Here is a 112,751-nt window from a genome sequence, read left to right as displayed (position 1 = left end):
ATGACGCTGGCTCTGCTGCCACGCCTGCAGCACCAGATCTACACCGTCAACGGTATCAAGTTGGCAATTAACTACGGGCTCAACAAAGTTCGCTTCCCCGCACCGGTACCGGTAGGGTCGAAGGTGCGCGCGGAAACGTCGCTGGTCAGCGTCGAGGACCTCGGCAATGGCGCGGTGCAGGCCGTGATGTCCACCGTCGTCGAAATCGAGGGATCGAGCAAGCCGGCGTGCGTGGCGGAGAGCATCGTCCGCTATATCTCGTAGCTCATGCCATGGACGCTGAACTGGCACGCTGGCTGGCCGCCGGCAAGCATTTCGACTACCTCGGCTTCGACATCTTCTACCGGATGGAGGGCAGCGGACCTCCGCTGCTACTTGTCCACGGCTATCCGTTCAACTCTTTCGACTGGGCGCTGATCTGGCCGACCCTGACGCAACGATTCACCGTCATCGCGCCCGACATGATCGGCATGGGATTCTCGGCGAAACCGGTTGCCTACGAATACTCCGTGCACGACCACGCCGACATGCACGAGGCGCTTCTGGCCCACCTGAACATCGACGACGCCCACATCCTGGCCCACGACATCGGTGATTCGGTAGGCCAGGAACTGTTGGCCCGACACGAGTTTGGTTCCCAGACCAACGGCGGTTTGCGCATTCGCTCGATCACCTGGCTCAACGGAGGCATGTTCGTCGAGACCTACACACCGCGGGTGGCGCAGAAGCTGATGTCGCGCACGCCGTTGGGTGACATCTTCAGCCGTGTGCAGAACAGCGCATTGTCGCGTCGGCTGCTCGAACCGACGCTGCGGGAAATGTTCGGCCCCAACACCAAACCGACGCGCCACATGATGGACGTGTTCAACCAGATCTTGGATTACAACGACGGTCGCCGGGTGCTGCACAAGGTCGGCCGCTTCATCAACGACCGCTACACCCACCGGAACCGGTGGGTGCGCGCCATGCGGCAGACCGCGGTTCCGATGCGATTGATCGACGGGCCGGTCGACCCTAACTCGGGTGCACACATGGCGCGCCGCTACGCGGAGGTGATACCCCACCCCGATGTGGTGATGCTGGCCGACGACATCGGGCATTGGCCGCAACTTGAGGCGCCCGATGCGGTGCTGACCCACTTTCTGGCCCACATCGACCGCGTCACCGCCGGTTGACCGCAGCCGCCGTCAGTATTCGGCGACCGCGTGCTCAAGTCGCTCGGCCAGCCGAGCTTGTGCTTCGGCCTTCCGCGTCGGGATATGCTGAGATGGGAAAAGCGTTGACACAGGCTGATATTCGCGCAGCGTGCGACGGGCGACGGTCATCTTGTGCAGTTCGGTGGCGCCGTCGGCAATACCCAATGACTCCGCAGCGAGCATCATCCTGACGAACGGCATTTCGTTAGATACGCCCAGCGCCCCGTGCAGGTGCATGGCGCGCTGCACGACGTCGTGCAGCACCTGCGGCATGGCCACCTTCACCGCCGCGATGTCGCGACGCACCTTCTGGTAATCGTGGTGCTTGTCGATCAGCCAGGCGGTGCGCAACACCAGCAGCCGGAACTGTTCGATCTGAATCCAGCTGTCCGCGATCTTTTCCTGCGTCATCTGCAGATCGCCCAGCCGGCCGAACCGGGTTTGCCGTGACACGGCCCGCTCGCACATCATGTCGAACGCACGACGGGCCAGTGCGATCGTGCGCATCGCATGATGGATGCGCCCGCCGCCGAGCCGGGTCTGCGCGATGGCGAACGCCTGCCCCTCGCCGCCGAGCAGGTGATCGGCGGGCACCCGCACGTCGGTGTAGCGGACATAGCCATGAGTGGCGTGCGAATCGGTGCCGACCCCCACATTGCGCACGATCTCGATGCCGGGAGTCTCGGCCGGGACGATGAACAGCGACATCTTGTCGCGGGTGCGGGCGTCGGGGTTGGTGACCGCCATGACGATGAAAAACGTGGCGTGTTTGGCGTTGCTGGAGAACCACTTTTCGCCGTTGATCACCCACGAGTCGCTATCCCGTTCGGCGCGGGTGACGAACATCCCCGGATCTGATCCGCCCTGCGGTTCGGTCATCGAATAGCAGGAACTGATCTCGCCATCGAGCAGCGGCTGCAGATAACGCGCTTTTTGCGCCTCGGTGCCGAACAACGCGATGATCTCGGCGTTGCCAGAATCTGGTGCCTGGCAGCCGAACACCGACGGCGCCCACCGCGACCGGCCGAGGATTTCGTTGAGCAGCGCCAACTTGACCTGCCCGTAGCCTTGGCCGCCGAGTTCGGGCGTCAGGTGCGCGGCCCACAGTCCCTGGTCCTTCACCTTCTGCTGCAGCGGCCGCAGGATCGCCATCGTCTCGGGGTTTTTCTTGTCGTACGGATCGAGCGCCACCAAATCGAGCGGCTCGAGTTCGTCGACCATGAACTGTTCGACCCAATCCAGCTTGCGTTGATATTCGGGGTCAGTCTCGAAGTCCCACATAGTCCGTCAGCGTAGGCCCCCTAGTGGCGACGCGCTGCGCCCGGCTGCGCCGCGCTTGCGATCGCCACGGGCCCCTAGTGGCGACCCGCTGCGCCCGGCTGCGCCGCGCTTGCGATCGCCACGGGGCCGCTAGCCTGGCGGGGTGACCATCCAGGCCCGGCCCGCAGGCAAACCCGACGTCGTCGAGTTATCGCACGTTCTCGGCAGGGCCTTCTACGACGACCCGGTGTCGATGTGGATCATGCCCGACGACAAGGCGCGCGAGACCCATCTGCGCAGGTTCTTCGCGGCGACGGCCCGCCATCATCACCTGGCCGGCGGCGGCGTGGAAGCAGCGAGCGACGGGTCGACGATCGGTGCCGCCGCGCTGTGGGATCCACCGGGCCGCTGGAAGCAACCGCTGCGTGAACAGTTGATGATCATGGCCTCGCTCATCCGCGGTTTCGGGTTGCGGCTGGCGGTGGGCCGCAAGGTCAGCGAGTTGCTCGACCTGATGAAAGAAAACCACCCCGAAGAGCCGCATTGGTACCTCGCCGCAATCGGCAGCGACCCGGCGGTCCGAGGCCAAGGCTTCGGGCAGGCCCTGATGCGGTCACGACTGGACCGATGCGACGCCGAACACTGCCCGGCGTATCTGGAATCGAGCAAGCCGGAAAACGTGCCGTACTACGAACGGTTCGGGTTCACCGTCACCGGCGAGCTCGTGGTTCCTCGGGGTGGGCCGACACTGTGGGCGATGTGGCGAGCGCCCAGGTAGCGACGCCGCCGTTCTGGCGCGACGAACAAGCTCAGGTCGTACGGGTGCTGTCGCGCAGCGTCGCCCGAAATTGCATCACCCGATAGGGCCAACCGCGGGCGGTGTTCCACTGGGACACCACCAACCCGACACCGCCGGCAACATCAAGCCGCGACCCCGGCAGCACATATCCCCCGTACAACTGTGCAACCCGGCTGCGAGCGTGATCCTCAGTCTCCCAAGAGGTTCCGACGACCGGCAGCTGCAACGGCGCATCGCGCGCGCCGGTAGGTGATTCGATCACTCGGTAGCCCAGGGCGTACTTCGACGACAGGAACCCGCCGAGGATCCACCTGCCAGAGGCCAGCCGCCGCAAGGACAGCTCGCCCCAGGTTTCACCGTCCGGCGTGATCGGGGTCGGATCGCTGCCCCACGACCAGCGACCCGACCGGTATCCCCAGCCCCGGTAGCGCGAGGCGTCGCCGAGGTGCGCCGGACGCACCCGGCGAAGGATGACACCCTTGTCGCGCTGAAACCCGGTGGAAACCACATACACCCAGCCGTCGTCGGGGTCGTAGTCCCACGACCAGCATTGGGCGTGGCCGTCATGCAAATCGGCCGGAAATTCGGTGCCGAGACGCTGCCACGAAATTGCGTTGTCCTCGGATCGCCACAACTCGGTCCACACCACGTTGCCGAAACCCCGGTTGACGATGGCGTGCAGATACAGCGCATCCTCGACCCGTAGCAGATCCGACGGGATCACCGTGCTGATGCCGCGGCGCATCCGGCCCGAGGCTGTGCTGCGATGCGGGTAATGCCACAGCTGGTGCGCGTAGTGCGGGTCTGGACCGCCGGCGCGCTGATATCGGATCGGCCGGGCGGCGTTCCCTGTTCCGATCAGGATCACCGGTGAACGCCAGTCGCCGTGGCCAACCTGGTTGCCGGAGAAGGTATCTCCGAACACCGACACCAGCTTTCCGTTGGGCGCGCGCACCGATGCGCCCAGATCTGCACAGGTGACTCCCCATCGGTCGGTGAGACCCGGACCGGTGAGGTCAGCCAGCTTGCCGTCGGTGCGCCGACGCGAGCTCAGCTCGACCACGGCGTGACCGGCCGTTCTTGGCGTTGACCGTCGACGATGACGTCCACCTTCTCGTTGAAGAAGGCGACACGCTCTCGCACCGGTTCGGCCTCCGGCAGCGGCGCGGGGTACGTCCAGGCCACGTCTTGGGGGCCGTCGGGCACCGACAGGTACGACGCCCGGCCCTTGTAGGCGCAGTAGCTGACGGTGTCACTGGGTTCAAGGTCGACGACGACGTCCGCGCGCGGCAAGTAGTAGCGGATCGGCAGCCGCGTCTCGAACAGCAACAGCGCTTGCGACGATTCGGCCAGCAGTCGGCCATCATGCTCGATCCGGACGGGTCGGGTGCTGGACAAGATGTCGATCCGGACGAAGGGGTCGTGCGGGTGAGCCACGATCGGCTCGTCCTCTTCACGCCAGTCGAAGGCGTTGAAATCCAGGATCAGATAGCCGGCCAGGTCGGGGTCGTCGCTGCGAACTGCGCTGCCGGGGTCCAACCGCGCCGAGACATCCCGCTCCGGTATCGCGTACGTCGGGACCAGTCGGCCCGGCTGCCAGACCAGCCGGCCATCGAGCGTGTCGGCGACCAACTGGCCGCTCTGATACACCCGCAGCCGCTTTTCGGTGGGCTCGTAGCGCAGCGATCCGAGCGCGTCGCCGAGCAGATCCCGCATCTTGATGGCCATCCACCCATCATCACCCGGGCGCCGTTACGGGTTGCTGCGCCAACCCGCGACACCGACCGCGATCATCCGCAACTGCTTGATCGCGGTCCGCCTGATCTCATCGATCGCCTCGGCGCCCTGGGCGTCCTCGATCGCTTCGGCGACCACGATCATCGAGTTGACGAACAGGGTGGCCAGCACGTTGAGGTCCTCGGTGCTCCAGGTATTCGGGCCGTTGAAGCGCGCCAGGTCGGTTGCCAGCTCTGAAGTGATGAGCCGAAGTTCGGTGCGAATCGCATAGCGCAATACCGTGACGCCGCTGGCCCGCTCCCGGTAGATGAAGCGCCAGTGCTCGCGGCGTTCGGTGATGCTGGCGATCACGATCTCGACCGACGACTCGATGACCCGATTGGGGTCGAGCTTGCCGGCGCGGGCACCGCGGAGCATGTCGCGCAGCGTTCGAAACGACTCGTCGATGAGCACCAGCCCGAGCGCCTCCATCGACTCGAAATGACGGTAGAACGCCGCCGGCACGATCCCGGCCTCCCGGGTCACTTCCCGCAAGCTCAGGCTTCCGAAGCCGCGATCGCTGAGCAGTTTGAGCGCGGCGGCGATGATGGCACGCCGGGTCGCCTCCTTGCGCTCCTCCCGGGACAGGCTTTCTCGGTGGTGGTCGCGCCCCGACCGACGTGACCGTGAGCTGGGCGTACGACTGTTCACCGTGTGAACCCTACCACAATGCAGCTCGAATGCTTGACGACCTGCATTATCACGCAGCATGGTGTACAGATGTTCACTCAAAACGTCACCCGGGGTTTGAGTCAGCGGGTGCTGGGTTCAGCCCTGGTCGACGTGCTCACCGGGCCACACGGTGTCGACCGGTACACCGAACTACTGGCCCCGACGTGGACGCTGGGGGAGGCTCGCGGCAAAGTCGTCGACGTCCGGCGGACCACGCCGCGCAGCGTCACCCTGACCCTGCGGCCAAACAACGCGTTCGACCGCGGCCGCGCCATGCGAGCCGGACAGTACGTCAACGTCACCGTCGACGTCGACGGTCGGCGGCACACCCGCTGCTACTCGCCGGCCAACGCCGAGGGCAGTGCATTTCTGGAGCTCACCGTCGGCCACCACGACGGCGGGGTGGTTTCGGCCTACCTGCATGAGCACGCCCGCCCGGGCATGGTGGTGGGCCTTGCCGGCGTCGGCGGCGACTTCACCCTGCCCACACCGCGGCCGCGGCGCATTCTGTTCGTCTCCGGTGGTAGCGGTATCACGCCCGTGATGGCGATGTTGCGGACACTGATCGCCGAAGGGCACACCGGCGACATCGCGTTCGTCCACTACGCGCGCACCCCGCAGGAAGCGTGCTATCGCGACGAACTCGCAGCGATGCCGCGGGTGCGGGTGCTGCACGGCTACACCCGATCCGGTGAAGGGGACCTCGACGGTCGGTTCGGGCCACAACACCTGGAGGCGGCCATGCCCGATGCCGACGCGGTATTCGTCTGCGGGCCACCAGCTTTGATCGCGGCGGTGCGTGAGCACTGCAGCAATGTGCATGCCGAGAGCTTCGTGGCGCCGGCGATTGGGCTGCCTTGCGAGCCGACAGGCGGTCGAGTCACGTTCGCCGACAGCGGGATTGACGTCGTCGACGACGGTCGCCCGCTGCTGGAGCAGGCCGAGTCGGCCGGGCTCACCCCACAGAGCGGATGCCGGATGGGCATCTGCCATACCTGCACTCGCCGCAAGACCCGCGGCGTTGTGCGCAACCTGACCACCGGTGCGGTGTCAGCGACCGCCGGCGAGGACGTGCAAATCTGCGTGTCCGTTCCAGTCGGCGATGTCGACATCGCGCTGTAAACAACTACAGGAGTGACGATGTCACAACCCAAGATCACGCTAACCTCCGAACAGGCCGACGAGTTCGGCCGCGAACTCGACGCCATCAGACAACGAGTGATGGCAGACCTCGGCGAACGCGACGCCGACTACATTCGCCGCGTCATCAAGACTCAACGTGCACTCGAGGTCGGCGGGCGCGCTCTGCTGTTCTTTCCGCCGGCGTGGCTGGCCGGCACCGCGATGCTTGGCGTCTCGAAAATCCTGGACAACATGGAGATCGGCCACAACGTCATGCACGGTCAGTACGACTGGATGCGCGACCCGACGATTTCCGGACGCACGTTCGAGTGGGACACTGCCTGTCCGGCCGATCAATGGCGGCACTCGCACAACTACATGCACCACACTTACACCAACATCGTGGACATGGACCGTGACATCGGCTACGGCATTCTGCGGATGAGCGAAGACCAGCCGTGGCGGCCGTACTTCCTGGGCAACCCGGTCTACGCATTCCTGCTGATGGTGTTGTTCCAATACGGCGTCGCGCTGCACGAGCTGGAGACCGAACGGATTCGGGCCGGTGAGATCACCCTCGCGGACAAACGCGATATCCTGCAAGGCATTTGGCGCAAAACCCGTAGGCAGATGCTGAAAGATTATGTCGCCTTCCCCCTGCTGGCCGGCCCCTTCGCGCCATTCGTTTTCGCCGGCAACCTGTCGGCGAACCTCATCCGCAACATCTGGTCCTACATGATCATCTTCTGCGGCCACTTCCCGGACGGCACGCAGGAATTCTCGATCGAGGAGACACAAGACGAATCTCGTGGCATGTGGTATCTCCGCCAGATCCTCGGGTCGGCAAATCTGGCCGGCGGCAAGCTCTTTCACCTGCTATCCGGCAACCTCTCCCATCAGATCGAACACCACTTGTTCCCGGACATGCCGGCCCGTCGCTATGCGGAGATCGCGCCGCAGGTGCGCGACATCTGCGGGCGGTATGGAATCCCTTACAACAGCGGACCGCTGACCACCCAATTCGCGACCGTGGTGCGCAAGATCGTCAAGCTGGCCTTTCCGCCGAAGAATCGGCCCGCCACCATACCGCTGGGCCGGCAACTCGCTGCCTGAACTTCGAAATTGCACCCAGGGTTGTGCTTTTCAGAAAATCACGACCCTGCACGCAATCTCGACGGCTACGCTGCCATCCATGGTTACTATGCCTGCCCTCGACGGCGTTGAGCACCGGTTTATCGACCTGGCCGACGGCGTCACCATCCACGTCGCCGACGCAGGCCCGGCCGGCGGGGCGCCGGTCATGCTGGTCCACGGCTTCCCGCAGAACTGGTGGGAGTGGCACGCGCTGATCGGCCCGCTGGCCGCCGACGGCTACCGGGTGCTGTGCCCCGACCTGCGCGGCGCGGGCTGGAGTTCGGCGCCCCGCTCGCAATATCGCAAAAACGACATGGCCGAAGACCTGTCGGGTGTGCTGGACCGGTTAGGCGTGGGGCCGGTGAAGCTGGTCGCCCACGACTGGGGCGGGCCGGTGGCGTTCATCTTGATGCTGCGGCACCCCGAGAAGGTCAGCGGATTCTTCGGCCTCAACACCGTGGCGCCGTGGGCGAATCGCGACCTTCGCACGCTCCGGCACCTGTGGCGGTTCTGGTATCAGATCCCGATCATGCTTCCCGTCGTCGGCCCGCGGCTGATCGCCAACCCCAAAGCCCGCTTCTCCCGGATGCTGATGTCGTGGGTCGGTGCCGGATTCTCGCCGCCCGACGAGGACGTCCAGATGTACATCGAATGCATGCGTCAATCCGGTCATGCGGTCGCCGGGTCGCGCTGGTACCGGACATTCCAAATGCGGGAGATGGCGCGCTGGATGCGTGGCGAATTCGATGACGCCCGTGTCGATGTCCCGGTCCGCTGGCTGCACGGCACCGGAGACCCGGTGATCAGGCCGGATCTGTTGCGTGGCTACGAGGAGCGCTGCAGCGATTTCGAGGTCGAGCTGGTGGACGGCGTCGGCCACTGGATTGTCGAGCAGCGACCTGACCTGGTGCTGGACCGGCTGCGCAAGTTCATGGCGGCTTGACGCTCAGTCGACGCTTCGGAGCGAGCCCAGCAGCGCGACCGATGCCTGCACGGCGGGGCCGACGATCTCGCGCACGTCCTTGCCGTCTTCGACGGCGACCGCTGTCAGTTCCCACAGGCCGCCCAACAGGATTACGGCCAACGGCGGCGTCAGCGGCACCAAGCCGGCCCGGCGGAATCCGGCGCTGCCGCTGAGGTCGATTAGCAGGCTGGTCAATGTTTGCAGACCTCGCCGCTGCGCCGGACGGGCGGCGTCGCCCAGCGACGGAAGTTCGCGGATCGAGCTCAACGTGACCGCGGGACGCGCTTCGATGTGACTCACGTACGCTTCGACGGCCTGACGAATCTGGCACTGCCAGTCGGCATCGGGGTCCACCGCTGCCCGAATGTCGGCTTCGAGTTGCTCGTTGACCGCGTGCAGCAACTCGAGGAAACACTCCTCTTTGCTGGCGTATTGGTCGTAGAAGGTGCGCTTGGACGTGCGGGCGTGCCGAACGATGTCGGCCACCGTCGTCGCACGATATCCGCGTTCGCCGATCGAGGTGGCCAGCCCGTCGAGCAGCCGGCGCCGAAACGGGTCGATGTCGACGAACGCCGCATCGGCCACTGCGGTCATGGCGACGCTCCTTTCGCCGGAACCCTTGCCAGTAGCTGGTACCACCCGGTACCGTACCCCACATAGTCGTTGGTACACCGCGGTACCACGCGAATGTTTGGGAGCGCATATGACTGAAGCTGTCACCGCCGCGCCGCCCGCCGTGCGGCTGCCTCCGTCGCCCCGGATTCCCAAAGTCGTTCAGGGGGCAGCGTTCGTCACGTCTCGCCGGTGGACGGTTCAGCAACTGGTCCGCCGCTACGGCAAGGCGTTCACCCTGCAGCTTCCGGTCTACGGCAATACGGTCGTGGTGGCCGAGCCACAGTTGGCTCGCCAGATCTTCACCACCAGCCCGGACGTACTGGGCAACATCCAGCCCAACCTGAGCCGGCTGCTCGGCTCGGGCTCGGTATTCGCGCTCGAGGGCGACGAGCATCGCAGGCGGCGGCGCCTGCTTGCCCCGCCCTTCCACGGCAAGAGCGTCAAGAACTACGAAGCGCTCATCGAAGAGGAGACGCTGCGGGAGACGGCAAACTGGCCGCAGGGCAAGCAGTTTGCGGCACTGCCGTCGATGATGTCGATCACGCTCAACGTCATCTTGCGCGCCGTGTTCGGCGCCGCCGGCGCCGAGCTCGACGAGCTTCGCCGCATCATCCCGCCCTGGGTGACGCTGGGCTCTCGGGTGGCGGCCTGGCCCAAGCCGTCCCGCACCTACGGACGCTACAGCCCGTGGGGCCGGCTGGGCGAATGGCGGCGCCGCTACGACGAGGTGATCGACAACCTGATCGCCGACGAACGCGCCGACCCGAACCTCGCTGAGCGGACCGACATCCTTGCGCTGATGCTGCGTAGCGTCTACGAGGACGGTTCGGCCATGTCGCGCAAGGACATTGGTGACGAGCTGCTGACCCTGCTGGCTGCCGGGCACGAAACCACCGCGGCCACACTGGGGTGGGCGTTCGAACGGCTGTGCCGACACCCCGAAGTGCTGGCCGCGCTGGTCGAGGAGGCCGACACCGACGGCAACGAGCTGCGCCAGGCCACCATTCTGGAGGTGCAGCGCAACCGGACAGTCATCGACTTCGCGGCCCGCCATGTGTTCGCGCCGACATATGAACTCGGCGAATGGGTCATTCCCCGTGGGTGTTCGATCTTCGTCAGCATCGCGCAAATGCACACCGACCCCGAGGCATTTCCCGACCCTGACCGCTTCGACCCGCAGCGCTACATCGGGACCAAACCGCCGACGTTTGCCTGGATCCCGTTCGGCGGCGGGGTCCGCCGTTGCGTGGGCGCCGCGTTCGCCAACCTGGAGATGGATGTGGTGCTGCGAACGGTGTTGCGCCACTTCATAATCGAGACCACAACCGCTCCCGGCGAGAAATGGCATGGTCGCGGTGTCGCGTTCACCCCGAAGGACGGCGGACGCATCGTGGTGCATCGCCGTTAAGATCTGCGGTCATGGCCGCCGACGGTAACCAGCTCCTGGACACGATGAACAGCGCGATGGAGAACACCATCCCGATCGCGCACAAAATGGGCGTGAAGGTGGTCGAGGCTCGGCGCGGTTTCGCCGCCACAACGGCGCCCGCCGAAGGCAACGGAAATCACTTCGGCGTCATGTATGCCGGCGTGCTGTTCACTGTCGCCGAAGTCCTCGGCGGAATCATCCCGCTCATTACCTTCGACAGCGCAAAGTATTTCCCGCTTGTCAAAGGTGTCGAGATCGAGTTCGTGGCGATGGCCCGCACCGCGGTCCGCGCACAAGCAACGCTCGACGAGGAAACCATCGAGCGCGTCGAAGCCGAGGTCGCCGAACACGGCAAGGCCGATTTCATCCTGGATGCCGTAGTGACCGACGCCGACGGCCAGACCGTCGCCACCACCCGCGGCTGCTACCAGCTACGCGCACACGGCAAGTAGCCCACGCAGGTTCTGGCTGAAAATCAGCCCTCGACGTTCGCCCGACGCGGCAGCTTCCAGTTCGGCCGGATGAAGTGGCAGGTGTAGCCGTTCGGGAACCGTTGCAGGTAGTCCTGGTGCTCGGGCTCGGCCTCCCAGAACTCTCCGGCGGGACTGACCTCGGTGACCACCTTGCCCGGCCATAATCCGGACGCGTCGACGTCGGCGATGGTCTCCTCGGCGATCCGCTTCTGCTCCTCGTCGAGGTAGAAGATCGCCGACCGGTAACTGGTGCCGACGTCGTTGCCCTGGCGGTTCTTGGTGGTCGGATCGTGGATCTGGAAGAAGAATTCCAGCAGCGTGCGATAGTCCGTCTCGTCCGGGTCGTAGACGATCTCGATCGCCTCGGCGTGGCCGGGGTGATTGCGATAGGTGGCGTGCGCGTTCTCACCGCCCGTGTACCCAACCCGGGTGGACACCACCCCGGGCTGATTGCGGATCAGATCCTGCATGCCCCAAAAGCAGCCGCCGGCCAGGATCGCCTTGTTATAGCTCGTCATGCTTCGAGCATAAGAACTGCTCGACAAACCCGGGTAGAACGTGTTCTAGTTTTGGCGTGACTCCCCGCACTTTCACCCGCGGTGAACTGGCCGCGGCGTTCGAGGCGTTCGAGGCGAACGTTGCCCGCGCGGCCGAAACCAAAGACTGGGACGCCTGGGTCGAGCACTACACGCCCGACGTCGACTACATCGAGCATGCGGCGGGCACCATGAAGGGCCGCGACGAAGTGCGGGCCTGGATCAACAAGACGATGACGACGTTTCCGGGCAGCCACATGACCGCTTTCCCGTCGCTGTGGTCGGTCATCGACGAATCCACCGGGCGGATCATCTGCGAGCTGGACAACCCGATGGTCGACCCCGGCGACGGCACCATCATCAGCGCGACGAACATCTCGATCATCACCTACGCCGGCGACGGCCTGTGGTGCCGCCAAGAAGACATTTACAACCCGCTGCGCTTTGTGCAGGCCGCGATGAAATGGTGTAAGAAAGCGCAGGCGCTGGGCACCCTCGACGACGACGCCGCACGGTGGATGCGCCAATACGGAGGCAACGGATGAACGCACAGCCCAAGCTGGTCATCGGCGCCAACGGCTTCCTCGGATCACACGTCACCCGCCAACTGGTCGCCGACGGCGCCGACGTGCGGGCCATGGTGCGACCGAACGCCAACACCCGATCGATCGACGATCTGGCGCTCACCCGCTTTGTCGGTGACGTCTTCGACACCGACACGCTGCGCGAAGCGATGAACGGATGCGACGTCGTGTACTACTGCGTCGTCGACACCCGCGCCTGGCTGCGTGACCCGGCGCCGCTGTTTCGCACCAACGTCGAGGGACTGCGCAACGTCCTCGACGTCGCGAAAGACGCCGGTCTGCGGCGGTTCGTCTTCACCAGCACCTATGCGACGGTGGGTCGGCGACGCGGCCATGTGGCAACCGAAGACGATCAGATCGTGCGACGTGGACTCACCGCGTACGTTCAATCCCGCGTTGAGGCAGAGGATTTGGTGCTGCAGTACGAGGCGGAAGCCGGTCTGCCCGCCGTCGCGATATGCGTCTCGACGACCTATGGCAGCGGTGATTGGGGCCGTACCCCGCACGGCGCCTTCATTGCCGGCGCGGTGTTCGGCAAGCTGCCGTTTGTCATGAACGGCATCCAGCTGGAAGTCGTCGGCGTGGACGACGCGGCCCGGGCGCTGATTCTGGCCGCCGAGCGTGGACGCAACGGCGAGCGGTACCTCATCTCCGAACGGATGATGCCGTTGAAGGAGGTGGTGCGGATCGCCGCCGATGAGGCCGGTGTCCCGGCGCCGCGACGCTCGATTTCGGTACCGGCCCTCTATGCGCTCGGCGCGGTGGGCAGCCTGCGCGCCCGGCTGACGGGCAAGGACGCCGAACTCAGCCTGGCTTCGGTGCGGATGATGCGCGCCGAGGCCCCCGTCGACCACAGCAAGGCGGTCCGCGAGCTCGGATGGCAGCCACGGCCGGTCGAGGAGTCCATCCGCGAAGCCGCCAGATTCTGGGCGGAGTTGCGCAACGCCAAAGGAAAGAGCACAACTGCCACGTGACCAAGAAGGTACGCGTCGACCTGAGCGGCGCGCCGCAGACCATGCTGGCGACGCTGTATGCCAAAGCGCTGGACGCCGACTTCGCAAAACCCATGCTGGGCGATCGGTACGCCAAGGAGATCATCGAGCGCATCGACTACGACTGGACCAAAACGACTATCAACGCGCGTCGCGCCTACTCGGTGACCACACGGACAGCGCACTTCGACCAGTGGGCCGGTAGTTTCCTTGCCGCGCACCCGGAATCGATTGTGCTGCATTTGGGATGCGGCCTGGACAGCCGTTTTCTCCGGCTGCAGCCCGGGCCTACAGTCGAGTGGTACGACGTCGACTATCCCGAGGTGGCGGCGCTACGCGACCAGCTGTACCCGAGCCGGGAGCACTATCACGTCGTGGCCGCCTCGGTCACCGACTCGGCATGGCTGGCGGACATCCCCACCGGCCGGCCCACGCTGATGATCGCCGAAGGGTTGACCATGTATCTCACCGAGCAGGACGGGATCGCCCTGCTGCGGCGGGTGGTCGAGCGGTTCGGTTCGGGCGAGTTGCAATTCGACGCATTCAACTGGCTCGGGATCCGCGCGCAGTGGCTCAACACCGTGGTCCGGCGGTCGGGATCCACCCTGATCTGGGCGGTCAACGGTCCCGACGACATCGCCGCGGCGGTACCCGGGGTGCGCCTGCTGGCCTGGGAGCGGTGGTTCGAGTCGGCCACGTTCGCGCAGCTCCCCCGCTCGTCGCGGATGCTCGGCAGAGTGATGGCGCTGATCCCCGCGGTTGCCAACATGGCGCAATACCATCGCTGGGCATTCTGATCGGGCGGGTCAGGCGGGAATCTCCGCCGTAGCGTGGTGTTGCATCTGCTATCCACATCTGAGGAGATGTCATCATGAGCCACCGCCCTGTCTTGGAACCGACCGCCGGGCACCCCATCACCATCGAGCCGACCGCGGGGCGGGTTCGAGTTCGCGTCAACGGGGAGATCGTTGCGGACACGCGTGCAGCGCTGGGCCTACGCGAGGCCACTATCCCTGTGGTGCAATACATTCCGTTCGATGATGTCGTGCAGGACGTTTTGACCCCCACCGACACCACCACCTACTGCCCATTCAAGGGTGAGGCCAGCTACTACAGCGTGACCACAGCGGGCGGCGACACCGTCGAAGACGTGATCTGGACATACCGGGAGCCCTACCCCGCAGTGGCGGCGATCGCCGGTCACGTCGCGTTCTACCCCGACAAGGCCGAGATCAGCGTCGAGCCGGACTAATCGAATACCTCTGCCGCTAAACGGGTGTCGCTGTATTCACGCACCGAAGTGATGAGCCCGTCGCGGGTTTCGACGAGGAAGACGAACGGGCTGTCGTAGCGCGTCCCGTCGGCGGTGACGCCGTGGCCCTGCGCCTCGATCACCACGCTCTCGCCGTCGTTGAAGCAGCGGATCAAGTCGAAGGTGAGCTGTAGGCGGTGTTTGCGCCGCTCGACCTCGCGTCGCAATGCCGCCTTGTCCATCGTCTCGCGGGTGACGATGGACCAATACGTGAAGTCGTCGTGAAGAAGCGTGAAGCACTCGTCGATGTCGGCGCCATCGGAGAGGCACTGCAAAAACATCCACGCCTGTTCGGCCTGCGGGTCGTCGAACGGGGTGGTCACAGTTGCCATCCTGTCGCGGAAGACGGTTGAGGGTCAATTGTCGGCCGGCCGACCTACACTTTCCGGGGATCTGGACAATGGAAGAAACTCGCACGGTCACGTTCCCCGGCGTGGTCAGCCCCGGGCTTACGCTGGCCCCGCTGCAGCGCGGCCGGCGCGATCCGTGCTTTCAGATATCCGACGATGGCGCTATCTGGCGTACCAGCCTGCTGCCCAGCGGACCCGTCACGGCGCGGATCAGCCGGGTGGCCCGCAACGCCGTCGAGTGCAGGGCGTGGGGGAGTGGCGCCGCGGAATTCCTCGACGCGTTACCGGCGTTGCTGGGCGCCGACGATGACCACGCCGATTTCGTGCCGCGGGAACCGACGGTTGCCGCCGCACACCGAAGGGTTCCGCATCTGCGGCTGGGACGCACCGGGCAGGTGCTTGAAGCGCTGATCCCGGCCATCCTCGAACAGCGGGTGCCCGGCGCCGACGCGTTTCGGGCCTGGCGGCTGCTGGTGACGAAGTTCGGCACGCCGGCTCCCGGGCCCGCACCGGCGCGCATGCGGGTGCCGCCGTCAGCGCAGGCGTGGCGAATGATCCCGTCGTGGGAGTTCCAGCGCGCCAACGTGGATCCCGGCCGGGCCCGCACCGTCGTCGGGTGCGCGCAGCGCGCGGACTCGCTGCAACGATTGGTGTCATGGCCGTCCGCCCAGGCCCGCGAAGCGTTGACGTCGCTGCCGGGTGTCGGTGCGTGGACCGCCGCCGAGACCGCGCAGCGCGCGTTCGGTGACCCCGACGCGCTGTCGGTCGGCGACTATCACATCCCCAAGATGATCGGCTGGACCCTGCTCGGCCATCCCATCGTCGACGACGTCATGGTCGAGTTGCTCGAACCCATGCGGCCGCACCGCCACCGGGTGGTGCGCTTGCTGGAGGTCAGCGGTCTGGCCGTCGAGCCCCGCCGCGGAGCCCGATTGCCGGTGCAGGACATCCGGTCGCTGTAGCGGGCGCGCGCCCGGTGGTTATCGAGCGTGGCCATCGGGTATGCGTAGCCGCAAGCGATCGACGACTGCAAGGAGCAATTCGATGAGTCAATTCACTGTCCCCGGCATGACCGACAAGCAGGCCGCTCAAGTGGCTGAGCTGCTGCAAAGACAGCTCAGCACCTATAACGACCTGCACCTGACGCTCAAGCACATCCACTGGAACGTGGTGGGCCCCAACTTCATTGGAGTGCACGAGATGATCGACCCGCAGGTCGAGCTGGTTCGCGGGTACGCCGACGAGGTGGCTGAGCGGATCGCGACGCTGGGCGGGTCGCCGGAGGGCACCCCGGGCGCGATCATCCGGGACCGCAGCTGGGACGACTACTCGGTGGGGCGCGACAGCGCGCAAGCACATCTCGCGGCGCTCGACGTGGTCTACACCGGAGTGGTCGAGGACATCCGCAAGGCCATCGAGGAAACCGAGGAAGCCGACCCGGTCACCCAGGACATCCTGATCGGGCAGGCCGTCGAACTGGAAAAGTTTCAGTGGTTCGTGCGTGCCCACCTGGAAAACCCCGGCGGCAAGCTTGCCCACCAAGGATCGTCGACCGAGCGGGGCGCTGCGAAAGCCGCGCGCCGCAAGGGCTAACCCACCCGGCGAGCGGGCGTGTCCCCGGCCGACACGCCGCGCCGATCGCCGATTCTGCGCCCGCTCGCGGCGAGGTGGTGCAACTCACCGATGCCGTCTCACCCCGCCATGGCTAACTTGGACCGACCAGCGTGCCGCATTTGCGGCAGCGCGGTCCGGCAAACTACTGCACCGGTGCTCGCCGGCGCCGTCGCCGCGGCCGCGGTGGGGTGAGGCACCGCACTCGAGCCGCACATGCGAGCGCGACTCAACAGGCGGCCGGTCCGCCGTATTGACTTCGTTAAACGTAAGTAAAAAGAGATTCTGGCAACTTCTATCTGTTGTTCGTTCCGCAAGTAATAACCGCGACTTGTGGCACAATCCAAAACGTGCCGCACCCTGCAAGCAGGGGCCCCGGTCGCCCCCCTGCAGCGAAGGCGGCCGAGACCCGCAAGCGTATCTTGCTTGCGGCTCGTGACGTGTTCAGCGAACGCGGTTACGACGCCGCTACGTTCCAGGCGATTGCGCTGCGCGCCGATCTGACCCGGCCGGCGATCAATCACTACTTTTCGAGCAAGCAGGTGCTATACCGCGAAGTCGTGGAACAGACCAACCAACTGGTGGTCGAGGCCGCCATCGAACGGGCCCGGCGCGAGCCGACCCTGATCGCGCAGGTGTCGACGTTCCTCGCCGGCGCAGTTGAGGCAGACTCCGAAAACCGTTCGGCCGCGCGGTTCCTCGTCACCGCAATCCTGGAATCACAACGCCATCCCGACCTGGGCGACGCCGAGCACGATTCCCTGCAGAACACGCGCGCCTTCTTCTCGTGGGCGACTCGGCAAGCGATTGAGCGCGGCGAACTCCCCCCCGATACCGACACCGAATCGTTGACCGAGGTGTTGATCGCGGTTCTGTGTGGTGTGGGGTTCTACGCCGGCTACGTAGGATCCGACCAAGAGATGACGACGATCATCGCCCAACTCAACCGGCTGCTGGCCGGCTCGGTGCTGCAGCCCAATAGCGGCAGCTGCCACCCGTGAGATAGCGCACAACACCAGATAGTTTGCCTAACTTATTGGGTACCATGGTGCCCATATGACCGAACTGGATGAACTGCGCTCGGTACGCAGTGAAGGGGACAGTTGGGACATCGCGACCAGCGTCGGCGCGACCGCAGTGATGGTGGCCGCCGCCCGCGCTGCCGAAACCGCTTGCGCTGATCCGTTGGTTCGCGACGAGTTTGCTCAGCTGCTGGTGTCTTCCGCGGGGCCGGGGTGGGCACAGCTGGCCAGTCCCGACATGGATTGGATCGGCGACGACGAGCACGGCCGGCGCGCGCACCGGGTGTCCCGCGACTACCAGGCCGTGCGCACCCACTTCTTCGACGAGTACTTCGATGCCGCCGCCAACGCCGGCATCCGCCAAATGGTGATCCTGGCCGCCGGACTGGATTCACGCGCATACCGGCTGAATTGGCCTGCGGGCACCACGGTTTATGAGATCGATCAGCCCAAGGTGCTGCAATACAAGACCAGCACTTTGGAAATGGCCGGTGCAACTGCCAAGGCGACGCGACGGACCGTGCCGGTGGACTTGCGCGACGACTGGACTGCGGCATTGCAAGCCGCTGGGTTTGACCGATCGCGGCCGACGGCTTGGCTGGCCGAAGGTCTACTGCCCTACTTGCCGGGCGAGGCCCAGAACCGGCTCTTCGAGATGCTCACCGCGCTTAGCGCGCCGGCCAGTCAGTTCGCAGTGGAAGTCTTCAACGTCGACTCGACCAACGAACGGCGGCGCGCCGCCCGGCGGGCGCGCTGGGCCCGGATGCAGCGGCTTGGCCTGGACGTCAACGTCGAAACCCTGACCTACCACGACGACGCCGAGCGGGCCGATGCCGCGGAGTGGCTGACGGAGCACGGCTGGCAGGTGAGCACCGTGGCCAACCGTGAGGAGATGGCACGGCTGGGCCGACCGGTCCCCGACGACCTGGCCGACGAGGCCATCGTCAGCGACCTGCTGCGGGCACGTCTGGGAGGATCATGAGCACCTTGCGCACCCACGACGACACCTGGGACATCGCGACCAGCGTGGGCACCACCGCGGTGATGGTGGCCGCCGCTCGCGCCATCGAAACCGACAGGGCAGAACCGCTAATCCGTGATCCGTACGCGAAACTTCTCGTCGCCAACGCGGGCGCGGCCGGGTGGGGATCCATGCTCGACGAGACGATCGTCGCCAAAGTGGAGTCCATCGACCCGGAAACCGCGGCAGTCTTTGAGCACATGCGCAGCTATCAGGCCGTGCGAACGCATTTCTTCGACGCCTACTTCGCCGCTGCGGTTGATGCAGGCATCCGCCAGGTGGTCATCCTGGCCTCCGGGCTGGATTCTCGCGCGTACCGGCTGGAGTGGCCCGCCGGCACCGTGGTCTTCGAGATCGACCAGCCCAAGGTGCTGGCGTACAAGTCTGCCACCCTGGCCGAGGCGGGCATCACCCCATCGGCCGACCGCCGTGAGGTGCCTATCGACCTGCGCCAGGACTGGCCGGCAGCACTGCGCGGTGCGGGTTTCGATCCGGCGGCGCCGACAGCATGGCTGGCCGAAGGGTTGCTGATGTATCTGCCGGCGGACGCCCAAGACCGGCTGTTCGAGCAGATCACGGAACTGAGCACGCCGGCGAGCCGCATCGCCGTCGAAACCGCCGCCCGCCATGCTGACCAGCGCCGCCAAGAGATGCGGGAACGGTTCCAAAAGGTGGCCGACGAGCTCGGCCTGCAACAGAGCGTCGACGTCCAGGAGCTGATCTACCACGACGAGCATCGGGCGGATGTCGCCGACTGGCTGAGCAAGCACGGCTGGCACGCCACAGCGCAGAATTCGGGAGACGAGATGCGCCGGTTGGGTCGCTGGGTGGACGGCGTGCCGATGGGCGACGACAAGGATGCGTTCGCGCAGTTCGTGACCGCCGAGCGCGGCTAGGCCGCGGCAGCCTGTTGCCCAACCAGCTGGTTGATTAGGATTGGGTTTCCTCCGCTCAGGAAGGGGAGACCATGACCACCGAAGCCGCCGCAAAGGCCACCAGCGACACCACCCCGGCTGGTCCAGATATCGCTGCGATCCTAGCGCGGTTGCGGCGAACCTTCGCTACCGGCAAGACCCGCACCCTGCAGTGGCGGCAAACGCAGCTTCGCGCCCTTGAGCGGATGATGGCCGAAAACGAGGCCAAGATCGCCGAGGCGTTGAACGAGGATCTTTGCCGCAAACCGTTCGAGGCCTGGATGGCCGATACCGCGACCACCGCCGGTGAAGCGCGCTACGCCGCCAAACATGTCAAGAAGTGGATGCGCCGCAAACACCGTCGGCTCGAGCTTTCGCAGCTGCCCGGTCGCGGGTGGATCGAATACGAGCCGTACGGCACAGTGCTGATCATCGGCGCCTGGAATTACCCGTTCTATCTGACACTTGGCCCGGCCGTCGGGGCGATCGCCGCGGGAAACACGGTGGTGCTCAAGCCCTCTGAGATCGCGGCCGCCTCGGCTCGGTTGATGGCCGAGTTGGTGCCGCAGTATCTGGACACCGATGCGATCGCCGTGGTCGAGGGCGACGCCTCGGTCAGCCAGGAGTTGCTCGCGCAGGGCTTCGACCGGGTGCTGTTCACCGGCGGCACCGAGATCGGCCGCAAGGTCTACGAGGCTGCCGCGCCACATTTGACTCCGGTCACGCTGGAGCTCGGCGGCAAGAGCCCGGTGATCGTCACTGCCGACGCCGACGTCGACGTTGCGGCCAAGCGGATCGCCTGGATCAAGCTGATGAATTCCGGCCAGACGTGCGTGGCGCCCGATTACGTGTTGGCCGACGTCAAGATTCGCGACCAGCTGGTCGACAAGATCGGCGAAGCCATCACCAAGTTCGCCTCCGATGAACCGACCGGTATGCGCATTGTCAACAAGCGCCAATTCGACCGGCTGACAAGCTATTTGGCCGATACGAAGGGAACCATCGCGCTCGGTGGTGCGTCCGACGCTGCGACGCTTCGCCTGCAGCCCACCGTGGTGGTCGATCCGGATCCGGACGATGCATTGATGCGCAACGAGATCTTCGGTCCGATCCTGCCGGTGATTTCCGTCCAATCTGTCGACGACGCAATTGGATTCGTCAACTCGCGACCGAAGCCACTGTCGGCGTACTTGTTCACCAAGAGCCGCGCGGTGCGTGAGCGGGTGATCAAAGAGGTACCCGCGGGAGGGATGCTGGTCAACCACCTCGCCTTCCAGGTGACCACCACCAAACTGCCGTTCGGCGGCGTCGGGGCCTCGGGGATGGGCGCCTACCACGGCCGCTTCGGATTCGAGGAATTCAGTCACCGCAAGTCGGTGCTGACCAAGCCGACCCGACCCGACGTGTCGGCGATGATCTACCCGCCGTATACAGAGAAGGCATGGAAGTTGGCGCGCCGGCTGTTCTGATGCCGGCGCGTCCCACCCAGAAAGGACAGTTATGCCCGGAGTGCAGGATCGCGTCGTCATCGTCACCGGAGCCGGTGGGGGGCTGGGCCGCGAATATGCGCTGACCCTCGCGCGCGAAGGTGCCAGCGTCGTCGTCAACGACCTCGGTGGTGCGCGCGACGGCACCGGCGCAGGTCATGCGATGGCCGACAAGGTGGTCAGCGAGATCAAGGATGCCGGCGGGCGGGCAGTCGCCAACTATGACAGCGTCGCCGATCAAGACGGCGCGGCCAACATCGTCAAGACGGCGCTCGATGAGTTCGGCAAGCTCGACGGCGTGGTGAGCAACGCCGGGATTCTGCGCGACGGCACCTTCCACAAGATGACTTTCGAGAACTGGGACGCCGTGCTCAAGGTGCACCTCTACGGCGGGTACAACGTGATTCGTGCCGCCTGGCCGCACTTTCGCGAGCAGAGCTTCGGCCGCGTGGTCGTAGCGACCTCAACCAGCGGTCTGTTCGGCAACTTCGGTCAGGCCAACTATTCAGCCGCCAAGCTGGGTCTGGTGGGCTTGATCAACACGCTGGCCCAGGAGGGCGCCAAGTACAACATCCACGCCAACGCGCTGGCGCCGATCGCCGCAACCCGGATGACCCAGGACATCCTGCCGCCGGAGGTGTTCGAGAAGCTCACACCCGAATTCGTCGCGCCGGTGGTGGCTTACCTGTGTACGGAAGAGTCCGATGACACCGGGTCGGTGTTCATCGTCGGCGGTGGCAAGGTCCAGCGCGCCGCGCTGTTCCAGAACGAGGGTGTGACCTTTAAGGAGCCACCCTCGGTCGAGGACATCGCCGCGAACTGGTCGAAGATCACCGACCTGTCGGCTGCACAGCAGGCGAAGTTCTCGCTGTAAGCCGCCGTACGCGCACCGCTTGGGTCTAGAACCCAAGCGGTGCGAGGTCCTCCATGATGTTGTCCAGCGCGTTCTGGATGATGAAGAACGAGAAGCCGGTGGCCACTGTGTAGATCGCGGTGTTGGCCGCGATCGGCAGACCGATTGCGTCGATGAAGTCGCCGTTCTGCAAGGCCTCGGTGAACAGCGCGAGGTCGTATGCCGGGACACTGGTCGACAGTGCATTGGAGATGTCGCCCAGAGGCAGGAACACGGCATAGGCATCGGCAAACGCCGCCGAGATGGCGTTCGCGATATCGGTCACCGACGGCGTGGCCAGCGGTTCTGCCGAGAGCACATCCGACAGGTCAAAATCGACCGTCGGCATCCACGCGGCGGGGTTCGTCAGATCCTCCTGGAAAGCTGCGAACCCTTGTTGCGCCCCCGTGACGAGGTCGTTGAAGAGCTGGGTCGGGTCGACGTCGGGGAACAGCCCGAACGGAGTGGGGACGTTTGCAAACCCACCCGCCAGCAGGTTGTCCGGGTCGAGCTGGTCACCGCCGTAGCCGAGGTCGACGAGGATCTTCAGGTCCGGCTCAATGAGATCCAGGAACGGTTGCGGTACACCGAACGTGCCGAGCGCGGTGATCAGCGGCAGTTCCGAGGGAATCATGTAGTAGGTGGTGCTGGTGGTTCCGTCGGTGGGCAACAGCACCGCCGACGCAAGCTGCTCGTCGCTGAGGATCGGATACGAGCCGTGCACCGATGGGTTACCGAACCCCAGACCCAGTAAGGCGTTGAGATCCGCCAGGAAGTTCAGCGGGTACTTCGGGAAGTCGGCGTAGCCGTCGTACTCCAGTGTGTAGATGGTGGTCGGGTAAAGGTCATCGGGCGTGGCGCCGTAGAACGTCAGACCCAGGCTGGGCAAGACCAACTGCGGGTCGTTGAACATTTGGCCGTTCATGTCGGTGAAGCCGGCGAAGCGCTCGAGGATCCCGCCGTTGGGGTTCATCGGATCGCCGATCAGCACAAAGTTCACCTGCGACGGGTCCACACCCTTGTCGGCGAGTTCGTGCATCACCAGCGAGGAGATGACGGAGCTCTGCGAGTATCCGAAGACCCCGAGGGTCCCGCCGTCCGGGACCTTGTTCGGGTCGGCCAAGTCGTTGAGGATCTGGGTGGTGAGGATGTCGACCCCCCGATCGACCGACACGTCGAGCGTCAAGTCCTTGATGCCGGTGAGGGGATACAGCCCTTCGGGTGTGAACAGACCGTTGACGTCGCACGGCGCGGAGGGGCAGGGCGAGTCGAAATTGACCGACGGGAAGTTGGGCTGGATGAATCGGGTGAAGACGTCGGCCATGTACGCGCCGTTGAAGCCCTCCTGCGGTATCGGCGTGCCGCTGCCGCCCATGAGCTCCACCCAGGACACGTTTTCGTTGGGGAACGGCGGCTCGCCGGGTGGGGTCGGTGCATCAGCGAACGCGATGGCCGAGCCCGTCATCGACGTAAGCGATATCATGCCTGCGCCAGCAGTTGAGAGCAGTCCAACCGTGAGCCAACGAAGCGTCCCGCCTGTCATTACGACCTCTCCGATCCTTAATCGAGCATGGCGCAGCCATATGCGACGTATGTAGAATCATGCACCGCAAGCCGCTCCGGCGTCTACGAAATCCTCAGCTGTTTCTTGCGATAATCTCAGTCGGTAACGGGGGTGAATGTCAACCCAGCAACGCCGCGCGCAACGCATCGACGTCGTCCGCGGTGACACCGGAATCACGTAAATAGCCGCCGAGCGAGCCGAACTTCTCGTCGATCGTTCGCCGTGCGGCGTCCAAATACTCTGCACGCACACCGAGGACTTCGTCGGAAAGGCGTGCCTGCGTGAAGGTCATCACCTCAGGGGTGAGTTCGGTGTCCGCCCGCTGCTCGATCATCTCCAGGATCCGGGTCCGCAGCGCGGCGGCGGCGTCGTTGCTGCGCAGGTAATCGGCCACCACCGCATCGCGATCGAGGCCGATCGCCTCCAGCACCGTCGCGATCATGAAGCCAGTGCGGTCCTTGCCGGCGAAGCAGTGCGCCAACACCGGGCGTCCGGAGGCCAACAGCGAAACGACGCGGCGCAGCGCGTGCTGCGCCCCGTTGTAGGTGGGGAAGCGTTGGTATTCGTCGATCATGAAACGGGCGGCGGCCTCGGCAACCGATTGGTCACTGGGTTTCTCGGTCAGCATGCGCTGCCATGCATGTTCGTGCGGCGCAACGCTTTCGGACTCTTCGGTGGCGAGGTCGGGGATCGGCAGCAGATGGATGGCGACTCCGTTGGGCACCCGGCCCGGGCCGCGGCGCTCGACCTCCCGCCGGGAGCGCAGGTCGGCGACGTCGGTGATACCCAGCTCGCGCAGTGCTCGGCGGCCGTCGTCGTCGAGTTGGCTCAATTCACCGGAGCGGAACAACCGGCCCGGCCGAATTCCGACCGATAGCCCGACATCTCGGAAGTTGACGGCGCCGGACAGCTCCACGATCTCGGTTGCCACCTAGGTGACCGCCGCCGCGAACGGGCTTTTCTTCCGGCCGATTTCGGCTCGTGCGATCGATCGTAGGTGCACCTCGTCGGGACCGTCGAAGATGCGCATTGCCCGGTGCCAGGCATAGAGGCGGGCCAGCGCGGTGTCCTCGCTGACGCCGGCCGCCCCGTGTACCTGGATCGCGCGATCGATCACGCCGCAGGCCACTTGCGGGGCCACCGCCTTGATCTGCGAGACCAGCAGGTGCGCGGCCTTATTGCCGTGCTGGTCGATGGTCCATGCGGCCTTTTCGCATAACAGCCTGGCTTGATCTATTTCGTTGCGTGACAACGCAATTGCCTGCTGGACCAGGCCTTGGTCAGCCAGCGGGCGGCCGAATGCCACCCGGTTGCGGGCGCGATCCACCATCAGGGCCAGCGCACGTTCGGCGCCGCCGAGCGCACGCATGCAGTGGTGGATGCGGCCCGGTCCCAACCGCGCTTGGGCAATTGCGAAGCCGCCACCTTCTTCGCCGAGCAGGTTCGTGACGGGGACCCGGACGTTGTCGTACACGATCTCGCAATGCCCCGGCTGGTCCTGGTAGCCGAAGACCGACGTCGAGCGGATGATGGTGACGCCGGGCGTATCGATGGGCACCAGAACCATCGACTGCTGTTGGTGGCTGGCCGCTTCGGGATTGGTCCTGCCCATCACGATCAGGATCTTGCAGCGCGGGTCGGCCGCGCCGGACGTCCACCACTTGCGGCCGTTGATCACATACTCGTCGCCGTCGCGCACGATCGACGTCTCGATGTTGCGGGCATCGCTGCTGGCGACCGCGGGCTCGGTCATCGAGAATGCGCTGCGGATCTCCCCGGCCAGCAACGGCTCCAGCCACTGCTTGCGCTGCTCCTCGGTGGCGAACAAGTGCAGCGTCTCCATGTTGCCGGTATCCGGGGCCGCGCAGTTGAGCGCCTCGGGCGCGATCTCCAGGCTCCAGCCGGTCAGCTCGGCCAACGGGGCATACTCCAGATTGGTCAGCCCCGACTCGGCCGGCAGGAACAAATTCCACAGGCCCGCGGCTTTGGCCTTGGTTTTCAGTTCCTCGATGATCGGCGGAACGGTGTGGTCGTTGGGGCCGGCTTCGCGACGGTATTTGTCGTACTCGGCCTCGGCCGGGAAGACGTGCTCGATCATGAAGTCGGACAGTCGTTTGTGGTAGTCGATAGCCTTGGCCGACATCGCAAAGTCCATGCCCGTCACGATATGCCACCGCGGTTTGGGCGCAGGATGGGCGTATGACAGACAGCCGCCCGCCGTTGCCGCCGTTCACCCACGAGACGGCGATCCAGAAGGTTCAGGCCGCCGAGGACGCCTGGAACACGCGTGACCCACAGAAGGTCGCCGCCGCGTACACCGTTGACTCGCATTGGCGTAACCGTGACCTGCACATCCAGGGGCGTGACGAGATCGTCGCGTTTCTGACCCGCAAGTGGCAGATCGAGCTGGACTATGTGCTGCGCAAGAGCCTGTGGAGTTTTCACGACAACCGGATCGCGGTGCGGTTCCAATACGAATGGCACGACGATGCCGGCCAGTGGTATCGCAGCTACGGCAACGAGTTGTGGGAGTTCACCGACACCGGGCTGATGGCCCGGCGTGAGGCGAGCATCAACGACGTGGCGATCTCCGAATCGCAGCGGCGCTACTTCGGGCCGCGTCCGCCGCAGGAATACGGCCAGGACATCCCACTGTGGTGACGACGCTAAGGTGAGTGCCGATCTATGGGGTAGGAGCGCCGAGTCATGACAGATACGCAGACCACTGTGGGGGTGGTCGCCGAATCCGGGGCCGACGAGCGTCGCGTGGCGCTGGTCCCGAAGGCGGTCGGGCCGCTGGTGAAAAGCGGGGTGGCCGTCGTCGTCGAGCCCGGTGCCGGCGAGCGTGCCCTGCTTCCCGACGAGCTCTACACCCAGGCCGGCGCCACCATCGGTGATGCGTGGGCCGCGGACGTCGTGGTCAAGGTGGCGCCGCCGACCCCAGCCGAGGTCAGCCGGCTCAAAAGCGGCCAAACCCTGATCGGCTTCCTCGCTCCCCGCAACGCCGACAACCAGATCGAGTCGCTGGCCAAGGCGGGCGTCCAGGCGTTCGCGCTCGAGTCGATCCCGCGAATCTCCCGGGCGCAGGCGATGGACGCGCTGTCCTCGCAAGCCAACGTGGCCGGCTACAAAGCGGTGCTGTTGGCGGCCTCGGAGTCGACCCGGTTCTTCCCGATGCTGACGACCGCGGCGGGCACCGTGAAACCGGCAACCGTGCTGGTCCTCGGTGTCGGCGTGGCCGGGCTGCAGGCATTGGCGACCGCCAAACGGTTGGGTGCCCGCACCTCTGGGTACGACGTGCGCCCGGAGGTCGCCGACCAGGTCCGATCGGTGGGCGCGCAGTGGCTCGATATCGGTATTGATGCATCCGGTGAGGGCGGTTATGCGCGTGAGCTCACCGAGGAAGAACGCGCACAACAGCAGAAAGCGTTGGAGGAGGCGATCACCGGGTTCGACGTGGTGATCACCACCGCCTTGGTCCCGGGCAAACCCGCGCCGCGGCTGGTGACCGCCGCGGCGGTGCAAGGCATGAAGCCCGGCAGCGTGGTGGTCGATCTGGCCGGGGAGGCCGGCGGCAACTGCGAACTGACCGAGCCCGGGAAGACCGTCGTCAAACACGACGTCACCATCGCCGCACCGCTGAACCTGCCGTCGACCATGCCCGAGCATGCCAGTGAGCTCTACAGCAAGAACATCACCGCGCTGCTGGAGTTGCTGATCAAGGAGGGCACGCTGGCGCCCGACTTCGACGACGAAGTCGTGGCCGCCGCGTGTGTCACCCGGACGGCCGGAGAGGACCGCTAGATGTACGACGAGCTGTTGGCCAACCTGGCGATCCTGGTGCTGTCCGGGTTCGTGGGCTTCGCCGTGATCTCCAAAGTGCCCAACACCCTGCACACCCCGCTGATGTCGGGCACCAACGCCATTCACGGCATCGTGGTGCTCGGCGCGCTGCTGGTACTGGGGCGCATCGAACATCCGACGCTCGCCCAACAGATCATCCTGTTCGTCGCGCTGGTGTTCGGCACGCTCAACGTCGTCGGCGGCTTCATCGTCACCGACCGGATGCTGGGCATGTTCAAGGGCAAGAAACCCGCCAAACCCGCAGCCGAGGAGCCGGTGGCCAAATGAATTACCTGGTCACGGTCCTCTACATCATCTCGTTCGCGCTGTTCATCTACGGCCTGATGGGCCTGACCGGCCCCAAGACCGCGGTACGCGGGAACTGGATCGCCGCGACCGGCATGGGCATCGCCGTGGCGGCCACCCTGATCTTCATCCGGCACACCGAGCACTGGCCGATGATCATCGCGGGCCTGCTGCTCGGGGTGGTGCTTGGCGTGCCGCCGGCGCGGCTGACCAAGATGACCGCAATGCCCCAGCTGGTGGCGTTCTTCAACGGCGTCGGCGGTGGCACGGTGGCGTTGATCGCGCTGTCGGAATTCATTGACACCACCGGGTTTTCGGACTTCCAGCACGGCGAGTCGCCCACCGTGCACGTCGTGGTGGCGTCGTTGTTCGCGGCGATCATCGGCTCGATTTCGTTCTGGGGGTCGATCATCGCGTTCGGCAAGCTGCAGGAGATCATCTCCGGGCGGCCGATCGGGATCGGGCGCGCACAGCAGCCGTTGAACCTGCTGCTGCTGGCCGCGGCGGTCGCCGCCGCCGTGGTCATCGGACTCCACGCGCATCCGGGCAGCGGCGGGACCTCGCTGTGGTGGATGATCGGCCTGCTCGCCGCCGCCGGCGTGCTCGGTCTGATGGTGGTGCTGCCGATCGGCGGGGCCGACATGCCCGTCGTCATCTCCATGCTCAACGCCATGACCGGGCTGTCCGCGGCTGCGGCCGGGCTGGCGCTGAACAACACCGCGATGATCGTCGCCGGCATGATCGTCGGCGCCTCGGGTTCGATCCTGACCAACCTGATGGCCAAGGCGATGAACCGGTCGATCCCGGCCATCGTCGCCGGTGGTTTCGGCGGCGGGGGCGTGGCGCCGGGCGGCGCAGACGGCGGCGACAAGCACGTCAAGTCGACCTCGGCGGCCGACGCGGCCATCCAAATGGCCTACGCCAACCAGGTGATCGTGGTTCCGGGCTACGGGATGGCCGTCGCGCAGGCCCAGCACGCGGTCAAGGACATGGCGACCCTGCTGGAAAGCCGCGGTGTGCCGGTCAAGTACGCGATCCATCCGGTGGCCGGACGGATGCCCGGCCACATGAACGTGCTGTTGGCCGAGGCCGAGGTCGATTACGACGCGATGAAGGACATGGACGACATCAACGACGAGTTCGCCCGCACCGACGTCGCGCTGGTCATCGGGGCCAACGACGTCACCAACCCGGCCGCCCGCAACGAGGCGTCCAGCCCCATCTACGGCATGCCGATTCTCAACGTGGACAAGGCGAAGTCGGTGATCGTGCTCAAGCGGTCGATGAATTCGGGATTCGCCGGCATCGACAACCCGCTGTTCTACGCCGACGGCACCACGATGCTGTTCGGGGACGCGAAGAAATCGGTGTCGCAGGTAACCGAGGAGCTGAAGGCCCTCTAACTAAAGAGCGCCGAGATCGACATCGGCGAGCCGGTTACTCGCAACTTTTCGCGCTGGCGTCGATCTCGGCGGGGATCGCGTCGATCAGACCGGGGGATACGCCGGCGGGGGGTAGCCGTTACCGTCGACGACGCCGCGGAACCCCCACGGCACGAACCGGAACCACCACTCGACCTCGTCGGTAAAGTCGTAGCTCGGGTTGGGATCCGGATTCATGTGATCACCTCTCGAGTCGCGACGTGCTTCGTCGAAAGTCTAGTCCTGTCAGTCGGCGGTGCGACAGCCCACCGGCGGGTTTGCTTAAACTACTAACCAGTTGATTGACCGGCAACCGATCCGGTCCTGTCGATAGTGAGTAGAGATGGCTTCCGAGAACGGGCGCACCCGCCGCGAGGAGTTGCTGAGGGTTGCCACCAAATTGTTCGCTGCTCGTGGCTACCACGGCACCCGGATGGACGACGTCGCCGACGTGGTGGGGCTGAACAAGGCGACGGTGTACCACTACTACGCAAGCAAGTCGCTGATCCTCTACGACATCTATCAGCGGGCCGCCGAGCGCACACTGGCCGCCGTGCACGACGATCCGTCGATCTCCGCACGCGAGGCGCTCTACCAGTACACCGTGCGGCTGCTCGATCAGATCGCCGCCAACCCCGAAGGTGCGGCGGTGTACTTCCAGGAGCAGCCCTACATAACGGAGTGGTTCACCGAAGAGCAGGTGGCCGCGGTGCGTGAGAAGGAGAGCCAGGTCTACGAACACGTGCACGGGCTCATCGATCGCGGTATCGCCAGCGGTGAGTTCTACGAGTGCGACTCCCACGTGCTGGCACTGGGTTATATCGGGATGACGCTGGGCGCTTACCGGTGGCTGCGGCCGAGCGGACGCCGCAGTGCCAAGGAGATCGCCGCCGAATTCAGCACCGCGCTGCTGCGGGGATTGATCCGAGACGAGCAGATCCGGGTGGAGTCGCCGCTGGGCGTCAAAACCGAAATCGATACAGCCGGTCGAAGTTCCTGATTACCGGGATCGCGCCGACGATCCGGTAGAACAGGCGCTGCGGCTGCGACGGGATCTTTGCCGGGTCGACGATCGGTGCTATTTCGACGAGCTTCAGCCGCGGGTTGCACTCGGTGAATTCGCGGCCGTCACGGGTGCCGGATTTGACGATCCCCTTGGTGAAGACCTTCGACAGTCGGGGCGCCCACGGCGCCTCCAGGTCGGCCAGCAATTCACCGTGCTCGAACCGATCGAGCAGCCGGCGCAGCAGGTCGCCTACCTCGGCCTCGGTCAGGTACATCAGCAGTCCCTCGGCGACGATCAACGCGGGGCGGTCCGCCGGTACCTGGTCGAGCCAGTGCGCATCGGTGACCGACGAGGCGATCATGCGGTAGCCGTCGGTGTCGTCGTACAACTTGCGTCGCAAGTCGATGACTTGCGGCACGTCGACGTCGAACCACTGCACCCCGGCGGGCGGCCGCAGCCGCAGGTAGCGAGTGTCCAGCCCGCAGCCCAAATGCAACACCGCAGCGTTGGGATGGCGGTCCAGGAACTCGGCCGCCCACGCGTCAAGCTTGCTGGCGCGCGCCGCAACCAGAAACTGGTACAGCGATGGCTGGACCTTGCGGTGTAACCGGGCGAAGTCATAGTCGATGCGCTGCACCGCCTCGGCGGCCGCCTGGTCGCCGAGAACCGGTTGTGCCGAACGGCTTTCGTAAGCACGGAGGTACAGCGTGCACAGATTCGTCCACTCCACCGAGCCCCACCGCACCCCGGAAAAGTCGACCTTGTCCGTCATCGCTGCCTCCTGGCCCGGTAGTCCTGCCACAACCGCTCGAGTTCGTCGCGGTAGTCGGTGTTGCAGAACTCACAGAAATCCCGAAAGTCCTCCAGCCGCTGCCGTTGTTCGGGGCGGTCCTCGCCAAGGATTCGCAAGCCGAACTCGGCGGCGGGCACACCCGGCTGCATGAGGCTCAGCTGCACATTGAGGACATGAGTGAAACCGCCGGGGGTGACGCGGTAGCGGTGTTCACGCGAGGCCGACGGCAGACGCTCGATCATCCCGGCGGCCAGCAGCTGGCGGGCCACCGTGCTGATCGATGCTTTGCTCACCGACAGCGCCGTCGCCAACTCCGCCAGCGACTGCTGCGGCGGATTGCAGATCATCAGCCAGCCGTAAACCCGGCCCATGGTCCGCGGCCCGCCCAGCCCCTCGAAGAACAAGCCCATGCGGTCGACGAACTCGGCCTCGTCCGGAGACATCATCACCCTTCGTTCAGGACAAACTAAACGTACTGTATCTACTCCCGGTGTGACTGGCGGTCCGGGCGGCGCCGAGACTGGTCGGCGTGACTACTGACGTGTTCCGCTTGGACGGGAAGGTCGCCGTGGTGACCGGCGGTGGTCGCGGCATCGGGTTGATGATCGCGCGCGGACTGCTGCAAGCCGGTGCGACGGTGTATCTGTCCAGCCGCAAAGAAGGCGAGCTCGACGCCGCCGTGGCGGAGTTGTCGCACCACGGACCGGTCCGTGCCATCCCCGCCGACCTGGGCACCGCCGAGGGTGTGCAAACACTTGCCCGCGAACTGGCCGATCGGGAAGACGCCCTGCACCTGTTGTTCAACAACGCCGGGGCCGCCTGGGGGGCGCCGTTCGACGAGTTTCCCGAGTCCGGGTTCGACAAGGTCTTCAATGTCAACGTCAAGGGCGTGTTCCTGCTGACTCGCGCGCTGGTGCCGATGTTGGCCGCCGGCGCAACCGACGACGACCCGGCCCGCGTGATCAACACCGGCAGCGTCGACGGGATCGTCGCGCCGGGACGCGGCAGGAACAATTTCTCCTACAGCGCCAGTAAGGCGGCCGTGCACATGCTGACAAAGCATCTCGCCGGAGAACTGGCGCCGCGGATTCTGGTCAACGCGATCGCGCCCGGGCTTTTTCAGTCCCGGATGACCAAGGAGTTGCTGCGGGGCGGGCCCGACGCGGTCGGTTCGCTGCTGCCCCTGAAGCGAATCGGCCAACCCGACGACATGGCCGGCATCGCGGTGTTTCTCGCCAGCCGCGCCAGCTCCTACATCACCGGTGCGGTGATCCCCGTCGACGGCGGAGCCAGCGTCATTCGTTGAGCTGGCTCAGTTGCCCGGCTCCTCCTCGTCGCGCTGCGCGTCCCCCTCGCCGCTTCGCGGCTGGGGGTGCCCCCACCGCATCGTCGCCGCGCTGGGTTAATTGCCCGGGTCCTCCTCGTCGCGCTGCGCGTCCCCCTCGCCGCTTCGCGGCTGGGGGTGCCCCCACCGCATCGTCGCCGCGCTGGGTTAATTGCCCGGCTCCTCCTCGTCGCGCTGCGCGCTCCGCATCGTCGCCGCGCCCAGATGCTGGTCGAGGAAGGCGATCTGGTCGGCGACAACTCGCTCGAACGCGTCGCCGACATAGATCGCGAAGTGACCATCCGGATAAACCTTGACTTCGCCGCGGGGCGCGGCAGCGGCGTACCGAAGCGTGGGACCGGCGGGCGCCACCGAGTCGGTTTCACACACGCAGAACAGGATCGGACACGACACCTTGGCGGCCAGCCGGCCCGGACGGTAGGACAAGAGCTTCACCCCGATCCGGGCCGCGACCTCGTTTCGCAGCGACACGCCCTCGGGCACCAACTTCAGATAGCCGGGGTACGCATCGGGGGCGTTCATCAGCGCGACTTCGCCCGGGTTGCCGGCCGTGGCGACCATCACCGGGGGCCGGCCGAAGCGGGCGCCGATGATGTCGCGTATCGCCAAGGCGGTGATGCGCGCGCTGATCCACGGGCTGAGCGTGCCGAAGGAGGCGATGCTGTCGGTGAACGGGCACTGCGAGACGACAGCCGCGATCCCCGGTATCCGCGCCGCTGTGGCAATCACGTGTCCACCGGCAAACGACGTGCCCCACAGTGCAATTCGATTGACGTCGATGCCGGAAAGGGTGCGGGCGTACGCGATGGCGGCGACCCAGTCCTGCAACTGCATGCCGATGTCGAGGACCTGGCGCGGCTGGCCTTCGCTGTCGCCGAAGTTTCGGTAGTCGAACACCAGGCACGCATACCCGGCGGCGCTGAACCGTTCGGCGTAGGCGTCCAGCCGCATCGTGCGCACCGCGCCCAGCCCGTGGGCCATCACGATCAGCGGCGCATCGCCGGAGCGGCCGGGGCGGTACAGCCAGGCGCTGATCCGCTCGTGACCGGAGTTGAACCAGACGTCGTCCCGCGCCACCATGTGCCGCATTGTTCCGTACGGTGAGATGACATGAAAGACCGACGGCGGAGGATGCGGTGAAATCGACGTTGCTGTCCCGGCGTGACCTGGACTTCCTGCTGTTCGAGTGGTTGCGAGTCGAGGACTTGACGAAGCGCGCGCGGTTCGCCGAGCACTCCCCGGAGACGTTTTCTGACGTGCTCGAGCTGTGTGAACAGTTGGCGACCCGATACTTCGCGCCGCACAACAAGAAAAGCGACAACCACGAACCCAGCTTCGACGGCTCGAGGGTCACGGTGATCCCCGAAGTCAAAGAGGCGCTGGACGCTTTCGCTCGCGCTGACCTGATCGGGATGGCCATGGACTACGAACTGGGCGGGGCGCAACTCCCGGTGACCGTCGCGCAGGCGGGGTCGGCCTGGTTGTCGGCGGCCAACGTCAGCACCGCCGGCTACCTGATGCTCACGACCGGCAACGCAAATCTGATCGCGAAGTTCGGTACGCCCGAACAGGTTTCGACGTTCGTAAAGCCGATGCTGGCCGGCCGATTCTTCGGGACTATGTGCTTGTCCGAGACCCAGGCCGGGTCCTCGCTGGGCGACATCCTCACCCGCGCCGAGCCACGCGAGGACGGCAGCTACCGGCTGTTCGGATCGAAGATGTGGATTTCCGGCGGCGATCACGAAATGAGCGAGAACATCGTGCATCTTGTGTTGGCCAAGATCGCCGGCGGCCCGCCCGGCACCAAGGGCATCTCGCTGTTCATCGTGCCCAAATACCTTGTCGGCGACGACGGCGCCGTCGGGCAGCGCAACGACGTGGTGCTGGCCGGGCTCAACCACAAGATGGGTTACCGGGGAATCACCAACACCGTGCTGAATTTCGGCGAAGGAGGCTATCTCCCGGACGGTGAGCCCGGCGCGGTGGGCTACCTGGTCGGCGAACCGCACCGCGGCCTTGCCTACATGTTCCACATGATGAACGAGGCCCGCCTCGGGGTGGGTATGGGCGCTGTCGCACTCGGCTACACCGCATACCTGAAGTCACTGCAGTACGCCCGCGAGCGGCCCCAAGGACGTCCGGTGACAGCGAAAGACTTTGCCGCACCGCAAGTTCCGATCATCGAGCACGCGGATATCAAACGCATGCTGCTGGCGCAGAAATCCTACGTCGAGGGCGCGATGGCGCTGGCACTGTACTGTGCCCGGCTGGTCGACATCCAGCACAGCCCGGAATCCGATGACGAGCTGGACAAGGCCACGCTGCTGCTGGACATCTTGACACCGGTCGCCAAAAGCTGGCCGTCACAGTGGTGCCTGGAAGCCAACAACCTGGCGATCCAGGTGCACGGCGGTTACGGCTACACCCGTGAGTACGACGTCGAGCAGCACTACCGGGACAATCGCCTCAACCCGATTCACGAGGGCACCCACGGCATCCAAAGCCTGGACCTGCTGGGCCGCAAGGTTACTGCGCGCAGCGGCACCAGCTTGGTGGCGCTTGAGGGCGCGGTGGCCGAAACCATCGCGGCTGCTCGGTCAGCAGGCGGTGAGCTCGTTGAGCTGGCCGGCCAACTGCACGCGGTCACCCAGCGTCTGGCGGCGGTGACGACGGCGATGTTCGCGTCCGGTGACATCGAGGCCGCGCTGGCCAACAGCGCCATCTACCTCGAGGCATTCGGGCACATCGTGATCGCCTGGATGTGGCTGGAGCAGGTATTGGCCGCCGATGGGAAGCCCGGCGACTTCTACGACGGAAAACGCCAGGCGGGCCGCTACTTCTTTCGCTACGAATTACCCAGGACCACACCGCAACTCGATCTGTTGGAGAGTCTGGACCGGACCACCTTGGAGATGCGGCCGCAGTGGTTCTAGCGCAGTTGACCGAGGTGGTCGGCGCCGGCCACGTCAGCGCGGACCCCGACGTGCTGGCCGGGCGCAGCGTCGACCACACCGGCCGCTACCGCGGACGGGCCAGCGCGCTGGTGCGGCCCGGCTCGGCCAAGGAGGTGGCCGAGGTGCTGCGCAGATGCCGCGACGCCGGTGCACACGTCACCGTCCAGGGTGGGCGCACGTCATTGGTGGCCGGCGCGGTGCCCGAGCACGACGATGTGCTGTTGTCCACCGAGCGGCTGAACTTCGTCGGCGCCGTCGACACCGCCGAGCGTCGCATCGAAGTCGGTGCGGGCGCCACGCTGGCGGCGGTACAGCGCGCTGCTGCGGGTGCCGGGTTGGTGTTCGGTGTGGACCTTTCCGCACGCGACACCGCGACCGCCGGCGGGATGGCCTCGACCAATGCCGGAGGCCTGCGCACCGTGCGCTACGGAAACATGCGCGAACAGGTGGTCGGTCTCGACGTCGCGCTGCCGGACGGCTCGCTGTGGCGCCGGCACTCGCACGTACGCGCCGACACCACCGGCTATGACCTGCGCGCGTTGTTCGTCGGCGCCGAAGGCACCTTGGGCGTGATCACTGGACTGGATCTGCGGCTGCACCCCCAGCCCTCGCATCGGGTGACCGCGGTGTGCGGGTTCGCCGAACTGGCCGGGCTGGTCGATGCCGCGCGGTTGTTCTGCGACCTCGACGGCATCGCCGCACTGGAGTTGATCGACGCCCGGGCCGCCACGCTGACCCGTGAGCACCTGGGCGTACCAGCGCCGGTGGCCGGAGACTGGCTGCTGTTGGTGGAGCTGGCCTCCGACCACGACCAGACCGAGCGACTTGCCGCGGCGCTGACGCGCGTCGCGATGGTCGATGAGCCCGCGGTCGGCGTCGACCCGGCGGCGCAGCAACGGTTGTGGCGGGTGCGCGAATCGGTGGCCGAGGTGCTCGGGGTGTACGGGCCGCCGCTGAAGTTCGACGTATCGCTGCCGCTGTCGGCGGTCGGCGGGTTCGCCACCGAGGCGGACGCGCTGATCGGCCGGTATGCCCCCGATGCCGTTGCGGTGCTGTTCGGGCATATTGCCGAGGGCAATCTGCATCTCAATGTGCTGCGCTGCGCGCTCGACGCCGAACCCGACCTATACCGGGCGGTGATGGAGCTGATCGCCGGTTGCGGCGGCAACGTCAGCTCGGAACACGGCGTGGGCAGCCGCAAGCGCGAATATCTGGGCATGTCACGCGAGCCGGCCGATATCGCCGCGATGCGCCTCATCAAGTCGGCGTTCGACCCGACCGGCTACCTCAATTCGGCGGTGCTGTTTCGCGCCGATTGATTCCCACTGCGTGGCGCAACTGCGCCAGGAATTGGTCGGCATCGTCGCTGCGCACCAGGTAGTGCGAGACGGCCACCCGGATCGCCGTCGCGGCTCTCACAGCGCCCCCGGGGCCGGGCATCAGCCGCTGCAATTCCGCCCGCATCAGCGGGATGATGCGCGAGAGCTCGGCGATGACGTGCTCGGGTTCGATGTCGACCATGCGCACACCGGTGTAGGAGTGCTGGTATTCGACGATGAAACGCAGCGCCGCGTCGAGCTTCTCGATGCCCTTGAGGCCGGCGGTTGCCCGGCTCAGCCCGCTGTCGAACGTCTGGCGTTCGTAACGCGAAAACGCCGACAGCAGTTCCTCTTTGGATGGAAACCAGCGATACAGCGTCGGTCTGGACACCCCGGCCTGGGTGGCAACGTCGGACAAGCTGAGTTTGCGCTGGCCGTTGCGGCTGAGCACCTCGGCGGTGGCGGCGAGGATGCGCTGCTCGGTCGAGGTATCGAGCCCGGTCATGGTTTCCAATCCGAATCTTTACAAAATTTCACTAAAGTGTCACGCTGTGCTGGTGCCCCGGTCAATGGCCCCCGACCTCCAAATCTTAGCCATGACGAGCAGGTCATGACCCAGTTTCGCACCGCCACCATCACCGACGCCTCGTCCCCGGTGGCGCTCGCAACGGCCGCACGATTGGCACGACGCGGCGACTTGGTGCTGATGGGAAGCCGTGATGTCGATGTTTGCGAGCGCTTCGCGATGCGGCTGCGGGCGGCCGGTGCCGCGGCGTTCGCTGCCCACCTGGATCTCGCCGACAGCGCATCGATCGACCGGTTCGTCGAGTCCGCGCACTACCTGATCGGTGACGCCGATGTTTTGGTCACCGGCGCCGGCGTTGCCAACGGTTGCTGGTTCGGCGCGCAACACCTTGCGGCTCAACTGATTCCGCCAATGATCCAGGCGGGACGCGGTGATGTGGTGCTAATCAGCCCGGAGCTCTTGGGGGCGACGCCGCAGACGGCCGACCGGGAGTTCGAGCGGTGGCTGTCGGGCTTGGAAGCCGAATTCGTCGGCACCGGCGTGCGAGCGTCGATCGTCCGTTCGGCCGGCGGCGACGGTCCGGTCGTGCCCGGCGACGTCGGCCGAATCGTCGCCGCCATGACCGGCTCACCGGAGCGGATGCGCCTGCGCGTGGTGGAGGTCTGTCCGCCGGCCCGATCGCCGCTCGGGCGCTTTACATATATGTCCTAAAATGTCACGCTGTACGGCATGACCACCGATGCCGATCAGACCCAGTGGTCCGTCACGGGCTTGCTCGACTTGTTCGACGTGCGAGCCGACGGCGCCGACAAGTTCAGCGGTGACACCGGCCTCGCCGGCGTCGACGAACGGCAGGTCGTAGAAGGCACCCAGGTCCTTGCGCAGGTGGTTGTTGCTGCGGCCAAACGGTTTTCGGAGAAGTCGGTCCGTTCTGCGCACGCGGTGTTCGCCCGCGCCGTCACCGTGGGGTCGCCGGTCGAGTTCGAATTCGACGTCCTGCACGAGGGCCGCTCTACCGCCACCGCCGTCGTGACCGTCGTCCAGAACGGTCGGCGCTGCATGACCATCACCGTCTTTGCCGACGTTCCCTCGCCCGACGTCATCCGCCATCACGTTCCGCGGCCCGAGGTCGCGGGCCCGGACGAGGCCAACGTCTCGCAGATGCCGATGAACGGGCGGCAGGTCCGGCTGGTCGATGTGGTCGACGTCAACAGCCCCGACGAGGTGGGGCCGCCGGAGTTGTACGCCTGGCTGCATTACGACCCGATCCCGACCCGTGACGACTTGGCCAAAGCTCTGCTTGCGTACTTCACCGGGCATCTGGGCATCTCGACCGCGATGCGTGCGCATGCCGGCATCGGCACCAGCCAGTCGCATCTGACGGTGTCCACCGCGCCGATGACGGTCACGGTCAGCTTCCACGAACCGGTGCGCTGGGACGGCTGGCTGCTCTACTCGCACGAAAGCACGCAGGCCGGTGCCGGCATGTCATACATCCGCGGCACGGTGCACACCGAAGCGGGGGAGTTGCTGGCGTCGTTCACGCAGGAGGCGTTGATCCGCCCGATGCGGGGCAGCGACACCTCGATCGCAGTTCAGTCCCGGTTGTAGCGGGCCCCTATGACGGCAGTTCTGCGGCGACGTCGGCGCGTGTCTCATCGAAGCTGAAGAATCCCTTGATCGGCAGGCTCTCCGGAGGTGGGTCCGGGTAGCTCCAGGCTACGTCCGCGATGACCGCGTCGCCGATCACCGCAGCCCAATACTTCGCTGTCCCTTTGTAATTGCAGTACGTGGACGTCTCGGTAGGGCGCAGTAGATCGGTGCGGACCAATGACGGGTCGACATAGAGCCGCGGCGTCAGCGCGGTTTCGAACACGATCACTGTGTCGTCGGTGTCCACCAGCGTCGTGCCCGCCACGTCGACGCGCAGCCGGCGTCGCGTCGGGCGGCAGTCCACCCGGTGATAGGGATTCGGCGGGTAGTGCACGAGCTTGCGACCTTCCTCCAACCAGGTGTCGACCGCATCCCAGGGCACCCGCACGTAGCCGGGCGCCTCGGGTTCGGGCTCGCTGGGCAACCCGCCGACCGCGTCGGCCGGAAATGCATACGACAGTGGCTGATTCGGGCGGTGCACCAACAATGCCCGCTCGGTGTCGATGACCATGCGTCCGTTCTGGATTGCCTGCACCCGGCGCGGGTGCGGCTCAACGTAAACCAGGTTGTCGGGCAGCGGGGCAGAGAACCGGCCGGCGGGGTCAGGGCTTAACGGTCCGCGACCAGCGACCAGGCTCATGGCAGGCAACCTAGCTCAGTTTGAGGCCAACCGCGTGCCGAAGCTGCGCCAAAAATTCGTCGTCGTCGTCGCTGCGCACCAGATAGTGCGACACCGCAACCCGGATTGCGGTGGAGGCTTTCACCGTGGCGCTGGAGCCGGTCAGTAGCCGCTCCAGCCGGGTGCGCATCACCGGAATCACCTCGGACAGTTGAGCAATGGTGACCTCAGGCTCTACATCCACCATCCGGACACCCGAATGCGAATGCTGGTACTCGACGATGAACCGCAAAGCAGCGTCGAGCTTCTCGGGCCCCCGCAGCCCGGCGGTAGCCCGGCTGATGCCGGATTCGAACATCTGGCGCTCATGAACACCAAAAGCGTCGAGCAACTCCTCCTTGGAGGCAAACCATCGGTACAACGTCGGGCGGGACACGGCCGCCTGCACCGCGACGTCGGAGAGATTGAGTTTGGTCACGCCGTTGCGGCCGAGCACTTCGGCGGTGGCTACCAGTATCCGCTCACGCGTCGTCACAACGCCCCCGCACTTGGTGCAGGACCGCCCGGCAAATCCGGGAATTGGCCGCCACCGGTCGATAGCCTCCTAATTTCGCCGGCCCATCCGGTTAGCTTACAAACGAACGGCAAAGTGTAAGGCGATTGGGAAGGAAACCGCGTGGCTGGACCACTGGAAGGCATCAGAGTCGTCGAGCTCGGCGTCTGGGTGGCCGGCCCGGCGACCGGAGGCATTCTCGCCGACTGGGGCGCCGACGTCGTCAAGATCGAGCCGCCCGCCGGCGATCCGGCGCGCACGTTCGGACGAATGCTGGGAGTGACGGACGACGTGAGCCCTCCCTTCGAGATGGACAACCGCTCGAAGCGCAGCATCGTTCTTGACCTCACAACCGACGACGGGCGCAACAGTGCGTTCGAATTGCTCAGCAGCGCTGATGTTTTCGTGACGAATGTGCGTCCCGGCGCACTGCGCAGGCTGGCCCTGGACTACGAGACCGTGGTGGGCATCAACCCGGGATTGATCTACGGGCTCATCACCGGTTACGGGCTGACCGGACCCGATGCCGACCGGGCCGCCTACGACGTCGCGGCGTTCTGGTCGCGCGCCGGGCTCGCGCACCTGCTCACCGTTCCCGGCCACCCTCCGCCGTTTCAGCGCGGCGGGATGGGTGATCACGCGGTCGGCATGACTTTGGCGGCGGCGATCTGTGCTGCGCTGATAGCCCGGGCCCGCACCGGGACGGGTCAACTGGTGACGACGTCGTTGTATCGCCAGGGCGCATACACGGTCAGCTTCGACCTCAACACCTTCCTGCTCACCGGTCACCCGATCGCGATCGGGCAGCGGGAGTCGATGGGCAACCCGTGCATGAACAACTACACCGCTGGCGACGGGCGGCGGTTCTGGGTCGTCGGGCTCGAGGGTGAGCGACATTGGCCGCCGTTGTGCCGCGTGGTGGGCCATCCTGAGTGGCTGACCGATCCGCGGTTCGCCCAGCCGCGGGCTCGGGCCGCAAACGCCGTCGAGCTCATCGGCCGGCTCGACGAGATCTTCGCGACCAAATCGTTGGATGAGTGGGCGGAAGTGTTTGCCCGCGAACCGGACTTCTTCTGGTCGCCGATCAACACAGTCGAGGACGTCATCGCCGACGAACAGTTCCACGCCGGCGGCGGGGTTGTTTATGTGCCGGACGGCGACGGCGGTGTTCCGATGGTGGCGACACCGGTCGACTTCCACGGCACACCCTGGGAGCCTCGCTGGACCGCGCCGGGTCTCGGTGAGCACACCGACGAGGTTCTCGCCGAACTCCGATCGGGCCGTAGCTCGTAGCGCGCTGAAGCCGCTAGAAGGTGATGAGCTGACGCACGGCCAGGCCGTCGGCCAACTGGTCCATCGCGACGTTGATGTCGTCCAAGGCGATCCGCGAGGACACCAGTGACTCCACCGGTAGCCGGCCCGAGCGCCACAACGCTACGAACCGCGGGATGTCGCGCGCCGGTACCGCCGACCCCAGGTAGCTGCCGATCAGCGAGCGGCCTTCGGCGACAAAACCCAACGGCGGCAAGGTGATCCGAGCCTGCGGCGTCGGCAGTCCGACGGTGATGGTCCGCCCGCCGGGTGCGGTCAAGTCGATCGCAGTCTGCAGGGCGACGGGGTGGCCGACCGCCTCGATGACAATCGGCGCTTTGACACCGGCGTCGGTGGCCGCCTGCGGAGTGTAGGTCTCGTGCGCTCCGAGCCTGCTGGCCGCGACCAGCTTGTCCGGCAGTCGATCGACCGCGATGACCCGAACGTCGTCGTGCGCCAAGGTGGTCAACACTGCCGCCATCCCGACACCGCCAACGCCGACGACCGCCACCGTCTGGCCCGGCTCCGGCTTGCCGACGTTGAGCACCGCGCCGCCGCCGGTCAGCACCGCGCAGCCCAGCAGCGCCGCCACGGCGGGAGGCACGTCGTCGGGTACGCCTACCACACTGGCGCGGTGGACCACGGCATGCGTGGCAAATCCCGACACCCCCAGGTGGTGAAACACCGGTCGGCCGTTGCGGCGCAGCCGCATCCCGCCGCCCAGCAGAGTGCCCGCGGTGTTGGCGGCGCTGCCGGCCTCGCACGGTGCGAGGCCTTCGGTGGCGCACGCCGGGCAGCGGCCGCAACGTGGCAGAAACGCCATCACCACCCGCTCGCCGACGTTTAGGTCGGTGACGCCGTCACCGACCTGCTCGATGACGCCGGCCGCCTCATGGCCGAGCAGCATGGGCACCGGCCGCACCCGATTGCCGTCGACCACCGACAGGTCGGAGTGGCATACGCCGGCCGCCTCGATGCGGACCTGTAGTTCATTGGCGCCCGGCGGCGCCAGCTCGACGTCAACAACCCGGATGGGTCGCGACTCGGCGTACGGCCGGGGCGAGCCGATGCTCTCCAGCACCGCTCCCCGGATTTCGAGCATGTTCGAATACAACCATGGCGTCATCGAAACCGGGCTCCCCGCAGCCGGAGAACCTGACCAGCAGCGACTTCCCGGTGCACTGGCCCGTCCTCACCCGATGGGCCGACAACGACATGTTCGGTCACCTCAACAACGCGGTGTACTACCAGCTTTTCGACACCGCGATCAACGGCTGGATCAACACCAACGTCACCGGCATCGATCCGGTCACCACGCCATTGCAGGGCATCGTCGCGGAGTCGGGTTGCCGGTATTTCACCGAACTGCATTTCCCCGAGCGGCTGGTCGTCGGCCTGGCGGTCACCCGGCTGGGACGCAGCAGTGTCACCTATCGGCTGGGCATCTTCCGGGACGGTGACGCGCAGCCGATCGCTGCACTCGGGCACTGGGTGCACGTCTACGTCGACCGGGTGAGCCGCAAACCGCAACCGATTCCGGACGAGATCCGGGCGCTGCTGTCCACGGCCACCGTCGACTAGCACGCCGGCGCCGCGCCGTTATGCTCGGCGGATGGCGATCGTGAGCAAGACCGTTGAAGTCGCTGCCGACGCGGCGTCGATCATGGCGATCGTCGCGGACTTCGAGTCGTACCCGCAATGGAACCCGGAGATCAAAGGGCTGTGGGTGCTTGCCCGCTACGACGACGGCCGGCCCAGCCAGCTACGCCTCGACGCCGCCTACGAGGGCATCGAGGGCACCTACATCCAGGCGGTCTATTACCCGGCCCCCAACCAGATCCAGACGGTCATGCAGCAGGGCAACTTCTTCGCCAAACAGGAGCAGCTGTTCAGCGTGGTGGAGCTCCCAGGGTCGTCGCTGCTGACAGTCGACATGGATGTCGAAACCGAAATGCCGGTCCCGGGCCCGATGCTCAAGAAGTTGGCCGACAACGTGTTGGACTACCTGGCCGACAACTTGAAAAAGCGTGCCGAGCAGCTGGCCTCCAACCGTTAGTCCCAGATACCGCTGCTGTCCAGGCGCTCGGTCAGCCGGCGCGCGCCGTCAACGAACTGCCAATTGGTGTGCTCGACCACGGCCGCGGTGTCGCGGCGGCGCAGCGCGGCGATCAGCCGCCGATGATTGTCGACGGCCGCTTGGCCCCATCCGGGATCGGCGGCGTAGACCCGTAGCGGCATATATCGCGCGACGTGCAGCAGGAACCAGGCCAGCTTGATCCGCCCGGCGGCACGGTTGAAGGCGCGGTGAAACGCGAATTCAAGCGTCACGATCGCATCGATGTCCGCCGACGCCACGGCCGCCGCCAATGCGGTGTTGATGTGTTCGAGTTCGTCGATGTCCGCATCGGTGATGTGCTCGGTGGCCGTCGCGGCAAGCTCCTTGGCGAGGGTGGCCTGCAGCCAGAAAATGTCGTCGATGTCGCGCCGGCTCAACGGCGACACCACGTGGCCGCGATGCGGCTCGAGCTGGACCATGCCCTCGCCGCGCAACTTCAACAACGCCTCGCGCACCGGGGTGATGCTGACACCGAGTTTGGCCGCGGTCTCATCGAGCCGGATGAACATCCCCGGCCGCAGCGCGCCGGACATGATCTCGGCCCGCAAATGGCCCGCGACCTCGTCGGATAACTGCGCCCGGCGCAGCGGAGGCCGGATGTCCGGCTGAACCGAAATTGGTGCGTTCACGTACCTTTCCTAGGGCTTGTCTTCGCGGCGCTGAGACCTTAATGTGACCCAGGCAACATCAAGTTTTATCACATATCAACCTCAGGGCGGCGTGACGATGAAGGGAAACCAGTAGTTGACCGCGCAGCTGACCACCGCCACCGAACAGCCGTATCGATCCCGCCGGCAGAACTGGGTCACTCAGCTCGAGCGGCACGCGCTCATGCAGCCCGACGTAACCGCGCTGAGGTATTTGGGTCGCACCATCACGTGGGCGGAGCTTCTGCGGCGGGTCACCGCGTTGGCCGACGCCTTGAGCCGCCGAGGGGTCGGCTTCGGGGACCGGGTGATGATCCTGACGCTCAACCGTCCCGAATTCGTCGAGTCGGTGTTGGCCGCAAACATGCTGGGCGCGATCGCCGTGCCGGTGAACTTCCGGCTGACGGCACCCGAGCTCGCCTTCCTGGTCGACGACTGCGAGGCGCGGGTGATGATCACCGAACCCGTGCTGGCCGCCGTTGCCACCGGCGTCCGCAACATCACGTCGGTGCTGGAGACGATCATCGTCGCCGAGGCCGCGACCGAAAACGGCCTGCAGGGCTACGAGGAGCTGATCAGCGAATCCGGTGATCGCCACGAACCCGTCGACATTCCCAACGACTCGCCCGCGCTGATCATGTACACCTCGGGCACCACCGGTCGGCCCAAGGGCGCGGTGCTGACCCACACCAACCTGGCCGGGCAAACGATGACCGGGTTGTATACCCACGGCGTCGATGTCAACGACGTCGGCTTCATCGGTGTCCCGCTTTTCCACATCGCCGGAGTCGGCAACCTGCTGACCGGGATGCTGTTGGGCATCCCCACCGTGATTCATCCGCTCGGAGCGTTCGATCCGGGTCAGCTTCTCGACGTGCTGGCCACCGAGAAGGTCACCGGCATTTTTCTGGTGCCCGCGCAGTGGCAAGCGGTATGCGCTGCGCAGCAGGCCAATCCGCGCGATGTGCGGTTGCGGGTGATTTCGTGGGGCGCTGCGCCGGCCTCCGACACGCTGCTGCGGCAAATGTCGGAAACGTTTCCCGGAGCGCAGATCCTGGCCGCCTTCGGCCAGACCGAAATGTCGCCGGTGACCTGCGTGCTGCTCGGCGAGGACGCGATCAGAAAGCGCGGATCGGTCGGCAAAGTGATCCCCACCGTCGCCGCTCGAGTGGTCGACGACAACATGAACGATGTACCTGTCGGTGAGGTGGGTGAAATCGTGTACCGCGCACCGACGTTGATGAGTGGCTACTGGAACAACCCGGAGGCGACCGCCGAGGCGTTCGCCGGCGGCTGGTTCCACTCCGGTGACCTGGTCCGCATGGACGAGGACGGCTATGTCTGGGTGGTCGACCGCAAGAAGGACATGATCATCTCCGGCGGCGAGAACATTTACTGCGCCGAGGTGGAAAACGTTCTGGCCAGTCACCCGGCCATCGTCGAGGTCGCTGTCATCGGTCGACCGCACGAAAAGTGGGGCGAGGTGCCCATTGCGGTTGCTGCCGTCACGCAGGACGGGTTGCGGTTGGAGGATCTCGAAGAGTTTCTCAATGAGCGACTCGCGCGCTACAAGCACCCGAAGGGCCTGGAAATCGTCGATGCGCTGCCGCGAAATCCGGCCGGGAAGGTGCTCAAGACCGAGTTGCGGGCTCGCTACGGTACGGCGAAAGGCGCCGAATCCGCGTCTGCATCAAGAGATTCTGCGGGCGGCGCGGGAAGTTGACATAACAATTGTCTTCCAGGTCACGTTGACGAAAGGTCAATAACGCGGATGCGGTGCGAGCCCGACAGGCCATCAGGTACATTCCTGTGGTCCCGCTTACTACCTGTCAGTAGGGAGGCGGCGGTCACACTCGTTGTAGACAGGCAAGGAGGAGGCGTGCGACAGGATCCGCCGCGTGACCGCAAGGCATGCGGACTGGTGAGGGGGCAATGGTGACGACGACGCAGCCGCGCCTTACCGACTACGTCCGCGATCAGCTGGGTCCGCCACTGGTCCTCATCGGCGGCTTCTTCCGGATGTGTGTGCTGACCGGAAAAGCGTTGTTCCGCGTACCGTTTCAGTGGCGCGAGTTCATCCTGCAGTGCTGGTTCATCATCAGGGTCGCGATTTTGCCCACCATGGCCGTTTCGATCCCGGTCACGGTGCTGTTCATCTTCACGTTCAACATCCTGCTGATCCAGGTCGGTGCGGCCGACATTTCGGGGGCCGGAGCGGGAATCGCCGTGGTCACCCAGATCGGTCCGATCGTGACGGTGCTGGTGATCGCCGGCGCCGCAGCGACCGCGATCTGCGCCGACCTGGGTGCGCGCACCATCCGGGAAGAGATCGACGCGATGGAGGTGCTGGGCATCGACCCCATCCATCGGTTGGTGGTGCCCCGGGTGCTGGCCTGCGCGCTGGTCGCCATGCTGCTGAACGCACTCGTGAGCATGGTGGGACTGGTGGGCGGCTACCTATTCGGTGTATACCTGCAAAACGTGTCCGGCGGTGCCTATCTCGCCACGCTGACCCAACTCACCGGATTGCCTGAAGTAGTAATCGCGACGATCAAGGCCTTGACCTTTGGACTCATCGCCGGCCTGGTCGGCTGCTATCGGGGCCTGACTGTGCGTGGTGGTTCGAAGGGTCTGGGCACCGCCGTCAACGAAACCGTGGTGCTGTGCACGGTGGCGCTTTACGCGGTCAATGTCGTACTGACCACCATCGGTGTCCGGTTCGGGACGGGGGCGCTGGGATGACGGCGACCCAAGTACTGCGGACCCGCTTCCCCCGGGCGGCCGGCAGCCTGCGCCGCTACGGCGGCGCCGCGAGCCGACCGCTCGAAGAAGCCGGAAAGCTCGGCTGGTTCACGGTTATCGGCGCTCGCGACATGGTGTGGGCGGTCTCGCGCTACCGCAGGGAGATCGTGCGGCTGATCGCCGAGGTCGGTATGGGCACCGGCGCCATGGCGGTTGTCGGTGGCACCGCGGTCATCATCGCCTTCGTGACACTGTCGTCCGGCTCGCTGGTCGCCATTCAGGGCCTTGCATCCCTGGGCCACATCGGAATCCAGACGCTGCTCGGGTTCGTCGCCGCATTCATCAACGTTCGTCTCGTTGCCCCAGTGGTGTCCGGCGTCGTACTGGCGGCGACGGTCGGCGCCGGCGCGACCGCGGAACTGGGCGCCATGCGGATCAGCGAAGAGATCGACGCGCTGGAAGTGATGGGCATCAAGTCGATGGCCTACCTGGTATCCACCCGGGTACTAGCAGGACTCGTGGTGATCATCCCGCTCTACTCGCTGGGGTTGATCATGTCGTTTCTGTCTCCCCAAGTCATCACGACCGTGCTGTACGGGCAGTCGTCGGGCACTTACGAGCACTACTTCCGAACGTTCTTGCGCCCCAACGATGTGTTCTGGTCGTTTGCGGAGGTGATCGTCATGGCCGCGGTGGTGATGCTCACGCACTGCTACTACGGGTATAACGCCAGCGGCGGCCCCGTCGGTGTTGGTGAGGCGGTAGGCCGGTCGATGCGCTTCTCATTGGTCTCGGTGAACGTGGTAATCCTTTTGTTCGAAATGGCGCTCTACGGCGTTGATCCCAACTTCGCATTCACGGTGTAGCTGCGATGACATATCCACAGGGGAAGATAAACAAGCCGCCGCTTGCGCCGTACAAGACTGCCGGCGTGGTGGTTTTCCTGATCTCCGCGCTGGTGCTGTGGTTGGTCTACCTGCAGTACAAAGGAGACTTCACGCCGAAAACCCGGTTGACGATGGTGGCCAATCGGGCGGGCCTGGTGATGGATCCGGGTTCGAAGGTCACCTATCACGGCGTCCAGATCGGCCGGGTGGCAAGCATTTCCGAAATGCAGCAGGACGGCAAACCGGCAGCCAAATTGTCTTTGGAGGTGGATCCGAAATACACCCACCTGATCCCGGCGAACGTGGACGCCAAAATCGTGGCGACCACGTTGTTCGGTGGCAAGTATGTGGCATTCAGTTCACCGGAAAAGCCGGCCCGGCAACGAATCACGCCTAACACGGTGATTCAGGGATCACATGTGACGACGGAGATCAACACGCTGTTCGAGACGATCACCTCGATATCGGAGAAGGTCGATCCGGTCAAGGTGAACCTGACGTTGAGCGCGGCGGCAGAGGCGTTGAGCGGGCTAGGCGACAAGTTCGGCCAGTCCATCATCAACGGCAGCGCGGTGCTCGACGATGTAAATCCGCGAATGCCCACGATCCGCCACGACATTCAGCAGCTGGCCGCGCTGGGCGACACATATGCCAACGCGGCGCCGGATCTGCTCGACTTTTTCAACAACGCGGTGACGACCGCACGCACGATCCACCGGCAGGAAAAGGACCTGGATCAGGCACTGTTGGCGGCGACCGGATTCGGTAACACCGGTGCGGAAATCTTCGAGAAGGGCGGGCCGTATCTGGCGCGTGGAGCGGCCGACTTGGTGCCCAGCGCCCAAACGCTCGACACCTACAGCCCGGAATTGTTCTGCACCCTGCGGAATATCTCCGAAGCCGAACCGCTGGTCGCCGACTTCACCGGCCGTGTCGGCGGCTATGCGCTGCGAACCACGACCGAGCTGTTCTCGGGCCTGGGACTCATGCTGAACCTCCCGGGGCTCGGCATCACGCTGGCCACACAGGGTCTCGCGGGCCTGGCCGGGCTGATAGGCGGCTCGCAATATCCCTATATCTATCCGGAGAATCTGCCGCGGGTGAACGCTCGCGGTGGACCGGGTGGGGCGCCGGGATGCTGGCAGAAGATCACCCGTGACCTGTGGCCGGCGCCCACGCTGGTGGCCGACACCGGGGTGAGCCTCGCACCGTTCAACCACGTGGACACTGGCTCGCCGTATGCGATCGAGTACATCTGGGGCCGTCAAGTAGGGGACCAAACGATCAACCCATGAGTATCAGAGGCACTGTTATCAAGCTCAGCATCGTCGCACTGGTGCTGCTGTTCTTCACTGCACTGATCGCCGTGGTCTTCGGTCAGATGCGCTTCGACCGGACCTACCGCTACACCGCCGAATTCACCAGCGCCAGCGGACTGCGGGACGGCCAGTTCGTCCGAGCCGCCGGCGTGGAGATCGGCAAGGTCAAGAAAGTAAGGCTGGTCGATCGCGGCCACCGGGTGCGGGTGGATTTCGATATCGACCGCTCGGTGCCGCTCTACCAGTCGACGACCGCCCAAATCCGCTACCTGAACCTGATCGGTGACCGGTACATGGAGCTCAAACGCGGCGAAGGTGAGGGCTCCGACCGGGTGTTGCCGCCCGGCGGATTCATCCCGCTGTCACGCACCCAACCGGCCCTGGATCTCGACGCGCTGATCGGTGGTTTCAAGCCACTGTTTCGGGCGCTCGACCCCGAGAAAGTCAACAACATCGCGTCGGCCATCATCACCGTCTTTCAGGGGCAGGGCGGCACGATCAACGACATCCTCGACCAGACCGCGCAGCTGACCTCCCACATCGCCGAGCGCGACCAGGCGATAGGTGAGGTGATCAAAAACCTGAACATCGTGCTGGACACCACGGCCAAGCACCGCGCCCAGTTCGACGAGACCGTCGACAACTTCGAAAAGCTGATCACCGGCCTGAGCAACCATTCTCAGCCGCTGGCCGCCGACGTCGCGAACATCAGCAACGCCGCCGGCACGGTCGCCGACCTGCTGGCCGACAACCGCACGCTGCTGCACAAGACGTTGAACTACCTGGAGCCGATTCAGCAGACGATCATCGATCAACGCGATGCCTACGACGATCAGATCCATCGGACGCCGACCGGGGTCAGCATTGTGGGTAATGCCGTGGGCAACTACGGAGACTTCGTCAGCTTCTACTTGTGCGACTTGATTCTGAAAACCAACGGACTGCAGCCCGGTGGCCCGGTCCGCACGGTCAAGATCCTGCAGCAGCCGACGGGTAGGTGCACGCCGCAATGAGAACGCTGGAACCCCCGAACCGGCTGCGGATCGGCATCATGGGCGTCGTCGTGGTGCTGCTGGTGATCGGCGTCGGCCAGACCCTGACCAGTGTCCCGATGCTGTTCGCCACCCCGACCTACTACGGGCAGTTCACCGACAGCGGCGGGCTGAGCAAGGGCGACAAGGTGCGCATCGCCGGCATGAACGTCGGCACCGTCGAGGAGATCAAGATCGAGGGCGACCACGTCTTGATGAAGTTCACGACGGGCAGCAACACCATCGGCACCGAGAGCCGGCTGGCCATCAAGACGGACACCATCTTGGGCAAGAAGGTGCTCGAGGTCGAGCCGCTGGGCACCCAGACGTTACGTCCCAACGCCACACTTCCGTTGGGGCAAAGCACCCAGCCGTACCAGATCTACGACGCGTTCTTCGACGTCACCAAGGCGGCCTCCGGCTGGGACATCGACACCGTCAAGCAATCGCTGCATGTGTTGTCCGACACCATCAATGAGACCTACCCGCACCTGAGTGCCGCCCTGGAAGGGGTGGCCGAGTTCTCCGACACCGTCGGCAAGCGTGACGAGCAGGTCAAGCATCTGCTCGCGCAAGCCAACAAGGTCGCCAGTGTGCTCGGGGACCGCAGCGAACAGGTCGACCGCCTGCTGGTCAACTCGAACACGCTGCTGGCCGCGTTCAACGAGCGCAGCAGGGCCATCAGTGCGCTGCTAAGCAACGTCTCGGCATTCTCGACCCAGGTGCAGAACCTGATCAACGACAACCCCAACCTGAATCACGTGCTGGAGCAGCTGCGTATCGTCAGCGACCTGCTGCAAAAGCGCAAGGACGACCTGACCGAGACGATCGTCATCCTCGGCAAGAACATCGGCGCGCTCAACGATGTCGTCGGGTCCGGGCCGTACTTCAAGGTGTCGCTGTCCAACCTGTTGCCGTACCAGATTTTGCAGCCCTGGGTGGATGCGGCGTTCAAGAAGCGCGGCATCGACCCGGAGGAGTTCTGGCGCAACGCGGGGCTGCCGGCCTTCCGGTTCCCCGACCCCAACGGCACCCGGTTCCCCAACGGTGCACCGCCGCCGGCACCGCCGGTGCTGGAGGGCACGCCGGATCATCCGGGACCCGCGGTTCCCCCAGGGTCGCCGTGCTCTTACACCCCGACGCCCGAGCTGCTGCCGCGGCCAGGGAACCCGATGCCGTGCGCTGCGATCGAGCAGGGGAACGGACCGTTCGGGCCCAATGGGCCGTATCCGGGACCCGATATCGTCACGTCTCCGCCGAACCCGAACGGATTGCCGCCCACTGCGGGGATTCCGATCGCCGGACGGCCCGGCGAGGCGCCACCGGACGTGCCGGGCACACCCGTGCCGATTGCGCCGGGGCCGCCCGGTGCACGCAGCGAACCGCTGGGTCCAGCTGGTCCGCCGCCGCCGCCGTCGACGTTCGCCCCGGGGTTGCCGCCCGGACCGCCCGCGCCACCGGGACCCGGCAACCAGCTTCCGGCACCGTTCATCCCGCCGGGCGAACAGGGAAGCCAGCCCGGTGGTGGCGGTGGAAGTCTTGATAGGAGCCAAGGGTGAGCACCGTCTTTGACATCCGTAACCTGCGCCTACCGAGGCTGTCCCGGGCGTCGGTGATCATCGGCTCGCTGGTGATCGTGCTGGCGCTGGTCGTCGCCTTCGTCGGGTTTCAGCTCTTCAAGAAGCTGACCAACAACACCGTGGTCGCGTACTTCCCGGAAGCCAACGCGCTCTATTCCGGCGACGAGGTCCGGATCATGGGCGTGAGCGTGGGCAGGGTCGACAAGATCGAGCCGGCCGGCGACAAGATGAAAGTGACGTTCCACTACTCCAACCGTTACAAGGTGCCGGCCAACGCCATCGCGTCGATCCTGAACCCCACGCTGGTGGCGTCGCGGTTCATTCAGTTGGATCCGCCGTACAAGGGTGGCCCGGTGCTGCCCGACAACGCGGTGATCCCGATCGAGCGCACCCAGGTGCCGACCGAGTGGGACCAGCTGCGCAACACCGTCACCAACATCATCTCCAAACTCGGACCCACCAAGGAGCAGCCCAAGGGGCCATTTGGTGAGGTCATCGAGGCGTATGCGGACGGGCTGGCCGGTAAAGGCCAGCAGATCAACAAAACCCTGGACAGCTTGTCGCGGTCGCTGACTGCCCTCAACGAAGGCCGCGGCGACTTCTTCGCGGTCGTGCGCAGCCTGGCGCTGTTCGTCAACGCGCTGCACGAGGACGACCAAAAGTTCGTCGCGCTCAACCAAAACCTCGCCAAGTTCACCAATAGCCTGGTCGGCTCCGACCGGGACCTGGCGAACGCGCTGCAACAGACGCAGGGCCTACTGGAGACGGTGCGTCCGTTCTTGGAGAAGAACCGCGAGGTATTCGTCCACGACGTCAACAATCTCAACGACGTGACCACCGCGCTGGTCCAGCCTGAACCGCTGGATGGGTTGGAGAACTTCCTGCACGTTGCGCCGACGGCGTTGGCGAACGCCGGCGGGATCTACCACCCGGCGCAAGGGGCCGTTGTGAGTAACGGGGTGTCCGCGGCCGGCGCAATCGGTTTCGCGAACCCCATGCAGATGTTCTGTAGCTCGATTCAGGCCGGCAGCCGGCTGGGTTATCAGGAATCGGCTGAACTGTGTGCGCAGTATCTGGCGCCGATTCTGGATGCGATCAAGTTCAACTACCTACCGTTCGGGCTGAACCCGTTCACCACCGCGGCGACGATACCCAAGGAAGTTGCCTACTCCGAGCCGCGGCTGCAGCCGCCGCCGGGCTACAAAGACACCACCGTGCCCGGGATCTGGGTGCCCGACACGCCGTTGTCGCACCGCAACACCCAGCAGGGCTGGATTGTCGCGCCCGGAATGCAGGGCGTAGAGGTCGGGCCGATCACGCGGGGCCTGCTGACCCCGGAATCGCTGGCCGAACTGATGGGCGGCCCAGACATCGAGCCGGTCCAATCGCAGTACCAGACCCCGCCGGGGTACCCGAACGCATACAACGAGGAGCCAGGTCCGCTGCCGTTCATGGGAGTGCCCGGCAACCCGCAGCCGATCGCGCCGCCGCCGCCCGGACCTAACGTGATACCCGGTCCGGTCGCGCCGACGCCGGCGCCCGTCGCGGGACCGCCGCCGGGCCCGGCTCCGGCGGGACCACCGCTGCCCGCTGAGGCGGCCTCGTCGGCGGGAGCGGGCCAGTGAGGGGCGCGATGAGCATGAAGCAGGTGATGCGCTGGACTCGCCACCGTGCGTGGCAGGGGCTGATTCTGCTGATGGCCGCACTCATGCTGAGCTCGTGCGGGTGGCGCGGTATCTCGAACGTGTCGATCCCGGGCGGCCCGGGCACCGGCGCGGGCTCCTACACCGTTTATGTCCAGGTGCCGGACACGCTGGCTATCAACGGCAACAGCAAGGTGATGGTTGCCGACGTGTTCGTCGGCTCGATCCGCGATATCCAGCTCAAGAATTGGGTGGCCACCCTGACACTGGGCCTGGACAAGAGCGTCAAGCTACCCAAGAACGCCACGGCCAAGATCGGGCAGACCAGCCTGCTGGGTTCTCAGCACATCGAGTTGGCGTCGCCGCCCAACCCGTCGCCGGAACGGCTGAAAAACGGTGACACCATCCCGTTGAAGAACTCGTCGGCGTATCCCACCATCGAGCGCACCTTGGCCAGCCTCGCGATGATCCTGCGCGGCGGAGGGATCTCGAATCTGGAGACACTGCAAAACGAGGTCAACAACATCCTGGCCGGTCGTGGTCCGCAGATCCACGACTTCCTCGGCAAGCTGAGGACGTTCACCGCCGAGCTCAACCGGCAACGCGACGACATCACTCATGCCATCGACTCCACCAATCGGCTGCTGGAGTACGTGGGGCCGCGGGCGGACGTCATAGATCGGCTTCTCACCGAATTCCCGCCGGTGATCAAGCATTTCGCCGAAAAGAGTTATCAAGACCTCTTGATCAATGCGAGCGACGCGGTGGGCCGGCTCAGCGCGGCTGCCGACCAGTATCTGTCCGAGACGCGCGGCCCGCTGCATCAGGATCTGCAGTTACTGCAGTGCCCGCTGCGGGAATTGGGCAAGGGTGCACCTTATCTGCTCGGTACCCTCAAGATCCTTCTCACGGTGCCGTTCGACCTCGACACCGCTCCGCAGCTGATCCGGGGCGACTTCATGAACGCGTCGATGACTGTCGACACCACGTTGTCGGCCGTTGACAACGCGTTCTTGACCGGCACCGGGTTGTCCGGCGCGCTGCGGGCCCTCGAGCAGTCATTCGGTCGCGACCCCGCGACGATGCTGCCCGACGTCCGCTACACGCCGACCCCAACAACGCCCCGGGTGGGCCACTGGTCGAAAGGGCGGACCGGAATTGCTGACTCGCGGTATCAAGCGCCAGCTGATCATCTTCGGCATCCTGACCCTCATCGCGGTGCTGGTGTTGGGTTGGTACTACCTGCGCATCCCCACCCTGGTCGGCATCGGCCAGTATGAGCTGAAGGCCGATCTGCCGGCATCGGGTGGTCTGTACCCCACCGCCAACGTGACCTATCGGGGCATCACGATCGGCAAGGTGACCGACGTCCAGCCCACCGAGAAGGGCGCTCAGGCGACGATGCGCATCGACAATCGGTACAAGATTCCGGTCGACGCGTCGGCGAACGTGCATTCGGTGTCGGCCGTCGGTGAGCAGTATCTGGACCTGGTATCGCCCGGCAACCCGGGCAAGTTCTTCTCACCCGGGCAGATCATCACCAAAGCCACAGTTCCCAGCGAGATCGGACCGGCCCTGGACACCGCCAACCGAGGGCTGGAAGTGCTGCCCACGGACAAGATCGCACAACTGCTCGACGAAACCTCGCAATCGGTCGGTGGGTTGGGTCCGGCGCTGCAGCGGCTGGTCGACGCCACGCAGGCGATCGTCGGGGACTTCAAAACCAACATCCGCGATGTCGACGACATCATCGAGCACTCCGGTCCGATCCTGGACAGTCAGGTCACTTCCGGCAGTGCGATCGAGCGCTGGGCGCGCAACCTGAACAACTTGGGCGCACAGGCTGCGGAAAAGGACGAGAACCTGCGCAGCATTCTGTCTCAAGCGGCACCGACCGCCGATGAGGTCAACGCGGTATTCAGCGACGTCCGCGACTCGCTGCCGCAGACGTTGGCCAACCTCGAGATCGTGATCGAGATGCTCAAGCGTTACAACAAGGGTGTCGAGCAGGTGCTGGTGTTCTTGCCGCAGGTCGGGTCGATCGTCCAGACCATCTCCGAGCCGTACAAGGACGACCACACGGCGCCGCTGGACTTGGTGTTGGCGATCAACTACCCGCCACCTTGCTTGACCGGATTCCGGCCCGCATCACAATGGCGCTCGCCGGCGGACACCACGATCACGCCGATCACCGAAGCGCATTACTGCGCCATCCCGCAGGACCACCCGTACAACGTGGTGCGCGGATCACGCAACATCCCGTGTGTCGACGTGCCGGGTAAACGGGCGCCGACACCCAAAGACTGCCGCAGCGACAAACCCTACGAACCGCTGGGCACCAACCCGTGGTACGGCGACCCGAATCAGATCCTCAACTGTCCGGCGCCCGGTGCCCGCTGTGATCAGCCGGTCAACCCCGGCCAGGTGATACCGGCGCCGTCGATCAACACCGGGCTCAACCCGTTGCCGGCTGATCGGCTCCCACCGGGTGGACTGACACCGCCCCCGAAGAACGATCCGCTGACACGGCCCGGCACGGGCACCGTGCAATGTAACGGACAACAGCCCAACCCGTGCGTCTACACTCCGAGCGGGGGCCCCACCGCGGTCTACAGCCCGCAGAGCGGTGAGCTGACCGGCCCCGACGGCGTTAAATACTCCGTCAGCAACTCGAGCAGTACAGGAGACGACGGATGGAAGGAGATGCTGGCACCAGCCGGCTGAACCCGAACGCTACCGACAGTTCGTCGTCTTCAAAGGTGGAGAGCCAGGATTCGCCTTCGGAGGTGAAGGCCGAGGATTCTTCAGAATCCGAGGTCGGAACCGACCAGACCAGCACCGAGGTGACGGCCGAGGATTCTTCAGAATCCGAGGTCGGAACCGACCAGACCAGCGCCGAGGTGAAGGCCGAGGATTCGTCAGAATCCGAGGGCGGAACCGACCAGACCAGCACCGAGGTGGCGGGAGAGGAGTTGTCCTCGGAGGAGACGGCCGAGGATGCGGCTGAATCCGAAGACGGCGACTCCCCGCAGGTCGAAAGCAATCCCTCGCGGCTAGGCCGCGGGTGGTTCGTCGCCCTGATCGCAACACTCCTCGTGCTGGCCGGCGGTCTGGGAACAGCCGGTTATTTTGCACTGCGCGCCAACAAGGAGAGCCGGACCCTCGCACAGGACAGCGAGGCAGCTGTGCAGGCCGCAAAAGATTGCGTCGCGGCAACTCAGGCACCCGATATCGCCGCGATGGTCGCCAGCCAGCAGAAGATCATTGACTGCGCAACCGGAGACTTCCGGGCTCAGGCGGTGCTCTACAGCAGTCTGCTCATCGATGCGTATCAGGCAGCCAACGCCCATGTCCAAGTGTCCGATATGCGTGCGGCACCGGAACGCAGCAACGCCGACGGCTCAATCGACGTGTTGGTGGCGGTGCGGGTCAAGGTGACCAACACTGAAGCCGCGAACCAGGAGGCCGGCTACCGATTACGGGTGAAGATGGCCCCCGACGAAGGTCAATTCCGGATCGCCAAGCTTGACCAGGTGGCGAAGTGACAGCGGTGGTCGAGAAGACCGAAACTGCGCCGACGGTTAACACAGCAGCTCCAAATCGTCTGGCGTCCTGGAAAATTCGCGCATCCGCCTTCCTCATCGATGTATTGCCCGGGCTTGCCGTGGTCGCGACCATGACGCTGGTCGGCTCGGCGGTGCCGCTGGGCAGCACATGGTGGTGGCTGTGCGTGTATGCCCTGGCGACCGGGATTCTGCTGACCTTGATCAACCGGGTGGTATGGCCGGCCAACCGCGGCTGGAGCCTGGGCCGGGCCTTCGTGGGCATCACAGTCGTCCGACCTGATGGGACTTCGGTGGGGCTCGGGCGGCTGCTGTTGAGGGACCTCGCCCACCTGCTGGACACCGTTTCGGTATTCGTGGGCTGGCTATGGCCACTGTGGGATCCGCGGCGGCGTACCTTCGCCGACATGTTGCTCGACACCGAGGTGCGCTGTGTCGCACCAGATCAGCGTCCGGCCGGTATCCGCCGGATCACCGCGATCGTGGTGTCGACGGCGGCGCTGCTCTGCGTCGCTGGGGCGATGATGGGCATCTGGGCGGTCTGGCTGAACGATCGGAAATCCGACCAGACCCGCGCCGAGATCGAAGCTGCGGGCCCGAAAATGGTCGCCCAAATGCTGACCTACGATCCGAAAACGCTGGATGAGGACTTCGCGCGCGCGCAATCGCTGACAACCGAAAAGTACCGGCCAGTGTTGGCCGAACAGCAGGAGACGGTGAAAAAAGGTAACCCGGTGGTCAACGAGTACTGGGTGACCAACAGCGCGATACTGTCCGCCGCGCCGGATCGCGCAACGATGATGATGTTCCTGCGGGGTCACCGGGGCGGAGAGAATCAGGAGCGCTTCATCACCGCAACAGTGCGAGTGTCGTTCGTCAAGGGCGACGGCGAGCGCTGGCTCGTCGACGACCTCAACGTGGTCACTAAACCAAACCCGCCAAAGGGTCAAAAATGAGTCCCCGCCGTCAGATTCAGCCGGGCGAGGAACCGCTGCTTTCCGGGCAGGTACCGGATCCAACGCTGTGGTCGCGGCTACCTCTACCACGTCTGCGACTGCCTCGACAATGGTGGAAGCCGTCCCGGAGCTGGACGCTACCGGGAGTGTTGGTCGTTGCAGTGTTGCTTGCGGTGGGCTCGATCGCGACTTCCGCCGTTGTCCTGATCCGCCATCAGGCACGTCACGAGCTGGCGATGAAGGAAGTTGACGCGCTGGTTTTCGTCCGCTCTTTCATGACCACGTTCACGTCGCTAGATCCCTTCCACGCCAACGACTATGTTGACCGGATATTCGCGCACGCCACAGGTGATTTCGCCAAGCAGTACCACGACAAGCAAAACGAGATTCTCGCCGGCGTCGCTCAAGCGGAGCCCACCAAAGGAACCACTCTGGAGGTCGGGGTGGAAAGGTGGAACGACGATGGCAGTGCAAATGTGCTCGCGGCCACCGAAATCACGTCCAGGACACCCGATGGAAAGCAAGTAATCGAAAAGACCAATCGTTGGCTGGTAGTTGCTCAACGGGAAGGCGATCAGTGGAAGATCAGCAGCCTGCAACAGGTGATCTGAGCGACGACGTTTCCGGTGACACGTCGGAACAGGCGGCATCCGTCGACACCGATGCTTCCGAAAGCGACACCGATGCTGCCGAAAGTAGTTCAGAACCGGAGGCTTCCGACGCTGAATCCACCGGTGACGACGCCGATGCCGTCGTCGGCTTCAAGACCCGGCGTCCAGCCGGGCGACGGCTGTTCGTCGCGGCGGCGGTGGCGGCTGCGCTGTTCGTGGGCTCAGCGGCGTTCGCCGGTGCCACGGTACAGCCGTACCTGACGGACCGGGCGGTTGTCGCCACTAAGCTGCGCATCGCGGAGACGGCCGCCAACGCGATCACCACGCTGTGGACCTACAACCCCGACAACATGGACAAGCTGGCCGATCGTGCGGCGCGATACCTCAGCGGCGACTTCGAAGCTCAGTACCGCAAATACATCGACGCAATCGCGCCGACCAACAAGCAAGCCCAGATCACCAATACGACTCAAGTCACTGGGGCGGCCGTGGAATCGCTGACCGCGACCGATGCCACCGCGATCGTCTACACCAATACGACATCCACGAGCCCACTGACAAAGAACATACCGTCGCTGAAGTACTTGTCTTACCGGCTGAACCTGAAGCGCGACCGCGCGCGCTGGCTGGTCACCAAGATGACCACCATCACGTCATTGGATCTCACGCCCCAACTGGGGTAGGCCGAATCGGCTCGACCGGCGCTAGTTGAACGCAAGCCAGCTGGGCAGCGCCCGCTCGTGAGAGTCGCACAGCACCTGGCGCGTGTCGCAGGATCCCTTCGGCACGCCGGCTCCGGCCCACATCCCGCCGGTATCGCGGCGCAGCACGATCGCCGACGACCCGCCGCCGTCGAGCAAAATGGCTGTGTCACTGCCCAATCCGCGGAACAGGTCCTGGATGTTGTCCGGCGTATAGCTGCCGCCCTGGAACACGTAGACCTCGTCCTTGGGCTTGGAGTAGGCGATCGCGGTGCGTGCGGCGCTGGGTCCACCGTCGTTGAGCTGACCGGTGATACCCGGGGCCAACAACCCCAGTCCGCTCACCGCGACGAATGACTCCCCCTTGTCCACCAGGCCCTGTACGAGCGGGCCCGCCGCGTCGTAATCACGGCCGTCGCGACCGCCCTTGGGCCACACCACATATGGTGCCCCACGCGTCGGCAGGATCATCGTTGCCAAGGCGGCCCAGTGCTCGTCGCCGCCGGACAATCCCTGCTTGCCGGCGTACGGGACTGTGCCGGTAACCGCCTGATTGGCCCGGCCCATTCCGCGGGTGTTGTCGACGAACACGCCCAGCGGTGAACTGCAACCGGTCGACTTCCAGGAGCCGCCCTTCTGGCCGCGGATATCGAAGAAGTTGGCGTTGATCGCGATCGTCGGTTGACCGAGAACTTGCCACGCCTGTAACGGCGGATAGGTCTCCGATGCCTGCATGAGCCCGTCGCTGGTGCGCGCACGGGGATCGCGTTCGCAGCGTGCCTGGAAACCGCGATGGCTGTCCACCAGGAGGTGCGGCGAAAGCCGTTGCGAGGCAGCCTTGATGATCATCAGGTGGCCGCCGCTGTTGCCGTCGTACCAGCGGCCACTCGCATTGAGCATGGGTGCCGGGTGTCCCGCCCCGAAGTTGTACACCAAGTACGAGCCGCGGGTGTTGGCGATGGCGGCGGCCAGCAGGTCGCGGGCCTCAGCCCGCGCAACCGGCTGCCCGGTACTGGTGGCCAGGCCCACGCACAGCGTCACCGCAGCGCAGCAGGCGGCCAAGCGCCGGAAGACGGCGGCGAGACTCTGCACTTGTTGCCCTTTCGGCACGGGGTCGGTACAACAAGCAGAACATTAACCACAGTGAAAACACTGTCAACTTGCGTAACGAAATCGTGACGCTTTGGCTGCGGTCCAATGACGTTCGGCCGCTTGACGTTCCGCTTACCGCAGGGTGCCGGCTATTTGTCGGGCTCGGTCGCTGTCGAGGCCTGCGCGGTCTTTGCGGTCTCCTCTGCCTCGGGTTCGTGCGCCGAGTCGGATTCCGCCGAGTTCTCCTGATCGCCCCGACGGTCGTACCTGCGGGTGACGATGCCGCCCAGCAACAGGCCGACGACGAGCCCGATCGCCGTCCACAGCAACGCTTGCGACAAGCCGGCTTGGAACTGACCATCGAAGTACAGCAGCGCCCGGATTCCCATGAACACTTGGTGCATTGGCTGGAATCTGGCCAGCCAGCTGAACACCGGTGGCGTCGCCTCCAACGGGATCGCGGCACCCGCGGAGGGCAACCCGAGGATCACGAAGAGGAACATGCCTACCAGCAGACCCGCCGAACCCAGCACCGCGATCAACGAAGTCGCGGTGATCCCGACCGCGGCGATCGCGAACACGCCGTAAAGCCACAGCAGCGCACCGTGATTGATCGGCATGCCGAGTCCTTTGGCTATCGCAAGATAAGCGGCCGAAGTCAACACCGCCACGGCCGCCATCAAGGCCCATTTGATCAACAAAGTACGGAATCGCGAGACCCTGACTTTCTCGGCCAATCGGTACACCCGGCCGAATTCCGCTGGGGCATAACCGAGCATGGAGTCCACGAGGGAGCCGACCACAATGCTGCCGACGAAACCGGCCAGCACCACCAGCAGCGCGTAGTAGAAAGCGGAGAGCCCATTGCCGGTTCCGCTCGGCAGCGGGTTGTACGCCTCGCCTCTGACGTCAATCGGATTTGCCAGCAGCGCCGCGACAGCCCCGGGCAGCTCCTTTCCTTCGGCCTGCGCCACCGCATCTTCCAAAAGACGTTGCCCGAAACTGCGATTCGTCGCAGACACCGCATGGTTGAGAGACTGACCGGCGATGCTGGCGCCCAACGCGCCGGCGCGCGGATTGCTCAAAACCAAGACCATCGGCCGCTCGACGCGCCCGGCGCCGGCCGCCGCCTTGGCATAATTCTGCATCTTCGTGGAAAAGTTCGGCGGGATGAGCGCCGCACCGTAGACCTGGGCTGCCGACAGTTGGTGCACCCCGTCCTCGCGGGAAAGCAGGCGCACGTCGAACTTGTTCCTGTCGATGCCGGCCAGCATCTTCTCAACCATTTGCCCGCCGGTCGGTCCGGCATCGTCGTTGATCACGGCGACGGGGAAATGCCGCAGGTTGGCCGCCGGGTTCAGCAGCCCGCTGAGGAAGAACGCCGCCAGCGCTGCCATCAGCGCCAGCGACACGACGATGGGTGCGGCCCAGAAATTCACCGTCCGGGCGGGGTTGACATCGGCCTTGGCATCGGCCGGCTCTTTCAGTGGCTGGGGGTCAGGCATACCGGCTCCTTTTCGTCGCGCCCAACCCTAACCGCGGCTGCTGCCCAGAGCCGCATGCATCTCCCAGACCAGGATTTCTGACGGCTCGACAGCTGTGACCCGGCGCCCTTCCGACGGCGCGAACCGGACCGCATCGCCAGTGCTCAAAGCGCCCTGGGCGTCTTCTAGCGCGAGCGTGCCGCCGGCAACGAACAGGTGCAGGTACGGCGCTGCGGGCAGTTCGACCGCGTCATTCGTCCGTAGCCGCGCGACGTGCAGCGCCGCGTACCGGTTGTGGATGGTGATCGCGGCGTCATGCCCCGGCATACCCGAAGCGATGATCTGCAGCCGGCCGTCGAGCAGCGCGTCGTCGATCTGGTGCTGCTGGTAGCCGGGATCGATGCCCGACGTGTCGGGCGCTACCCACATCTGGACGAAATGTACCGGTTCGGTGGTCGAGTCGTTCTTCTCCGAATGCAAGATGCCGGTGCCCGCCGACATGCGCTGCGCCAGGCCGGGATAGATCACACCGTGATTGCCGGCGGAATCACGGTGTGCCAGTGCTCCACCCAGCACCCAGGTCACGATCTCCATGTCGCGATGCGGATGGGTGTCAAACCCGGCCGCCGGTGCCACCTCGTCGTCGTTGTTGACCAGCAACAGCCCGTGGTGGGTGTTGGCCGGGTCGTAGTAATCGCCGAATGAGAACGAGTGCCTGGAGTTCAGCCATGACGTCGTGGTGACGCCCCGGTCGGCGGCGCGCCGGATATCGACAGTGGCGGGCATGGCCCCAGGCTAGCCACTGATGGATCTACCGGCGCACTACGTGCTCTTGTGCGGCACGCCGACCGTCAGGCCGCCGTCGACGACGAACTCGGCGCCGGTGCAGTACGACGACTCGTCGGAGGCCAGGTAGACGATGCAGGCCGACACCTCGCCGGGGTCCGCGGCGCGGCCCAGCGGGATCTGCAGGAAGTCCTCGGGGATGCCGGCGGTCATCGGGGTTCGGATCATGCCGGGGTGGATCGAATTGACCCGGATGTTGTGCGGGGCCAACTCCAGCGCGGCGGCCTTGGCCAGTCCGCGCACACCGAACTTCGACGCCACGTAACCGTAGAGGCCCGGGCTGCCGCGCAGGCCTTCCACCGAGGAGATGTTGATGATGGAGCCCCCGCCGGCCACGATCATCGGCTCGACCGCCGCCTGCATGCCCAAGAAAGTCCCGGTGAGGTTGATGTCGATGATCTTCTGCCAGTCGGCGAGCGGGAAGTTCTGCAGAGTGTTGCCGTTGAGGATGCCGGCGTTGTTCACCAGCACGTTGAGCGCACCGAACTCGTTGACCGCCGTTTCGACGGCGGCCCTCCACTGATCGGGCTGGGTGACGTCGAGGTGGACGAACCGGGCGGCAGCCCCCAGCTCCTCTGCCAGCGCCTTGCCGTCGTCGTCGAGGATGTCGGCGGCGACGACCTCAGCGCCTTCGGCGACCAGCGCCCGTACGTGTGAGGCGCCCATCCCGCGCGCGCCGCCGCTGATCAGTGCAACTTTTCCGTCTGCGCGTCCCATGGCGGCTCACGCTACTAGGCGGGTCAGGGTGTGCCCGCACCCGATTCCCGCTTTCGGCGCTAGAGCCGGTCAGGCAACGCGAATTTCGGGAACAGGCTGGTGTCGAGGAAGGCGACGACGTGCGATACGCCGTCGGCGCGCATGTCCAGTACCTGCAGCTGGAACGGCTTGTGTTGGTCGCCGTCGCGCATGTACATCGCGGCGGCGGGCTGACCGTTGGCAACCAGGGGCAGCAAGCGCATATCGCCGGCCGCCTGCGCGGGGCATTGAAGACGGATGAGGGTGGCGATGGCGTCCGGGCCCCGATACCAACTGTTCGAACGGCGGCATCTCCCAGATCGCCTCGGCGGTGAACATCTCCACCAGTCGGTCCACGTCGTAGTCTTCGAACGCCGCGATGTAGCGGGCCAACCGGTCCTGGGCGTCCGCCGAATCCGGTGCGGCGAGCCGATCGTCGGTGCTGGGCCCCGCGGCCTGCAGCTGCCCGCGCGCCCGCTGCAGCAAGCTGTTGACCGCAGCGGTGCTGGTGCCGATCGCGTCGGCTACTTCGGCCGCCTTCCACTGCAGCACGTCGTGAAGCAGCAGCGCTGCCCGCTGACGTGGCGACAGGTGCTGCAGCGCCGCGACGAACGCCAACCGGACCGATTCGCGCGACCCGACGATGTCGGATGGGTCGGCGATATCGGGCAGCGGCTCCAGCCACGCGACTTCGACCCGCTCCACCATCTCGGCCGTCGGATCCGAGCAGGGCGCGCCGAGCCCGGTGGGCAACGGCCGGCGTTGCCGGCCCTCGAGTGCGGTCAGGCAGGTGTTGGTGGCGATGCGATGCAGCCAGGTTCGCATCGACGACTTGCCCTCGAAGCGGTCGTAGGCTTTCCAGGCACGCAGATAGGTTTCCTGCACCAGATCTTCGGCATCGTGTAGCGAGCCGGTCATCCGGTAACAGTGCGCGAGCAGTTCGCGCCGGTAGGGCTCGGCGCGGGCGGAGAAATCACTGTCGAAGCTCTCCGCGAGCAGACTCACGCGGATGAGCATACGCAGACGATCCGACACAAGCTCGCTACGCTGCCTTCGATGACAACCACCCGCACCGAACACTGCTTCGATGGTGTCGGCGGCGTGCGCATCGTCTACGACGTGTGGACACCGGACAGCGAACCGCGTGCCGTGGTCATCCTTGCCCACGGGTTCGCCGAACACGCCCGCCGTTACGACCACGTCGCCCAGCGGTTCGGCGAGGACGCGCTGGTGACCTACGCGCTCGACCATCGCGGCCATGGCCGCTCCGGTGGTAAGCGGGTGCGGGTCAAAGACATCGGCGAGTACACCGGCGACTTCGACACCCTGGTCGGCATCGCCAAGAAGGAACACCCGGGATCCAAGTGCATCGTGCTCGGCCACAGCATGGGCGGTGGGATCGTGTTCGCCTATGGCGTCGAGCGCCCGGACAACTACGACTTGATGGTGCTCTCGGGCCCGGCAATCGCGGCCCAAGACTTGGTCTCGCCGTTGGTAATCTTCATCGCCAAAATCACGGGGGCCGTCGCGCCGGGACTTCCGGTGCAGGAACTGGACTTCAGCGCCATATCCCGGGACCAGGCGGTAGTGGACGCCTACAACAATGACCCGCTGGTCTACCACGGCAAGGTTCCCGCCGGTGTTGGGCGTGCGCTGCTGCTGGTCGGCGAGACGATGCCCCGACGCGCTCCCGCGCTGACCGCGCCGCTGCTGGTCGTGCACGGCGAGCAGGACCAGTTGATCCCTGTCGCCGGCAGCCGTCGCCTGGTCGACGCGGTGGGCAGCTCCGATGTCGAGCTGAAGGTGTACCCGGGGCTCTACCACGAGGTGTTCAACGAGCCCGAGCGTGATCAGGTGCTCGACGACGTGGTGTCGTGGATCAACGCCCGCCTGTGAATGTCGGCGTGAGTGTGTCGCCGGTGTCCCTTAGTTTGAGGCTATGAGCAACGCCGGTGATGATGCGGAGCGCAGCGATGAAGAGGAACGGCGCAATGACTGACGACAAGATGCTGGCGCGGATCGCCGCACTATTGCGTCAGGCCGAAGGCACCGACAACGTCCACGAGGCCGACGCCTTCATGGCGGCCGCGCAACGGCTGGCCACCGCGACGTCCATCGACCTGGCGGTGGCGCGTTCGCATGCCGCCAAGCGCACACCGGCACAGACGCCGATCCAGCGCACCATCACCATCGGGGAGGCCGGAACCAAGGGACTGCGCACCTATGCACAGCTGTTCGTGGTGATCGCCCACGCCAACGACGTACGCTGCGACGTGGCGTCGAACTCCACGTTCGTCTACGCCTACGGATTCGCCGAGGACATCGACGCCAGCCACGCGTTGTATGCCAGCCTGGTGGTCCAGATGGTGCGCGCCTCCGACGCCTACATCGCGACCGGTGCCCACCGGCCGACGCCGACGATCACCGCGCGGCTGAATTTCCAGCTGGCCTTCGGCGCCCGGGTCGGACAGCGGCTGGCTGAGGCGCGCAGGCAAGCGCAGCAGGAAGCGAAGGAAGATCGCGGACGCGCGCCCGGGACAGCTCTCGCATTGCGGAACAAGGAAATCGAGCTGCACGACTACTACCGCAGGATGTCCAAGGCTCGGGGCACCTGGCAGGCCGCGCGCGCCTCGGCCGGGTACTCGTCGTCGGCGCGGCGCGCCGGTGACCGAGCGGGCCGTCGCGCCCGTCTGGGACCCAGCCAGGAACTCTCGGGAGCCCGTACCGCGCTGGAACGGTGAACGCCGCCGACCGCGACACCCAGCGTTCGAAGGTCTACGCCGCTGAGGATTTCGTTCGAACCCTGTTCGACCGCGCCGCCGAACACGGCTCGGCGAGCGTCGAGTTTTTCGGTGCGACGCTGACGTTGCCGCCGGAGGCGCGCTTCTCCTCGGTAGAGGCCGTGCAGCGCTATGTCGACGAGGTGTTGGCCCTGCGGTCGGTGCAGCAGCGGTGGTCGAAGATAGCGCCGCTGAAGGTGCGCGCCCGGCGAGCCGCCACCGCGGCGCACTACGAAAACCGGGACGGCGCAGGGATTATCGCGGTGCCCGACCGCGACAGCGCCGACTGGGCGATGCGAGAGCTGGTCGTGCTCCATGAGATCGCTCATCATCTGTGCACAGCACAGCCGCCGCATGGACCGCAATTCGTGGCAACTCTATGCAGCTTGGCCGAATTGGTGATGGGACCGGAGGTCGGTTACGTGCTGCGGGTGGTGTACGCCAAAGAAGGCGTGCGCTAAGCGCATTGGGGTGGCGTTGTGCCGAATGCACGAAACCGAGCTGGCCGACCGCGCCTTCGGGCGGTTTAGGCCAGCTCGGCTCCGTGATCACCAATGGCTAGCTGACGGTGACCAGCTCATCGCCACAGGTGCACCGGTACGGTTCACCGGCCCCGTCGCAGTGGCAGGGCACCTCGATGCGCACCCGGCACCCGCAGCCCTCGTGGCCACACGTCAGTACGGTCCCGGCCTCATTGCTTCCCATTTGCTTCACCCTTACCTGTATTGGGGACCCCAGTTTGGTCGGAGGGATCCGGGCTTCTAGGTGTGCGGCCGGCCCTGGTACCGGGTCAGCCACGCGTCCCACCATATACCCCATAGGGGTATGGAGTAAAGGTCTGGCGGAAATTTTTTTCACCGGATCGGCTAGCGTGGGCGCGATGACACAACAGCCGGGTCCCAAAGACGTTGATGCCTTTCTGGATAGCACCGTCGTCGGTGACGATCCCGAGTTGACCGCGGCGTTGGCTACCAGCGACATGGCCGGTCTGCCTCGCATCGCCGTGTCGACTCAGCAAGGCAAGTTTCTGTATCTGCTGGCCGGGGCGATGCGGGCGCGCCGCATCCTGGAGATCGGCACGCTGGGCGGTTTCAGCACCATCTGGCTCGCCCGGGGAGCCGGCCCCGACGGGCAAATAGTGACCCTGGAGTGCGACCCCAAGCATGCCGAGGTCGCGCGGGCCAATTTGGCCAATGCCGGCGTCGCCGACCGCGTCGAGGTACTCATCGGCACCGCACTGCAGACGCTGCCTACTCTCCAGGGCCCCTTCGACCTGGTTTTCATCGACGCCGACAAGGAAAACAACATCAGCTACGTGGACTGGGCGGTGAAGCTGTCTAGGCCAGGATCAGTCATCGTGGTGGACAACGTCATTCGCGAGGGACGTATCTTGGCGCCCGATTCCGGCGACCGGGCGGCCGCGGCGTCGCGCGCCACCCTTGAGCTGATGGGTCAGCACCCGCGGCTGGACACCGCGGTGATCCAGACCGTCGGGGTCAAACAGTGGGATGGTTTCGCGATTGCGCTGGTGAAGTAGGTACGGATTGCCAGCCGGCGGCGGTGCCAACTTTCGTTGCTGGCGTTTGCTCGGCGAGCGTAGCCTGGGGATGGATGGATGGGTTGCAGTGAGCCCAAAAGGCTTGCTGCATAACAGAAAGGTCACAAAATGAGCACAGTCCATTCATCAATTGATCAACACCCCGATTTGTTGGCTCTGCGCGCGCGATACGAGCGTGCCGCCGAATCGATGACCGCGCAGGTAACCTTCGGGCTCGCGCTGCTGACGGCGGTTTATACCGCGGTATCGCCGTGGATCGTCGGATTCCACGACGCCCGGCCGATTGCCGTCAACGACCTCGTCGTCGGCCTCGTGGTTGCCATGCTGGCATTCGGATTCGCGGCTGCGTTAGACCGCACGCATGGCATGACCTGGACCATGCCGGTTTTCGGCGTGTGGCTCATCGTCTCGCCATGGGTCGCTCACGGTGTTTCGACCACCCATCCGATGATTTGGTCGAACGTCGTGGCAGGAGCGTTGCTGACGTTCCTTGGTCTCAATGCCGCGTATTTCGGTATGCGCGCGCGTAATTCGGCCACTGGCTGAGCACCGCTCAGCTGCAGACCGCTCCGATCGCCGCCGAGCCCACCAGCTTGATGTACTTGGCCAGCACGCCGGTGGTGTACCTCGGCGGCAGCGGAGTGAATCCCGCACGACGGGAGGCGAACTCGTCGTCGTCCACCAGCACGTCGAGAGTGCCGTTGGCGACGTCGAGGCGGATGCGGTCGCCGTCGCGCAGGAACGCGATCGGTCCGCCATCAACCGCCTCCGGGGCGACGTGCCCCACGCACAGACCGGTGGTGCCGCCGGAGAACCGGCCATCGGTCAATAGCAGGACGTCCTTACCCAATCCGGCGCCCTTGATGGCGCCGGTGATCGCCAGCATCTCGCGCATGCCCGGGCCGCCCTTGGGGCCTTCGTAGCGGATCACCACCGCGTCGCCGGCGGTGATGGTGCCGTTTTCCAGCGCATCCAACGCCGCCCGCTCCCGGTCGAAAACCCTCGCGGTGCCCTCGAATATGTCGGAGTCGAACCCCGCCGACTTGACCACCGCGCCCTCGGGCGCCAGCGACCCGTGCAGAATGGTGATCCCGCCCGTCGGGTGCAGCGGGTTATCAAGTGCACGCAGCACCTTGCCGTCGGGGTCGGGTGGTGCGATGTGGGCGAGGTTTTCAGCCACGGTCTTGCCGGTCACCGTCAGGCAATCGCCATGCAGCAGGCCGGCATCCAGCAGCGCTTTCATTACCACCGGCACCCCGCCGATCCGGTCTACATCGACCATCACGTGCTGACCGAACGGCTTGACGTCGGCCAGGTGCGGCACCCGCGAGCCGATGCGGTTGAAGTCCTCGAGCGACAGCTTGACGTTCGCCTCATAGGCGATCGCCAGCAGGTGCAGCACGGCGTTGGTCGACCCGCCGAAGGCCATCACGACCGCGATCGCGTTCTCGAACGCCTCCCTGGTGAGGATGTCGCGCGTGGTGATGCCGCGGCGCAGCAGTTCGACGACGGCCTGGCCGCTGTGCCGGGCGAACGCGTCGCGGCGGCGATCGGTGGCCGGTGGTGCCGCGCTACCGGGCAGCGACATGCCCAGTGCCTCCGCGGCGCTGGCCATCGTGTTGGCGGTGTACATCCCGCCGCACGCGCCCTCGCCGGGGCAGATGGCCCGCTCGATCGCGTCGACATCTTCGCGGGGCATCAAGCCGCGCGCGCAGGCGCCGACGGCCTCAAAGGCATCGATGATCGTGACCTCGCGCTCGCTGCCGTCGGAAAGCTTCGCCCGGCCGGGCAGAATCGAGCCCGCGTAGAGAAACACCGCGGCCAGATCCAAGCGGGCAGCGGCCATCAGCATCCCGGGCAGCGACTTGTCGCAGCCGGCCAGCAGCACCGATCCGTCCAGTCGCTCGGCCTGCATCACCGTTTCGACACTGTCGGCGATCAGCTCCCGGGACACCAGCGAGAAGTGCATGCCCTCGTGGCCCATCGAGATGCCGTCGGAAACCGAAATGGTCGCGAACTCAAGCGGATAGCCGCCCGCTGCGAACACACCCTCCTTCACTGCCTGGGCGAGGCGGTCCAACGACAGGTTGCACGGCGTGATCTCGTTCCACGATGACGCCACCCCGATCTGCGGCTTGGCGAAGTCGTCGTCGTCCATGCCGACCGCGCGCAGCATTCCGCGGGCGGCGGCTTTTTCCAGCCCGTCGGTGACGTCCCTACTGCGCGGCTTGACGTCGGGGTTTGTGGCGGTGGTGGGGGGCTTGTTTGCGGGCACCGTCCAAGTATGCGCGTGGCCATACTGGGGCCCAAATCAATTTCGATACCCCGCAGGGGTATCAGGTACCGTGGTGGTATGGCGGTGACCGGCGACATCGGCGCCGCACGGCAAGCCGAGATCGACCCGATGACCAAGTTCCTGGAGGCCAGATGACAACCCCCAGCTCGTCCGCGCACGGCTACACGGCGCAAAAGGACAACTACGCCAAACGGCTGCGCCGCATCGAGGGCCAGGTGCGCGGCATCGCGAAGATGATCGACGAGGACAAGTACTGCATCGACGTACTCACCCAGATCAGCGCCGTCAACAGTGCCCTGCGGTCGGTGGCGTTGAACCTGCTCGACGAGCACCTCGGCCACTGTGTCAGTCATGCGGTGGCCGACGGCGGCGGCCAGGCCGAGCAGAAACTGGCCGAGGCCTCGGCGGCGATCGCGCGACTCGTGCGCTCATAGCGCTCAGGGAAAGTCGCACGCACCCGAAAACTCGTGATTGAGTAACGGGCGTGGGGGCACTGCGTACGGTGAATGCAGCGCGATCGCGCCGCAGGTTGGCCGACCCCGCACCTCGCCCCATGACTGCCCAGACCCGAACCATCCCCACCGGACCGTGGACGCTGCGGACCGCCGTGCAATTGTCGGTGCTGGCCGCGGCGGCGTTCATCTACGTGACCGCCGAGATCGTGCCGGTGGGCGCGCTTCCCGCGATCGCTCGCGATCTGCATGTCAGCCTGGCCCTGGTCGGCACGCTGTTGTCGTGGTACGCGCTGGTGGCGGCGCTGACGACGATCCCCCTGGTGCGCTGGACCGCGCATTGGCCGCGGCGGCGCACACTGCTGGTGACGCTGGTGTGCCTGACCACCTCCCAGCTCATCTCGGCGTTGGCGCCCAATTTCGGGGTGCTGGCCGCAGGACGGGTGCTGTGCGCGGTCACGCACGGGCTGATGTGGTCGGTCATCGCCCCGATTGCGACGCGGCTGGTGCCGCCCAGCCACGCCGGACGTGCGACGACGGCGATCTACGTGGGTACCAGCCTGGCCCTGGTCGTCGGCAGCCCGCTGACGGCGGCGATGAGCCTGATGTGGGGATGGCGCTGGGCCGTGGTGGGCGTGACCGTCGCCGCAGCGCTCGTCACGCTGGGCGCCTGGCTGGTGCTGCCGCGGCTGGTGCTGACCGCCGAACAGCTCGAGCGTGTCGGCCCGCGGGCACGTCACCACCGAAATGGGCGGCTGTGGGCAGTGAGCTTGCTCACCATGCTGGCCGTCACCGGTCACTTCATCGCCTACACCTTCATCGTCGTGATCATTCGCGACGTCGTCGGGGTGCGGGGACCGAATCTGGCCTGGGTGCTGGCGGTCTACGGGATCGCCGGGCTGGTGGCGGTCCCCGTGGTGGCGCGACCGCTGGACCGACGGCCCAAGCGCGCCGTCATCATTTGCATGGCCGGCCTGGCCGCGGCACTGGTGATATTGACAGCACTCGCCGTCGGCGGCCGGTCAGGCCCGGCAAACGTGCTGGTGGGGACCGGTGCGATCGTGCTGTGGGGGGCGATGGCCACCGCGGTCTCGCCGATGCTGCAGTCCACGGCGATGCGCAACGCCGCCGGCGACCCGGACGGGGCGTCGTCGCTGTACGTCACGGCTTTCCAAGTCGGCATCATGGCCGGATCGCTGGCCGGTGGGCTGCTCTACGAGCGCAGCGTGCTGGTGATGCTGGCCGGATCGGCGGTGCTGATGGGTGCCGCGTTGGCCGGCATGACGGCCAGACGCCACATCTTCGACGTCGACTACGGCGACCGGCTCTGAGGCGCCGCCGTCGCGCGGCTTGTTATTTGCCCAGTTCAGTGCGTTGAAGGGCGCCGCTGGGCGGTTGCACAATCGGGTTCTGGCCGCCGTGCTGTGCCAAACTGGTTGGGAATGTGACTGGAGGTGTGGATATGTCACGAAGGACGAGGGGAACTCTCGTCACGGCGCTCAGCACGATCGGATTGAGCGCCGTGCTGGCGTTCAGCACAGGTCTGGCGTTAGCCGACCCCGATCAGCCGCCGCCCGGCCAACCTGGTGTGGTGGACCCTGCTGCTGCCGATGCGCCCCCGCCCCCCGCGGCCGCGTCGAGCACCTCGACAGTGTGCCCGCGGTCGGCCGANGGTACCGCCGGCAGCCCCGGCCGTGGCACCGCCGCAGCAGCCCCCGGCCGATCCGCTGGCATTGCCGCAGCAGCCCCCGACTGATCCGTCGGCTCCAGCGGCGACACCGGCTGCCGTGCCGACGGGCCCGGTGGCCGGACAGAACCCGGAGCCGTTTATCGGTCAGCCGCCGTTCGTGCCGCCGACGTTCGTTCCGGTCAGCGGCTCGACCGTCGGTGTCGCCCAGCCGATCATCATCAACTTCGCGCGGCCGATCGCCGACCAGGCCATGGCCGAGCAGGCGATTCACATTTCGTCGACCCCACCGGTGCCCGGCAAGTTCTACTGGATGACGCCCAGCCAGGTGCGCTGGCGGCCGATCAACTTCTGGCCGGCGCACACCGCGGTGCACATCGACGCTGCCGGCACCATCTCGGACTTCTATATCGGCGACGCGCTGGTGGCCACCGCGGACGACGCCACCCACACGATGACCGTTACCCGCAACGGGACCGTCGAGAAGACCATCCCGATGTCGATGGGGATGTCGGCGGGCGGCCACCAGACTCCCAACGGCACCTACTACGTGTTGGACAAGAAGGCCAAGGTGGTGATGGATTCCTCCACCTACGGGGTGCCGGTCAACTCGGCCTACGGCTACAAGATCGACGTCGAAAACGCCGTCATGTTCGACAACAGCGGCGATTTCGTGCACAGCGCTCCGTGGTCGGTGGCCGATCAGGGTAAGCGCAACGTGAGCCACGGCTGCATCAATATCAGCCCGGCCAATGCGAAGTGGTTCTTCGACAACTTCGGCACCGGCGATCCGATCGTGGTGAAGAACTCCAGCGGTGGGACCTACTCCAAAAACGACGGCTCCAACGACTGGCAGCTCTAGCGCCTGCCCGCGCTAGTTCCAGATCCGGACCCGCCGAGCGGGCTCCAGGTACAGCTCGTCGCTCTCGGTGACGTCGAAGGCCTCGTAGAAGGCATCGATGTTGCGGATGACGCCGTTGCAACGAAACTCCGGCGGTGAGTGAGGGTCGACCGCCAGGCGTCGAATCGCTTCGGCGTCACGGGATTTCGTCCGCCATACCTGTGCCCAGCCGAAGAACACCCGCTGCATGCCGGTAAGTCCGTCGATCACCGGTGCGGGGCGCCCATTCAGCGAAAGCTGATAGGCGAGCAACGCGATAGACAGGCCGCCCAGGTCACCGATGTTCTCACCGACGGTGAACGCGCCGTTGACATGATGACCGTTGCCCAAGCTCCGCGGCGTGTACACGTCGTATTGCTCGATCAGCGCCTTGGTGCGGGCCCCGAACTCCGCACGGTCGTCGTCAGTCCACCAGTCGACCAGATTGCCGTCGCCGTCGTACTTGGCGCCCTGATCGTCGAACCCGTGCCCGATCTCGTGACCGATCACTGCGCCGATACCGCCGTAGTTGGCGGCGTCATCGGCGTCCGGGTCGAAGAACGGTGGCTGCAAGATGCCTGCCGGAAAGACGATTTCATTCATCCCCGGGTTGTAATAGGCGTTGACGGTTTGCGGCGTCATAAACCACTCGTCACGGTCGACCGGGCCGCCGAGTTTCGCGAGCTCACGGTCGTGGTTTACGGCGTAACCGCGTTGGTAGTTTCCGTACAGATCGTCGCGGTCGATCACCAGTGCCGAATAATCCCGCCACTTCTTGGGGTAACCCACTTTCGCGGTGAACTTGTCGAGCTTGGCCAATGCACGTTCCCGCGTCTGCGGGGTCATCCAGTCCAGGTTGGTGATGCTGATCCGGTAAGCCTCGCGCAGGTTGTCCACCAATTCGTCGATGCGGGCCTTGGCGTCTGGTGGGAAATGCCGTTCGACATAAAGCTTTCCGACGGCATCACCGAGCAAGCCCTCGACCAATGACACTCCGCGCTTCCAGCGTTCCCGAATCTCTTCCGCCCCGGTCAGCATGCGGCCGTAGAAGGCGAAGTCCTCGCGCACCAACGCATCGGTGAGCAGTGAGGCGCGCGCGTGAATCAACCGCCAACGTGCCCAACGCTTCCAGTCTTCGAGGCTCTCGCTGCGCCACAGCGCAGCGAACGAGGAGAGGTAATCAGGCTGGCGTGCAACGAGTTCGGCGACCAAATCGGGGGTGCTGCCCAGCGCGGTCACCCAATCGACCCACGGGAAGCCCGGCGCCTGCTGCTGCAGTTCGGCGAAGTTACTTAGGTTGTAGGTCAGCTCGGCGTCCCGGCGCTTGACCACGTCCCAGTGCGCGGCGGCGAGCTTGGTCTCCAATGCCACGATGCGCTCGGCGGTTTCGGCGTGATCGGCCGGCTCTCCGCCGTACACCAGCGCGAACATCCGGGCGATGTGGCCGGGATAGGCGGCCAGCACCTCGGCGTGCTGCTCGTCGCGGTAATAGGACTCGTCGGGAAGACCGAGTCCCGACTGGGTGACGTGCACCAGATAGCGCGTCGAGTTTTTCGCATCGGTGTCGACGTAGATGCCCACCCCGCCGCCGACACCGGTGCGCTGCAGCGCACCGATTATGGCCGCCAGCTGATCGGGACTTGCGGCGTCATCAATGCCGGCCAGCTCGTCGAGCAGCGGCGCCACACCACGGCGCTCCACCGCCTCCTCGTCGATGAAGCTGGCGTAGAGGTCACCGATGCGTTGTTCGTCGGAGCCGGGGCCGGCCCGTCCAGCGCGCTGCTCGCTGGCTTCGACGATCAGGTCGCGCACTTGCACCTCTGCCCGGTCGAACAGCGACCGGAAGGCGCCGTCGGTTGCGCGGTCGGCGGGGATCCGATACTCGGCCAACCAGCGACCGTTGACATGGCCGAACAGGTCGTCTTGTGGGCGGACGTCACCATCGACATGGCTCAAATCGATGCCAGAGCGAAGAGCTTGAACTGTCACGTCGCCATCCTTCCATCTGTCCGCGTCGGCGTGGACGCGCCGCAGGAACCCCGGGTAACGGTTGGCGATGTCGGGTACCCTCACCGCCATGCCTGACGAGGAACAGCCCGAAGCGCCGGCCGAGCAGGACGCCCCCACGGCCGAGGATCAGACCGAATCATCGATCGAGGACAGCGCAGCAGCCGAGGAAGAACCCGAATCGGCGGCCGACGAGGACGACGAGGACCAAGCCCGGGTGCCCGAGCGATCGGGCGGGCCAATCTTCTCCGTCTACGGCATCGCGTCGGCCGTCCTGGGACTCTTGTCGGTGGCCGCGATCGTGGTGGGTGTGATTTTTTGGATGCAACACCGCGACCATGTCGACGAGCGTTCCTACCAGAACCGGGTCATGGGTACTGCGGGTAGCTGGGCAACCCTGTTGATCAACCTGAACCCCAACAACCTGGAGGCCGGCACGCAGCGCCTGCGTGAGAGAACGGCCGGCCCGCTCAACGCGAATTTCGATTCTGTTTTTGCGCCCTATCGGGAACGGGCGGAGAAGCTGCAGTCGCGCAGCACGGGGCGCATCGAGTCACTGGCGATCGAGCGGCTGCACAACGACGCGGACGCTGCCGGTGGCACTGAGCCGTCGAATCCCACCGGCAAGTCGAATGTGGGCCGCCGCACCGACACCGTCACGGTGATCGCGATGTCGGTCGTCGAAAACCCAGGCGGTAAGCCGACGGGCGTGCGCTGGAACCTCCAGCTGGACGTCTCCGACGTGAACGGCAAGCTAATGATTTCACAGCTGAGGGCGATCAAATGAGCAACCAGCCCAAGCGTTCGATGCGAAATCTGTGGCGGATGCTGGCTTTTGACATTGCCGCTCCGCTGGCCGCCATAGGCGGTCTGGTGATGGTCGGCGTGGTGCTGAGGTGGCCGGCGTGGTGGATCTCGGCGTGCTCGGTGCTGATCCTGCTGATTGTCGAGGGCGTCGTCGTGAATTTCGTGCGGCTGCGCCGTGAGTCGGTGACGGTCGGCACCGACGACGCCGGGCCGCGGCTGCGGCTCGCCGTCGCCGCGCTGTGCTTGGCTGCTCTGGTGGCGGCGGTCGTCCTCGGCTACACCCGCTGGACGATTCCCGACCGGGACTTCGAACGCGACTCCGCCGAGGTGGTGCAAATCGCCGCCGACGTGGCGCAGGAGACGGCGACGGTCAACGCCAGCAGCCCGACAGCGTCGATCGACAAGGCCGTGCAGCGGGTGGCACCCGAGCAGGCACAGGCGTTCAAAGAACGATTCGAGAAGATCGCCACGAATCTGGCCAGCCACAACGTCAACATTGAGGCGTCGGTCATCACGGCCGGGGTCGAGCTCGGACAAAACGGCGCCAAGGTGGCGGTGGTACTCCACAGCACCCAAAGCACTTGGGATCAACCGCCGAAAACCAGTGTGGTCCCGGCGCGGGTGACCCTGCGCAAGGAGAACGACCGCTGGCTGGTGCTTGACGTGTCGCCGATCCAAGCCCGCTGACAGCGGCGGCGGTCCCTCGGCGCTAAGTGGGTGGCGGTAGCCTCACGGCCATGCCTGACGGGGAGCAGACCCAGAGCGCCGACGACGCCGGATCGACCGACGAACCCTCGGACGTTCCGGTCTTCTCCGCCTACGGTGTCGCATCGGCCGTGCTCGGCGTGCTGTCGGTGGCGGCGATCGTGTTGACCGGCATGATCTGGACGACGCACCGCAGCGACGTCAACGACCGGCGCTATCTGGGCCGAGTCATGCAGACCGCCGCCGAGTGGACCGGCGTGCTGATCAACATGAACACCGACAACATCGACGAGAGTCTGCAGCGGTTGCACGACGGGACCGTCGGTGACCTCAACGCCGACTTCGACTCCGCGATCCAGCCCTACCGGCAGGTGGTGCAACGGCTGAAGTCCCGCAGCACCGGCCAGGTCGAGGCAGTGGCGATCGAGGCGGTGCACCACGAGTTGGACGCCCCGCCGGGCGGCCGCCCGCCCGCCGAACCGTTGCCGGCGGAGATGGCCAAACGCACCGACAACGTCATGGTGGTCGCCACGTCGGTCAACGAAAACACCGGTGGCAAGCCGCAGATCGTGCACTGGCATCTGCGGCTGGCCGTCTCCGACGTGGACGGCAGACTGTTGATCTCGCGGTTGGAGTCAATCCGATGAGAAATCGACTACGGCTGGCGCTGTTCGACGTCCTCGCACCGCTGGCCACCATCGCCGCGCTCGTTCTGATCGGTGTCGTGCTGGGCTGGCCGCGGTGGTGGGTGGCGGTGTGCGCGGTGCTGGTGCTGCTGGTGGTCGAGGCGGTCGCGATCAATTTCTGGCTGCTGCGCCGTGATTCGGTGACCATTGGCACCGATGACGACCGCCCGGCGCTGCGGTTCGTGGTTGTCGGACTGTGTGCGAGCGCGCTGATCGCCGCAACGATCGTCGCGTTCAACGGCTGGAGTACGCCCGACCGGGATTTCAAACGTGACTCGGCCGAAGTGGTGCGGATCGCGACCGAGATGGCCGAGGCGACGGCCACGTTCACCCCGGGCCACCCGGCGGCCTCGATCGACCGGGCTGCGGCGTTGATGGTGCCGGAGCAGGTACAGGCGTTCAAAGACCAATTCGCTAAGGCCACTGCCGATCTGGCGCAACGCAACGTCGTTGCTCAGGCGTCCACGTTGGAGGCCGGCGTCGAGGCGATCGGACCATCCGCGGCCAGTGTGGCGGTGATCATGCGCGGGACCCGGAACACTCCCGGGGAGCAGCCCGAGCACTCGGTGCTCGCGTTGAGGGTGGCGCTGACCAAGAAAGACGATCGGTGGCAGGTGCTGGAAGTGGCACCCATCCACGCGCGCTGAGTAGCTCAGCACAAGCGGGCGTGCTCGACCATCAGGCAACGGTCCATCACGACCTGCAGTCCGGCGGCCTGTGCGTCGCGGCCCACCTGCTCATGCCACAGACCCTGCTGAAGCCACAGGGTTTTCGGCCGCGGTTGCAGCGCGAGTGTTTCGGCCAGCACGGACGGCAACTCGTCGAAGCGCCGGAAAACGTCCACCAGGTCCGGAACCACCGGTAGGTCGGCCAGCCGGGGATACACCCGGGCGCCGTCAATGTCGGTGATCGTCGGGTTGACCGGAAACACCTCGTACTGGCCGGTGGAGCGCAGATACGAATAAATCTCGTAGCTGGGCCGGCTGCGCTTGGCTGATGCTCCGATTACGGCGACGGTGCGGGTCTGTCGCAGGATTCGGCGCAGCGTGGTGTCGTCGGGCCGGCCGATGCTCAACTATCGTCCTGGCCACGCTCGGAGCGCGCCTTGGCGAACCGGTCGGACAGCCGTCGCATCCGGATCATCAGCGAGGCCGACGGGCTGATCTTGGCTTCCAGATAGTCGGCCAACTCTTCGGCGGGCACCCCGATGCGCGACGCGAATTCCCGTGGCGCCAAGCCGGATCGCTCCATCAGCAGCCGGACGTGGCGGGCAACCTCAGCGCGCTCGTTGGCCTCCAGATGCGCGCGGGCGCGGTCCAGCACCTCGGCGAGCGCTTTGGAAATGCCGTACGGGCGGGAATCCTCCAACACCTCTTCGACCTGGCGGGCGGTCCGCCCGAACGGGTCTCGTTTGAGCGCGACGGCGATCTGCTGCCAGGTGGAGATGTCGCCGCCCTCGAGCGCCGAACGGATCGCCGAGGTGGGCCACAACTCCACCGGCTGGTCGGCGTAGGACGGGGCCTTGACGCGCCGCTGCGGGGACGGGCCGGATCGGCGTTCGGCCGGGGACCGATGCGGCGCCGGTCCGGGGCGTCGGTCCGCAGCCAACGTCACCTCGCCTCCTCGAGCATCGCCACCGCTACCGACAGGCAGCGCTGCCTGACCTCATCCCAGTTTGCCTTGCCATCGGCATCTGGCCACTGATCGTCCTCGAGATCGGACGGGTGCGGATCGGCCAGCCGACGAACCAGCTGGGTAGCGATCCATTGTCGCCTCGGTGATTGACAACAGTAGTACCTGTCCATCCCGGCCAGGACCACCGCCGCGGTTTCGGGCTCCATCGCGTCGACCAGCTCAGCAAATTCGGCGTAGTCGCGGGTGCTGTTACGCGACATGATCAGGTAGCCCTTGAGACGCAGAGTTTCGGCGCCGGTGGGGATCTGCAGCCGGTCACCGGTCGGCAACTGCACATGGGTGGTTTCCACCGGGCTGCTGCGCTGGTAGGCCGGCTGATCGGTGTCGCTGTCCGACGCCGCGGTCTGCAGCGCGTCGAGGGCGACCGAGAGCCGACCGCGCCACAACGTGACCGGGTGCAACGGCCGCGCGGTACGCCCGGCACCGTTGCCGGGCGGCGAGCCGCCGGCGAGTTTCCTGGCCGCGGCCTGACCGTTGCCCGCGGTGGCCGCGGCCCTCGAGGCGGGCAGTGCGGCCTCGCCGTCGCCGCCCTTGACTCGTGCCCGCAAGCTGCCGTTGCGTCCGCATCCGCTGAAGGCCAACGGATCTGCCACGCAAATCGCATCGGGCGCAAGGTGTTTGAGCTTGGCGGCGGATTTGAGCACAACCCGCAGGTCCGCTCCCGGCACCGCCGCCGCAGTGATGTCATCGGGGATCATCACGACGTCCCCGAGCTCTACCTTGGGCAAGGGCTTTTCGAAGTCGACCGACGGCAAGATGCGGTGCAGCCATGACGGCAACCACCAGTTCCATTGGTCGAACATCGCCATCAGCGCCGGAACCATCAGCAGCCGCACCACGGTGGCATCCACCGCGATCGCCACCGCGCAGGCGACTCCGATCTCGGCGACCAGCGGCATACCGGCGAAGGCGAAGCCGATGAACACCGCGATCATGATCAGCGCCGCGCTGGTAATGGTGCGCGCGCTGGTGCTCACCCCATAAGCCACCGCGTCACGGGTATGCCCGGTTTGTAAGAACCGCTCCCGGATTCGGGTCAGCAAGAAGATCTCGTAGTCCATCGACAACCCGAACGTCATCGCCAGCACCAGCGGCGGAACGGTGGAATCGATCGACGTGATCGGGGCGAACCCGAGCTTTTCCAGCCACCCCCACTGGAAGACCATCACCAGGCTGCCGTAGGCGGCGGCCACCGACAGCAGGGTCATCAGCACGCCCTTGAAGGCCAAGAACACGGACCGGATCGAGACCAGCAGCATCACGAACGCGATCAGTGCCACAAACACCAGCACCAGCGGCTGGGTTTTGGCCACCTGGTCGTCGAAGTCCTTGATCAGCGCCGTCGGCCCACCGACATCGACCTGCGCCGAACCGATCTCGGACACATGCGGCAGGTGGGCACGCAACCAGTCGACGGTGTGGCGGGCGGCCAAATCCTCGGGATCCACTGCCAAGATCGCCGCCACCATCGCGCTGCTGTTGTCGTCGGCGAACACCGGCGGGGCCACCGAGACGACGTCGGGGGCCTGCGCGACCTCGCGGCTCAGCCCCTTCAGTGCCTGACTGTGCTTGGCCGCGGACGCGCCGCCGTCGGGGAAGCTGACCAGGATCTGCACCGGCCCCAACGCGCCGGGCCCGAGCGCGTCCGCCGCTCCGGCCACCCCGGCGCGGATCTCGTGTGCCGAGTCGAACTGCCGCAGCAGGCTGTTTCCCAGCACCATCGACAGCGCCGGTGTCGCCATGGTGAGCAGCACCGCGGACGCGGCCAGCGCCGCCGCCCACGGCCGGCGCATCACCGCAGCGACCCAGTGCATCCAGAACCGTGACTGGGTGGACTCGGGCCGGCGCGACCAGTGCAGCATCGCTGACCTCTTCGCCGCAGCCCGGCCGAAGGTCGCCAGCACCGCCGGCGTCATCGTGGTCGAGGTCAGCATCGCCACCGCGACCGCAAGGATGGCGCCGGTCGCCATCGACGCCAGCGCTGGAGTGTCGATCAGGTAGATGCCGGTCAGGGAGGCGACGACGGTCATGCCGGACAGCACCACCGCCAGGCCCGAGGTGGCCATCGCCGCGTCCACCGCTTCCTGGGGTTGACGGCCGGCCCGCAGCTCTTCACGGAACCGCATCAAGATGAACAGCGAGTAGTCGACAGCCAGCGCGATGCCGAACATCGACACCGTCGAGGTGACGAACACCGACATCGTCATATAGGCCGACAGCAAATAAACCATGCCCATCGTGATGGCGACCGTGCAGATCCCCAGGGCCAGCGGGATGGCTGCCGCGGCAAGCGAACCGAACACGGCGAGTAGCACAATCAGGATGATCGGAAGGTTCCAGCGCTCGGCCGCGGCGATGTCGTGTTTGGTGTTGGCTGCCGCTGCCGTGCTCAGGGCGCCCTGACCGATGACGTGTAGGTGTACCCGGCCGTTGTCGATGCGTCCCGGCTGATCGCCCTCGACGCCGATTTTGGCGCGCAGTTTTTTGGCGGCGTCGCTGGCGCTGGCGCTGCCCGAGTCCAACCGCAACGACACCACGTACGGGCGATCCGGCTGGGGCGGTCGCTGAGCCGGGTTGGCCACGATCACCACGTCGGGAACCTCACCGGCGACCCGCTTGAGCAGCGCGACGGCCCTGTTCATGTCCTCGAAACTGGCGTCCGCGCGCGGCGCCGCCACCAGCGCCAACGGCGAGGCGCCCAGATCGGGGTAATGGGCCTCGAGCTCATCGTGGACCCGCAGCGACTGCGAGCCGGCCACCTCGAAGCCGCCACCGGTCAGGTGACCCGATCCGGTCACCGTCAGATAGATCGCGGGCACCAGCGCAAGCAACCAACCTGTGAAGACCAGCCAGCGGACGCGACGCAGGCTGCTGCTGAGGCGCATCATGAACTGCTGGATGGTCGCTCTCCCCGCACTCTGCTATTGCGCTGCTGTTGTTGCGCGGCGACCCGCGCTTGCGGTGGGCCGCTCCCGCGTTTCGTGCAGGCGAGCCTACCTCAGCACGCCGTCTGTTGACTGGGGTTAGGGGTCGCTGAGCTGCAACGACTCAGCATCGGCGTTCGGCCCCACCCGCTCGTGGGCCGGACAACGCCCCCCGCCAGCCGGATTGGCGGCGTCACCGCGCGCGATGGCAGGATGTCGATCGGCTTAAGGAGAATTCATGACCATGTTGCGCCGCAACCTCTTCGGCGTTCTGGCGGCGACTGCGCTGGGGCGGCACCGTGATCCTGGCGCAGGCTGAGCCGACGGCAGTCGGCGCGTCTGATCCGTGTGCGGCCAGTGAGCTGGCGCGAACGGTCGGATCCGTCGCCACGTCAGTGGGCGACTACCTGGACTCGCACCCGGAGACCAACCAGGCGATGACCACCATGCTGGCGCAACCGGCCGGTCAGCAATCCGCCAATTCCCTGAAGGGCTATTTGGACGCCAACCCGAAGGTGGCCGGCGACCTGCAGACGATCTCGGCGCCGCTGACCGGGTTGTCGATCAAGTGCAGGCTGCCGATCAGCGTTCCGCAGATGCTGGGCCTGATGCAGGGCACGCAGGGCGCGCCGCCCGGGGGCTTACCGGCGGCGCCTGCTGGACCGACCGGACCGTTACCCGGCCCGCCGCCGGCGCTGCAGATCAGGTAGGCGCCGGCCCGTTTCCGCGCTCGGGCTCAGGCGGGGGCAGCGGTCCTTGCAGGGCGTCGGCGCCCGGATCGGCGGGCGAGTCACCGGGTGGCGTCGGGGCCGCGTCCGCACCAAGTTGCGCTGAGCTCGGCTCCGCGTCGGGGTCGACCTCGTTCTCGGTGCGGAACATGAAGAAGAACACCACCCAGCCGACAGCGGCGATCAACAACCAGCTGATCACCCGGTAGATCAACATCGCCGAGATGGAGTCGGGCAACGACATGCCGCTGGACACCAGGCCCGGCACCAGCACCGCCTCGACGACCAACAGCCCGCCCGGCATCAACGGGATGGTGCCGACGGCGCGCGCCGCCGCGTAGGCGACCGTCAACCCGGCCAGCGACGCGTTTCCGCCGGCAGCGTAGGCGGCGAAACCCAGGCAGGCCACGTCGGCGGTCCAGTTGAACAGCGACCAGCCGAACGCCACCGAGAGATCCCGGCGGCCCAGGCTGACCGACTCCAGCTGGTTGAGGATTTCACGCCACTTCGCCAAGCCGGTGTCGGACGGTTTGCCCCGCACCGAGTTGACGCAGGACAGCACCCGCACGCCGATTCCGTCGATCAGCTCGGGCCGGGACGCTACCGCCTGCGCGAGCAGCAGCAGCGCGACGAACCCGCCCAGGGTGAACAGCAACGAGAACGGGTTGTTCTTCGCGCCCAGCAAAAAGGCACCGCCCAGACCGAGTAGCGCCAGCCCGACCGCTTGCAGCACCCCTGACATGACCAGCTGCCAGGACGCCACGAGCGTCGACGCACCCCAAATCCGTTGCTGTCGAAGGAGAAAGGTGGCCGACAGCACCGGCCCGCCGGGCAGCGTGGTACTCAGCGAGTTCGCGGCGTAGAACGCGGCTTCGGACCGCCACTGCCGGACTCGTACCCCAGCGGATCGCAACAGGGTGCGCTGGATTTGCGCGAAGCTGTGCATTGACGCGGCGGCCGCCACCATGGCGGCCAGCAACCACCACCACTTCGCTGAGTACAGGCTCTGCCATGCCTTGGCCAGCTGATCCCACACCAACGTGACTTCGACCGCGAGCACGATCGCGACGACGCCCAAAATGACCCAGCGGAGCCACCAGTACCTGCCGCGGGCGGGCGCCTCGGCCTGACCATGGACGTTTCTGGGCGGCGCGTCGTGCGACACGTGCTTTAGGGTAGCCGCGCATGTCCCGCCAGGATGGTCGCTGTCCAACGCGCCGTGTCGGTATTTGCGCCGGTTACGCTTAGCCGCATGCCGTCGATCGACGACTCGGTCCAGCCCCTGGTCCGCAAGAGCGCGGCATGGGCCTGGCGGCTGCTGGTGATCCTGGCTGCCGTGGTCGCGTTTCTGTGGGTCGCGAAAAAGCTCGAGATCATCGTCGTTCCGGTTTTGGTGGCGTTGATGCTGAGCGCGTTGCTGGTCCCGGCGGTGGACTGGCTGGATCGCCGACGCCTGCCGCGCGGTCTCGCGGTGACGCTGGTGCTACTGTCCGGCTTCGCGATTCTCGGCGGCATCCTGGCGTTCGTGATCACCCAATTCGTGGTCGGGCTACCGGACCTGGTGGACCAGGTGACACACAGCATCGACACCACCCGTAAGTGGCTGATCGAAGGACCGCTGCATTTAAGCCGCCAACAAATCGACAACGCCGGCGACGCCGCGATCGAGGCGCTGCGCAACAATCAGGCCAAGCTGACCAGTGGCGCGTTGTCAACGGCGGCAACCATCACCGAAATCGTGACGGGCGCCCTGCTGACGTTGTTCACCCTGATCTTTTTCCTCTACGGCGGGCGCAACATCTGGCAGTACGTCACCAAGATCTTTCCCGTCGCGGTGCGCGAACGGGTGCGCGAGGCGGGCCGGGCCGGCTACGGCACGCTGATCGGTTACGTCCGCGGCACCTCGCTGGTGGCGTTGGTCGACGCGGTGGGTGTCGGCATTGGGCTGGTGATCCTGGGCGTGCCACTTGCGCTTCCACTGGCGTCGTTGGTGTTCCTCGGTGCCTTCATCCCTCTGGTCGGTGCGGTGATCAGCGGCTTCCTTGCGGTGGTGGTAGCCCTGCTCGCCAAGGGGTTCATCTACGCGTTGATCACCCTCGGTGTGATCATCGGCGTCAATCAGCTTGAGGCGCACATCCTGCAGCCGTTGGTGATGGGGCGCGCGGTGTCGATTCATCCGCTGGCGGTCGTGTTGGCGATCTCGACCGGCGGCGTGCTCGCCGGGATCGTCGGCGCGCTGTTGTCCGTACCGGCGGTGGCCTTCCTCAACAACGCCTTCAAAGTGCTGCTGGCCAGAGAGCCCTCCGAAGAGGCCGAGGTGCTCACCGAAAACGGCGATGCCGTGATGACGGCCGAACCGGATGACGTGGCTGAGGAACACGCGCAGTCGAAAGCCGAACGGTTGGGTTAGAAACGTCCTTCTCTGCGCAGCAGATCCTGGGCGCTCAGCTTGCCGCGGCGCTGCCGCGGCGGCTCGGCGTTGGGCGCATCAGCGCCTCGTGCATCCAATTTCTCGGTGGCCGGCTCGGATTCGTTGTCGTCCGGTGGAACGGGAATCGCTGTGGTGGCGTCGTCGCTGTTGGACTCGCCGGCCGGCGCTGAGGGCGTCGGAGTGCTGCCCGTGGGACGCGAATCACCTTGACGTTCAGGAGTTTTGGGTCCACGAAGCTCATTGAGCCAGGATTCGATCTCGCGATCTCCCGCGGCGGTCGGTTCACCCGGCGCCGGTGGGTGCTCGCGGCTCGGGGCGGGATCGGGTGTGGCGAAGCGTGTCGTCGCCGGCTCCGGTGGCTCCGCCGCTCGCATCCGGGTGGTGCCGGTGGTCGATGGTCCATCCTGGGCCGGGCCCCGGTAATCCGGCCGGGCGGGCGGGCGCGGACGAGCCCGCGTGGCCGGGTGAGTGGGGTCGTGCGGCGGTCGCGGCTTGACGGCGACCGGGCCGCCCGCGCCGGCGGCAGCCCGCGCGGGCCGACGGGCGGCGGGCAGTTTCCGCTCGTCGGGTAGATGTATTTCGCCGAGCCCGAGCCGGTTCTGCATCCGTTTCATCCACCGCGGCGCCCACCAGCAGTCGTCGCCGAGCAGCTTCATCACCGAGGGCACCAAGAACATTCGCACCACGGTCGCGTCCAGCAGCAGCGCGGCCATCAAGCCGAACGCCAGGTACTTCATCATCACCAGGTCGGAGAACACGAACGAGCCGGCAACCACGGCAAGCACCAACGCCGCCGCGGTGATGATGCGACCGGTCGTCGCGGTGCCGATCCGGATTGCCTCCGCGGTGGACATGCCGCGTTCGCGCGCTTCAACCATCCGGGAAACCAGGAACACCTCGTAGTCGGTGGACAAACCGAAGACCACCGCGATGATCAAGCCGATGACCGGCGCAGTCAGCGGGGTGGGAGTGAAATTCAGCAGGGTGGCGAAGTGCCCGTCGACGAATATCCATGTCAAGATGCCCATCGTGGATCCCAGCGTGAGCGCACTCATCACCGTCGCCTTGATCGGCAGCACCACCGAGCCGAACGCCAAGAACATCAACAGCGTGGTAGTCGTCAACAAGATGACGAGCATCAACGGCATTTTGCCGAAAATGCCGTGAATCGAGTCCTGAACCAAGGCCTGGGTGCCGCCAACCATCACGGTGAGGCCCTTGGGTGCGGCGATCGCCCGCAGATCGGCGATCTTCTTTCCCGCGTCGTTGGGGTTCACCAAGCCGTTTTGGATCACGCGCACCGACGGATCCTTCGATGCGCCTTGCGCATACGGGCGTTCCTGCCACATCTGGCTCGAATCGCCGTTGGGGTCGATGAACCCGGGTATCGCCATTGCCTTGTTGCGAATCTCGGCGAGTTGTTGGTCGGTGACCGGTTTGTGGTCGTTGTTCTGGACGACCAGCGTCACTTGCTCGGTGCGATACCCCGGAAAAAGCTTGTCGAAATGTTCCTGGGACTGCCGAACGGAATTGTCTGGGGGCAAATACTTTTCGCTGAAGCCGCCGAGTTGGAGCTTGAACACCGGGAAGATCAGCGCGATCATGACGAGCACGATCGGGGCGGCGTAGAGAACCGGCCGCTTCATCACGCGGTTGACCAGCTTGCCCCAGAACTCGTGCTCGACCTCTTCGCGGGTCTTGGTCTTTTGCAGCAGGTTGGCCAGCCAGTTGAGGTAGGCGCGGGAAACCTTCCAGTTCGCCAGGAACGGGACCTTGAGCAAGGTCCGCACGCCCAGCGCGTCGACGTGGCTTCCCAGGATGCCGAGCACGGCCGGCAGGATGGTGATGGACAGGATCGCCGAGAGCATCACCGACGCGATCGTGGCGTAGGTCAGCGACTTCAAGAACCCCTGCGGGAACACCAGCATGCTTGCTGCTGAAACCGCGATCAGGACCGCAGAGAACGTGACCGTGCGTCCGGCCGTCATCATCGAGCGGCGCACTGCGGCCTCGGTGTCGTAGCCCTCAGCGATCTCCTCGCGGAACCGGCTCACCACGAAAAGCCCGTAGTCGACAGCGATGCCGAGACCGACCAGCGTCACGACCGGCTGTGCGAAGAAATGCACGGGCCCGAAAATTGCGGTGAAACGCAAGATCCCGAGTGCGCCCGCGATGCTCAGGCCGCCGACCATCACCGGGAGACAGGCCGCCACCACGCCACCGAAAACCAAGAACAGCACCACCGCGACCAGTGGCAGGGCCAGCACTTCCATCCGGCGTTCGTCTTGGGCGATGGTGCCGGTCAGCCCCTCGGCCACCGGTTCCAGGCCGGCCAGTTGCACCCGGCCGCCGTCGAGCTTCTGCAGTTCCGGCGCCACCTCCTTGTAGTTGTTCAGGATGGTGTCGTCGTCGTCGCCCTTCAGCGGGATGGACACGAAGGTGTACTTCTTGTCGGCGGTCTTCATGCCCTGCACCACTTGGCTCGTCGAGTCAGGTGCGCGCAGATATCCCGCCCAGCCGATGACCTGGTCGGGGTGATCTTTGACGAACTTGTTGAGGTCATCGGCGATCTTCTTCGACCAGGCCTTGTCGTCGATGGTCTTGCCTTCGGGTGCCGGCAGCACGGCCACGATATGGCCGGTGCGGTCGCGGCCGTAGACCTCATCGGCCAGCACCGAGGCCGTCACCGACTGGCTGTTGTCGTCATAGAAACCGCTCTGCGTGAGGTGCTTGCCCAGGCTCATCCCGAAAATGCCGCCGCCGAGGCACAACGCCACCATGACCCCGATGACGATGTACCGATAGCGGTACACAGTTCGACCCCACCAGGCGAACACGTCAGCTCCTTACCGGATCGGTGGCGACCCGCGCATTGGGTTTCCAGTTATCACACACGCGAGGTCAGCAGCGACGACAACGGCCGATACGGCTGCAGCCACGCTCCTTGCTCAGGCAGCGAATCCAGTCCGATTCGCGGCAGCGGCTCCCGAAAGACACCGTCGATGTCCTCCAGGTCGACGAACTCCAAGCTATCCGACGCTAACGCCCAACTCGCGTGTTCGCGAAATCCGAGCACCTGGACGGGCACCCCCGCGCGGGAGATCTCCTCCAGCGGTTCGCGAAATGCCTGCCCGTCGGCGGAAGCCACCACCAACGCCGCCAACCCCTCGTCTCCGCGTTGCGCGATGTGCTGCAGCATGTCGGAGTCGACGTCGCTGTCCTCGTCGACCTTCGGCTTGGCGAAGACGGCGAACCCCACGTTACGCAAGGCATCCACCCACGGCCGAACCACGTCGGCGCTACCGGGCGCGATGTTGGTGAACACGGTGGCCTCGGGCTCGGCCGAAATGTCGTCCGCACGGGCCGCCACCTCGGCGGTGCGGGCCAGCAACCAGCGGCCCAGCGCGTCGAAACGTGGCCGCTCCAACGCGGTCGGTCGGCGCCCCAGAATGGAACCCAGGCCCATGTCCAGGTTGGGTGCGTCCCAGACCAGCAGTACTCGGCGCGCACCGGCGTCGATCCCGGGGACCTCCGGCGGGGACACCGGCGCGGAGACCGCGTCGGGTTCGGTCGTCGGTTGGTCGATCAGGCTCATGGTTGACGTCTTTCCCAGACCAGCTCGGTGACGGCACTGCCGGCATCGCGCGCCTTGCTCTCGTATTTAGTAGTCGGCCGTGCGACCGAGATCGGTAGTCCCGGCGTACCCGGATCCACCCGACGTAATCGAGGTTCGGCGTCGCCGACCTCGGCGATCTGCTCGGCGTAACCGGCGTGGTCGGTTGCGACGTGCAGTATTCCGCCCGGCTTCAGCCGGTCGGCGATCAAGCCCACAATGGCCGGCTGCAGCAGCCGACGCTTGTGGTGGCGGGCCTTGGGCCACGGATCGGGGAAGAACACCCGCACCCCGGTCAGCGAACCGGGCGCCAACAGGTGTTCCAGCACGTCGACGGCGTCCCCGCGGACCAGGCGGATGTTGCTGATCCTCTCGCGCGCGATGGCGCTCAGCAGTTGTGCAAGTCCCCGCCGATACACCTCGACGGCGATCACATCGACATCCGGTTCGGACTGCGCCATCGCGACCGTCGAAGTTCCGCTACCGCAGCCGATTTCCAGAACCAGCGGCGCCTGGCGCCCGAACCATGCGCTGGTATCCAGCGGCGGGGCCGGCCCGTCGGCGTCGCGCGCGACCACGCCGAGCTTTGGCCATAGCCGCTCCCAGGTTTGCTGTTGAGCGGCCGTCAAGGCCGAGCGGCGGGTCCGGAAGCTGGTGGTACGGGGATAGCCCCCCGTATGCCGCGGTGCAGGCACGCCGGCATCGGGGCGCGTTTCCACGCCGGGCTGTGCGTGCATCCGTCCATCGTTACCCATAACTCATGGTGTAGCCGCATCGTGTTGCAGATTGATACCCAACAGTTGCCTTCGGCTGGTAGCTGTAATCACTGGCTCGCGGCCCAGCGGCCCGGATGGCACGATGCGCCTAGCCCGCTCGGCGACAATGCAGGCCGGGCACGGTGAAGCGGCCAGCGGCAACCAGGCAGGACATGATCGGACAAGGGCACCAGGTTTTCACCGATGAGCTGGCGCGATTCGCTGCCACGAGCGGCGATGCGCTCTGCGCGGTGATTGTCGAGCGACTCGCCGCGCCACTGCGGGTGGTGGTAACCGGTCGCGCGGGCGTCGGCCGCCGTACCGTTGCTCGGGCCCTTGGCCGGTGCGGGGTGACGACGTGCGCGGGACCGGCTGACATGCAGGTCCATGTCGTTGTCGAGGTGGTCAAGCCCGAGGACCGGGCGGCGGTCGCGGCGGCGCGGCATCCGCTGCTGGTGGTGTGGAACAAGGCCGACGTGACTGGGGAACCGCACGTCATCCCGGGCGTCCCGGTCGAGCCGATGGTGGCGTTGCTGGCGGTCGCCGAGCTCGACGACACCGCATGGATCGCGCTGCAAGCGCTGGCCGCCGATCCCTGCGATGTGAATTCGTGGGAGAACTTTGTGACCGCCGACCACGCCATCCCGGCGCAGACGCGGCGGCGACTCCTGGACGTTTTCGATCTCGTCGGCATCGCGCAGATGGTTGCCGATATTCGCCGCGGCGCCCCTAAAGCTGTCGTGCAGGCCCGGCTGCGGCAGCGCAGCCGGGTCGACGCCGTCGTCGCCAAAATCACCGCGCTGGGCGCCGCGGTGCGCTATCAGCGGATCCTCGAGGCCGTCGCGGAAATGGAGGCGCTGGGCGTCAGCGATCGGCGGGCCGCCGAGTTCTTGACCCGCGACGCCACCGTGGTCGCGCGGATGGCCGCCGCGATGGACGCCGTCGAGGCCGCCGGACTGCCGGTGGATCGGGGCGACAGCCCGGCGGCGCATCTGCGGCGGGCACTGCGCTGGCAGCGCCACCGCAGCACGGGCGTGCACCGCGGCTGCGGCGCCGACATCGCCCGGGGCTCGTTGCGGCTGTGGGCGCGAGCCGGGGGAGTGTCATGACCGACCCGGTCGCCGAGGTGGACGCCATGATCGGCGCGATCAGCCCGCGGCTGCCCGCTCCCACGGTCCAGCGCCGCGACGTGGTGCTGGTGACCGGACCGTGGCTGGCCGGCGTCAGCGGTGTGGCCGGCGCGCTGGCCGAACGGTTGCCGCAGTACACGTTTGTCGAGTCGACGGAACTGGCCTCCGGCGAGGCGCCGATGGCGGTGGTGTTCGTCGTGTCGGCCGCGACCACGCTGACCGGATCCGACGTTGCCCTGCTCGACGCCGCGACGCCCGACACCGACGCGGTGATCGGCGTGGTATCCAAGGTCGACCTGTACCCCAACTGGCGCGACGTGCTGATCACCGACCGCGACACGCTGGCCACCTACGCTGCTCGCTACGGCCGGGTGCCCTGGGTGGGGGCCGCCGCCGCGCCCGAGCACGGCGAACCCCGCGTCGATGACCTGGTCGCCGCGGTCCAACGACTGCTCGCCGAGCCGGACCTCGAGCGTCGAAACCGGTTGCGGGCGTGGGAATCGCGCCTGCGCAGCCTCGCCTGCCGATACGAGCGCGACGCCAACGGCGCGGGTCGCCGGTCACGGATGGAGGCGTTGCGCGAGCAACGCGCCGCCCTGCTGCGACAGCGGCGACTGTCCAAATCCGAGCGCACCATCGCGTTGCGCAGCCAGACGCAGCAGGCCAAGGCCCAGCTGGCGTACTTCGCGCGCAACCGCTGCACCTCGGTCCGTTCGGAGCTGCAGGAGGATATCGCCGCGCTGAGCCGCCGGAAGCTGGCGGACTTCGAGCCCTACGCCCGCGACCGCCTCGAGCGGGTGATCACCGAGGTCGACGACGGCATCACCGAGCAGCTGACCGATGTTGCCCACGCACTGGACCTGGCGGTTGACCCGCCGGCCGCCGATTTGCCGAGCGTGGACGTCGGGGCGCCGCCGCTGAAATCGCGGCGGCTGGAGACCCGGCTGATGATGCTGTTGGGCGCGGGCTTCGGAGCCGGTGTGGCGTTGACGCTGAGCCGACTGGTGGCCGACCTGACTCCCGGGCTGACCGCGGTCGGGCTTGTCGCCTGTGTGGCGATCGGGTTGGCCGTGACCGTGTGGGTGGTCGGCACCCGCGGCCTGCTGGCCGACCGCGGGGTTCTCGACCGCTGGGTGGGCGAGGCGACCGGGTCCGTGCGGGCCGCTGCCGAGCACCTGGTTGCCACCCGGGTGCTCGCCGCCGAATCGGCGCTGGGTGCCGCGCTGGCCGACCAGGATGAGACCGAGGCCGCGCGGGTCAAACACGACGTCGCCGCCATCGACGCCGAGCTGCGCGAGCACGCGGTCGCCGCGGCGCGGGCCACGGCCCAGCGCGACCGGGAGATGCCCACCCTGCAAGCCGCTCTGGCCGCGGTGCGTTCGGAGCTCGGTCAGCCGGGCGTTGCGACCCCAACAGTTGTGGCAGATGAGGCGATCTGAATCGTTCCTGTGAGCGAGCCGATACGCTCCCGGGCCTTTTTGGGTATACGGCCCGCGATAACCTGTTCTAAGGGTTACCGCAAACCCGGAGCCTACGTCCGCAGAGCATGCAGGAGATTTTGATGACCTCAGCGACCGTCCCCGGTCTGGATACCGCGCCGACAAATCACCAGGGCCTGCTGGCTTGGGTAGCGGAGGTCGCTGAGCTCACACAGCCGGACCGAGTGGTCTTCGCTGACGGCTCCGACGAGGAGTGGCAACGGCTGGCCGACCAGCTGGTCGAAGCCGGCACATTGAAGAAGCTGAACGAGAAGAACCACCCGAACTCCTATCTGGCGCTCTCTGACCCGTCGGACGTGGCGCGGGTGGAGTCCCGCACGTTCATCTGTTCCGAACGCGAGGAAGACGCCGGCCCCACCAACAACTGGATGGACCCGAACGAAATGCGGGCCACCATGACCGAGCTTTACCGCGGGTGCATGCGTGGCCGCACCATGTGGGTGGTGCCGTTCTGCATGGGTCCGCTGGGCGCCGACGACCCCAAGCTCGGCGTGGAGATCACCGACTCCGAGTACGTCGTCATGTCGATGAAGGTGATGACGCGGATGGGCACGGCCGCGCTGGAGAAGCTCGGTGACGACGGCTTCTTCGTCAAGGCGTTGCATTCCGTCGGCGCGCCGCTGGAGCCCGGTCAAAAAGACGTTCCGTGGCCGTGCAACGAAACCAAATACATCACCCACTTCCCGGAGACCCGGGAGATCTGGAGCTACGGCTCGGGTTACGGCGGTAACGCGCTGCTGGGCAAGAAGTGCTATTCGCTGCGGATCGCCTCGGCGATGGCCCGCGACGAGGGTTGGCTCGCCGAGCACATGCTGATCCTCAAGCTGATCTCGCCGGAGAACAAGGCGTATTACTTCGCCGCGGCGTTCCCGTCGGCGTGCGGCAAGACCAACCTGGCGATGATCCAGCCGACCATTCCGGGCTGGCGCGCCGAGACGCTCGGCGACGACATCGCCTGGATGCGCTTCGGCAAGGACGGCCGGCTCTACGCGGTCAACCCGGAGTTCGGTTTCTTCGGGGTCGCGCCCGGCACCAACTGGAAGTCCAATCCCAACGCTATGCGCACCATCGCCGCCGGCAACACCATCTTCACCAACGTCGCGCTTACCGACGACAACGACGTGTGGTGGGAAGGCCTGGAAGGCGAGCCGGATCACCTGATCGACTGGAAGGGCAACGACTGGGTCATCCGCGAGACCGAAACCAAGGCCGCGCATCCGAATTCGCGGTACTGCACGCCGATGTCGCAATGCCCCATCCTCGCCCCGGAATGGGACGACCCGCAGGGCGTGCCGATCTCGGCCATCCTGTTCGGCGCCCGCCGCAAGACCACGGTGCCGCTGGTGACCGAGGCCCGCGACTGGCAGCACGGCGTATTCATGGGCGCCACCATGGGCAGCGAGCAGACCGCCGCCGCCGAGGGCAAGGTCGGCACCGTGCGGCGCGACCCGATGGCCATGCTGCCGTTTTTGGGCTACCACGTCGGCGACTACTTCCAGCACTGGCTGGACCTCGGGAAGAACGCCGACGAGTCCAAGCTGCCGAAGGTGTTCTTCGTCAACTGGTTCCGCCGCAGCGAGGACGGCAAGTTCCTGTGGCCGGGCTTCGGTGAGAACAGCCGGGTGCTGAAGTGGATCGTCGATCGCATCGAGCACAGGGCCGGCGGCCGGGACACCCCGATCGGCGTCGTGCCCGCCGCCGAGGACCTCGACCTGGACGGGCTGGACGTCGACCCCGCCGACGTCGAGCGCGCCCTGGCCGTCGAACCCGGCGAATGGCGCGAGGAACTGCCGATGATCGAGGAGTGGTTCGAATTCATCGGCGACAGGCTGCCTACCGGCGTCAAAGACGAGTTCGAGGCGCTCAAGCAGCGCCTGGGCTAACCGCTTTCTCGCCCTGGATCAACCAGCGGACCGCTTGACACCCGTCAACTTTGGCGGCGGTACAGTCTGCCCATGCAGATTCGCGAGCACGTTGGGGCCGGTAAACCGGCGGTCATCCTCCATCCCTCCGGGGCCGTCGTCACGTTCGACGCACTGGAAGCCCGCGCCAACCGACTGGCGCACTATTTCCGGCGGGCCGGGTTGGTCGAGGGCGACGCCGTCGCGATCCTCATGGAGAACAACGAGCACATCCACGCGGTCATGTGGGCCGCGCGCCGCAGCGGCCTGTACTACGTGCCGATCAACACCCATCTGACAGCCGCCGAAGCTGCCTACATCATCGACAACTGCGCCGCCAAGGCGATCATCGGCTCGGCCGCGCTGCGCAAAGTCTGCGAGAACCTGGACGAGCACCTGCCGGGCGGCTTGCCCGAACTGCTGCTGATCGCAGACGACGACCTCGAGGGCTGGCAGCGTTACCCGGAATGTGTTGCAGACCAGCCGGATACGCCAATTGACGACGAGCGCGAAGGTGATCTGCTGCAGTACTCGTCAGGCACCACCGGTCGGCCCAAGGGCATCAAACGTGAACTGCCGCACGTGCATCCGGCCGAAGCGCCCGGCATGATGTCGGCGCTGGTAGGGTTCTGGATGAATACCGACTCCATCTACCTGAGCCCGGCACCGCTGTATCACACCGCGCCGTCGGTATGGTCGATGAGCGCACAGGCCGGCGGCATCACGACCGTCGTACTGGAAAAGTTCGACCCGGAAGGCTGCCTGGAGGCGATCCAACGCCACCGCGTCACGCACGCCCAGTTTGTCCCGGCCATGTTCACCCGGATGCTGAAACTGCCGGCGTCGGTGCGTAATTCGTACGATCTTTCCAGCCTCCAGCGGGTGATGCATGCGGCGGCACCTTGCCCGGTGGAGATCAAAAAGCAGATGATGGACTGGTGGGGGCCGATCATCGACGAGTACTACGCCTCCTCGGAAGCCATCGGCTCCACGTTGATCACCGCCGAGGAGTGGCTGGCCCACCCGGGCTCAGTGGGCAAGCCGATGGCCTGCGAGATCCACATCCTCGACGAAAAAGGCAACGAATTGCCCCCGGGTCAGGCCGGCGAAATCTACTTCGACGGCGGATTTGCGTTTGAATATCTCAACGACCCGGAAAAGACCGCGGCGTCCCGAGACACCCATGGCTGGGTAACCGTCGGCGACATCGGCTATGTCGACGACGAGGGCTACCTGTATCTGACCGACCGTCGCCACCACATGATCATCTCCGGCGGGGTAAACATCTACCCGCAAGAGACCGAGAACCTGCTGGTGACCCATCCGAAGGTGTTGGACGCGGCGGTGTTCGGCATACCCGACGACGAGATGGGACAGAGCGTCAAGGCGGTGGTCCAAACCGTCGACCCCGCCGACGCCACCGATCAGTTCGCCGAGGAATTGCTCGGCTGGCTACGGGATCGCCTGGCGCACTACAAATGTCCACGGTCAATCTCTTTCGAGGCGCAGCTACCGCGCACCGACACCGGCAAGCTGTACAAGGGTGAGCTGGTCAAGAAGTATTCGGCGTGACACTGCGCATCGTTGACCTGACGGAGCCGCCGCAGGTGGACGATGCCGCGGTGCCCGGCGTGGTGGTGGCTGTCGGCCCCGTCGCCGGTGCCCCTGAATATTGGTTGCAGCGTGCGACTTTCACGCTCACCGAAGACGTTTGCGCCGACCGGCGGGTGATCACCGTCGACTCGGTGCCCGACAGCCTGGCACAACTGCGGGAGCGTTGCGAGCACTGGCCGCAGGCCAGTGCGGTGTGCGACGATGTGCTGCGCAGCGTCGACCCGGCCGGCCCGGCGTTTCCCGGGGTGATCGCCGAGTCGCTGGCCTACTCCACGTTGCAGTCCGGCCCGGAGTTCGCCCGCTGGCTCGCCGAACGCGGTCCGGCCCGGATGCCCGAGATCGCCGACCCGGTGCACAGCGAACGGGACGTCAACACGTTGCGGATCAGCTTCAACCGGCCGTCGCGGCACAACGCCTTTTCCACCGATGCCCGGGCCGCCCTGCTGGAGGCGCTGGCCGTCGCGCAGCTCGACCCGTCGATCGACGAGGTGGTGCTCACCGGCAACGGGCCGTCGTTTTGCAGCGGCGGCGACCTCGCCGAATTCGGCACCTTCAGCGACCCGGCCAGCGCGCATCTGGCGCGCACCCGGCACAGCCCCGCGCTGGCGCTCGACGCGCTGACCAACCGGCTGGGGCGGGCCTGCCGCGCCGAGGTGCACGGCCAGGTGCTGGGCAGCGGGCTGGAGATGGCTGCGTACTGTGGATGGGTTGCAGCTCAACAGGATTCAGTGTTCGGGCTGCCCGAGCTGGGCCTCGGCCTGATTCCCGGTGCTGGTGGCACCGTCAGCGTCACCCGCCGAATCGGCCGCTGGCGCACCGCCTATCTGGTGTTATTCGGGCGCACGATCGACGTGGATACCGCGCTGGCCTGGGGACTGGTAGACGCGAAAAGCTAACCTTCAGAAGAAAATACCAGCATGCGGTGCCTGCTGCACAGCGAACAGCTCGTCGGCGATCGCGAGCGCCGCGGGGTCGTCGGCACGCGCCCGTCCGGCGACGGCCAAAGTGCGCCAGGTCGTGCCGCCAAGCAGGACGGCGGCAAGGCCAGCGACATCGATCTGCAGGTCGGCACGCCGGTCCGTCGGTTCCGCGCCGTCGCCGCAGATGACAAAGGTGCCCGAATTATCCGGCAGCAGTGGGTCATCCACGGAAATGACAACCGCATCGTCGCCGGTGTACCGGCGGGCTGACAGTGCCCGGCCGGTATCGACGACGCGCAGCCAGGTCTCGTCGAATAGTCCGGTGATCCGCGCGGCGCGCCGGTCTACCAGCAGATGCGGCAGCGGGTCATCGAGCGGCAGCGACCAGAACACCAAGCGGTCGACGAGGTCGAGCTCCAGCAGGAAGCGCAGCAGTCCGAGGTAGGCCTGGAAGGTGGGTGCGAAGAAATCTTCGACCACGATCTTGCGCTGTTCACTGAACAACCATGACTTGGTATCGACGGGGTGGTACCGAACGAATCCCGACTCGGATCCCGGCTCACCGTGCACCGCGAAATATGTTGGCTCTGTCGACGCTTCGGTGCGCAACCGCAGGCCTTGCCACCACACCGCGGGGCGATCGACGGTTCCCGGGCGCGACGGTCGGTTATCGGCGCAGATCCGGGGCAACACATCCCAGGCCTCGGCGGCGTCGATCAACCGCACTGGACCTCCGACGCCGACATCGGGCCGCAGCGCAGCGCGTGCCGTGTGGACCTCGACGGCTTGTGATGAAGACGCGACACCGTAGCCGTACCGCTCGTAGATCGTCGCCTCGGAGGCGCGCAGCGTCGCGACGACCTCGCCGCGCGCGGCGATGTCGTGCAGTTGATGACGCATCAGGTCGGTGGCGATTCCTCGGCGGGTGAACGACGGCAACACCCCGACGTGTGTCACCGCGGCGTGGCCGACGACCGCGCCGCCGGGAAGCGTCAGGTCGCTCGTCGCGGCATCGGCGGTGCCGACGATTCGCCCGTCGACGAAAGCGCCCACGGTACGGCCGGGTTCGAGCAGTTTGGCGATCTTGCCGGGCGGCAAATCCGACAGCGGCGGGAAGCCGATCATGGCAGCGCGAAACACGTTCGCCGCAGTGATCAGGTCGTCTTCGCTGTTGAGCACACGGATGTCGGCCACGGTTTAAATCCCGCCCCTGGCCACGAGTTGACTGGCGATGACGTTGCGCTGGATCTCGTTGGTGCCCTCCCCGACGATCATCAGCGGTGCGTCGCGGAAATACCGCTCGACGTCGTACTCGGTGGAATAGCCGTAGCCGCCGTGAATGCGCACCGCATTCAGCGCGATTTCCATGGCCACTTCGGAAGCGAACAGCTTGGCCATGCCGGCCTCCATATCGGCACGCTCGCCGCTGTCATAGCGTTCGGCCGCGTACCGGGTCAACTGGCGCGCGGCGGTCAGCTTGGTCGCCATGTCCGCCAGATAATTGCCGACGGCCTGATGCTTCCAGATCGGCTGCCCGAAGCTTTCCCGCTGCTGGGCGTAGGCCAGTGCGTCCTCGAGCGCTGCCGTCGCCACCCCCAACGCCCGGGACGCGACCTGAATCCGGCCGGTCTCAAGGCCTTTCATCATCTGAGCGAAACCCTTGCCCGGGGTCGCACCGAGAATCGCCGACACCGGCGCCCGATAGCCGTCGAAGGACAGCTCGCAGCTTTCCACGCCCTTGTAGCCCAGCTTGGGCAGATCCCGCGAGATCGTCAGGCCCGGCCCCGGCTCGACCAGCACCACCGAGATACCCCGATGCCGCGGCGTCGCCGCAGGATCGGTTTTGCACAGCAGCGCGATCAGCCCGGAGCGGCGGGCATTGGAAATCCAGGTCTTGGATCCGTTGATCACCAACTCCTCGCCGTCGCGCAGGGCAGTGGTCGACATGTTCTGCAGGTCAGAGCCGCCGCCCGGCTCGGTCAGCGCCATGGTGGCCCGCATCTGGCCGGTGGCCATCACCGGCAGGTAGCGACGCTTTTGCTCCTCGGTACCGAACTCGGCGAGCAGCTTGGCGACAACGGTATGCCCGCCCATCGCGCCCGCCAGGCTCATCCACCCGCGCGCCAACTCCTGAGTGACCAGCACGTAGCACGGCATCGACACCGGCGACCCGCCGTACTCCTCCGGGATCGCCAAGCCGTAAATGCCGATGCGCTTCATCTGCTCGATCCACGCCTCGGGATACTCGTTGGCATGCTCGACGTCGCGCACCGTCGGTTTGACTTCCTTGTCGACGAACTCACGCACCGTTTCGACCAGCATCGTCTCTTCGTCGTTCACCACGCCATGCTGACACGGCGGGAAGCCCGATGAGCAGCGGGCCGTACTTCGACGACCTGCACGTCGGCCAGGTCTTCCCGGACGCTCCCTCGATGACGCTGACGCCCGGGTTGGCCGCGGTCCACCAGAGCATCCTCGGTGACCGGCTGCGGCTGCCGCTGGATGCCGAATTGTCGCAGGCGGTGACCGGTTTGACGGCGCCGCTGGCCCATCCCGGGCTGGTGTGCGACGTCGCGATCGGGCAGTCGACGCTGGTCACCCAGCACGTCAAGGCCAATCTGTTCTACCGCGGCCTGGTCTTTTACCGCTTCCCGGCGATCGGCGACAGCCTGTTCACCCGCACCGAGGTGGTGGGCTTGAAGAAGAATTCGGCCAAGCCCGGCCGAAAGCCCACCGGTCTGGCGGCGTTGCGGATGACGACCATCGACCAGGCCGATCGGCTGGTGCTGGACTTCTACCGCTGCGCCATGCTGCCGTTGAGCCCGGATGCCGAGCCGAACGCCGCGGATCACGCGGACGACCTGTCGGCCATCGGCGCCGATTTGGTGGCTCCGCCGCCGGCTACCCAGGAGTGGAACGGTGATGTGTTCCGCGAACGTATCCCGGGCCCGCATTTCGACCCCGGGCTAGCGGGCGCGGTGCTGCGCAGCAGCGCAGACGTCGTCAGCAGTGCGCCAGAGCTCGCCCGGCTTACCTTGAATATCGCTGCGGTGCATCATGATTCACGCATCAGTGGACGCCGGCTGGTCTACGGCGGGCACACCATCGGGCTGGCGCTGGCGCAAGCCACCCGGCTGTTGCCGAACCTGGCGACGGTGCTGGGCTGGCAGTCCTGTGACCACACCGGCCCGGTGCATGAGGGCGACACGCTCTACAGCGAGCTACACGTCGAGTCCGCGGACCCGGTCGACGACGGCGGGGTACTCGGGTTGCGGTCGCTGGTGTACGCGGTCGGCGAGTCCGAGCCCGACCGCCGGGTGCTGGACTGGCGTTTCACCGCACTGCAGTTTTGAGTTCCGGGGTGCGCACAATGGAGGGGTGGACTGCGCGGCGACCGACTGGGCCGGTAGCGGGCTGGCCTGCCTGACCGGCCCGGCCGGCGGGCCGCCGGATTGTTCCCGCGCCGCCGTTCTGGCCGAGGCGCGACGGGTGACCGCCGACATCGCCGAGCTCACCGGTGTCGAGGTGGATGCCGGCGCCGTGCTGGCGGGCCGTGCCGCCCTGTTGGGATTGACCCGACAGGGCCGGGTTTGTCCGGGCGGCGCGACGCGACTGCTGCGCAGCGCCGACGGCTGGTGCGCGATCGCGCTGCCGCGCGCCGACGACGTCGCGGCGGTGCCCGCGCTGCTGGGAGCAGAAGACGCCCCCGTCGACCTATGGCAAGCATTATCCGATTGGACTGCAACACATTCCACTCGCGAAGTAGTCACCCGCGCCCAGCTGCTGGACATCGCCGCGGCGGCGCTGGGCGAGGTTGCCGCGGCCGCGCCGTCGGTGCGGCGTATCGATGACCGCAGCCAATCGCGCGGTCCGGACGGCCTCCTGGTTGCCGACTTGTCCTCGCTGTGGGCGGGACCGCTGTGCGGTCAGCTGTTGGCTCGGGCCGGCGCCGTGGTCGTCAAGGTGGAAAGCCCGACGCGACCGGACGGCACCCGCCGCGGCGATCCGGCATTCTTCGACTGGATGAACTCTGGAAAGCTCTGCTACGCAGTTGATTTCGACAAAGAGTCCGATGCGCTGCGGGAACTGCTGTCGGCTGCAGACGTCGTCATCGAGGGCTCGCGCCCGGGCGCGCTGCGGCGGCGGGAACTAAGCGTCGACGACCCACCCGCCCGACCGGGGCGGGTGTGGCTTCGCATCGGCGGCTACGCCGGTCAACCCGACCGGCCGGCGTTCGGCGACGACGCCGCGGTCGCCGGCGGGCTCGTCGGCGACGGGCCGGTGTTTTGCGGCGACGCGATCGCCGACCCGCTGTCCGGCCTGGAAGCCACCCGGGCGGTTCTGCAATCGCTGCGGCGTGGCGGCGGCGAGCTGATCGAGGTGTCGATGGCCCAGGTGGCCGCCCGCTACGCGGCACTGCCCCGGACCGCGCCGACCTGCGACGCGCCCGTCGCTGCTCCGCAGCCGCCCGCACCGCTGTCGGCTGCATCCCGGCTGGGCGCCGACAACGCCGCGGTGCGACAACTCGTGGCCGAACGGCTCTGCGCGCCATGCTGATCCAACACGCCACCAGACTCGACGGCGTGGTGCTCGACGTCCGGGTCGGGGCGCAGATCGACGAAGTGGGTGAGAATCTCACGCCCCGACCTGGCGAAGAGGTGTTCGACGCGCGGGGCGGCACTGTGCTGCCCGGCCTGCACGACCACCACGTGCACCTGCACTCCGCAGCCGCCGCGGAAACCTCGGTCTGGGTCGGGCCACCGCACGTCCGCGACCGCGACGCACTGGCAAAGGCGCTGGCCGCCGCCGAGCCGGGTGATGACGGCTGGATCCGCGCCGTCGGTTACCACGATTCGGTCGCCGGGCCGATGGACCGCACCATGCTCGATGCGCTGAAACCGGCTGTGCCCGTTCGGGTTCAGCACCGCAGCGGGGCGCTGTGGATCCTCAACTCCGCCGGCCTGGCCCGTGTCGGGCTGGATCAGCATTCCGATGGTCGGCTGCGCAGCGCCGACCGGCATTGGTCGGACAGCCTGCAGCGCCGCCGCACCAGCCTGGCCGATGTCAGCAGCAGGCTGAGTCGCTACGGGGTCACCGGAATCACCGATGCCACACCGGATCTGGATATCGGCGACATGATGAGGTTGACCGAACTGCACCGCCACGGCGAATTGCACCAGCGCCTGTTCTTTCTGTCGCCCGGCAAGCGGATCTTGCACGACGACGACCTCGACCTCGATGATCTTGCCGATTGGATCGCCGAGCGGCACCGCTCCGGCGGCGCTGTCGCGCTACATTGTGTGACCGCCGCCCAGCTGATCGTCGCGATCGCGGCGCTGCGTCAGGCCGGCACGCATCCGGGCGACCGTATCGAACACGCCGCGGTGGTGCCGGCCGACAACCTCGACGACCTGGTCGACCTGGGGGTGACGGTGGTGACCCAACCCAACTTCGTCGCCGAGCGCGGCGATCAGTACCTGAGCGACATCCCCGCCGCCGAACACGGTCAGCTCTGGCGGCTGGCGTCGCTGCTGCTGGCCGGTATCCCGGTCGCGTTATCCACCGACATGCCCTTCGGACGCGGAGACCCCTGGGCGACCATGCGCGCCGCGGTGCACCGCACCACCCGAGGCGGCGGGGTGCTCAACGCTGACGAAGCAATCTCAGAACGCAGGGCCTTGATGATGTTTCTCGGTTGGCCCGAACACCCGTGCCGGGTGCGCACCATCGAACCGGGCCAACCCGCCGATTTGTGCGTGCTGAGCGCACCGCCGGAAACGGCGCTGGCCGAGTTAAACGCCGATCTCGTCGCGGCCACCATCATCGGTGGTGAAATCGTCTATACCGCACAGTGATTCAGCTGAGCTCGCGACGGACATCAGTGAGGTAAGTCGCGAAATGGGGTATTGCGGTAGGGATCCGGCTCTTTGGGCAGACCCAGCACGCGTTCGCCGATGATATTGCGTTGAATCTGGTCGGTTCCGCCGCCGATCGAGGTGAAATACGCGTTGAGGGTTCGGAATGTCACCGCGTCACCGACCGGGTTCTCCGGCCCGGCCAGCATGGATTCGGCACCGATGATTTCGGTTTCGACCCGGGCGGTCTCGTGCAGGATCCGTGACATCGCGATCTTGCTCAGCGCCATCAGGGTGGCCGCCTCTTTGCGGTCGGTAGTGGTCTTCGATCGCTGATTGTTCCAGCGGTTCACCGTGGCCAGCGCGTCGACTCGGGCGATCTGCTGACGGACATGGGCGTCGTCGAGCCGGCCGAACTCCTGTGCCAACTGCAGCAAGCCGCCCGACTGTTCGGCCTTGGGCCGCTTGGCGGTTTTGGAGGTGCGGGCCAGATCGCCCATGAACCGGCGTTCGTGGCCGAGCGCGACTTGCAGCACCGACCAGCCGGTCCCGGGCTCACCGACCAGATTGTCGGCGGGCACCCGCGCGTTCTCGATGAACACCTCGTTGAACTCCGATTCGCCGGTGATCTGGTGGATCGGGCGGATCTGTACGCCGGGCTGGCGCATCGGGAGCATGAAGAAGCCGATCCCGTTGTGCTTGGGCACGTCCCAGTTGGTGCGCGCCACCAGCATCCCGTAGTCGGCGTCCTTGGCGAACGACGTCCACACCTTCTGCCCGTTGATCACCCACTCATCGCCGTCGCGTTCGGCGCGGGTGCGCAGGCTGGCCAAATCCGATCCGGCGCCCGGTTCGCTGTAGAGCAGGCACCACGTGGTTTCGCCGCGGATCGACGGTGGTATCAGCCGTCGCTTCTGTTCGTCGGTGCCGCAGTCGTGCAGGGTGCAGGCGAACAGGTTCGCCCGATCGTGACCGGAACCCGGCGCCCCGACCGCCGCGAATTCGGCTGCGACAACGCGGGATTGCGCATCGGTGAGGCCGCGCCCGTACCACTGGCGTTCCCAGCTGGGCACCGCCCAGCCGGCCTCGAACACGAGGTGCGCCCACTTGGTGCGATCGATGTCCGCCGACCAGTTGGCGGCCAGCCAGCCCCGCACCTCATCACGCACTTCGTCGTCAGTCAAGCGGCGCTCCACCTCATCAAGCTCCGATCTGCTGAAGGTAGCGTTCACGATGCCAGGACGCGCTGCCCAGCAGCTGGGCGTCACCGCGGGCGCGGCGCAGGTACAGATGTGCCGGGTGTTCCCAAGTGAATCCGATCCCGCCGTGTACCTGGATGTTGGTCGCCGCCACGAAGACGAACGCGTCCGAGCAATACGCCTGTGCCAGCGCAAGGTCCGCGATCCGCGACGGCGCCTGCCGCGCGAACGATTCGGCGGCGAAACGCGCCGCCGACACCGCAGACTCGGCTTCCAGCAGCATGTCGGCGCACATGTGCTTGACGGCCTGGAAGCTGCCGATCGCCCGACCGAACTGGAAGCGGGTCTTGGCGTATTCGACGGCCATCTCCATGGCGCGGCGCGCACCGCCGGCCTGTTCGCTCACCAACGCCACTGCCGAGGAATCCAGCGCAGCGCCGCAGATCTCGACACCGCGACCCTGGTTGCCGACCAGCCGCGCCGGCGTATCGGCGAATTGGATCCGGCACAATTTGCGGGTCTGGTCCACCGTGGTCAGCGGCGTGATCTCCACGCCCGGTGCGTTCGCCTCGACCGCGAACACCGCCGGCCCGCCGTCGGTGGCGGCCAGCACATACGTCAGCTCGGCCAGTCGCCCATCCAGCACGAAGTCCTTGCACCCGGTCACCCGCCACGCGTCACCGGCGGCGGTGGCCGACGTCGCGATCGTGGCAGGCACCCGGGTTGAGCCGTCCTCGGCGAAGGCGACGTTCGCGATCAGCTCACCGGCCGCGATCCGCGGAAGGACCGCGGCGCATTCCTGCGCGTCGCCCGCTGCGGCCAGCAGGTTGGGTACCAACACCGCCGTGGACAGATACGGGCTGACCAGCAGTGCGGCGCCCATCTCTTCCATCACGATGCCCGCCTCGACCGGCCCGGCGCCGGCGCCGCCATGCTCCTCGCTGATCAGCAGCCCCAGCAGGCCCATGGCCGCCAACTCCTGCCACACCGCGGGATCAAAACCGGTGTCGGTGGCCATCAACTCCCGCACGGCGGCCTCCGGCGAACGTTTCGCCATCATCTCGGCGACCGTGCTGCGCAATGCCCGTTGCTCGTCGGTGACTGCAAAACCCACGCCGTCAGCCCTTCCCTGCCAGGGCGGTACGCAGGCTGGCGCACTGGCTGGCGAAAAATTCCTGTGACACTTGAGCTTTCGGAGCCACCAGGTCGAAGCCGTGGAAAGCACCGGGAATTTCCTCGACGTGGCACGGAACCCCCGCACGGCTGAGCCGTTCGGCGTAGACGAGATCCTCGTCGTAGAACAGGTCATTGGTGCCCACGCCGATCCACGCCGGCGGTAGACCGCTGAGGTCCTCGCGACGCGCCGGAACCGCGACCTGCGGGTCCGCGTCACCCAGGTAAGCCGCCCAGCCGAACCGATTGCTGCCGGGGCTCCACAGCCGGTACGGCCTGCTCGTCGGGCGGGTCGAGCTGCGGTCGTCGAGCATCGGGTAGACCAGCAGCTGCATCGCCGGGGTGATCTCGCCGCGGTCCCGCGCGAGCAACGCCAAGGCAGCCGCCAAGCCACCGCCGGCGCTGGCACCGCCGATCGCCACCCGTGCCGAATTCACCGAGGCCAACCCGGCCAGCCAGGTCAACGCCGAATAGCAGTCCTCCAGCGGGACGGGGTAAGGATGTTCGGGCGCCAGCCGATACTCCACCGACGCCACCGTGACGCCCAGCTCCCGGCTGAACCGGCGGCACAACCTGTCGTCTTGCTGGGCCCGGCCCATGACGTACCCGCCGCCGTGGATCCACAGCAGGGCAGGGGTCGGTTCGGCGACCCCGGTCGGGCGAAAAAGCCGCACCCCGGCACCGGAGTCGAGGGTGAGAACCTCGACTCCCTCCGTCTCGCCGCGCCGTAAGGCCGTCAGCGCTCGGATCAGCCGTAACGTGCGCGGGCTCACCACTGTCCGCGGGGCAACGCGCGCGATTCTGCGGAGGTCAGGATGAAAATCGGTGCTCGGCACCGGTCCAGTATGGCCGGTGTAGCCGGCGGCGGATCGGGGTACCGGTGGTGCATGCTGGGGCACCTGTACGAGCGGGCGTTGAATGGCGAGCGATGTTGGATCCGGCATGACGACGGCGCGGTTCGCAAGCTTCCGGTGCATCGGTGGTTGGGTGGTCACGACACCGACGACTCGTTCGACGAGGTCGTGGTGCAGATGTGCACCGGACCCACCATCGAATTGGGCTGTGGGCCTGGGCGTTTGGTGGCCCGTTTGATCCGGCGCGGAATACCGGCGCTCGGCGTGGACCGGTCGGTGACGGCGACCCGCTTGGCTGGCCGCTGCGGGGCGGCGACGCTGCTGGGTGATGTGTTCGAGCCGTTGCCCGGAATGGGTTGCTGGCAAACGGTTTTACTGGTCGACGGCAACGTCGGCCTGGGCGGTGACCCAGGACGGATTCTGCGACGCGCAGCCGACTTGCTGTGCCGCGGTGGACGCTGCATCGTCGAGTTCGACACCGAAGCGGTGGGTATTCGCATCAACCGGGTACGGCTGGAGTCCGCTCGGCTGATCGGGCCGTGGTTTCGGTGGGCTTCGGTCGGCGTGGATAGCGCCGAGATGCTGGCCGGGCAAGTCGGTCTTACGCTGACCGGTGTGCGGATGATCGGCGATCGGGTAGTCGCCAGCCTCACGGCACTGTGAGATTGCGGTGGCGCAGTCCACTGCGCGGACCGTGGCTGACGTCGGTGTTCGGGGCTGTGCTGCTGACAACACTGCCCATCGTCATCCTCACCGGGCTGCTGTCCTACATCGCCTACGCGCCGCAGCTCGGCCAGGCCATCCCCGGCAACGTCGGCTGGCTGCGGCTGCCGACCTTCACCTGGCCCACCGACCCGTCCTGGCTGTACCGGCTGTCCCAGGGCGTGCACGTCGGGTTGGGGCTGGTGCTCATCCCGGTCGTGCTCGCCAAGTTGTGGTCGGTGATACCCAAACTGTTCATTTGGCCGCCGGCGCGCTCGATCGCCCAACTGGCCGAACGGCTTTCGCTGGCGATGCTCGTCGGTGGCATCCTCTTCGAGATCATCACCGGGGTGCTCAACATCCAGTACGACTACATCTTCGGATTCAGCTTCTACACCGCGCACTACTTCGCTGCCTGGGTGTTCATCGCCGGCTTTGCCATGCACATCACGCTGAAGATCCCGCGTATGGTTCGCGGGCTGCAATCGCTCAAGCTACGAGAAGTGTTGCGCACCAACACATCCGACACTCGCCCGGAAGCACCCGACCCCGACGGGCTGGTAGCCGCCGACCCCGACGAACCGACCATGAGCCGACGCGGCGCCCTGCTGTTGGTCGGTGGCGGCGCATTGCTGATCGCTGTGCTGACCGCCGGCCAGACCCTCGGCGGTCCCACCCGCGCGGCGGCACTGTTGTTGCCCCGCGGCCGCACCCGGGCCGGGGATTTCCAGGTCAACAAAACCGCCGCCGCCGCCGGCGTCGACGAGCGAAGCACCGGAGCACAATGGCGCCTGACATTGCGCGGCGGCCCCTCGCCGATGGTGCTCGACCGCGCCGCGTTGATGGCCCTGCCGCAACACAGCGCCCGACTGCCGATCGCCTGCGTGGAAGGCTGGTCGACCACCCAGACCTGGAGCGGGGTGCGGTTGGCCGATCTGGCGCGGCTGGCAGGTGTGCCGGAGCCGCGGGCGGCGCGGGTGACATCACTGCAGCGCCGCGGCGCATTCGGCGAAGCGAGCCTGCAGGCCAACCAGATTGCCCACCCCGACGCGCTGCTGGCGCTGCGTGTCAACGGCGCGGACCTGTCGCTCGACCACGGCTATCCGGCGCGCATCATCGTTCCGGCACTGCCCGGGGTACACAACACCAAGTGGGTCAGCTCCATCGACTTCCAGGGGGCGTGAGATGCCGCGTTACGGTTCGCATCCGCTGCACCTGGCCACGATGATCGCCGGCTTCGCGCTGTTCGGCTACATCCTGGTGACCGTCAACGGTGTCACCCTGTGGAATCCGCACCGCTGGTGGCAGTCGATCGCGGTCTGGTTCGTCGCCGCCGTCGTCGCCCATGATCTGCTGCTGTTTCCGCTCTACGCGCTGGGCGACCGGCTGTTGGGCAGGCGGGTGCGGCGCGTCTCGGCCCGCAATCACCTGCGGGTGCCGGCGCTGGGGGCGGGGCTGACCCTGCTGGTTTTTCTGCCCGGAATCATCCGCCAGGACGCGACGACCTACCTCGCCGCGACCGGACAAACCCAGCAGCCGTTCCTGGCCCGCTGGTTACTGCTCACCGCGACGATGTTCGCCGCCAGCGCCGTGATCTACCTGGTGCGATCAGCCGTCGCTCGCCGGCGCTATCGAACCGGGACCTGACACGTGTCCAGATTGCCGTTTGAGGCCAATCCCCGGGAGGTACGCTCCCCGGCATGCGCCCCGCGACGCGGTATCCCGGACCGACCATGGCCGACCGGGCCCGGTGGTTGCTGCGAGCCCGCCCTGCCGACTACATGCTGGCCCTGAGCGTCGCGTCGGCTTCGCTGCCGGTGGTCGGAAAGCAGCTCGAGCCGCTCGGCGGGATCGCCGCCATGGGCGTCTGGGGCTATCGCCACCTGCCCGATTTCCTGCTCGGCACCGCCAAGTCCTTGCTCACCGCCGGCGGCGGCGAGGCGCGCCGGCGCGACCGCGAGCAGACACCCGCGGTCCTGCAGGCAGCGCTGCGCGGCATCGTGGCGTCCCAGCAAGACATCGGGTGGCCCGCGCCGGAGCGAACCGCGCCGATGTGGAAGGCGCTTCAGCACCGCCGGTACCTGCACCGCAGCTCCGTGCGTTACGGGGAGCACCCCTGCCAGCTGCTGGACGTGTGGCGCCGCAAGGATCTGCCGGTGCGCCCGGCGCCGGTGCTGATCTTCGTGCCCGGCGGCGCGTGGGTACACGGGGGCCGCGCCCTGCAGGGCTACACGCTGATGTCGCATCTGGCCGAGCTGGGCTGGGTGTGCCTGTCGATGCAGTACCGCGTCGCCCCGCACCACCGCTGGCCGGCTCACATCACCGATGTCAAGACCGCCGTCGCCTGGGCGCGTGCCAACGTCGACAAGTTCGGCGGGGACCGCGATTTCGTTGCGGTAGCGGGCTGTTCGGCCGGCGGCCACCTGTCCGCGCTGGCCGGGCTGACCGCCAACGATCCCGAGCTGCAGGGCGAGCTGCCGACCGGCTCGGACACGTCGGTGGATGCGGTGGTCGCGATCTACGGTCGCTACGACTGGCAGGACCGTTCCACCGCCGAGCGGGCCCGCTTCGTCGACTTCCTCGAGCGGGTGGTGGTCCACCGGCGGATCGACCGGCATCCCCAGGTGTTCCGCGACGCCTCACCGATCGCCCGGGTGCATCCGGCCGCGCCGCCGTTCCTTGTCATCCACGGCAGCAACGACACGGTGATCCCGGTGGAGCAGGCGCGCAGTTTCGTCGAGCGGCTGCGCTCGGTGTCGCAGTCTGCGGTGGTGTACGTGGAGTTGCCCGGCGCCGGGCACGCGTTCGATCTGATCGACGGCGCCCGCACCGGCGCGGCGGCCACCGCCGTCGGGCTGTTCCTCAACCAGGCCCATCACAACCTGAAGTCAGCCAGAAACACTGCCAAAGAGGTTATTTGAGCACCGGCCGACTGTAGTGTCGCCTGCACGGGGGACCCTCGACAGCGGGAGGTGTGCCGGTGAAAAGACTCAGCGGCTGGGACGCGGTACTGCTGTACAGCGAGACGCCGAACGTGCATATGCACACCTTGAAGGTCGCGGTCATCGAACTCGACCCCGACCGGCGCGACTTCGGTCTCGAGGCGTTCCGCCGGGTGATCCACAGCCGGCTCTACAAGCTGGAGCCGTTCCGCTACCAGCTGGTCGACATTCCGCTCAAGCTGCATCACCCGATGTGGCGGGAAAACTGCGAGGTCGACCTGACCTACCATGTGCGGCCGTGGCGGCTGCCGGCCCCGGGTGGCCGGCGCGAGCTCGATGAGGCGATCGGTGAGATCGCCAGCACTCCGCTGGACCGCAGCCGGCCGCTGTGGGAGATGTATTTCATTGAGGGCCTGGCCAACCACCGCATCGCCGTGGTTGGCAAGATTCACCACGCGCTCGCCGACGGGGTCGCCTCCGCCAACCTGCTGGCCCGCGGCATGGATCTGGCCCCGGGGCCGGATTTCGGCCAGGGCCGTTTCACGCCCGATCCTGCTCCGTCCACCGGCGAGCTGGTGCGCTCGGCGTTCGCCGACCACCTGCGCCAGCTGGGCCGCATTCCACGCACCGTCCGCTACACCGCCGAGGGCATCGGCCGGGTGCGCCGCAGCACCCGCAAGCTGTCACCGCAGCTGACCCGGCCGTTCACCCCACCGCCGACGTTCATGAACCACATGCTCACGCCCGCGCGCAAATTCGCCACCGCCACTTTGGCTTTGGCCGACATCAAACAGACCGCCAAGACACTCGGGGTCACGATCAACGACCTGGTGCTGGCCCTGTCGGCCGGCGCGCTGCGCAAATTGCTGCTGCGCTATGACGGCAAGGCCGACCATCCGCTGCTGGGCTCGGTGCCGGTGAGTTTCGACTTCTCCCCGGACCGGATCTCGGGCAACCACTTCACCGGAATGCTGGTGGCGTTGCCGTGCGATGTCGATGACCCGCTGGAGCGGGTGCGCCTGGCGCACGACAACGCCGTCGACGCCAAGGAGAGCCACCAGCTGCTCGGCCCGGAGCTGGTCAGCCGGTGGTCGGCCTACTTCCCGCCGGCCCCGGCCGAGTCGTTGTTCCGCTGGCTGGCCAGCCGCGACGGCCAGAACAAGGTGCTCAACCTGCCGATCTCCAACGTTCCCGGTCCGCGCGAACACGGGCGGGTCGGCGGCGCGCTGGTCACCGAGATCTATTCGGTGGGGCCGTTGACGGCGGGCAGCGGGCTGAACATCACCGTGTGGAGCTACGTCGACCAGCTCAACGTCTCGGTGCTCTGCGACGGCGCGACCGTCGACGACCCACACGAGGTGACCGAGGCCGTCATCGACGACTTCGTTGAATTACGCGCCGCCGCAGGGCTTTCCGAGAAACTGACGGTCGTCGAGGCCGCGATGGCGCAGGCCTGACCGCCGCCGCGCCGAGTGTGGGCCTTATGTACGCCAAACCCGGGTTTCGCGTACATAAGGCCCACGTTCGGCGATCAGCCGGATAGCCGATCGAGCAGGTCGCGTCGGACGATCTTGCCGGTACTGCTGCGCGGCAGCTCATCGAGCACGACGACCTCGCGCGGCACCTTGTAATTGGCCAGGTTCTCGCGCACATGTTGCTTCAAAGCGTCCGCGCCGACCGTCGAGCCGTCGGCCAGTACGACGAACGCAGCCAGTCGCTGGCCGTACTGCTCGTCGTCGACGCCGAGCACCGCGGCCTCGGCGACGTCGGGGTGGGCCATCAGCGTCTTTTCCACCTCGATCGGATAGACGTTTTCCCCGCCGGAGACGATCATCTCGTCGTCACGGCCCACCACGTAAAGCCGCCCGGCGTCGTCGAGGCGGCCGACATCGCCGGACGCCATGAAACCCTGGTGAAAGTCCTTGGTGCTGCCGGAGGTGTAGCCGTCGAAGCGGTTGGAGTTACGCACGAAAATCTGGCCGACCTCGCCGGTCGGGACTTCGCGGAATTCGCTGTCAAGAATCCGGATTTCGGTTCCGACCGCGGGCTTTCCGGCGGTGTCGGGTGCGGCTCGCAGATCCGCGGGCGTGGCGGTGGCGATCATGCCGGCCTCGGTGGCGTTGTAGTTGTTGTAGATCACGTCGCCGAATTCGTCCATGAACCGCGTGACCACGTCCGGACGCATCCGTGAACCCGACGCGGTGGCGAACCGCAACGACCGGCAGCTGTAGCGGCGGCGTACCTCGTCGGGCAAGTCCATGATCCGGTCGAACATCACCGGCACCACGCACAAGCCGGTGGCCTGGTGGCGGTCGACGAGATCGAGGGTCGCTTCCGGGTCGAACTTGCGTCGGGTCACCACCGTGCAGGCCAGCGACGCGGCGAAGATGAACTGCGAGAAACCCCACGCGCGTGAAACATCGGCGCGACCACTACGATGGTCTCCTCGGTGTGCCACGGCACCCGATCCAGCATCGCTTTGAGTTCGGTGGCTCCACCACCGGAATGCTTGGCGCCCTTCGGGTTTCCGGTGGTGCCCGACGTCAGCAGGATCATTTTGCCGTTGCGCTGCGGCTTGCCGGGACGCTGGCCGGCATGCGCGGCAATCAGGTTTTCGACGGTGCGCTCGTGCGGCTGCTCGGTCCAGGCGACGATGCGGACGGTGTCCGGCCGATCGGCCAGCGCACGGTCCACCGAATCGGTGAATTCCTCGTCGTAGATCACCACGTCGGCGCGCTCGCGGTTGACCACCTCGGCCAGCGCCGGCCCGGCGAAGGAGGTGTTGAGCAGCAACACGTCGGCGCCGATCCGGTTGGCGGCCACCAGCGCCTCAACGAAGCCGCGGTGGTTGCGGCACATGATGGCGACGACCTGCGGGGCGCCGCCGGGCAACCCCTGCAAGCCGGCCGCCAACGCGTCACCGCGGCGGTCGAGCTCGCGGTAGGTCAGTGTTCCCAACTCGTCGATCAACGCCACCCGATCGGGACAGCGTCGGGCTGACATCGCGAAACCGCTTGTGACCGAGAGGCGTTCGCGGCGTGCGGCGGCGGTGACGCGCAGATACTTATCCGGCCGCAGTGGCGCGATGATCCCGGCGCGGACCATCGCTTTCAGCAGACCGAAAAGCTCCACTAGCCGATTATCGGCAGTCGGCGCTCACGGGCCAGCTTGTCGAGCGCTTTCTGCATGACGTAGCGCACATGGGCGTCGACCTCGTCGATGTCGGGATCCTCGCCGAACTGGCCGGCCACATCGATCGGCTCGAGCACCTGCATGACGATCTTGGTCGGCAGCGGCACGTTGGGTGGCACCACCACCGACAGCCCGAACGGAAAGCCCACCGAGATCGGCAGGATCTTCACCCGCATCAACTTGTCCAACTGCAGCGCCCGGGCCAGCCATGTACCGCGGGACAAATAGAGCTGGCTTTCCTGGCCGCCGATGGCGACCGCCGGCACGATTGGCACCCCGGCGTTCAGCGCTGCCCGCACATATCCGGTGCGACCGTCGAAGTCGATCTTGTTCTCGGCCAGCGTCGGCCGGTACACGTCGTAGTCGCCGCCCGGGAACACCACCACCACGCCGCCGGATCGCAGCGCGGCGTCGGCGTTCTCGTGGTTGGCGCGGATGA

General features: G+C 66.2%; 110 protein-coding genes and 4 pseudogenes (2 of these 114 running past the window's edge). 73 read left to right on the top strand and 41 right to left on the bottom strand.

What is annotated here, in order from left to right; genetic code table 11:
- Nucleotides 1-264 carry the 3' portion of a MaoC family dehydratase gene (locus tag MSP7336_RS04745; RefSeq protein WP_069394183.1) on the top strand. It extends 192 nt beyond the left edge of the window, so the window shows 264 of its 456 coding nt (coding positions 193-456); its start codon lies off the left edge, out of view; it ends in the stop codon at nucleotides 262-264.
- Between the two features lie 8 nt (nucleotides 265-272).
- Nucleotides 273-1,175: an alpha/beta fold hydrolase gene (locus MSP7336_RS04740; protein ID WP_069394184.1), complete on the top strand. Its 903-nt coding sequence runs from the start codon at nucleotides 273-275 to the stop codon at nucleotides 1,173-1,175.
- Nucleotides 1,176-1,187: 12 nt separating this feature from the next.
- Here the strand turns inward: MSP7336_RS04740 and MSP7336_RS04735 are convergent, their stop codons facing one another.
- On the bottom strand, nucleotides 1,188-2,477 hold the full coding sequence (locus MSP7336_RS04735; RefSeq protein ID WP_069394185.1) for an acyl-CoA dehydrogenase family protein: 1,290 nt from the start codon (nucleotides 2,475-2,477) through the stop codon (nucleotides 1,188-1,190).
- Nucleotides 2,478-2,619: 142 nt separating this feature from the next.
- Between MSP7336_RS04735 and MSP7336_RS04725 the strand changes: the two genes are divergently transcribed.
- The gene (locus MSP7336_RS04725) at nucleotides 2,620-3,234 is read left to right on the top strand and encodes a GNAT family N-acetyltransferase (RefSeq protein WP_069394186.1); all 615 of its coding nucleotides are present in this window, start codon (nucleotides 2,620-2,622) and stop codon (nucleotides 3,232-3,234) included.
- Between the two features lie 31 nt (nucleotides 3,235-3,265).
- Here the strand turns inward: MSP7336_RS04725 and MSP7336_RS04720 are convergent, their stop codons facing one another.
- The 3 genes from MSP7336_RS04720 to MSP7336_RS04710 are packed head-to-tail and all read right to left on the bottom strand — an operon-like array spanning nucleotide 3,266 to nucleotide 5,682.
- Entirely contained in the window at nucleotides 3,266-4,318 is a 1,053-nt protein-coding gene (locus tag MSP7336_RS04720) for a glycoside hydrolase family 183 protein (protein WP_084226274.1), read from the bottom strand.
- The gene (locus MSP7336_RS04715) at nucleotides 4,306-4,983 is read right to left on the bottom strand and encodes a DUF427 domain-containing protein (RefSeq protein WP_069394187.1); all 678 of its coding nucleotides are present in this window, start codon (nucleotides 4,981-4,983) and stop codon (nucleotides 4,306-4,308) included. The genes MSP7336_RS04720 and MSP7336_RS04715 overlap by 13 nt, the downstream gene beginning before the upstream one ends.
- Nucleotides 4,984-5,007: 24 nt before the next feature.
- Nucleotides 5,008-5,682 (bottom strand): TetR family transcriptional regulator, encoded by a 675-nt coding sequence (locus MSP7336_RS04710; RefSeq protein WP_069394188.1) that lies wholly within the window; start codon nucleotides 5,680-5,682, stop codon nucleotides 5,008-5,010.
- Nucleotides 5,683-5,751: 69 nt separating this feature from the next.
- Here MSP7336_RS04710 and MSP7336_RS04705 point away from each other — a divergent pair, with 69 nt between their 5' ends.
- From MSP7336_RS04705 to MSP7336_RS04695, 3 genes are all read left to right on the top strand, one after another.
- Nucleotides 5,752-6,825, top strand: a complete 1,074-nt coding sequence (locus MSP7336_RS04705; protein ID WP_113964779.1) for a ferredoxin reductase — start codon at nucleotides 5,752-5,754, stop codon at nucleotides 6,823-6,825.
- Nucleotides 6,826-6,843: 18 nt separating this feature from the next.
- The gene (locus tag MSP7336_RS04700; RefSeq protein WP_069394327.1) at nucleotides 6,844-7,938 is read left to right on the top strand and encodes a fatty acid desaturase family protein; all 1,095 of its coding nucleotides are present in this window, start codon (nucleotides 6,844-6,846) and stop codon (nucleotides 7,936-7,938) included.
- A gap of 79 nt (nucleotides 7,939-8,017) precedes the next feature.
- Nucleotides 8,018-8,902, top strand: a complete 885-nt coding sequence (locus MSP7336_RS04695; RefSeq protein ID WP_113963167.1) for an alpha/beta fold hydrolase — start codon at nucleotides 8,018-8,020, stop codon at nucleotides 8,900-8,902.
- A 3-nt stretch (nucleotides 8,903-8,905) separates the two neighbouring features.
- Here the strand turns inward: MSP7336_RS04695 and MSP7336_RS04690 are convergent, their stop codons facing one another.
- On the bottom strand, nucleotides 8,906-9,517 hold the full coding sequence (locus MSP7336_RS04690; protein ID WP_113963166.1) for a TetR/AcrR family transcriptional regulator: 612 nt from the start codon (nucleotides 9,515-9,517) through the stop codon (nucleotides 8,906-8,908).
- Nucleotides 9,518-9,626: 109 nt separating this feature from the next.
- Here MSP7336_RS04690 and MSP7336_RS04685 point away from each other — a divergent pair, with 109 nt between their 5' ends.
- Together MSP7336_RS04685 and MSP7336_RS04680 are read left to right on the top strand one after the other, a co-directional pair.
- The gene (locus MSP7336_RS04685) at nucleotides 9,627-10,946 is read left to right on the top strand and encodes a cytochrome P450 (RefSeq protein ID WP_113963165.1); all 1,320 of its coding nucleotides are present in this window, start codon (nucleotides 9,627-9,629) and stop codon (nucleotides 10,944-10,946) included.
- A gap of 11 nt (nucleotides 10,947-10,957) precedes the next feature.
- Nucleotides 10,958-11,419, top strand: coding sequence for a YiiD C-terminal domain-containing protein (locus tag MSP7336_RS04680; protein ID WP_113963164.1), 462 nt, complete (start codon nucleotides 10,958-10,960; stop codon nucleotides 11,417-11,419).
- A gap of 23 nt (nucleotides 11,420-11,442) precedes the next feature.
- Here the strand turns inward: MSP7336_RS04680 and msrA are convergent, their stop codons facing one another.
- Entirely contained in the window at nucleotides 11,443-11,958 is a 516-nt protein-coding gene (msrA, locus tag MSP7336_RS04675) for a peptide-methionine (S)-S-oxide reductase MsrA (protein WP_113963163.1), read from the bottom strand.
- Nucleotides 11,959-12,014: 56 nt separating this feature from the next.
- Here msrA and MSP7336_RS04670 point away from each other — a divergent pair, with 56 nt between their 5' ends.
- From MSP7336_RS04670 to MSP7336_RS04655, 4 genes are all read left to right on the top strand, one after another.
- The gene (locus MSP7336_RS04670) at nucleotides 12,015-12,521 is read left to right on the top strand and encodes a nuclear transport factor 2 family protein (RefSeq protein WP_069394194.1); all 507 of its coding nucleotides are present in this window, start codon (nucleotides 12,015-12,017) and stop codon (nucleotides 12,519-12,521) included.
- On the top strand, nucleotides 12,518-13,534 hold the full coding sequence (locus MSP7336_RS04665; RefSeq protein WP_113963162.1) for an NAD-dependent epimerase/dehydratase family protein: 1,017 nt from the start codon (nucleotides 12,518-12,520) through the stop codon (nucleotides 13,532-13,534). Before MSP7336_RS04670 ends, MSP7336_RS04665 begins: the two co-directional genes overlap by 4 nt.
- A 41-nt stretch (nucleotides 13,535-13,575) precedes the next feature.
- Nucleotides 13,576-14,349 carry a class I SAM-dependent methyltransferase gene (locus MSP7336_RS04660; RefSeq protein WP_113964778.1) on the top strand — a complete coding sequence of 258 codons (774 nt, stop codon included), beginning with the start codon at nucleotides 13,576-13,578 and terminating at the stop codon, nucleotides 14,347-14,349.
- A 74-nt stretch (nucleotides 14,350-14,423) separates the two neighbouring features.
- Entirely contained in the window at nucleotides 14,424-14,804 is a 381-nt protein-coding gene (locus MSP7336_RS04655) for a DUF427 domain-containing protein (RefSeq protein ID WP_113963161.1), read from the top strand.
- Here MSP7336_RS04655 and MSP7336_RS04650 read toward each other — a convergent pair.
- Nucleotides 14,801-15,196: a nuclear transport factor 2 family protein gene (locus MSP7336_RS04650; protein WP_113963160.1), complete on the bottom strand. Its 396-nt coding sequence runs from the start codon at nucleotides 15,194-15,196 to the stop codon at nucleotides 14,801-14,803. The genes MSP7336_RS04655 and MSP7336_RS04650 overlap by 4 nt on opposite strands.
- Nucleotides 15,197-15,264: 68 nt before the next feature.
- On the opposite strand from MSP7336_RS04650, the gene MSP7336_RS04645 reads away from it, so the two are divergent.
- From MSP7336_RS04645 to MSP7336_RS04615, 7 genes are all read left to right on the top strand, one after another.
- Entirely contained in the window at nucleotides 15,265-16,176 is a 912-nt protein-coding gene (locus MSP7336_RS04645; protein ID WP_113963159.1) for a DNA-3-methyladenine glycosylase family protein, read from the top strand.
- An 82-nt stretch (nucleotides 16,177-16,258) separates the two neighbouring features.
- A complete protein-coding gene (gene dps, locus MSP7336_RS04640) occupies nucleotides 16,259-16,807 on the top strand; it encodes a DNA starvation/stationary phase protection protein Dps (protein ID WP_113963158.1) in 549 nt (182 codons plus the stop codon).
- Nucleotides 16,808-17,175: 368 nt separating this feature from the next.
- Complete coding sequence (locus tag MSP7336_RS04635) at nucleotides 17,176-17,826, top strand: TetR/AcrR family transcriptional regulator (protein WP_069394199.1); 651 nt, start codon at nucleotides 17,176-17,178, stop codon at nucleotides 17,824-17,826.
- Between the two features lie 55 nt (nucleotides 17,827-17,881).
- On the top strand, nucleotides 17,882-18,829 hold the full coding sequence (locus tag MSP7336_RS04630) for an SAM-dependent methyltransferase (protein WP_113963157.1): 948 nt from the start codon (nucleotides 17,882-17,884) through the stop codon (nucleotides 18,827-18,829).
- The gene (locus MSP7336_RS04625) at nucleotides 18,826-19,764 is read left to right on the top strand and encodes a class I SAM-dependent methyltransferase (protein ID WP_069394201.1); all 939 of its coding nucleotides are present in this window, start codon (nucleotides 18,826-18,828) and stop codon (nucleotides 19,762-19,764) included. Before MSP7336_RS04630 ends, MSP7336_RS04625 begins: the two co-directional genes overlap by 4 nt.
- Before the next feature lie 71 nt (nucleotides 19,765-19,835).
- Nucleotides 19,836-21,251 carry an aldehyde dehydrogenase family protein gene (locus MSP7336_RS04620; RefSeq protein ID WP_113963156.1) on the top strand — a complete coding sequence of 472 codons (1,416 nt, stop codon included), beginning with the start codon at nucleotides 19,836-19,838 and terminating at the stop codon, nucleotides 21,249-21,251.
- Nucleotides 21,252-21,282: 31 nt separating this feature from the next.
- The gene (locus MSP7336_RS04615; RefSeq protein ID WP_069394203.1) at nucleotides 21,283-22,143 is read left to right on the top strand and encodes an SDR family oxidoreductase; all 861 of its coding nucleotides are present in this window, start codon (nucleotides 21,283-21,285) and stop codon (nucleotides 22,141-22,143) included.
- A gap of 25 nt (nucleotides 22,144-22,168) precedes the next feature.
- Here MSP7336_RS04615 and MSP7336_RS04610 read toward each other — a convergent pair whose 3' ends face one another.
- The 3 genes from MSP7336_RS04610 to MSP7336_RS04600 form a co-directional block, all read right to left on the bottom strand.
- Nucleotides 22,169-23,626: a PE-PPE domain-containing protein gene (locus MSP7336_RS04610; protein WP_181786555.1), complete on the bottom strand. Its 1,458-nt coding sequence runs from the start codon at nucleotides 23,624-23,626 to the stop codon at nucleotides 22,169-22,171.
- 217 nt (nucleotides 23,627-23,843) lie between these two features.
- Nucleotides 23,844-24,656 carry a tyrosine-protein phosphatase gene (locus tag MSP7336_RS04605; protein WP_113963154.1) on the bottom strand — a complete coding sequence of 271 codons (813 nt, stop codon included), beginning with the start codon at nucleotides 24,654-24,656 and terminating at the stop codon, nucleotides 23,844-23,846.
- Entirely contained in the window at nucleotides 24,657-25,868 is a 1,212-nt protein-coding gene (locus tag MSP7336_RS04600; protein WP_113964777.1) for an acyl-CoA dehydrogenase family protein, read from the bottom strand.
- Between the two features lie 56 nt (nucleotides 25,869-25,924).
- On the opposite strand from MSP7336_RS04600, the gene MSP7336_RS04595 reads away from it, so the two are divergent.
- The 4 genes from MSP7336_RS04595 to MSP7336_RS04580 are packed head-to-tail and all read left to right on the top strand — an operon-like array spanning nucleotide 25,925 to nucleotide 29,277.
- Entirely contained in the window at nucleotides 25,925-26,386 is a 462-nt protein-coding gene (locus MSP7336_RS04595; RefSeq protein ID WP_113963153.1) for a nuclear transport factor 2 family protein, read from the top strand.
- 45 nt (nucleotides 26,387-26,431) lie between these two features.
- Complete coding sequence (locus MSP7336_RS04590; protein WP_069394207.1) at nucleotides 26,432-27,529, top strand: Re/Si-specific NAD(P)(+) transhydrogenase subunit alpha; 1,098 nt, start codon at nucleotides 26,432-26,434, stop codon at nucleotides 27,527-27,529.
- Nucleotides 27,530-27,856 (top strand): NAD(P) transhydrogenase subunit alpha part 2, encoded by a 327-nt coding sequence (locus MSP7336_RS04585; protein WP_069394208.1) that lies wholly within the window; start codon nucleotides 27,530-27,532, stop codon nucleotides 27,854-27,856.
- Nucleotides 27,853-29,277, top strand: a complete 1,425-nt coding sequence (locus tag MSP7336_RS04580) for an NAD(P)(+) transhydrogenase (Re/Si-specific) subunit beta (protein WP_113963152.1) — start codon at nucleotides 27,853-27,855, stop codon at nucleotides 29,275-29,277. Before MSP7336_RS04585 ends, MSP7336_RS04580 begins: the two co-directional genes overlap by 4 nt.
- Nucleotides 29,278-29,361: 84 nt before the next feature.
- Here the strand turns inward: MSP7336_RS04580 and MSP7336_RS24060 are convergent, their stop codons facing one another.
- Nucleotides 29,362-29,493, bottom strand: a complete 132-nt coding sequence (locus MSP7336_RS24060; protein ID WP_232320905.1) for a hypothetical protein — start codon at nucleotides 29,491-29,493, stop codon at nucleotides 29,362-29,364.
- Between the two features lie 145 nt (nucleotides 29,494-29,638).
- Between MSP7336_RS24060 and MSP7336_RS04575 the strand changes: the two genes are divergently transcribed.
- Nucleotides 29,639-30,295, top strand: coding sequence for a TetR/AcrR family transcriptional regulator (locus MSP7336_RS04575; protein WP_069394210.1), 657 nt, complete (start codon nucleotides 29,639-29,641; stop codon nucleotides 30,293-30,295).
- Here the strand turns inward: MSP7336_RS04575 and MSP7336_RS04570 are convergent.
- Together MSP7336_RS04570 and MSP7336_RS04565 are read right to left on the bottom strand one after the other, a co-directional pair.
- Complete coding sequence (locus MSP7336_RS04570) at nucleotides 30,258-31,073, bottom strand: class I SAM-dependent methyltransferase (RefSeq protein WP_113963151.1); 816 nt, start codon at nucleotides 31,071-31,073, stop codon at nucleotides 30,258-30,260. The two genes, MSP7336_RS04575 and MSP7336_RS04570, sit on opposite strands and share 38 nt — an antisense overlap.
- Nucleotides 31,070-31,537 (bottom strand): GbsR/MarR family transcriptional regulator, encoded by a 468-nt coding sequence (locus MSP7336_RS04565; RefSeq protein WP_113964776.1) that lies wholly within the window; start codon nucleotides 31,535-31,537, stop codon nucleotides 31,070-31,072. The genes MSP7336_RS04570 and MSP7336_RS04565 overlap by 4 nt, the downstream gene beginning before the upstream one ends.
- Nucleotides 31,538-31,623: 86 nt before the next feature.
- On the opposite strand from MSP7336_RS04565, the gene MSP7336_RS04560 reads away from it, so the two are divergent.
- Nucleotides 31,624-32,400, top strand: a complete 777-nt coding sequence (locus tag MSP7336_RS04560) for an SDR family oxidoreductase (RefSeq protein ID WP_113963150.1) — start codon at nucleotides 31,624-31,626, stop codon at nucleotides 32,398-32,400.
- 186 nt (nucleotides 32,401-32,586) lie between these two features.
- Here the strand turns inward: MSP7336_RS04560 and MSP7336_RS04555 are convergent, their stop codons facing one another.
- Entirely contained in the window at nucleotides 32,587-33,519 is a 933-nt protein-coding gene (locus MSP7336_RS04555) for an alpha/beta hydrolase (protein ID WP_113964775.1), read from the bottom strand.
- Nucleotides 33,520-33,575: 56 nt separating this feature from the next.
- On the opposite strand from MSP7336_RS04555, the gene MSP7336_RS04550 reads away from it, so the two are divergent.
- Both MSP7336_RS04550 and MSP7336_RS04545 read left to right on the top strand, forming a co-directional pair.
- A complete protein-coding gene (locus tag MSP7336_RS04550) occupies nucleotides 33,576-35,372 on the top strand; it encodes an acyl-CoA dehydrogenase (protein ID WP_113963149.1) in 1,797 nt (598 codons plus the stop codon).
- Between the two features lie 5 nt (nucleotides 35,373-35,377).
- A complete protein-coding gene (locus MSP7336_RS04545; protein WP_181786934.1) occupies nucleotides 35,378-36,712 on the top strand; it encodes an FAD-binding oxidoreductase in 1,335 nt (444 codons plus the stop codon).
- Here the strand turns inward: MSP7336_RS04545 and MSP7336_RS04540 are convergent.
- A complete protein-coding gene (locus tag MSP7336_RS04540) occupies nucleotides 36,681-37,217 on the bottom strand; it encodes a TetR/AcrR family transcriptional regulator (RefSeq protein WP_069394215.1) in 537 nt (178 codons plus the stop codon). The two genes, MSP7336_RS04545 and MSP7336_RS04540, sit on opposite strands and share 32 nt — an antisense overlap.
- 105 nt (nucleotides 37,218-37,322) lie before the next feature.
- Here MSP7336_RS04540 and MSP7336_RS04535 point away from each other — a divergent pair, with 105 nt between their 5' ends.
- Nucleotides 37,323-37,949, top strand: a complete 627-nt coding sequence (locus tag MSP7336_RS04535) for an SDR family NAD(P)-dependent oxidoreductase (RefSeq protein ID WP_113963147.1) — start codon at nucleotides 37,323-37,325, stop codon at nucleotides 37,947-37,949.
- Between the two features lie 18 nt (nucleotides 37,950-37,967).
- Nucleotides 37,968-38,849 (top strand): acyl-CoA thioesterase, encoded by an 882-nt coding sequence (locus MSP7336_RS04530; protein ID WP_113963146.1) that lies wholly within the window; start codon nucleotides 37,968-37,970, stop codon nucleotides 38,847-38,849.
- A 7-nt stretch (nucleotides 38,850-38,856) separates the two neighbouring features.
- On the opposite strand, the gene MSP7336_RS04525 is transcribed toward MSP7336_RS04530, so the two are convergent.
- Nucleotides 38,857-39,531 (bottom strand): DUF427 domain-containing protein, encoded by a 675-nt coding sequence (locus tag MSP7336_RS04525; RefSeq protein WP_069394218.1) that lies wholly within the window; start codon nucleotides 39,529-39,531, stop codon nucleotides 38,857-38,859.
- Nucleotides 39,532-39,541: 10 nt separating this feature from the next.
- Complete coding sequence (locus MSP7336_RS04520; RefSeq protein ID WP_244917413.1) at nucleotides 39,542-40,045, bottom strand: TetR/AcrR family transcriptional regulator; 504 nt, start codon at nucleotides 40,043-40,045, stop codon at nucleotides 39,542-39,544.
- Nucleotides 40,046-40,186: 141 nt separating this feature from the next.
- Here MSP7336_RS04520 and MSP7336_RS04515 point away from each other — a divergent pair, with 141 nt between their 5' ends.
- Nucleotides 40,187-41,356 carry a CaiB/BaiF CoA transferase family protein gene (locus MSP7336_RS04515; RefSeq protein ID WP_113963144.1) on the top strand — a complete coding sequence of 390 codons (1,170 nt, stop codon included), beginning with the start codon at nucleotides 40,187-40,189 and terminating at the stop codon, nucleotides 41,354-41,356.
- A gap of 13 nt (nucleotides 41,357-41,369) precedes the next feature.
- On the opposite strand, the gene MSP7336_RS04510 is transcribed toward MSP7336_RS04515, so the two are convergent.
- Nucleotides 41,370-42,476, bottom strand: a complete 1,107-nt coding sequence (locus MSP7336_RS04510; RefSeq protein ID WP_113963143.1) for an alcohol dehydrogenase catalytic domain-containing protein — start codon at nucleotides 42,474-42,476, stop codon at nucleotides 41,370-41,372.
- A 14-nt stretch (nucleotides 42,477-42,490) separates the two neighbouring features.
- On the opposite strand from MSP7336_RS04510, the gene MSP7336_RS04505 reads away from it, so the two are divergent.
- Together MSP7336_RS04505 and MSP7336_RS04500 are read left to right on the top strand one after the other, a co-directional pair.
- Nucleotides 42,491-42,955: an acyl-CoA thioesterase gene (locus tag MSP7336_RS04505; RefSeq protein WP_113963142.1), complete on the top strand. Its 465-nt coding sequence runs from the start codon at nucleotides 42,491-42,493 to the stop codon at nucleotides 42,953-42,955.
- Between the two features lie 31 nt (nucleotides 42,956-42,986).
- The gene (locus MSP7336_RS04500) at nucleotides 42,987-43,430 is read left to right on the top strand and encodes an SRPBCC family protein (RefSeq protein WP_069394223.1); all 444 of its coding nucleotides are present in this window, start codon (nucleotides 42,987-42,989) and stop codon (nucleotides 43,428-43,430) included.
- Here the strand turns inward: MSP7336_RS04500 and MSP7336_RS04495 are convergent.
- A complete protein-coding gene (locus MSP7336_RS04495) occupies nucleotides 43,427-44,119 on the bottom strand; it encodes a GntR family transcriptional regulator (RefSeq protein WP_069394224.1) in 693 nt (230 codons plus the stop codon). The two genes, MSP7336_RS04500 and MSP7336_RS04495, sit on opposite strands and share 4 nt — an antisense overlap.
- A gap of 115 nt (nucleotides 44,120-44,234) precedes the next feature.
- On the opposite strand from MSP7336_RS04495, the gene fadD5 reads away from it, so the two are divergent.
- From fadD5 to MSP7336_RS04430, 13 genes and pseudogenes are all read left to right on the top strand, one after another.
- On the top strand, nucleotides 44,235-45,860 hold the full coding sequence (gene fadD5 / locus MSP7336_RS04490; RefSeq protein ID WP_113963141.1) for a fatty-acid--CoA ligase FadD5: 1,626 nt from the start codon (nucleotides 44,235-44,237) through the stop codon (nucleotides 45,858-45,860).
- 212 nt (nucleotides 45,861-46,072) lie between these two features.
- On the top strand, nucleotides 46,073-46,879 hold the full coding sequence (locus MSP7336_RS04485) for an MlaE family ABC transporter permease (RefSeq protein ID WP_372507643.1): 807 nt from the start codon (nucleotides 46,073-46,075) through the stop codon (nucleotides 46,877-46,879).
- Nucleotides 46,876-47,745 carry an ABC transporter permease gene (locus MSP7336_RS04480; RefSeq protein ID WP_069394227.1) on the top strand — a complete coding sequence of 290 codons (870 nt, stop codon included), beginning with the start codon at nucleotides 46,876-46,878 and terminating at the stop codon, nucleotides 47,743-47,745. The genes MSP7336_RS04485 and MSP7336_RS04480 overlap by 4 nt, the downstream gene beginning before the upstream one ends.
- 5 nt (nucleotides 47,746-47,750) lie before the next feature.
- Complete coding sequence (locus MSP7336_RS04475) at nucleotides 47,751-49,061, top strand: MCE family protein (protein ID WP_069394228.1); 1,311 nt, start codon at nucleotides 47,751-47,753, stop codon at nucleotides 49,059-49,061.
- On the top strand, nucleotides 49,058-50,098 hold the full coding sequence (locus MSP7336_RS04470; protein ID WP_069394229.1) for a virulence factor Mce family protein: 1,041 nt from the start codon (nucleotides 49,058-49,060) through the stop codon (nucleotides 50,096-50,098). The genes MSP7336_RS04475 and MSP7336_RS04470 overlap by 4 nt, the downstream gene beginning before the upstream one ends.
- Nucleotides 50,095-51,675, top strand: a complete 1,581-nt coding sequence (locus MSP7336_RS04465) for a virulence factor Mce family protein (protein WP_069394230.1) — start codon at nucleotides 50,095-50,097, stop codon at nucleotides 51,673-51,675. The genes MSP7336_RS04470 and MSP7336_RS04465 overlap by 4 nt, the downstream gene beginning before the upstream one ends.
- Complete coding sequence (locus MSP7336_RS04460; RefSeq protein ID WP_113963140.1) at nucleotides 51,672-53,321, top strand: virulence factor Mce family protein; 1,650 nt, start codon at nucleotides 51,672-51,674, stop codon at nucleotides 53,319-53,321. Before MSP7336_RS04465 ends, MSP7336_RS04460 begins: the two co-directional genes overlap by 4 nt.
- 8 nt (nucleotides 53,322-53,329) lie before the next feature.
- Nucleotides 53,330-54,504, top strand: a pseudogene (locus MSP7336_RS04455) (virulence factor Mce family protein).
- A complete protein-coding gene (locus tag MSP7336_RS04450) occupies nucleotides 54,498-56,063 on the top strand; it encodes a virulence factor Mce family protein (protein ID WP_069394232.1) in 1,566 nt (521 codons plus the stop codon). Before MSP7336_RS04455 ends, MSP7336_RS04450 begins: the two are co-directional and overlap by 7 nt.
- Nucleotides 56,033-56,884 carry a hypothetical protein gene (locus tag MSP7336_RS04445; protein ID WP_113963139.1) on the top strand — a complete coding sequence of 284 codons (852 nt, stop codon included), beginning with the start codon at nucleotides 56,033-56,035 and terminating at the stop codon, nucleotides 56,882-56,884. The genes MSP7336_RS04450 and MSP7336_RS04445 overlap by 31 nt, the downstream gene beginning before the upstream one ends.
- Nucleotides 56,881-57,858 (top strand): RDD family protein, encoded by a 978-nt coding sequence (locus MSP7336_RS04440; RefSeq protein ID WP_113963138.1) that lies wholly within the window; start codon nucleotides 56,881-56,883, stop codon nucleotides 57,856-57,858. Before MSP7336_RS04445 ends, MSP7336_RS04440 begins: the two co-directional genes overlap by 4 nt.
- Nucleotides 57,855-58,469 (top strand): mammalian cell entry protein, encoded by a 615-nt coding sequence (locus MSP7336_RS04435; RefSeq protein ID WP_113963137.1) that lies wholly within the window; start codon nucleotides 57,855-57,857, stop codon nucleotides 58,467-58,469. Before MSP7336_RS04440 ends, MSP7336_RS04435 begins: the two co-directional genes overlap by 4 nt.
- Nucleotides 58,436-59,152, top strand: a complete 717-nt coding sequence (locus MSP7336_RS04430) for a mammalian cell entry protein (protein ID WP_113963136.1) — start codon at nucleotides 58,436-58,438, stop codon at nucleotides 59,150-59,152. The genes MSP7336_RS04435 and MSP7336_RS04430 overlap by 34 nt, the downstream gene beginning before the upstream one ends.
- A 21-nt stretch (nucleotides 59,153-59,173) precedes the next feature.
- Here MSP7336_RS04430 and MSP7336_RS04425 read toward each other — a convergent pair whose 3' ends face one another.
- The 5 genes and pseudogenes from MSP7336_RS04425 to MSP7336_RS04405 form a co-directional block, all read right to left on the bottom strand.
- Complete coding sequence (locus MSP7336_RS04425) at nucleotides 59,174-60,262, bottom strand: phosphodiester glycosidase family protein (RefSeq protein ID WP_232320909.1); 1,089 nt, start codon at nucleotides 60,260-60,262, stop codon at nucleotides 59,174-59,176.
- Nucleotides 60,263-60,411: 149 nt separating this feature from the next.
- The gene (locus MSP7336_RS04420) at nucleotides 60,412-61,767 is read right to left on the bottom strand and encodes a YhgE/Pip domain-containing protein (RefSeq protein WP_113963135.1); all 1,356 of its coding nucleotides are present in this window, start codon (nucleotides 61,765-61,767) and stop codon (nucleotides 60,412-60,414) included.
- Between the two features lie 27 nt (nucleotides 61,768-61,794).
- Nucleotides 61,795-62,532 carry a pirin family protein gene (locus MSP7336_RS04415; protein WP_113963134.1) on the bottom strand — a complete coding sequence of 246 codons (738 nt, stop codon included), beginning with the start codon at nucleotides 62,530-62,532 and terminating at the stop codon, nucleotides 61,795-61,797.
- A 36-nt stretch (nucleotides 62,533-62,568) separates the two neighbouring features.
- Nucleotides 62,569-63,309, bottom strand: a complete 741-nt coding sequence (locus MSP7336_RS04410) for a glucose 1-dehydrogenase (RefSeq protein WP_113963133.1) — start codon at nucleotides 63,307-63,309, stop codon at nucleotides 62,569-62,571.
- A gap of 59 nt (nucleotides 63,310-63,368) precedes the next feature.
- Nucleotides 63,369-64,436 (bottom strand): annotated as a pseudogene (locus tag MSP7336_RS04405) (sigma-70 family RNA polymerase sigma factor).
- Between MSP7336_RS04405 and MSP7336_RS04400 the strand changes: the two are divergent.
- The 3 genes from MSP7336_RS04400 to MSP7336_RS04390 all read left to right on the top strand — a co-directional run bounded on the left by MSP7336_RS04400 (nucleotide 64,384) and on the right by MSP7336_RS04390 (nucleotide 66,568).
- Entirely contained in the window at nucleotides 64,384-65,223 is an 840-nt protein-coding gene (locus MSP7336_RS04400) for an alpha/beta hydrolase (RefSeq protein WP_113963132.1), read from the top strand. The pseudogene MSP7336_RS04405 and the gene MSP7336_RS04400 sit on opposite strands and share 53 nt — an antisense overlap.
- 95 nt (nucleotides 65,224-65,318) lie before the next feature.
- Entirely contained in the window at nucleotides 65,319-66,068 is a 750-nt protein-coding gene (locus MSP7336_RS04395) for a DUF2786 domain-containing protein (RefSeq protein ID WP_069394241.1), read from the top strand.
- Complete coding sequence (locus MSP7336_RS04390) at nucleotides 66,065-66,568, top strand: TIGR04338 family metallohydrolase (RefSeq protein ID WP_069394242.1); 504 nt, start codon at nucleotides 66,065-66,067, stop codon at nucleotides 66,566-66,568. Before MSP7336_RS04395 ends, MSP7336_RS04390 begins: the two co-directional genes overlap by 4 nt.
- A 97-nt stretch (nucleotides 66,569-66,665) precedes the next feature.
- Here MSP7336_RS04390 and mymT read toward each other — a convergent pair whose 3' ends face one another.
- Entirely contained in the window at nucleotides 66,666-66,812 is a 147-nt protein-coding gene (gene mymT, locus MSP7336_RS04385; protein WP_084226289.1) for a copper-binding metallothionein MymT, read from the bottom strand.
- 175 nt (nucleotides 66,813-66,987) lie between these two features.
- On the opposite strand from mymT, the gene MSP7336_RS04380 reads away from it, so the two are divergent.
- Nucleotides 66,988-67,644, top strand: a complete 657-nt coding sequence (locus MSP7336_RS04380; RefSeq protein WP_069394243.1) for an O-methyltransferase — start codon at nucleotides 66,988-66,990, stop codon at nucleotides 67,642-67,644.
- Nucleotides 67,645-67,773: 129 nt separating this feature from the next.
- Nucleotides 67,774-68,211 (top strand): SPW repeat protein, encoded by a 438-nt coding sequence (locus MSP7336_RS04375; protein WP_069394244.1) that lies wholly within the window; start codon nucleotides 67,774-67,776, stop codon nucleotides 68,209-68,211.
- Nucleotides 68,212-68,218: 7 nt separating this feature from the next.
- Here MSP7336_RS04375 and ilvD read toward each other — a convergent pair whose 3' ends face one another.
- Entirely contained in the window at nucleotides 68,219-69,940 is a 1,722-nt protein-coding gene (gene ilvD, locus MSP7336_RS04370; RefSeq protein WP_069394245.1) for a dihydroxy-acid dehydratase, read from the bottom strand.
- A gap of 9 nt (nucleotides 69,941-69,949) precedes the next feature.
- Between ilvD and MSP7336_RS23680 the strand changes: the two genes are divergently transcribed.
- From MSP7336_RS23680 to MSP7336_RS04355, 4 genes and pseudogenes are all read left to right on the top strand, one after another.
- The gene (locus MSP7336_RS23680) at nucleotides 69,950-70,096 is read left to right on the top strand and encodes a hypothetical protein (RefSeq protein WP_157123569.1); all 147 of its coding nucleotides are present in this window, start codon (nucleotides 69,950-69,952) and stop codon (nucleotides 70,094-70,096) included.
- The gene (gene ricR / locus MSP7336_RS04365) at nucleotides 70,093-70,395 is read left to right on the top strand and encodes a copper-sensing transcriptional repressor RicR (protein WP_069394246.1); all 303 of its coding nucleotides are present in this window, start codon (nucleotides 70,093-70,095) and stop codon (nucleotides 70,393-70,395) included. The genes MSP7336_RS23680 and ricR overlap by 4 nt, the downstream gene beginning before the upstream one ends.
- Before the next feature lie 119 nt (nucleotides 70,396-70,514).
- A complete protein-coding gene (locus MSP7336_RS04360) occupies nucleotides 70,515-71,744 on the top strand; it encodes an MFS transporter (RefSeq protein ID WP_113963131.1) in 1,230 nt (409 codons plus the stop codon).
- Between the two features lie 131 nt (nucleotides 71,745-71,875).
- Nucleotides 71,876-72,962: pseudogene (locus MSP7336_RS04355) on the top strand (L,D-transpeptidase).
- Between the two features lie 12 nt (nucleotides 72,963-72,974).
- On the opposite strand, the gene MSP7336_RS04350 reads toward MSP7336_RS04355, so the two are convergent.
- Complete coding sequence (locus tag MSP7336_RS04350) at nucleotides 72,975-74,969, bottom strand: M13 family metallopeptidase (protein ID WP_244917412.1); 1,995 nt, start codon at nucleotides 74,967-74,969, stop codon at nucleotides 72,975-72,977.
- A gap of 88 nt (nucleotides 74,970-75,057) precedes the next feature.
- On the opposite strand from MSP7336_RS04350, the gene MSP7336_RS04345 reads away from it, so the two are divergent.
- Genes MSP7336_RS04345 through MSP7336_RS04330 form a run of 4 tightly spaced genes read left to right on the top strand, consistent with a single transcriptional unit; the run spans nucleotide 75,058 to nucleotide 77,832 of the window.
- Entirely contained in the window at nucleotides 75,058-75,774 is a 717-nt protein-coding gene (locus MSP7336_RS04345; RefSeq protein WP_113963129.1) for a hypothetical protein, read from the top strand.
- 20 nt (nucleotides 75,775-75,794) lie between these two features.
- Nucleotides 75,795-76,481: a hypothetical protein gene (locus tag MSP7336_RS04340; protein ID WP_113964774.1), complete on the top strand. Its 687-nt coding sequence runs from the start codon at nucleotides 75,795-75,797 to the stop codon at nucleotides 76,479-76,481.
- A 50-nt stretch (nucleotides 76,482-76,531) separates the two neighbouring features.
- On the top strand, nucleotides 76,532-77,146 hold the full coding sequence (locus tag MSP7336_RS04335) for a hypothetical protein (RefSeq protein WP_113964773.1): 615 nt from the start codon (nucleotides 76,532-76,534) through the stop codon (nucleotides 77,144-77,146).
- On the top strand, nucleotides 77,143-77,832 hold the full coding sequence (locus MSP7336_RS04330; protein ID WP_113963128.1) for a hypothetical protein: 690 nt from the start codon (nucleotides 77,143-77,145) through the stop codon (nucleotides 77,830-77,832). Before MSP7336_RS04335 ends, MSP7336_RS04330 begins: the two co-directional genes overlap by 4 nt.
- 5 nt (nucleotides 77,833-77,837) lie before the next feature.
- On the opposite strand, the gene MSP7336_RS04325 is transcribed toward MSP7336_RS04330, so the two are convergent.
- The 3 genes from MSP7336_RS04325 to MSP7336_RS04315 are packed head-to-tail and all read right to left on the bottom strand — an operon-like array spanning nucleotide 77,838 to nucleotide 81,768.
- The gene (locus MSP7336_RS04325) at nucleotides 77,838-78,260 is read right to left on the bottom strand and encodes a CoA-binding protein (protein WP_425325731.1); all 423 of its coding nucleotides are present in this window, start codon (nucleotides 78,258-78,260) and stop codon (nucleotides 77,838-77,840) included.
- Nucleotides 78,257-78,799: a transcriptional regulator gene (locus tag MSP7336_RS04320; protein ID WP_069394252.1), complete on the bottom strand. Its 543-nt coding sequence runs from the start codon at nucleotides 78,797-78,799 to the stop codon at nucleotides 78,257-78,259. The genes MSP7336_RS04325 and MSP7336_RS04320 overlap by 4 nt, the downstream gene beginning before the upstream one ends.
- Entirely contained in the window at nucleotides 78,796-81,768 is a 2,973-nt protein-coding gene (locus MSP7336_RS04315) for an MMPL family transporter (protein ID WP_113963127.1), read from the bottom strand. The genes MSP7336_RS04320 and MSP7336_RS04315 overlap by 4 nt, the downstream gene beginning before the upstream one ends.
- A 335-nt stretch (nucleotides 81,769-82,103) precedes the next feature.
- On the opposite strand from MSP7336_RS04315, the gene MSP7336_RS04310 reads away from it, so the two are divergent.
- Nucleotides 82,104-82,514, top strand: a complete 411-nt coding sequence (locus MSP7336_RS04310) for a hemophore (RefSeq protein WP_244917411.1) — start codon at nucleotides 82,104-82,106, stop codon at nucleotides 82,512-82,514.
- On the opposite strand, the gene MSP7336_RS04305 is transcribed toward MSP7336_RS04310, so the two are convergent.
- Entirely contained in the window at nucleotides 82,507-83,697 is a 1,191-nt protein-coding gene (locus MSP7336_RS04305) for a lysylphosphatidylglycerol synthase transmembrane domain-containing protein (RefSeq protein WP_181786551.1), read from the bottom strand. The two genes, MSP7336_RS04310 and MSP7336_RS04305, sit on opposite strands and share 8 nt — an antisense overlap.
- A gap of 87 nt (nucleotides 83,698-83,784) precedes the next feature.
- Between MSP7336_RS04305 and MSP7336_RS04300 the strand changes: the two genes are divergently transcribed.
- Nucleotides 83,785-84,942 (top strand): AI-2E family transporter, encoded by a 1,158-nt coding sequence (locus MSP7336_RS04300; protein WP_113963124.1) that lies wholly within the window; start codon nucleotides 83,785-83,787, stop codon nucleotides 84,940-84,942.
- On the opposite strand, the gene mmpL3 is transcribed toward MSP7336_RS04300, so the two are convergent.
- The 3 genes from mmpL3 to trmB are packed head-to-tail and all read right to left on the bottom strand — an operon-like array spanning nucleotide 84,939 to nucleotide 89,331.
- Nucleotides 84,939-87,800, bottom strand: a complete 2,862-nt coding sequence (mmpL3, locus tag MSP7336_RS04295; RefSeq protein ID WP_113963123.1) for a trehalose monomycolate exporter MmpL3 — start codon at nucleotides 87,798-87,800, stop codon at nucleotides 84,939-84,941. The genes MSP7336_RS04300 and mmpL3 overlap by 4 nt on opposite strands.
- A 50-nt stretch (nucleotides 87,801-87,850) precedes the next feature.
- On the bottom strand, nucleotides 87,851-88,558 hold the full coding sequence (locus tag MSP7336_RS04290; RefSeq protein ID WP_113963122.1) for an NYN domain-containing protein: 708 nt from the start codon (nucleotides 88,556-88,558) through the stop codon (nucleotides 87,851-87,853).
- Nucleotides 88,555-89,331: a tRNA (guanosine(46)-N7)-methyltransferase TrmB gene (gene trmB / locus MSP7336_RS04285; protein ID WP_113963121.1), complete on the bottom strand. Its 777-nt coding sequence runs from the start codon at nucleotides 89,329-89,331 to the stop codon at nucleotides 88,555-88,557. Before trmB ends, MSP7336_RS04290 begins: the two co-directional genes overlap by 4 nt.
- Before the next feature lie 173 nt (nucleotides 89,332-89,504).
- Here trmB and MSP7336_RS04280 point away from each other — a divergent pair, with 173 nt between their 5' ends.
- The 5 genes from MSP7336_RS04280 (at nucleotide 89,505) to MSP7336_RS04260 (ending at nucleotide 96,371) form a co-directional block, all read left to right on the top strand.
- Entirely contained in the window at nucleotides 89,505-90,440 is a 936-nt protein-coding gene (locus MSP7336_RS04280) for a hypothetical protein (RefSeq protein ID WP_113963120.1), read from the top strand.
- Nucleotides 90,437-91,900, top strand: coding sequence for a hypothetical protein (locus MSP7336_RS04275; RefSeq protein ID WP_113963119.1), 1,464 nt, complete (start codon nucleotides 90,437-90,439; stop codon nucleotides 91,898-91,900). The genes MSP7336_RS04280 and MSP7336_RS04275 overlap by 4 nt, the downstream gene beginning before the upstream one ends.
- 122 nt (nucleotides 91,901-92,022) lie before the next feature.
- Entirely contained in the window at nucleotides 92,023-93,843 is a 1,821-nt protein-coding gene (locus tag MSP7336_RS04270; protein ID WP_113964771.1) for a phosphoenolpyruvate carboxykinase (GTP), read from the top strand.
- A gap of 72 nt (nucleotides 93,844-93,915) precedes the next feature.
- Nucleotides 93,916-95,433 carry a fatty-acid--CoA ligase FadD4 gene (gene fadD4, locus MSP7336_RS04265; RefSeq protein WP_113963118.1) on the top strand — a complete coding sequence of 506 codons (1,518 nt, stop codon included), beginning with the start codon at nucleotides 93,916-93,918 and terminating at the stop codon, nucleotides 95,431-95,433.
- 2 nt (nucleotides 95,434-95,435) lie between these two features.
- Nucleotides 95,436-96,371: an enoyl-CoA hydratase/isomerase family protein gene (locus tag MSP7336_RS04260; RefSeq protein ID WP_425325763.1), complete on the top strand. Its 936-nt coding sequence runs from the start codon at nucleotides 95,436-95,438 to the stop codon at nucleotides 96,369-96,371.
- 3 nt (nucleotides 96,372-96,374) lie between these two features.
- Here MSP7336_RS04260 and MSP7336_RS04255 read toward each other — a convergent pair whose 3' ends face one another.
- Together MSP7336_RS04255 and MSP7336_RS04250 are read right to left on the bottom strand one after the other, a co-directional pair.
- Entirely contained in the window at nucleotides 96,375-97,589 is a 1,215-nt protein-coding gene (locus MSP7336_RS04255; protein ID WP_113963117.1) for a GNAT family N-acetyltransferase, read from the bottom strand.
- 3 nt (nucleotides 97,590-97,592) lie between these two features.
- Entirely contained in the window at nucleotides 97,593-98,738 is a 1,146-nt protein-coding gene (locus tag MSP7336_RS04250; protein WP_280524355.1) for an acyl-CoA dehydrogenase family protein, read from the bottom strand.
- A 26-nt stretch (nucleotides 98,739-98,764) separates the two neighbouring features.
- On the opposite strand from MSP7336_RS04250, the gene MSP7336_RS04245 reads away from it, so the two are divergent.
- From MSP7336_RS04245 to MSP7336_RS04235, 3 genes are read left to right on the top strand one after another with little or no spacing between them, the layout of a single operon-like run.
- Nucleotides 98,765-99,748, top strand: a complete 984-nt coding sequence (locus MSP7336_RS04245; protein WP_113963116.1) for a MaoC family dehydratase — start codon at nucleotides 98,765-98,767, stop codon at nucleotides 99,746-99,748.
- A 25-nt stretch (nucleotides 99,749-99,773) separates the two neighbouring features.
- Nucleotides 99,774-100,952 carry a CoA transferase gene (locus tag MSP7336_RS04240; protein ID WP_113963115.1) on the top strand — a complete coding sequence of 393 codons (1,179 nt, stop codon included), beginning with the start codon at nucleotides 99,774-99,776 and terminating at the stop codon, nucleotides 100,950-100,952.
- Nucleotides 100,946-102,250 (top strand): amidohydrolase family protein, encoded by a 1,305-nt coding sequence (locus MSP7336_RS04235; protein WP_069394264.1) that lies wholly within the window; start codon nucleotides 100,946-100,948, stop codon nucleotides 102,248-102,250. Before MSP7336_RS04240 ends, MSP7336_RS04235 begins: the two co-directional genes overlap by 7 nt.
- A gap of 23 nt (nucleotides 102,251-102,273) precedes the next feature.
- Here MSP7336_RS04235 and MSP7336_RS04230 read toward each other — a convergent pair whose 3' ends face one another.
- From MSP7336_RS04230 to MSP7336_RS04220, 3 genes are read right to left on the bottom strand one after another with little or no spacing between them, the layout of a single operon-like run.
- Nucleotides 102,274-103,446, bottom strand: a complete 1,173-nt coding sequence (locus MSP7336_RS04230; RefSeq protein ID WP_113963114.1) for an acyl-CoA dehydrogenase family protein — start codon at nucleotides 103,444-103,446, stop codon at nucleotides 102,274-102,276.
- A 4-nt stretch (nucleotides 103,447-103,450) separates the two neighbouring features.
- A complete protein-coding gene (locus tag MSP7336_RS04225) occupies nucleotides 103,451-104,563 on the bottom strand; it encodes an acyl-CoA dehydrogenase family protein (protein WP_113963113.1) in 1,113 nt (370 codons plus the stop codon).
- A 4-nt stretch (nucleotides 104,564-104,567) separates the two neighbouring features.
- Nucleotides 104,568-105,458, bottom strand: a complete 891-nt coding sequence (locus MSP7336_RS04220) for an alpha/beta hydrolase (protein WP_181786549.1) — start codon at nucleotides 105,456-105,458, stop codon at nucleotides 104,568-104,570.
- 51 nt (nucleotides 105,459-105,509) lie between these two features.
- Between MSP7336_RS04220 and MSP7336_RS04215 the strand changes: the two genes are divergently transcribed.
- The 5 genes from MSP7336_RS04215 (at nucleotide 105,510) to MSP7336_RS04195 (ending at nucleotide 110,577) form a co-directional block, all read left to right on the top strand.
- Nucleotides 105,510-106,139 carry a class I SAM-dependent methyltransferase gene (locus MSP7336_RS04215; protein WP_069394266.1) on the top strand — a complete coding sequence of 210 codons (630 nt, stop codon included), beginning with the start codon at nucleotides 105,510-105,512 and terminating at the stop codon, nucleotides 106,137-106,139.
- Nucleotides 106,136-107,362 (top strand): molybdopterin-dependent oxidoreductase, encoded by a 1,227-nt coding sequence (locus tag MSP7336_RS04210; protein WP_113963112.1) that lies wholly within the window; start codon nucleotides 106,136-106,138, stop codon nucleotides 107,360-107,362. Before MSP7336_RS04215 ends, MSP7336_RS04210 begins: the two co-directional genes overlap by 4 nt.
- 1 nt (nucleotide 107,363) lies before the next feature.
- On the top strand, nucleotides 107,364-107,825 hold the full coding sequence (locus tag MSP7336_RS04205) for a hypothetical protein (RefSeq protein ID WP_113963111.1): 462 nt from the start codon (nucleotides 107,364-107,366) through the stop codon (nucleotides 107,823-107,825).
- Between the two features lie 86 nt (nucleotides 107,826-107,911).
- Nucleotides 107,912-109,099, top strand: a complete 1,188-nt coding sequence (locus MSP7336_RS04200) for an alpha/beta hydrolase (protein WP_113963110.1) — start codon at nucleotides 107,912-107,914, stop codon at nucleotides 109,097-109,099.
- A 59-nt stretch (nucleotides 109,100-109,158) separates the two neighbouring features.
- The gene (locus MSP7336_RS04195; RefSeq protein WP_113964767.1) at nucleotides 109,159-110,577 is read left to right on the top strand and encodes a WS/DGAT/MGAT family O-acyltransferase; all 1,419 of its coding nucleotides are present in this window, start codon (nucleotides 109,159-109,161) and stop codon (nucleotides 110,575-110,577) included.
- A gap of 74 nt (nucleotides 110,578-110,651) precedes the next feature.
- Here the strand turns inward: MSP7336_RS04195 and fadD12 are convergent.
- A pseudogene (gene fadD12, locus MSP7336_RS04190) lies at nucleotides 110,652-112,225 on the bottom strand (acyl-CoA ligase FadD12).
- A 26-nt stretch (nucleotides 112,226-112,251) separates the two neighbouring features.
- Nucleotides 112,252-112,751, bottom strand: the 3' portion of a protein-coding gene (locus tag MSP7336_RS04185; RefSeq protein WP_069394270.1) for a 1-acyl-sn-glycerol-3-phosphate acyltransferase. The gene runs 304 nt beyond the window's last position; the window shows 500 of its 804 coding nt (coding positions 305-804); the start codon falls outside the window, past its right edge; it ends in the stop codon at nucleotides 112,252-112,254.

Origin of the sequence: Mycobacterium shimoidei, assembly GCF_900417275.1 — a bacterium.
Taxonomy (GTDB): domain Bacteria; phylum Actinomycetota; class Actinomycetes; order Mycobacteriales; family Mycobacteriaceae; genus Mycobacterium; species Mycobacterium shimoidei.
Note: the sequence above shows the minus strand (reverse complement) of the source record. Positions and strands in the feature narration are given on the sequence as shown.

Bases quoted from the DNA above. Each gene is read 5' to 3' on its own strand.
- MSP7336_RS04740 (WP_069394184.1), top strand. From the start codon at position 273: ATGGACGCTGAACTGGCACGCTGGCTGGCCGCCGGCAAGCATTTCGAC.
- MSP7336_RS04735 (WP_069394185.1), bottom strand. From the start codon at position 2,477: ATGTGGGACTTCGAGACTGACCCCGAATATCAACGCAAGCTGGATTGG.
- MSP7336_RS04715 (WP_069394187.1), bottom strand. From the start codon at position 4,983: ATGGCCATCAAGATGCGGGATCTGCTCGGCGACGCGCTCGGATCGCTG.
- MSP7336_RS04705 (WP_113964779.1), top strand. From the start codon at position 5,752: ATGTTCACTCAAAACGTCACCCGGGGTTTGAGTCAGCGGGTGCTGGGT.
- MSP7336_RS04700 (WP_069394327.1), top strand. From the start codon at position 6,844: ATGTCACAACCCAAGATCACGCTAACCTCCGAACAGGCCGACGAGTTC.
- MSP7336_RS04695 (WP_113963167.1), top strand. From the start codon at position 8,018: ATGGTTACTATGCCTGCCCTCGACGGCGTTGAGCACCGGTTTATCGAC.
- MSP7336_RS04690 (WP_113963166.1), bottom strand. From the start codon at position 9,517: ATGACCGCAGTGGCCGATGCGGCGTTCGTCGACATCGACCCGTTTCGG.
- MSP7336_RS04685 (WP_113963165.1), top strand. From the start codon at position 9,627: ATGACTGAAGCTGTCACCGCCGCGCCGCCCGCCGTGCGGCTGCCTCCG.
- MSP7336_RS04680 (WP_113963164.1), top strand. From the start codon at position 10,958: ATGGCCGCCGACGGTAACCAGCTCCTGGACACGATGAACAGCGCGATG.
- msrA (WP_113963163.1), bottom strand. From the start codon at position 11,958: ATGACGAGCTATAACAAGGCGATCCTGGCCGGCGGCTGCTTTTGGGGC.
- MSP7336_RS04665 (WP_113963162.1), top strand. From the start codon at position 12,518: ATGAACGCACAGCCCAAGCTGGTCATCGGCGCCAACGGCTTCCTCGGA.
- MSP7336_RS04660 (WP_113964778.1), top strand. From the start codon at position 13,576: ATGCTGGCGACGCTGTATGCCAAAGCGCTGGACGCCGACTTCGCAAAA.
- MSP7336_RS04655 (WP_113963161.1), top strand. From the start codon at position 14,424: ATGAGCCACCGCCCTGTCTTGGAACCGACCGCCGGGCACCCCATCACC.
- MSP7336_RS04650 (WP_113963160.1), bottom strand. From the start codon at position 15,196: ATGGCAACTGTGACCACCCCGTTCGACGACCCGCAGGCCGAACAGGCG.
- MSP7336_RS04645 (WP_113963159.1), top strand. From the start codon at position 15,265: ATGGAAGAAACTCGCACGGTCACGTTCCCCGGCGTGGTCAGCCCCGGG.
- dps (WP_113963158.1), top strand. From the start codon at position 16,259: ATGAGTCAATTCACTGTCCCCGGCATGACCGACAAGCAGGCCGCTCAA.
- MSP7336_RS04630 (WP_113963157.1), top strand. From the start codon at position 17,882: ATGACCGAACTGGATGAACTGCGCTCGGTACGCAGTGAAGGGGACAGT.
- MSP7336_RS04625 (WP_069394201.1), top strand. From the start codon at position 18,826: ATGAGCACCTTGCGCACCCACGACGACACCTGGGACATCGCGACCAGC.
- MSP7336_RS04620 (WP_113963156.1), top strand. From the start codon at position 19,836: ATGACCACCGAAGCCGCCGCAAAGGCCACCAGCGACACCACCCCGGCT.
- MSP7336_RS04615 (WP_069394203.1), top strand. From the start codon at position 21,283: ATGCCCGGAGTGCAGGATCGCGTCGTCATCGTCACCGGAGCCGGTGGG.
- MSP7336_RS04610 (WP_181786555.1), bottom strand. From the start codon at position 23,626: ATGACGGGCTCGGCCATCGCGTTCGCTGATGCACCGACCCCACCCGGC.
- MSP7336_RS04600 (WP_113964777.1), bottom strand. From the start codon at position 25,868: ATGTCGGCCAAGGCTATCGACTACCACAAACGACTGTCCGACTTCATG.
- MSP7336_RS04595 (WP_113963153.1), top strand. From the start codon at position 25,925: ATGACAGACAGCCGCCCGCCGTTGCCGCCGTTCACCCACGAGACGGCG.
- MSP7336_RS04590 (WP_069394207.1), top strand. From the start codon at position 26,432: ATGACAGATACGCAGACCACTGTGGGGGTGGTCGCCGAATCCGGGGCC.
- MSP7336_RS04585 (WP_069394208.1), top strand. From the start codon at position 27,530: ATGTACGACGAGCTGTTGGCCAACCTGGCGATCCTGGTGCTGTCCGGG.
- MSP7336_RS04580 (WP_113963152.1), top strand. From the start codon at position 27,853: ATGAATTACCTGGTCACGGTCCTCTACATCATCTCGTTCGCGCTGTTC.
- MSP7336_RS24060 (WP_232320905.1), bottom strand. From the start codon at position 29,493: ATGAATCCGGATCCCAACCCGAGCTACGACTTTACCGACGAGGTCGAG.
- MSP7336_RS04575 (WP_069394210.1), top strand. From the start codon at position 29,639: ATGGCTTCCGAGAACGGGCGCACCCGCCGCGAGGAGTTGCTGAGGGTT.
- MSP7336_RS04570 (WP_113963151.1), bottom strand. From the start codon at position 31,073: ATGACGGACAAGGTCGACTTTTCCGGGGTGCGGTGGGGCTCGGTGGAG.
- MSP7336_RS04565 (WP_113964776.1), bottom strand. From the start codon at position 31,537: ATGTCTCCGGACGAGGCCGAGTTCGTCGACCGCATGGGCTTGTTCTTC.
- MSP7336_RS04555 (WP_113964775.1), bottom strand. From the start codon at position 33,519: ATGGTGGCGCGGGACGACGTCTGGTTCAACTCCGGTCACGAGCGGATC.
- MSP7336_RS04540 (WP_069394215.1), bottom strand. From the start codon at position 37,217: ATGACCGGGCTCGATACCTCGACCGAGCAGCGCATCCTCGCCGCCACC.
- MSP7336_RS04535 (WP_113963147.1), top strand. From the start codon at position 37,323: ATGACCCAGTTTCGCACCGCCACCATCACCGACGCCTCGTCCCCGGTG.
- MSP7336_RS04530 (WP_113963146.1), top strand. From the start codon at position 37,968: ATGACCACCGATGCCGATCAGACCCAGTGGTCCGTCACGGGCTTGCTC.
- MSP7336_RS04525 (WP_069394218.1), bottom strand. From the start codon at position 39,531: ATGAGCCTGGTCGCTGGTCGCGGACCGTTAAGCCCTGACCCCGCCGGC.
- MSP7336_RS04510 (WP_113963143.1), bottom strand. From the start codon at position 42,476: ATGCTCGAAATCCGGGGAGCGGTGCTGGAGAGCATCGGCTCGCCCCGG.
- MSP7336_RS04505 (WP_113963142.1), top strand. From the start codon at position 42,491: ATGGCGTCATCGAAACCGGGCTCCCCGCAGCCGGAGAACCTGACCAGC.
- MSP7336_RS04500 (WP_069394223.1), top strand. From the start codon at position 42,987: ATGGCGATCGTGAGCAAGACCGTTGAAGTCGCTGCCGACGCGGCGTCG.
- MSP7336_RS04480 (WP_069394227.1), top strand. From the start codon at position 46,876: ATGACGGCGACCCAAGTACTGCGGACCCGCTTCCCCCGGGCGGCCGGC.
- MSP7336_RS04475 (WP_069394228.1), top strand. From the start codon at position 47,751: ATGACATATCCACAGGGGAAGATAAACAAGCCGCCGCTTGCGCCGTAC.
- MSP7336_RS04470 (WP_069394229.1), top strand. From the start codon at position 49,058: ATGAGTATCAGAGGCACTGTTATCAAGCTCAGCATCGTCGCACTGGTG.
- MSP7336_RS04465 (WP_069394230.1), top strand. From the start codon at position 50,095: ATGAGAACGCTGGAACCCCCGAACCGGCTGCGGATCGGCATCATGGGC.
- MSP7336_RS04445 (WP_113963139.1), top strand. From the start codon at position 56,033: ATGGAAGGAGATGCTGGCACCAGCCGGCTGAACCCGAACGCTACCGAC.
- MSP7336_RS04435 (WP_113963137.1), top strand. From the start codon at position 57,855: ATGAGTCCCCGCCGTCAGATTCAGCCGGGCGAGGAACCGCTGCTTTCC.
- MSP7336_RS04420 (WP_113963135.1), bottom strand. From the start codon at position 61,767: ATGCCTGACCCCCAGCCACTGAAAGAGCCGGCCGATGCCAAGGCCGAT.
- MSP7336_RS04415 (WP_113963134.1), bottom strand. From the start codon at position 62,532: ATGCCCGCCACTGTCGATATCCGGCGCGCCGCCGACCGGGGCGTCACC.
- MSP7336_RS04410 (WP_113963133.1), bottom strand. From the start codon at position 63,309: ATGGGACGCGCAGACGGAAAAGTTGCACTGATCAGCGGCGGCGCGCGC.
- MSP7336_RS04400 (WP_113963132.1), top strand. From the start codon at position 64,384: ATGACAACCACCCGCACCGAACACTGCTTCGATGGTGTCGGCGGCGTG.
- MSP7336_RS04395 (WP_069394241.1), top strand. From the start codon at position 65,319: ATGACTGACGACAAGATGCTGGCGCGGATCGCCGCACTATTGCGTCAG.
- mymT (WP_084226289.1), bottom strand. From the start codon at position 66,812: ATGGGAAGCAATGAGGCCGGGACCGTACTGACGTGTGGCCACGAGGGC.
- MSP7336_RS04380 (WP_069394243.1), top strand. From the start codon at position 66,988: ATGACACAACAGCCGGGTCCCAAAGACGTTGATGCCTTTCTGGATAGC.
- MSP7336_RS04375 (WP_069394244.1), top strand. From the start codon at position 67,774: ATGAGCACAGTCCATTCATCAATTGATCAACACCCCGATTTGTTGGCT.
- MSP7336_RS23680 (WP_157123569.1), top strand. From the start codon at position 69,950: ATGCGCGTGGCCATACTGGGGCCCAAATCAATTTCGATACCCCGCAGG.
- ricR (WP_069394246.1), top strand. From the start codon at position 70,093: ATGACAACCCCCAGCTCGTCCGCGCACGGCTACACGGCGCAAAAGGAC.
- MSP7336_RS04360 (WP_113963131.1), top strand. From the start codon at position 70,515: ATGACTGCCCAGACCCGAACCATCCCCACCGGACCGTGGACGCTGCGG.
- MSP7336_RS04345 (WP_113963129.1), top strand. From the start codon at position 75,058: ATGCCTGACGAGGAACAGCCCGAAGCGCCGGCCGAGCAGGACGCCCCC.
- MSP7336_RS04340 (WP_113964774.1), top strand. From the start codon at position 75,795: ATGCGAAATCTGTGGCGGATGCTGGCTTTTGACATTGCCGCTCCGCTG.
- MSP7336_RS04335 (WP_113964773.1), top strand. From the start codon at position 76,532: ATGCCTGACGGGGAGCAGACCCAGAGCGCCGACGACGCCGGATCGACC.
- MSP7336_RS04330 (WP_113963128.1), top strand. From the start codon at position 77,143: ATGAGAAATCGACTACGGCTGGCGCTGTTCGACGTCCTCGCACCGCTG.
- MSP7336_RS04315 (WP_113963127.1), bottom strand. From the start codon at position 81,768: ATGATGCGCCTCAGCAGCAGCCTGCGTCGCGTCCGCTGGCTGGTCTTC.
- MSP7336_RS04300 (WP_113963124.1), top strand. From the start codon at position 83,785: ATGCCGTCGATCGACGACTCGGTCCAGCCCCTGGTCCGCAAGAGCGCG.
- MSP7336_RS04290 (WP_113963122.1), bottom strand. From the start codon at position 88,558: ATGAGCCTGATCGACCAACCGACGACCGAACCCGACGCGGTCTCCGCG.
- trmB (WP_113963121.1), bottom strand. From the start codon at position 89,331: ATGGGTAACGATGGACGGATGCACGCACAGCCCGGCGTGGAAACGCGC.
- MSP7336_RS04280 (WP_113963120.1), top strand. From the start codon at position 89,505: ATGATCGGACAAGGGCACCAGGTTTTCACCGATGAGCTGGCGCGATTC.
- MSP7336_RS04275 (WP_113963119.1), top strand. From the start codon at position 90,437: ATGACCGACCCGGTCGCCGAGGTGGACGCCATGATCGGCGCGATCAGC.
- MSP7336_RS04270 (WP_113964771.1), top strand. From the start codon at position 92,023: ATGACCTCAGCGACCGTCCCCGGTCTGGATACCGCGCCGACAAATCAC.
- fadD4 (WP_113963118.1), top strand. From the start codon at position 93,916: ATGCAGATTCGCGAGCACGTTGGGGCCGGTAAACCGGCGGTCATCCTC.
- MSP7336_RS04245 (WP_113963116.1), top strand. From the start codon at position 98,765: ATGAGCAGCGGGCCGTACTTCGACGACCTGCACGTCGGCCAGGTCTTC.
- MSP7336_RS04235 (WP_069394264.1), top strand. From the start codon at position 100,946: ATGCTGATCCAACACGCCACCAGACTCGACGGCGTGGTGCTCGACGTC.
- MSP7336_RS04215 (WP_069394266.1), top strand. From the start codon at position 105,510: ATGCTGGGGCACCTGTACGAGCGGGCGTTGAATGGCGAGCGATGTTGG.
- MSP7336_RS04205 (WP_113963111.1), top strand. From the start codon at position 107,364: ATGCCGCGTTACGGTTCGCATCCGCTGCACCTGGCCACGATGATCGCC.
- MSP7336_RS04200 (WP_113963110.1), top strand. From the start codon at position 107,912: ATGGCCGACCGGGCCCGGTGGTTGCTGCGAGCCCGCCCTGCCGACTAC.